Genomic DNA, 111,601 nt, shown 5'->3' on the forward strand with positions numbered 1-111,601 from the left:
GGGGCGCGCTGAAGCCACGCCGTGGCGGAGACGGATGACGCACCGTCATGCGAGCTCCGCCACAGCTGTGTTCAGGAGCCCGCGGGCTCCCCGCGCACGCCTGTGGCCAGCAGCGCGGGGGATTCCGGGCGGCCGTCCAGGATCCGGTTGGTCCGGGTGACCACCTGCCAGCCGGACTCCGTGCGGCGCAGCCGCCAGTGGTTGGCGGTGGCGCGGCGCACGACGTACCGGCCCGCCTCGTGCACCACCATCAGCGAGTGGCACACCGCCACGGCCTCCTCGCCCACGACCGTGATGTGCGGCGGACCCACGACATGGGCACAGCCCTGCCGGATCCAGCCCTGGTGCGCGGGGGACCGCACCATCTCACGGATCCGCTCCCGGCCCGCGAGGAAGATCTCGTCGATGTCGTACACCCCGTCAGGTGCCCAGAGCGCCGCGACGCCGTCCGCCTCGCCGCCGTCCACCAGCGGCCCGTACGAGGCCATGGCGCGGGCGATGTCGCGCTCGTCCTCCAGAGCGGCGAGCCGGGCCTCGACCGCTGCCAGCCGGTCCGCGCTCATACCCGTGCCTCCGTGGCCGCCGTGGTGCCGGCGAGCAGGGCGAGCGCCTCCAGCTGTTCGACGTAATGGCTCGCCGACTCCGCGCTCAGCGCCACGCTCACCACCGTGGCACCGGCATCGGACACCTTCCGCAGCGCCTCGGAGGTGCGCTCCGCGTCGCCGGACGGATCGAGCGGGCGGCCCGCGCTCAGCACCACCTCGAAGCCCTCCGGGAGTTCGGCCGCGCGGAGCATCTCGCGCAGCCGGTCGAGCGGCAGCCCGAACGGCACCCAGCCGTCGCCGTGCGCCACCGCCCGGCGCAGCGAACGCGGGGTGCGGCCACCGATCCACAGCGGCACCCTGGGCTGCACCGCGTGCGGCTCCACGACGAGCCCCGCGTAGTCGAAGTGCGCACCGTGGTAGGCGGGTTCACGACTGGAAAGCGAGGCCCGCAGGGCCGCTGCCGCGTCGTCCGCGACAGCGCCCCGGCCCTCGAACTCCGCACCCAGCAGCCGGAACTCCTCCTCCAGACTGCCGACACCGAGTCCCAGCACCAGCCGCCCGCCCGAGACGCGGTCCAGCGTGCCGTAGCGCTTCGCGAGCGCCAGCGGATGGTGGTAGCCGAGCACCAGGACCTGGGTGGCGAACCGGATCCGGCGGGTCCTGGCGGCCAGATAGCCGAAGGTGGAAAGCGGATCCCAGTAGGTTCCGCCGCGCTGCCGGGCGATGTCCACGGGCACCGCGACATGCTCCGAGCAGGTCAGATGGTCGAAGCCGAGCCGGTCCGCGGCCTCGGCGACCGCTCCCAGCTCCTCGATTCCGGCCGTGCGCTCCCAGGGGGAGTGGACGCCGGGGACGGCCGTGACGACGGGACTGTTGATGCCGAGCCGCATGGGGAACCTCTCTCGGTCGGGACAGGACGCAGGGTCGAGAGGCCATCCAAGTTCCCCCACCCCGTGCGCGCGGGCCCCGTCCCGGTGAACGGAACGGGGCGGGCCGGACCGGCGGCGCGCGGGAGATCATCGTCGGCTCCGGCGGAAGGAAGTCGGCACCGTGCCCCGAACGAACGGCGAGAGAACCCCCGCACACCCCACCTCGGCCAAGCAGCGCCAGCGCTACGCCCGGATCCTGCGGTCCGCCGCACGCCTCGGTGCCGAGCACGGCCTCGAACGGATGCAGATGCACGACGTGGCCCGGGAGTCCGGCGTCGCGATCGCCACCCTGTACCGCTACTTCCCCTCCAAGATCCACCTGTTCGCCGCCGTCATGCACGACCAGGTGCTCCGCCTGGACGCCGGCACCCCCGCGCCGCCGCCGGGCACCGGCCCCGTGGAGGCGGTGACCGACCTGCTCACCGGGGCGAGCAGGCAGCTCTTCGAACAGCCGCTGCTGGCCCTGGCGATGATGCAGTCCGGCAATGTGTCCCACCTCGGCGAGGGCAGCCCGGCCCGGCGCACGGACGAGATCCTCATGGACCTCGTCCTGCGCACGGCCGGGGTGACCGAGCCCTGCGAACGGGACCGGCGGGTGGTCCGCATCCTGGAGCAGGCCTGGTACGGCCTGCTGACCACCGTCCTGTACGAGCGCTCGTCGGTCGAGGCGGCCCAGGACGGCATCCGGCTGGCCTGCCGCCTCCTGCTCGGCCCGGTCCTGGCCGGACGCGGTACCCGCAGGCACCCGACCGGCACCGGCCGGGGTCTGTGACGCGGCATCCGGCCAGCGGGACCGTACGCGTCCGACGTGGGACGGACCGCGTACGGTGCACAAGAGGGGGTCCGTCCCCCGGCCAGTGGCCGCGCACAGGCGTCGCCGGCGCCGAGGGTAGGGCTCCACACCAGCACGATCTGCCGATCTGAGGAGTACCCATGCCCCGCAATGTCGTCGTCACCGGATCCGGATCCGGGATCGGTGCCGCACTCACCGCTCTGCTCCGCGCCCGGGGCGACCGAGTGATCGGGGTGGACCTGCGCGGGGGCGACGTCGACGCCGACCTGTCCACACCCCAGGGCCGCGCCACCGCCGCGGCTGCGGCCCGCGACGCGGCCGGGGGAGTGGTGGACGCGGTCGTCACCTGCGCCGGCACCTCCGTACCGGGAACCGCGATGGTGACCGTCAACTACTTCGGCACCACCGAGTTCCTGACGGCGCTGCGGCCGGCGCTCGCCGCGGCGGAGCGGCCCAGGGCCGTGGTCATCGGCTCCATCTCCGGCACCCAGCCCAGCGACCCGGACGTCGTCGCCGCCTGCCTGGCCGACGACGAGGCCACCGCCCTGGCACACGCGGAGCGGGCCGTCGCCGACGGCCGCGCCCGGCAGCTCTACCCCTCGTCCAAGGCGGCGCTCGCCCAGTGGGCGCGGCGCACCGCGGTCGCCGAGGGCTGGGCCGACGCCGGAATCCCGGTGAACGTGGTCGCGCCCGGCATCGTGCTCACCCCGATGAGCGCCGGCATCTTCGACGACCCGGAGATGAAGAAGGTCATGGACACCGCCGTCCCCATGCCCCTCAACGGCTATCTGCGGCCCGAGGACGTCGCGGCGGCCGTGCTGTTCCTGGTCTCCGAGGAGAACAGCCACATCACCGGACAGGTGGTGTACGTCGACGGAGGCGCAGAGGCGACCCTGCGCGGACCCGCGGACTTCTGAGCGGTCCACCCGAGATGCCCCGGCCGCTTCGGGCGGCCGGGGCACCTCAGTTCCTGAGCCACGGGCAGGGCGTCGGATCCGTACCGTCAGATCCGTGCCTCGGGCCGGATCACCTTGCCGGTCGCGTTGCGCGGCAGCTCGTCGGTGGTCAGCCGCCACCGCTTGGGCACCTTGAAATACGCCAGTTCGTGTCCCACGTACTCCAGCAGCGCCTCCTCGGTGACCGTCGAGCCCGCCGCGAGCACCACGACGGCGGCCACCTCCTGGCCGAGGTCGGGATGCGGCACCCCCATCACCAGGCACTCCCGGACGTCCGGGTGTTCGGCCAGGACCGTCTCGACCTCGGCGGGGTACACGTTCTCGCCGCCCCGGATGATCAGGTCGGAGCGGCGGCTGCTGAGATGGAGCCGGCCCTCGCGCAGCCGGCCCAGGTCCCCGGTGCGCAGCCAGCGGTCCGGGCCGATCGCACCGGCGGTGGCCTCGGGATCACGCCAGTAGCCCAGCATGTTGTACTGGCTGCGGACCCAGACATCGCCCTCCTCGCCCTCGCCGAGCACCTCGCCGCCGGGGCCGCGGATCTCCATCCGCACCCCGGCGACGGGCCGGCCGAGGGTGCCGGGAGCCGCCGCCAGGTCCTGCGGGCTCGCCGCGGCGACGCCCGTACAGGTCTCGGTCAGACCGTAGCTGTCCACCAGTGAGTCCTTCGCGAACGGCAGGCCCTTGCGCAGCCGCTCCTTGAACTCGGTCGACGAGGGGGCGGAGGCCAGCGAGAACGCCGTCAGCGAGGACGTGTCGTACCGGTGGGCCCCGCCGTGTTCGAGCATCCGGTGGGCCATCGTCGGCACCGCGCCCCAGTTGGTGACGCGTTCCCGCTCGACCATGCCGAGCACCGCGTCCACGTCGAACGCCCCCTGGTGCAGGGCGATCCGGCTGCCGGTGGCGAGCCGCGGCACCGCCAGGTTGTGCAGGCTCGCGATGTGGAACAGCGGCAGCGTCAGCAGGTACACGCGGTCCTGCGGGGCCAGCGGGTCGCCGAACTCCTGGAGCAGGGCGTCGTTCATGCGGTGGTACTCGACGACGGCCAGCAGGTTGCGATGCGTGTGCACGGCCCCCTTGGGGCGGCCCGAGGTGCCCGAGGTGTAGAGGATGACGGCCGGGTCGTCCTCGGCGACGTCGGCGGACGGCAGCGGCGCGTCGGCGTGGGCCGTGGCGCAGCGGACGATGTCGTCCTCCATGGACAGCACCGGGACCGTGCAGCCGGCCAGTTTCGCCGACTGCCTGGCGTCGGCCACCACGAGGGCGGGCTCCGCGTTGCTCAGGCCGTGGGCCATCTCGCGCGCCGACCACCAGGCGTTGAACCCGACCGCCACCGCGCCGATCGAGACGGTGGCCCAGAACGTCATGATCCACTCCGGGGAGTTGGCGGCGGCGATGGCCACCCGGTCGCCCTTGGCTATGCCGTACTCCTCACGCAGCACCCGGGCCAGTGAGGCTGCCTGCGCCGCGTGCTGGGCGAAGGTGATCCGGCGGTCCGCGGTGACGATGAAGTCGCGTCCGGCGTGCGCGACGGACGCGTGCAGCACCTCGTGCAGGGCCCGTTGCCGGTGGGTGAACACCGGCAGCCGGGTGCCGAGCACATCGTCGTCGGCGAGTTCGAACGCGCCGTCCGGACCGGTGAGGCCGTTCGCGGGGGCGGGGGTGCGGTGATCCGTTTCGCTGGGCATCGGGAACTCCTGGGCGTCGTGAACTCCACTGGGATCGCGGTCGACGCCAGTGTCGGCCAGTACGGGCTCCCTGCCCCCCGGCCGGTTCCGGTCACTGGGACACCGTGCCACGGCGCCGCCGGAAGCGGGAGTACTCGTGCCACCGGGCCGGGCCGCCCCCGGGCCCGGTTCCCGGTGAGTGGGATACGTCACGTCGGCCGGATTTCGCCGACCGTAGCGTCCCCCATCTGATCCGGCCCCCCACGCTCTTCGCCGCTTCCCGCACCGGACGAACTCCGCTTCCCGCACCCGGACAACTGGAGGAAGAAATGAAGCGAGCACCACGGGCGAGAGCCCGTCTCGCAGCGGCCATGGCCGTCGCGGCCATGCTCACCTCCGCATGCGCCTCACCCGACGACGGGGGCAGCGGCAAGCAGCACACGGCCGAACGCGGCCGCTACGAGTTCGGTACGGTCGGCGACCAGCCCAAGGGCGGCGAACCGGTCCGCGGCGGCACCCTGCGCTTCGCGGACTACGCGGAGGCCCGCAGCCTCAGCCCCGCCGTCACCTACGCGACGGGCGCGTCCGGCGGCTCCGCGCTCGCCGCCGTCTACGACGTACTGATGCGCTACGACACCGCGGCGAAGAAGTACCGGCCGTGGCTGGCCCAATCGCTGCACAGCAGCGACGACCTGAAGACCTGGACCCTGAGACTCCGCGACGGCGTCACGTTCTCCGACGGCACACCCCTGAACGCCGAAGCAGTGGTCGCCAGCATCGCCTGGTACCAGCGGAGCAAGGGCGCCGACACCGCGCTGCTCGCCCCGAACCTCGCGACGACACGGGCCACCGACGACTCCACCGTCGTCTTCACCCTCCGCAGCTCCTGGGCCACCTTCCCGGCGATGCTCGCCCAGGCACCCGGCATGATCGTGGCCCCCGCCGCGTACGCCTCGAAGACGTTCCGCCCGATCGGCGCCGGACCCTTCACCCTGGGCAAGTACGCCCCCCAGGAGGAGATGGTCCTCAAGGCGAACAAGAAGTACTGGAAGGGCGAGCCCTACCTCGACGCGCTGCGCTTCACCTGGCCGCAGTCGGACCGCTCCAAACTCGACGCGCTGAACGACGGCACCGCCGACGTGACGTACATGCGCAGCCCCGACGTCGTCGACGACGCCGTGCACGAAGGCCATCCCGGGGAGCTGACCCTCACCGGCCTCGGCAACATGATCACCATCAACACCCGTGACGGCCGCCCCGGTGCGGACCTGCGGGTCCGCCGGGCGATGGCCCTGGCCCTCGACCCGAAGCTCGACACCGCACGCGCCTACGAGGGCAAGGGCCTGCCGGGGCAGGAGATCTTCCCGCCCGAATCACGCCTGCACTCCTCGGTGAAGCCCCTCGGGATCGACCTCGACCAGGCGAAGAAGCTCGTCACCGAGGCCAAGCAGGACGGCTTCGACGGCACCCTCACCTACATGGACGGCACCGACCCCGTATCCCGGGCCAAGGCCGTCGTCACCAAGGCGATGCTGGAGCGGGTCGGCTTCACCGTCGAACTCGACCTGGTCTCCTCCATCGCCGACCGGGTGTCCAAGACCTACGTGGAGCACGACTTCGACATCAGCCGCGGCGCGGCGAGCATCTCCGAGAGCGACCCCTACCACCGTCTCCAGAGCGTCCTGAACTCCAAGAGCTACGGCAACCCCGGCGCGTACGCCAACCCGAAGATGGACGAACTGCTCGTCGAACTCCAGGGCGCCCGGGGCCGGGCGGAGACCCAGCGGATCCTCGACGGCGTCCAGACACTCTTCAACGAGGACGTGCCCGTGGTGAACCTCGGCGCGAGCGCCGGCTTCACCGCCTGGGGCAAGAACGTGCACGGCATCGTGCCCACCGACGAGTACATGGCCCTCTTCGGGCAGGCGTGGATCAGCAAGTGACGTCCCGCGGCCCGGCCCTCCCGCCCCGTGCGCGCCGGGCGCCCGCCCGCCGCGACACCGCCCCGGTCCGCCCGCGCGCGGCCCCACCGGACCGTGGCGCGCGACGGTCCGAACGACAGGCCCCAGACCTGGAGGAACCATGAGTCCCGCCGCGCTTCGCCGCCTGGCCGTCCGGGCCCTGGAACTGGTGGGCGTGCTCCTGATCGCGAGCATGGGGGTGTTCTCCCTGGTCGTCCTGATGCCGGGCGATCCCGCCGTCGACATTCTCGGGGCGGGCCGGGCACCCTCCGAGTACGCCGGGCTCCGACATGACCTCGGGCTCGACCAGCCCGTCGTCACCCGCTACTTCCACTGGCTGGGCAACGCCCTCACCGGCGACCTCGGCCACTCCGTCGTACCGCCCCGGAGCGACGTCACGGACCGGGTGCTGTCCGCGCTGCCCGTCAGCTTCGAGATCGCGGCGCTCGGCCTGCTCATCGCCCTGCTGATCGCCGTCCCGCTGGCCATGTGGTCGGCGTACCGCGAGGGCTCGGCCGCCGACCGGATCATCGGCGCCGGCACCTTCGGCGTGCTGTCCGTGCCCAGCTTCCTGGCCGGTCTGCTGCTGGTCCTCGTCCTGGTCAACTCGGCCGGCTGGTTCCCCCGGTCCGAATGGGTACGGCTCGGCGACGGCGACCTCGCGGGCAATCTGCGCCACGCCTTCCTGCCCGCCCTGACCGTCGCCCTGGCCGAACTCGCCCTGTTCACCCGGGTACTGCGCGGCGACCTCATCGTGACCCTGCGGGAGGACTTCATCCTCGCCGCCCGCGCCAAGGGCATGAACCCGCTGCGCATCCTGTTCTCCGACGCCCTGCGCCCCTCCTCGTTCTCCCTGGTCACCCTGCTCGGCCTCAGCCTCGGCCGGCTGATCGGCAGCACCGTCGTCGTCGAGTACCTCTTCCAACTGCCCGGCATGGGGACCCTCATCGTCAACGCGGCGGGCCAGGGCGACTACCCGATGGTCCAGGGCGCCGTGCTCACCATCGCCGTGATCTACGTGGTGATCAACGCCGGCATCGACCTCTCCTACGGCTATCTAGACCCGAGGACGCGACGTGTCCATGTCTGACATCGTTCCGCGCACGCGGACCGCCTTCCCCCCGCCCCTGCTCACCGCCGTCGCCCTCACCGCCGCCGGCCTCGCCCTCCTGGTGTTCGGCGCGACCACGGCCCAGCTCGTCCCCCTCGCCAGAGCGGCCGTCGCGCTGCTCGGCCTCGGCACGGCACTCGGCGGGATCTCCCGGCTCGGCAAGCGGTGGGCGGGCCCCGGCTTCGACGTGGTGTTCTGGTTCGGCGCCGGCTGGCTGCTGCTGCTCGGCCTCGCGATCCTCTTCGCACCCTGGCTGGGACTAGCCGAGGACCGCGACGTCGCGGCCACCGTCCTCGAACCCGTCTTCAGCCCCCCGGCGTTCACCGGTACCCACCCCCTGGGCACCAACGGCTTCGGCCTCGACCTGCTGGCCAGATCCCTCTACGGCGCCCGCTCCTCGCTGCTCATCTCCTTGTCCGCGGTCGCCATCGGCACCGCCGTCGGAGGAGCCGTCGGCATGGTCGCCGGCTACTTCGGCAAGGCCGCCGACCGGGCCGTGGGCATCGCCACCAACTCACTGCTCGCCGTACCGCCGCTCATCCTGCTCATCGCGCTCGCGACCGTGCTCCAGCCGCGGCTGCGCAACGTCGCGTTCTCCCTGGCGCTGCTCACCGTCCCCGGCATGGTGCGGCTCGCCCGCGCCACGACCATGGCGTACGCCAACCGGGAGTTCGTCGTCGCGGCCCGCGCCATGGGAGCCACCCGCTCCCGCATCCTGCTGCGCGAACTGCTGCCCAACGTGCTGCTGCCCCTGCTGTCCCTGGCCGTCGTGATGATCTCGGTCCTCATCGTCGCCGAGGCCTCCCTCAGCTTCCTCGGACTCGGTATCCAGCCACCGGAACCCACCTGGGGAAACATGATCGCGGAGGGGGAGGGCCGGGTCTTCGAGGAGCACCCGCACATCGTCCTCGTGCCCGGCGCCTTCCTCTTCCTCACCGTGTTCGCCTTCAACATCGTCGGCGAGAAGGCCCGAGGCCGATGGGACTCCCGGAGCGTGAAACTGTGACCACCGCACCGCTGCCCGAGGTCCCCGTACCCCCCACCACCGCCACCGGCGCCCCGCCGCTGCTGACTGCCACCGGCGTACGCACCGCCTTCCACACCCCACGCGGCCCCGTGCAGGCCGTCGACGGCGTCAGCCTGTCGCTGTCCGAGGGCGAGACCCTCGGCATCGTCGGCGAGTCCGGATCCGGCAAGTCCGTGCTGGGCCGCACCCTCATGGGCCTCATCACCGACGGCCCCGGCACCACCGTCTCCGGCACCGTCCTGCTCGGCGGACAGGACGTGCACGCCCTGAGCCCGGCGGGGCGACGGGCCCTGTGGGGCACCGAGGTCGCCATGGTCTTCCAGGACCCGATGACCTCCCTGAACCCGGTGAAGAAGGTCGGCACGCATCTGTCCGAGAGCGTCCGGCTGCACCGGGGCCTGAGCCGCGCCGAGGCCCGGGAACGCGCCGTCGACCTGCTCCGGCAGGTCGGCATCCCCGAACCGGCCCGGCGCGCACGCCAGTACCCGCACGAACTCTCCGGCGGGATGCGGCAGCGCGTCGTCATCGCCATGGCGCTGGCCTGCGGCCCCCGGCTGCTCATCGCCGACGAACCGACCACCGCGCTCGACGTCACCGTGCAGAAGCAGATCCTGGACCTGCTCCAGACCCTGGCCCGGGACCTCCGGATGGCGACCGTCCTCATCAGCCACGACCTCGCCACCGTCGCCGGCCGCACGGACCGGGTCGCGGTGATGTACGCGGGCCGGCTCGTCGAGTACGCGCCCACCGCCGCCGTGTTCGACCGCCCCCGGCACCCGTACAGCAGCGCCCTCATCGCCTCCATCCCCCGCCTCGACCTGCCCCCGCACACCCTGCTCCCCACGATCGAGGGCCGCCCGCCCAACCTGCTGCACCCTCCACCCGGATGCCGGTTCGCCCCCCGCTGCGGCGCGGCGACCGACCGCTGCGCCACCGAATCGCCCCCGCTCGCCGCATACGCCGGTGACCGCGACGCCGGCGGCGTCGTCGCCTGCCATCACCCCCTGGGCGCCGCCGAGGAGGCCGCCGTATGACCAGCACCCGCACCACCGCCACGTCCACCTCGACAGAACGGGGCGCGCGGCCGCCCGCACTGAGCGCGGAGCACCTCGTCGTGGAGTTCCCCGCCGGTCGCGGCCGCAAGGTGCACGCCGTCTCCGGTGTCAGCCTGGACGTCGCGGCGGGCGAGACCCTCGGCGTTCTCGGCGAGTCCGGCTGCGGCAAGTCCACCGTCGGCCGCGCCCTGATCCAGCTGCCGCCCCCGGACTCGGGCACGGTGCGGCTCGGCGGGGTGACCCTGACCGGCCTGTCCCCGGAGGAACTGCGCCGGGCCCGTGCGCGGATGCAGATCATCATGCAGGACCCGGTCTCCGCCCTGAACCCGCGCCGCCGGGTCAAGGACCTGGTGTGGGAGGGCCCGTCGATCTGGGGGAGCGGCGACGACGCCCGCGACCGGGACACCAGGATCGACGAGGCACTGCGCGACGTCGGCCTCGACCCCGCGACCGTACGGGAGCGCAGGGCGCACGAACTCTCCGGCGGCCAGTGCCAGCGGGTCTGCATCGCCCGCGCGCTGCTCCTGGACCCCGAGGTGCTGATCTGCGACGAACCCGTCTCCAGCCTCGACGTGTCCGTGCAGGCGCAGATCCTCAACCTCCTGGAGACGACGACGCGGCGGCGCGGGCTGAGCATGGTCTTCATCGCCCACGACGTCTCCGTGGTGAAGAACATCAGCGACCGCGTCCTGGTGATGTACCTCGGCAAGGTCTGCGAGGTGCTCCCCTCCGACGGGATGCAGCACGAGGCCGTCCACCCCTACACACGGCTGCTGCTCGCCTCCCTCCCCGAGGCCCAGCGCGGCCCCGGCGCCGTCGGCGACCCCGCCCCGCCCGCCGGCCCCGCCGCCGAGCTCCCGTCGCCCCTGAACCCGCCGTCGGGCTGCCGCTTCCGCACCCGCTGTCCGCTGGCCACCGGCCTGTGCTCCGAGGAGGAGCCCCGGCTCAGGGACATCCGGCCCGGACACCGGGTCGCCTGTCATCACGTCGAACCGAAAAGGAACCATCCGTGACCACCACCGAGGCACCCGATGTCCTGGCCCCCGCCCAACTGGGCCCGGTCAGGCTCCGCAACCGCGTCATCAAGGCCGCGACCTACGAAGGACTCAGCCACAAGTCCCTGGTGACCCAGGACCTCGTCGACTTCCACGTCGCCTACGCACGGGGCGGCGTCGGCATGACGACCGTCGCCTACTGCGCCGTCGCCCGCGAGGGCCGGACCGACCGGCACCAGATCCACTGGACCGACGAGGCGATGCCGGGACTGCGCGTACTCACCGAGGCCGTGCACGCCGAGGGCGCCGCGATCGCCGCGCAGATCGGCCACGGCGGGCCCGTCGCCAACCCCAAGGGCAACGGCGCCCCGGCCCTCTCCCCGTCCAGGCACTTCCACGCCACCACCCTCAGCTGGGCCCAGGAGGCGTCCGTCACCGACATCCGGCGCATCACCGAGGCACACGCGGAGGCCGCCCGCCGCGCCGTCGACGCGGGCTTCGACGCCGTCGAGGTCCACCTGGGCCACAACTACCTGGCCAGTTCCTTCCTCAGCCCCCGGATCAACCACCGCACCGACGCCTACGGCGGCAGCCTGCCCCACCGGGCCCGGTTCGCCCGCGAGATCATGCGGGCCGTCCACGACGCCGTCGGCGGCCGGATCGCCGTCATCGCCAAGATGAACATGGACGACGGGGTGCCCGGCGGCTTCTGGCTCGACGAGGCCATCCCGGTGGCGCAGTGGCTCGAACAGGACGGCACCGTCGACGCTCTGGAGATGACCGCGGGCAGCTCCCTCCTCAACCCGATGTACCTCTTCAAGGGCGACGCACCGCTCCGGGAGTTCTCCGCGATCATGCCGCAGCCGATCAAGCTCGGGGTGAAGGCGGTCGGCAAGCGGTTCCTGCGCAGCTACCCCTACCGGGACGCCTATCTGCTGGAGGACGCCCGGCAGATCAGGGCCGCCGTGAAGCTCCCGATGGTCCTGCTCGGCGGCATCACCGACAAGCCGGCCATGGAACTCGCGATGCGGGAGGGCTTCGAGTACGTGGCCATGGCCCGCGCCCTGCTGCGCGAACCCGACCTGATCAACCGCCTGCGGGACGACGCCACCACCCCGTCCCTGTGCATCCACTGCAACAAGTGCATGCCGACCAACTTCACCGGCACCCGCTGCGTCCTCGTCGACCGCGACACCACCCGCCGCGCCACCTGGGGCACGCCCGCCGGATACGTGAAGTGAGGGGGCCGGACGCGGTCGCCACGGCCGCAGCGGTCAGGGACGGCCGGACCGACGCCCGTACCGTCACCGAGGAGGCGATCGCCCGCATCCGGACGCTCGACCCCGCCCTCGGCGCGGTGGTCCACACCCGGTTCGACGCCGCCCGCGCCGAGATCGCGGCCGGACTGCCCGACGGCCCGCTGCACGGGGTCCCCATGCTGGTCAAGGACCTCGGCACCGACGTCGCGGGAGTGCCCGCCACGGGCGGCAGCCGGCTCTTCGCCGACGTGACGGCCCGCCACGACAGCGAACTGGTGGCCCGCTACCGGCGCGCCGGAGCCGTTGTCCTCGGCACCACCAACACCCCCGAACTGGGCCTCAACGCCTCCACGGAACCGGCACTCTTCGGCCCCACCCGCAACCCATGGAGCACCGCCCACTCGCCGGGCGGCTCCAGCGGCGGCTCCGCGGCCGCGGTGGCGGCCGGGATGGTCCCGGTCGCGCACGCGAGCGACGGCGGCGGCTCGATCCGCATCCCGGCCGCCGCCTGCGGACTGTTCGGCCTCAAGCCCAGCCGGGGGCGCGTCTCGCCCGCACCCCGCCCCACCACCCTCTCGGGCCTGGTCTCCGCACACCACGCCCTCACCACGACCGTCCGGGACAGCGCCCTGCTCCTCGACGTGGCCGCGGGCCCGCTGCCCGGCGACGCTTACGCCGCACCGGCCCCCGCCGCACCCTTCGCCGAACTGGCCCGCAGCGCCCCCGGGCGGCTGCGGATCGGGCTGCTCACCGCACTGCCGGACGGCCCCGGCGTGCACCAGGACTGCGAGCGGGCGGTACGCGCCGCGGCCCTGCTGTGCGAACGCCTCGGCCACGACGTCACCGAGACCACCGCCCCGTACCGCCCCGAGGACGTCGGCCGCACCTCGGGCGTCCTGATGGGCGCCGACCTCGTCGCCCGGATCGACGCCCGGCTCGCCGGGCTCGGCAGGCCCCTGGCCGACGACGACATCGAGCCCTTCACCCGCGTGCTGTACGACCACTACCGAGGCCTCCCGGCGGCCGACGTCAGCCGCGCGCTGCGCCGCGCCCAGGAGATCGGCTGGGAGGCCGGCGCCGCGTTCCGGCGGTTCGACGTACTGCTCGCCCCGACCCTCGCGCAGCCCATCCCGCTGCTCGGCACCCTCGACACCTCGGACCCGGAATCGATCTACCGGCACGCCTCCGTCTACGCCGCCTTCACCAGCGTGTACAACGTGACCGGGATGCCCGCCATGTCCGTACCCTTCGGCCACGACAGCCAAGGGCTGCCGCTCGGCGTCCAGTTCGCCGCACCCCTCGGCGGCGAGGGAGTACTGCTCGCCCTGGCGGCACAGCTGGAGGAGGCGGCACCCTGGGGGACTCCGCCCGCGCCCTGACGGCACCCCCCTCCTCCACGACCGCCGTGCCGGTCAGTCGTCCTCACCGGCGACGTCGCGGAGTCGCACGACTGCCTGCCGGAGTTCGTCGAAGGCCCGCTGCTCCTCCCGGGGTGTGACCCGGGAGGCCGGCAGGATGCTGTCGCGCGTCCCGCGGACCCGGGCATAGGCGTCGAAACAGGCGAGCACCTGTTGGATCACCGGCTCCCGGGGCAGCGAGGGAGGCGGTGAGGAAGGACGCTGCGGGGACATCTCTGAACTCTCAATCCAGTCGGAGGCTACTGGCCGGCCCGGAGCCGGGCGCCCATGGGGCGCCGAGGACCCCGGCCCGCGCAGCACCGCGGGGGCGTGGCTCTGCCGACGACGGGACGCACACGGGTCACGTGGGCAGTGGCCGCGGCAGCCGGAAGCGGGGCACCGGCGTCGGGTGCGAGGAAGGGGGGCGTCGCCGAGATGCGTCTCGGCGGCGCCAGGGGCACGAGCGACGGCTCGGGAAGGCCGCCGGCGGGCATGGTGCTCCGCCGCCGGTCAGCTCACCGTGCAGCCGGACGGCTTCACGGGCACGGGGGACGGACACGAAGGGCAAGAGGCACGGGAAGCCTTTCCGGGCGCGCGACAGTTACGTCGCCGACCAGGCTTCCCGGCACACCACCCGCTCCTCAACAACGAGGCGAGATGCGGCCATGCTATCCGCCGCGCCCCCGGGACCGCCTCGCAGGGCGTCGAACTCACCGTCCGCATCACCGCGTGCACCGGTGGGTCATCACACGGTGGTCGAGCCGGCCTGTCGCGCGCGCAGCCGTACGTACCGAACGGGTGATTTGTCCTTCCGGTGGTGGGGTGGCGGTTCAAGACGATCGCGATGCCCGCGAGGGCGGTCGTGAGGTTCAATGCCAGTACGGCGAACGCTCTGCGGAACCAACTCTCGTCGAGGTGTACGTCCCCACCCGGACGTACACCCGCACGTGCACGGCAGTACGGAACGCGGCTGTCAGGACGCACCCGTTCCGCCCTACGCAACCGGGAGCGGCTGTTGTTGGTACTTGTGGATCACCCGTTGCCCGCCGACGTCACATCCCTCGTGCGCGGTCCGGGCCTGCGTTACCGCCCCGGGCTCTCCCGATTACCGGCAGGCCGGCGCGGTGCCGATCTCGCCAGGCACCGCCCGGACGTCCTGCTCACCCGTACCGTGCCCGACACCGCGGAAGCGGCGGCCTGGCGGCGTGCGAAGGCCCGCGACGCGCCGCTCGTCGTCGTCCTCGTCGCACCGGACGCGGATGTCGGAGGGGAAGGCGCCGGAGAGCCGGCACCGGACGCGGCGGACGCGCACCTGACGGTGCTCCACCTCACCGGCCGGGCCGCCACGGGGCGCGAACTGTACGCGCGAGCCCTGGCGCTGGCGGAGCTGCGCTGGCTGACCGCGGTGACGGCGCCGACGCTTTCCAGCCGACTCGCAGCGGTCCGGCCCCGGCGGGGATCGGTGGCGCTGGTGGGCGCCGGCGTGGTGAACCTGATCACCGCACTGCGTCTGCTCCGGTCGGGGCACCGGGTGACCGTCTGCGACAGCGCGCCCGACCCCAGGAGCGGTGCCCACTGGACGGCGTACGGGGCCAGCCGGGGCGGCGGCGACGGGCGGATGTTCACCCTCACGGAGACGGACGGCTACCACGGGAACGCGACGACGGGCCCGGTCCCCTTCCTGCGGCCGCTCAAGGACAACGGCTGGTGTCTCGCCGAACCGTCCGCGCTCGGGGAGGAGGAGCTCGGCTGGGTGCGCGACAGCGCGCGCATACCGCCGTGGCTCGCCCGCGCCTACACCGACGACATACTCCTCCACAACCGCCTGTCGCAACCACTGTGGAACGAACTCCTCAGCACGGAGCCGGAGTTGGCGCGTGACGTCGGTCTGCGGGAGGGCATCCTCCGCCTCTACACCGACCCCGCCGGACTCCGGGCCCAGATCGCGCGGCAACAGGCGCTGGGGGCGGCCCACCGGGTGCTGACGCCGGAGCAGGTGGCCCTTGGCCACCCGGCGCTGTCCCACACCCGCACGGCCGGCATCCTCGCCGGAGGCATCGAGGTGACGGGCTTCACCGTCCAGATACACAGCTTCCTCGCCCGGCTGATCGGCCTGCTGGAACAAGAGGGCGCCCAGTTCCACTGGGAGAGGCCCGTCGAGGGCCTGCACACCGACGCGAACGGGCTGCCGGACGGGCTGCGCTGTGCGGAAGGACCTGTGCGCGCGGACCACTACGTCCTCTCCCCGGGCGCGTACGGCGGCGAACTGCTGCGCGGCACCGCCGCACACGGACTCATCCACGGCGTGGCGGGCGTCTGGCTCACCCTGCCGAACCTGCTGCCCCGGCTGCTGAACTCCCTCAAGATCAGCAGGTCCGGCCATGTGGCGGAGGACACCAACGTCACCGTGACGACGGCACCGGACGGGACGCCGTCACTGGTGGTGGGATCCGGCTACGGCTGGACCGGAGCCGACCCCGCGCACATCGACCCCGCGCAACTCGACGCACTCCACGCCGCGGTCGAGGACACCGCGGCGCTGTTCTTCCCGGAGGCGTTCGAGGCGGCGCGCGCGGACGGACTCCTCGAACGGAGCAAACGGCACTGCGTACGTCCGTGGACGGCGTCGAGCCTGCCGGTCCTGGAGATCGCGCCCAACGCCCACGGCGGCCTCGTGGTGGTGACCGGCGGCCACAACACCGGTGGCTTCGCCCAGGCCCCGGTGGTCGCCCAGGCCGTCGCCACCGCCGTGCACGGCGAGGCACACCCGATGCACGTGCGCTACCACCCCGACCGGCTGCGCATGTTCTACCGGCACCAATGACCAACCTGAGAGAACGCACGAAGGAACCCACGAAAGAACTCAACGGCCAATTCACGAGCGAGAGGTGTCACCACATGACGACGGAACAGTCCTGGCAGCGGCGCGGCAGCTCCTTCGGACGCGGAGCGCAGGCGTACGACCGGACCCGGCCGGACTACCCGCGGGAGAGCTTCCGCTGGGTGCTGGGGGAGGAGCCCCGCACCGTGCTCGACCTCGGCGCCGGTACGGGCATCCTCACCCGCGCGCTGCTGGCCGACGGCCACCAGGTGTCCGCGGTGGAGCCCGACGACGAGATGCGGGAACTCATCACCGCGTCCGCGCCGGCCGCGAACGTGCACGCGGGCAGCGCCGAGAAGATCCCCCTCGCGGACGCGAGCGTCGACGCGGTCCTGGTCAGCCACGCCTACCACTGGTTCGACCCGGAGCCCGCGCACGCCGAGATGGCCCGGGTGATCCGCCCGGGTGGAACACTCGCCACCCTCTGGAACCTCCGCGACGAGGAGGTCCCGTGGTCGGCGGAGCTCTCCCGGATCCTCGCCGACGAGGACACCGGCACGAACCCGCAGACCGCGGCGGCGATCCTGCTGCACGGTGTGCTCGCCGCCCTCCGCGGCAACGACCCCGAACGCCTCTCCGGATGGCTGCGCGATCCCACCTTCGGATCCCGGTTCGGCGCCGTCGAGATCGGATTCTTCGCGCATTCCTCGCCGCAGACCGTGGAATCCCTCGTCGGACTCATCACTTCCCGGTCCTACTACCTGAACTGCACACCGGAGCGCCAGGAAGAATTGAAAGAACAGATCAGGCAACTTGCCGCCACGCACCCACAACTCGCCGGACGCACGGAATTCGACCTGCCGTATGTGACGGTTGTCTTCAAGGCCGTCCTCGCGTCCTGAGGGCTGTCCCGCCAGGAATTGCGGGACAGCCCTCAGGGCCTTTCGTTCCCCGGCCTTCACCGCCCGCCCGACAAGGAGCCGCCGTGCTCGTACCCGTCACACCGTCCGTGTACAAGACGCGGGACGGCGAGGACATTTGTTGGGCGGGCTTCTTCACCGGTCACCGCGTCCTCGACGCGACGCACGTGGCCGAGGTCGCCGACCGCCTTCTCGGCACGGACTGCTCCTCGGTCGCGCACCTCGCCCAGCAGGAGCTGGCGCCCTGCTACGCCCGGTCCGCCGGCGAGCTCCCCGCCCTGCTGCTCCACTCGGCCACCCCGACACTGCGGGCCCTTGAGGGCGATCTCGCCGAGCTCCGCGCCGACCGGGTTCCGCACGACGTGGCGACCTACGTGGAGGCCCGCGCGGTCTTCCTCGGGTCCACGGCCGACCTCTCGGTCGGACGGACCGCGCCGTGGGCGGAGGCGGTCGGCCAGTGGGGCGTGCCCTCCGTCGACGCGGGCGACCGGGACCACTACTACCTCAGCCACGCACTCCTCACCCTGGCCGAGGCGCACGAGCGGGGCGCCGACACCCCGCTCGGCCACGTCATCGACTGGCTGCGCGACCGCCCCGACGCGGTGATCCGCCTGTACGCGCTGGACCTGGAGATGCAGATCTTCCTGCTCTGGCTCCGCCGCAGGACCGGTCTCGACCGGCTGGTCACCGACGCGAACAGCCCGGCCGTCGCCACCCGTTGGAACCGCAAGCGGCACATCCATCCCACCGTCGAGGCCGCCCGCACCCTCACGCCGAACGGGCTGTCCGCCGACGCCCTGCTCACCGCCGAACAGCGGCTGGGCGAGGCGTACGGACTCCTCGGCCTGGAGATCCCCGTACTGCCCGGCTACACCGTGCCGCGCACGGACGTGTCGCGGGAGGCCTTCGTCGCCGGAGTGCTCGATGCCGCTGAGCTGCTCCGTACCCGTTACGGGCTCCGGACGGCCGGACTCAAACCGAGCGAGGCGGGGGACGGGGCCCGGATCGTCGGCGACATCGACCTCGGCGACACCGAGCGGCTCGCCGCGGAGGCCGAGGCGGCCTACCCGCTCGGGGACGACTACCTCCTCGAAGCCTGGGCCGCGTTCCTCTCGGTGGAGCTGGACGGCACGCGGCTGCCGGTCGTCCCCTCGGGCCATTTCCGGTACGGGCGGGTGGCGGACGGCGTCACGCTCCAGGTCCTGAACGGCTACTCCTGGGTGGGCAACAGCTATCTCGACGCGGACGCCTGGGCCGCGCTCGGTCTGCCGGACGAGGCGTACCGGAGCATCCGCGGAGCGCTGGAGGCGATCCGGGCCGCGTTCCTCGGCCCGGAGAGCGTGCGGGACGGCAGCCATCAGGGGCTGGCCACCGGAGGCGTCGACTTCGCCGTCGGACACGTCGGAGGCAGGTTCGGCGACCGGTTGCTGGTCGGGGCGATCGACTTCAACCTCTCCTCGCACGGAGCGGAGTACCTGCGGACCTTCCAGGACACCGCACGCCGCGAAGGGATCACCGACCGGTACGCGGCCACCCGGGTGTTCCGGCCCCCGGTCACGCAGACGCTCGGCCGGATGGAAGAGACGGCAGCGGCGATGACCCCGGCGGGCGGACTGATGCGGGCCGTCGCCTGTGTCCCGGAACGCTGGGGAATGGTCGCCGCGACCGGCCCCGACCCGGCCACCGCGGCGCACCGTACCGCTCAGTTGCTCGCGGCCCTCACCGATTCGGACGCGACACCCTGAGGGCTGCCCCCTCGGATGTCGCAAAGGCCCCTCACCCAAGGCCCCTCACCCAAGGGCATGAGCGTCCGGAAGCACGGCCGACACGCTGAATGCGCCCCGCGCACTACCACCGTTCGGTGAGCGGAATGCGCATATCGCCAGGTCGGCGCCGTGCATCTAGCCTTGTGATTTCCCCATTCAATTGAATAGGGAAATTCCCTGACCGGCCTATTTGACTTGCGGTTTCGCATTCCATGCATTGCACTCGAACACGTACGGCAACCCCCCATTTCCCACAGGACGGGGCAACACCCATGTACACCAAGGAATCCACTGCCACCGACATCGAGCTCGACCTCGACGAGGCGCTCAACCCGGGCGAGGCCGAAGGCTTCTACCGCGACTCCCGCGAGTGCGCGTATCTCGCCCTCCTCGGAGGCGGCTCCGCACTGCTGCTCTCGCCGCCGACCCCCCGCCCGAAGAAGGGCTAGTCGGTAGCACATGGACCAGTCACATGCTTCGTCCCCCCTCGCGGGTGCCGTGCATGACCTGGCAACAGAGGTGGTCCTCGCTCTTCGGAGCGGGGACCACCTCGCCACGGTTTGCGGCGCGGCCGGAATCGACGAGGACAACCGGACAGGAATCGCCGCAGTACGCGTCATCGGCGCCGATCTGCTTCTCCCCAGCGTGCTGTACGGGCGCAATCCGCACCCCGGGGACATCGCCGTGCTCCGGCGCGCCGTGCGGGACTTCCCGCCCCGGCCCGACGCCTCCGACGCCGCGGTCTGGAGCCACTGGGGCATGATGTCCGCCCTGCACCGGACGGCATCGGCCACCGGACAGCCGTCGGCCGGCGCACCCGGCACCGACGAGCCGAACGCGGCGTGGCTCGAACGGGCCCCCTGGCAAGCCTTCACCCATCAGCTCTCCGTGCTGGCCCCGCTCGCCGTCCCCGCCGCCTCGTCCGCCGTCCACCGGGCCGCCGCCCACCGGGTCCTGGACCTGTCGCGCGGCTTCGTCCGCGCGGTGCGGCGGCGCAACTGGCTCCAGGCGGCGGGTGCCGGCCGCTGGCTGGCCACGCTGGACAGCCGGCCCGACAGCCTGGGCCTGGAGCGCGGACTCGACTTCGTCGAGCTCATGGGCGGCGCCGACTCCCGGGTCGCGTTGCACGTACGGGCGGCCCGGCTCACGGCCGAGGGACGGGCGCGGTGACCGGGGCGGTGGCCACCGCCCCGGGCGTCACGGCGGGCACGGCGCTGTCCGTCCTGCCCGCCGTACTGCGCAAGGCGCTCGGCTGGGCCGACACCCACCGCGCGGGCTTCGTGCTCCCCCCGGATGTGCTGGACCCGCACGCCGAGGTCAACCGCACCCTCAAGCCGCTGGGCGAACTGGCCCAGCTGTGCACCACGATCCGCCGCAGCACCGCCCCGGACACCCCCGAACACCGGGTGGCCGGGGACCTCATTACGTTCGCGTGGGACCAGGTGCACGCGGGTGACCTGTTGCTGGAGCTGCTGCGCGGCGAGCCCTTTGCCGCGTACCCGTACGAGATCTACGCCGCCTTCGCCGGATACGGACTGCGCAACGAGGGCTTCGAGCGGCTGGCCGGGACGCTCGAAGGGACCAGGGGCTGGGCCCACATCGAGCAGCACGCCAACCGGGAGCTGGGCCTCATCAACTCGGAGCGGCGGGTCGGGGCGGGCCCGCACGCCGACGCCGGCGAGGTCCTCGCGCGCACCTGGCTGGGCGGGCTGTCCGAACCGTGGATGTTCGAGGGGCCTTCCGGCTACGCGCTGACCCACACCGTCTTCCACATCACGGACTGGTGCTGTGTTCCCGAGTGGATGCCGGCCCACATCGACGCCTATCTGCGCGCCTGGCTGCCCCCCTGGCTCGACGGCTGCCTGGAGAGTCTGCAGTGGGACCTGACCGGCGAACTGCTCGCGGTCGCCGCGGCCCTGCCGGGGCCGCCGCCCACGGACCTGCTGGACGCGGTCTGGCCCGCGCTCGCCGCCGCACAGGCCCCGAGCGGTGCCGTACCGGAGACGGGTCCCACGGTCCCCCCGGAGCAGGCGCCCCACGCGGATGTCCCGCCGGGGACCGCCCGGCCGGGCGGTGCGGGCCCGGAGCCGGACCCGTACCCCTTCCTCGCCTGCTACCACTCCACCCTGGTGACCGCCTTCGCCGCCGCGCTGTCCCTCAAGCGGCTCACGACGCACCGGGCGGATGCCGCCGCGGCGGACACCGGGGCCGCCGTATGAGCCGCACCGGTCTCCGCGCCGGTCGGACGAAGGGAGTTGCCGCGTGAACGGCATCCAGCAGGTCCATGACGTCGGCGCACGGGCCATGGGATGGCTGTACGAGCACCGGGCGGGATTCCGTCTGGACGACGACCCGCCTCCCGAGGTGGGCGTCCTGGACCGGTTCAAGCCGCTCGGTGAACTGGCGCTCATCAGCAAGGTCATCTTCCGGGAGGGCGTCGCGGGCTCCAAGCAGGCCGCCCTGGCCCGCAAGCTCCTCGACCACGCCTGGCACGAACTGCTGGGCTCGGGGAGCCGGCTGGTCGACGGCCAGCGGCGCGAACCGCTCTGTCCCGTGCCGATGGAGGTCTACGTACCGTTCCGGGAGCTGGGCTTCCGGGAGCCGTCCCTGGAGGCGGCTGTCCGGCTGAACCACCGCCTGAGCAGTTGGGGCGCACTGGAGGTCGTCCCGGTACGCCGGCTCGGACTCAGCGCCATGGAGCGCCGCTTCGGACTGGAGCCGAGCACGCCGGTCGACGAGGCGTACCGGCGCACCTGGCTGTCCCGGCACCCCGAGCCCTGGACCGTCGAGGGCAACATCGGCTACGACATCACGCACACGGTCTTCCATCTGACCGACTGGGGCGCCGACCCGGCCGGGCTGCCCGACGACGTGGCGGAGTACCTGGCCCTCTGGCTGCCGGTGTGGCTCGACGACTGGCTCGACCTCGGGCGCTGGGACCTGCTGGGCGAACTGCTCGTCGTCGATGCCTGTCTCCCCGAGCCGACCCTCGATCCGGCGGCCTGGGCGGGGTTCGCCGGGGCCCAGCAGCCGGACGGAGCGATGCCGGTGATGGGCGGCATGCCGGAAGGGGACGAGGAGTCCGTCTTCGACCTCGTCTACCACCCCACGCTGGTCGCGGCGTTCGCCTCCGCGCTGGCCCTGTCCCGCGCCCTGTCGGACCTCACCGCCCCGGCCCCCGTGTGACGGCGCCGCAGGAGGTGCGCCGGACCTCCGCCGGCCGTCCGTCCCGGGGCGACGGCGAGAGGGCCCGCCTGCTGGCCGACGCGGCCCGGACCATCGACGCGCCCGACCTCGTGATCGCGCTCAGCCACCGGGGCCGGCGCACGTACCGGACCGACGGAGGCGGGCAGCCGGGCGACGCACCCCGCTACGAGCTCGGTTCCGCGTCCAAGCCCTTCACCGGGCTGCTCCTGGCCGCACTCGTCGCGGCGGGCCGCCTGCGGTACGAGGACTCGGCGGCCGAACTGCTGGCCCCCGGCCACCAGGTGCATCCCTCCGTGCGCGCCATCACCCTGCGCCATCTGATGACGCACACCTCGGGCCTCCCCGCGCTGCCGGCCGATTTCTACCCGCAGGCGCTGCCCCGGTGGTCAACCGCGCCGTACAGCCGCTACCCGGCCGACCGCGTCGTCCGGGCCTTCCTCCGTGCCCGCCCGCGCCACCGGCCGGGCACGCGCTGGCACTACTCGAACTTCGCGGTCTCCGTGCTCGGCCACACTCTGGCCGCCGCCACCGGTACCCCCTGGGAGACGCTGCTCCAGCAGGAGGTACTGGACCCGCTCGGCCTGCGCGGCACCCGACTGCGCCCGAGCCCGCAGCCCGGCGACGCCGTGGGGCACCGGCGCGACGGCAGTCCGCTGCCCCCGCTGGACACCGGCGGCTTCAGTGCCGCCGGAGCGGTCCGGTCGACGCCCCAGGACCTGCTCACCTTCCTGGAGGCGCACCTCCCGGCAGCCGCCGCGCCCACGCCCCCGCTGACCGCCGCGCTCGGTTACGTACGGCACCCGCTGCTGCGGCGCGGACTGAGGCACGCCCATACGCACACGCTCACCTGGTTCCGCCATCCGTCGGCACGCGGCCCGGTCTGCTTCCACGCGGGAGCCACGCTCGGACAGCAGATGTTCCTCGGCTTCCGCCCGGACACGGGCACCGCGGTGGCGGCGATGTGTACCCGGCGCGTGCACAGGACGGACCCGTTCATCGCAACGATTCACGAGCTGCTGACGGAGAAGCTCTGACGGTACGCAGGACGGCTGCGACGTACTGCGGCACGTTCACGCACTCCATGCGGGGTCCCCACCCCTTCCGTCCGGCGAGCAGCGGACGAAAGTATCCGCTTTCAGGACGTCGATCCCTTGTTGTGTCCGTGAATGGTCACAAGAACGTTGTGGATCAAGGACATCCCGTTCTCGGTGTACGACGTGCTGCATGGTGCATGAACAAGCAGTTCACAGACGTCAGCTGTTCCAACTCTTCGAAGGACCCCCCCTCATGGCCTCCCTGCGCACTCGTTCCGTTCTGCTTGCCGCCGCCCTCGTTACTGGAACCGCTTTGCTGACGGCCTGCCAGGGCGACACGGGCGACAAGGCCTCCTCGGCCGCAACGGCCACCGCTTCCTCGACGGAGGCGGCTGCCGGGGCCGAGGAGTCATCGAGTGCGGACAGCAGCGCCGACGCGTCGACCGCCTCCGGCACGAAGGCGCCGGCCGCGGACAGCGACTCCAGCGGTACTGCCAAGGCCGGCTCGGAATCCACCCCCGAGAGCGCCGGCGACGGGGCAGGCCAGGGCAAGGGCGTGAGCGGCACGTGGTTCGGGAATGTGTCGTACCTGGCGCCCGGCAAGTACACGGTCAGCGGCCCGAAGGGTGAGGAGCAGGCGTTCTTCACGTCCGAGGACACGGAGATCTGGGGCGCGGGTGACATCTGCGGCGACGAGAACGGCCAGTCCGCCACCGAGTGCACCGAGCAGGAACTGGAAGCCGCCGCGCGGAAGGGCGTCTCCGCCGAGGTGAAGCTCACCAAGGGCATCGCCACCCGCATCACCGACGACCACTGACCCTTCAGCTGGAGCCCTGGCCGGAGCCTTGCCGGTCAGCGGCCTGCTGACCGCGCCGGGCGTCCCGCAGGCCGCGGCGGCTCGGACCACCGCACCCAGGCTCGGCGGCTCGGACACTCCACGCCGATGATCACCCTCGGTTACTATGCTCACTTCATGCCGGACGTCGGCGGCAGGGGGCGCGGCACCCTCGGCAGTCTGCGGGGAGCGGCGGGACCGGTTCGTCGGCCGATACTCCCCAGCTTCTCCCCAGCGCCGTTGACCGGTGATCCCTGCCTCTACGCTTCGGAGAGGTCGTCCGTGGACTGTGAGGCTGAAGAGATGGGTGGCCTGGGAAAGTGTTGGTAGAAGTCGTAGCGACTCGCTACGTCACGCCGTTGCGTGAGGGTGGCTCGCTCCCCGGGATCGTCGAGGCCGACGACCTCGGCACATACGTCATGAAATTCACCGGTGCCGGGCAGGGGCGCAAGACGCTGGTCGCGGAGGTGATCTGCGGACAGCTCGGCCGACGGCTCGGGCTGCGCGTCCCGGATCTCGTGCAGATGCAGCTGGACCCGGTCATCGGTCTCGCCGAGCCCGACCAGGAGGTGCAGGAGCTCCTGAAGGCCAGCGGTGGCCTCAATCTGGGGATGGACTTCCTCCCCGGCTCCCTCGGGTTCGACGCGCTGGCCTACCAGGTCGATCCGCGCGAGGCCGGACGCGTCGTCTGGTTCGACGCGCTGATCAACAACGTCGACCGGTCCTGGCGCAATCCGAACATGCTGATCTGGCACGGTGACCTCTGGCTCATCGACCACGGCGCCACCATGATCTGGCACCACAACTGGTCGGGTGCCCAGGCCTCCGCGGCCAAGCCCTACAACGCCTCGGACCACGCGCTGGCCCCCTTCGCCCCCGATGTCGCCGCGGCCGCCGCCGAACTCGCCCCGCTGGTCACGGAGGAACTGCTCACCGAGGTCGCGGCCGATGTGCCCGACGAGTGGCTCGTGGACGAGCCCGGGTTCGACTCGACCGACCAGCTCCGGCGCGCCTATGTGGAGGCGCTGCTGCCTCGGGCGGCCACCATCCACGAGCGGATCACCCTGGACGCGCCCACCGCCGCCAAGCCGTCCGGGGCCCCGGGCTGGCTCGCCGAGCGGCTCGCCCCGCGGCACGACCCCGAGAACAGCGACGAGAGCGGCCGGCCGTGAGTGAACGCGTTGTCTTCGAGTACGCCCTGCTGCGTGTGGTGCCGCGGGTCGAGCGCGGTGAGTTCTTCAACGCCGGTGTGGTGGTCTACTGCCGCCCGAAGGGATTCGTCGCCGCCCGCACCGAACTCGACGAGGCGAAGCTCAAGGCGCTGGACCCCACCGCCGACGTGACCGGGGTGCGCGCCGCGCTGCGCGCCGTCGAGGGCATCTGCCGCGGTGGCGCTGACGCGGGTCAGGCCGTGGGTGACGACGCCGGGCGGCGCTTCCGCTGGCTGATCGCCCCGCGCTCGACCGTCATCCAGCCGAGCCCCGTGCACAGCGGTCTGACCACCGACCCCGCCGCCGAGGTGGAGCGGCTGCTCGACCTGCTGGTGCGCTGATCGCCGGCCGCACGGCGCTGCCGCCGTACCCGCGGCGGCAGCGCCGTGCGGTGTGACATGCGCCGCTGCGTCCGTGGGCCGTTGACACCGGGTGCCAGGCCTTCTAGCGTCTCGACTGCTGAAGGTACTAAGCGGTTGCTCAGTTATCGGGAAGCATTTCGCAGGGAATGTGCCTGACGTCCGCTGAGCCGCGATCCAAGGGCGAGGAGAACCAAGCATGTCCACCACCGAGCAGCGCGTAGCCATCGTGACGGGAGCGGCACGGGGCATCGGTGCCGCCACCGCGGTACGCCTGGCGGCCGAGGGCCGCGCCGTCGCCGTACTCGACCTGGACGAGGCGGCCTGCAAGGACACCGTCGAGAAGATCACCGCCGCCGGGGGCCGGGCCCTCGCCGTCGGCTGTGACGTGTCGGACAGCGCCCAGGTGGAGGCCGCCGTCGCACGGGTGGCCGCCGAGCTCGGTGCCCCGACGATCCTCGTCAACAACGCGGGCGTGCTCCGTGACAACCTGCTCTTCAAGATGAGCGAGTCCGACTGGGACACCGTGATGAACGTGCACCTCAAGGGCGCGTTCCTGATGGCCAAGGCCGTCCAGAAGCACATGGTGGACCAGAAGTTCGGCCGTATCGTCTCGCTGTCCTCCTCCTCCGCCCTGGGCAACCGGGGCCAGGCCAACTACGCCGCGGTCAAGGCGGGTCTGCAGGGCTTCACCAAGACCCTCGCCAAGGAGCTCGGCAAGTTCGGCATCACCGCCAACGCCGTGGCCCCCGGCTTCATCGTCACCGAGATGACCGCGCAGACCGCGGCCCGTGTCGGCATGGGCTTCGAGGAGTTCCAGGCCGCGGCCGCCACCCAGATCCCGGTGCAGCGCGTCGGCTTCCCCGAGGACATCGCCAACGCCATCGCCTTCTTCGCGGGCGACGACGCGGGCTTCGTCTCCGGCCAGGTCATGTACGTGGCCGGCGGACCGCTCAACTGACCCGAAGGGCTGCGGACATCATGACTGTGCAGGACAGTGGCAAGGTCGCGCTGATCACCGGCGCGAGCCGGGGCATCGGCTACGGCATCGCCGAGGCGCTCGTCGCCCGCGGCGACCGGGTGTGCATCACCGGACGCGGCGAGGACGCGCTGAAGGAGGCCGTCGAGGCGCTCGGCTCCGACCGCGTCATCGGCGTGGCGGGCAAGGCCCACGACGAGGCGCACCAGGCGGTGGCCGTCGAGCGCACGATGGAGGCGTTCGGCCGGGTCGACTTCCTGGTCAACAACGCCGGCACGAACCCGGTCTTCGGTCCGATCGCCGAGCTCGACCTCAACGTCGCCCGCAAGGTCTTCGAGACGAACGTGGTCTCGGCGCTCGGCTTCGCGCAGCAGACCTGGAAGGCCTGGCAGAAGGAGAACGGCGGGGCGATCGTCAACATCGCCTCCGTCGCGGGCGTCTCCGCCTCGCCCTTCATCGGCGCGTACGGCATGAGCAAGGCCGCGATGATCAACCTGACCCTTCAGCTGGCGCACGAGTTCGCGCCGGTCGTGCGGGTCAACTCGATCGCCCCCGCGGTCGTGAAGACCAGGTTCGCCCAGGCGCTGTACGAGGGCCGTGAGGCGGAGGCGGCAGCGTCCTATCCGCTCGGACGGCTCGGTGTGCCCGAGGACATCGGCGGCGCCGCGGCCTTCCTCACGTCGAACCAGGCCGATTGGATCACCGGACAGACCCTGGTGGTCGACGGAGGGATCTTCCTGAACGCCGGCGTGGGCTGAGACACCCTGATCCGGTTTGGCCCCGATTGACTCAAGTGCCCCGTCGGGCCTACGGATTGACCCGGCGGGGCGCTGCGGTATGGTCTGCCGACCCATGGCTGATCGAGGAGCGTGCGCGTGTTCTACCGGGCCAGTCTGCAGGCTGCTGCAGCCCTTGCTTCCCTGTCTCTGCTGGCCGGCTGCGGTCTAATGTCCGACAGCGGTTCGGATGTGGATCAGAAGATAGTTGTCGGGACGACCAGTGAACCTTCCACCCTCGACCCGGCGGCGGCGTGGGACGGTTCCTGGGAGCTGATGCGCAATGTGTTCCAGACTCTGGTCAGCTTCCCCACCGGAAGTACGAGTCCTGAGCCCGATGCCGCGGATCACTGCAAGTTCACCGACATGACCAGCACCGCCTACCGCTGCACGCTCCGCGAGGGTCTGAAGTTCTCCAACGGCGACAAGCTCGACGCCGAGGCCGTGAAGTACTCCATCGACCGGATCAGGACGATCGCGGTCAAGGGCGGACCCAACGGCATGCTCGGCTCGCTCGACCGGGTGGAGACCAAGGGTGACTACGAGGTCATCTTCCATCTGACGAAGCCGGACGCGACCTTCCCGTTCGTGCTGGCCACGCCCGCGATGTCGCTGGTCGCGCCGAGCGACTACTCGGCGCACAAGATCCGCAACGACGGCAAGGTCACCGGGTCCGGGCCGTACCTGCTGGACGCCTACAAGCAGGGCGACCGCTCCGTGCTGGTGAAGAACCCCGACTACAAGGGTTTCGCCGACCGCAAGAACGACGCCGTGACCATCAGGTACTTCAAGCAGTCCGGCGCCATGGTGGCGGCGCTCAAGAAGAACGAGATCGACGCCACCTACCGTGGGCTCTCCGCCGAGGAGGTCGTGAGCCTGGAGGACAACGAGGACAAGAAGAGCGATCTCCAGCTCGTCGAGACGGTCGGCGCCGACATTCGCTTCCTGGTCTTCAACCCCAAGGACCCGGCCGCCGGGAAACCGGCCGTGCGGCGGGCGATCGCCCAGCTGGTGGACCGGGACGCGCTGGTGGCCAAGGTCTACCGGGGCACGGCTGAGCCGCTCTACTCCATGGTGCCCAAGGGCATCGCCGGGCACACGACCAGCTTCTTCGACACCTTCGGCGACCCGGACAGGAAGAAGGCGCGGAAGATCCTCAGGGACGCCGGGATCACCGAGCCCGTCGCGATGACCTTCTGGTTCACCACTGACCGCTACGGCTCCTCGACGGCCCCCGAGTTCGACGAGATCAAGCGCCAGCTGGAGTCCTCCGGGCTCTTCAGGATCACACTGAAGAGCCAGCCCTGGAAGAAGTTCCAGGAGGGCTTCACCAAGGGCGAGTACCCCGTCTTCGGCCGGGGCTGGTTCCCGGACTTCCCCGACCCGGACAACTTCATAGCCCCCTTCCTGGGCAAGGACAGCGTCACGGGCATGCCGTACACGAAGGACGAGATCACCAAGGAGCTGCTGCCGCAGACCCGCAAGGAGAGCAACCGCGGCGCGGTCAGCCAGCAGTTCGAGCGGGCCCAGAAGATCCTGGTCGACGACGTCCGGCTGCTCCCGCTGTGGCAGGGCAAGCTGTACGTGGCCGCGGGTGAGGACATCGGCGGCGGTGAGCGCGCCCTCGATCCCCAGACGGTCATGCAGATGTGGGAGCTGTACCGCAAGGCCAGCTGGTAGCGGTACCAGTCGCCCCACAACGTCTTCCGGGGAGGCTCCCGGCCCCGTTGTCAGTGGTCGCCGGTAGGTTCTGAGATCAAGAACTTATTGCTTACCGGAGGTTGTTGACGTGACCGACACCGACCAGCTGCCCGAGTCCTGGCGCGGCGTCCTCGGCGAAGAGCTGCAGAAGCCGTACTTCAAGGAGCTCACCGAGTTCGTCGAGGAGGAGCGGGCCGCGGGCCCGGTCTATCCGCCCCGGGGGCAGGTGTTCGCCGCGCTCGACGCGACCCCGTACGACAAGGTGAAGGTCCTGGTCCTGGGGCAGGACCCGTACCACGGAGAGGGCCAGGGGCACGGCCTGTGCTTCTCCGTGCGGCCCGGCGTGAAGACCCCGCCCTCCCTGCGGAACATCTACAAGGAGATGAAGGAGGAGCTCGGCCTGCCGGTCCCGGACAACGGGTATCTGATGCCGTGGGCCGAGCAGGGCGTGCTCCTCCTCAACGCGGTGCTGACGGTGCGCGCGGGCGAGGCCAACTCGCACAAGGGCAAGGGCTGGGAGAAGGTCACGGACGCGGTGATCCGCGCGGTCGCGTCCCGGCCCGACCCGGCGGTCTTCGTGCTCTGGGGCAACTACGCGCAGAAGAAGCTTCCGCTGATCGACGAGGAGCGCCATGTGGTGGTGAAGGGGGCGCACCCCTCGCCGCTCTCGGCGAAGAAGTTCTTCGGGTCCCGCCCGTTCACCCGGATCAACGAGGCGGTCGCGGCCCAGGGGCACCAGCCCATCGACTGGCGCATCCCCGACCTGGGCTGATGGCGCGCCGGAGCCTGAGTGCGATCGCGCGTCGCTGCGGTTAGCGTCGGACCGGCCGGAACCATCCGGAACCGTCCGGAACCCCATGGATTCGGCCGGGCGCAGACGGACGGGTGCGAGGGAGACCGCAGTGACGGAGCAGCAGGAGACGTCGCGGGACGTCGTCATGACCAGGATCGGCCAGGCCGTCATGCTGCTGCACGGCGGTGACCGCGAAGAGGCCCGCAATCGCTTCGGCCTCCTCTGGGCGGAGATCGGTGCGGACGGCGACGCCCTGCACCGGTGCACCCTCGCGCACTACATGGCTGACACCCAGGACGATCCCGGCGACGAGCTGGCCTGGGACCTGCGGGCGCTGGCCGCCGCCCAGGCGCTGACCGACGAGCGCGTCGCGGAAGACCGCGACGCGCTCGCGGTGCGGGCCTTCTACCCGTCGCTCCACCTCAACCTCGCGGCGGACTACGTGAAGCTCCGGCACCCGTCCCGGGCCCGGGTCCACCTGGACCGGGCCCGGGACGCCTCCGGTGTCCTCGCGGACGACGGCGTCGACGACGGCTACGGGGGCGGGGTCAGGGCCGCCATCGGGCGGCTGGAGCGGCGGCTGCGGGAGCTCTGAGGGGGAGCGGGGGAAGGCGGGCCCTGCCGGCGGGGCGGGCCGGCCGGCCTCCCGTCGCCCGGCCCGGTCAGTGCCCGTAGGTACGGTCGCAGATCCGCGACTGCGGACTGCCCGCCGGCCAGTGCCCGTATCCGCGTCCGAGCGCGCAGACATCCGCCCCGGTCACCGGCGCCGGCAGCGCGGGTACGGGCGCAGCGGGCACGGCCCGGCGCGGCCGTGGGTGCGCCGGGCCCGGGAGGTGCCGTGGCTGCGGGGCAGGCGGTGCGCCACGGGGCACGGCGGGGCGCACCGCCGGAGGGGCGGCGGACGCCCGGCCGGTGCCGGTGCCGGCGGCGGACGGCTTCGGGTCCGCTACGGCTTCCAGGATGTCGCGGACCGGGGGCCGGCCGATCTGCGGGGACAGGTGCTGGGTGGGCCGGTCGGCCGCAGGGGCGGGCGGGGCGCTCGGCCTCGGCTGCACGGACACACACCCGGACAGGGCCGTGACCGCCACGGCGACCAGGAGTTTCGCGGTGGTTCTGGTTCGATGCACCTGATCAACTCTGCTGTGCGGAACGGTCATTGCGTGAGCCGGAACGCCCGTATTGGTCCGCATGAGTGACCCGGTCAGCGCGGCGCCCCGCGTGTCGCAGCCCGCGGAGGCGGTGCGGTACCCGTGCGTCAGTGCCCGAGCATTCCGCGCAGCAGCTCGCCGAAGCCGGTGCGCAGCTCCGCCTCGGACGGCACGGAGCGGCTGTAGGAGCCTGCCGCGCACGAGAACATCAGCCCCTCGCACCAGGCCACCAGCGACAGCGTGTGCCGTTCGGGCTCGGTCGATCCGGCCGCCGTCAGCAGGGCCATCAGGGGTTCGCGGAACTGGCGGCCCGTCGCGTCGAAGAAGATCCGCAGCTCGGGGCGGCGCGTGGCCTCCAGGGCGAGTTCGTACCGGCAGACGAGCAGCTCGGGGTGGTAGGTCAGATAGCGGTGCAGAGCCCGTGCGAGACCGGCGATCAGCGCGTCCTGGCCGCGAGGTCCGGACGGATCGGAGCGTCCGGACACCCCGGCCGCCGGGACCGGAGCGGGGAGTTCGCCGGGTGCCAGTACCCGGGACTCGCGCTCCGCCAGCCGGTGCACCGCCGCCTCGAGCAGGGCCTGCCGGGTGCGGGCGTAGTTGGACGTCGAGCCCTGGGGGAGGCCGGCCCGTTCGTCCACCGCGCGGTGGGTCAGCCCCCGCATGCCGCGCTCGGCCAGCAGGGCGAGTGCCGCGTCGGTGATGAGTTCGCCCCGTGCGGAGCCGGTCGTGCGTGTTGCCATGGGCTCAACCTACCCGTCGAGACTACAGCTGTAGTAGCGTGGTACTCACTACAGGTGTAGTTTCGATGGCCGGGAACGCGGCCAGGGAACGCCGAAGAACCGGGAACGAGGAGGAGCCATGGACACGCCCCGTGCGGTCGTCATCGGCAGCGGAATCGGCGGTCTCACCGCGGCGGTGGCCCTCCACCGGTCCGGCTGGCAGGTCACCGTGCTGGAACGGGCCGACGCGCTGGAGCCCGTCGGCGCCGCAATCAGCCTCGCCCCCAACGCTCAGCGCGCCCTGGACGTCATCGGGCTCGGCGACGAGATCAGGTCCCTCGCCGCCTGGCAGGGCGAGGGCGGCATGCGCTCACCGGACGGCCGCTGGCTCTCCAGGACCGACAGCACCGCGGCGGCCGAACGGTTCGGCGGCCCGCTCGTCCTGCTGCACCGGGCCACCCTGATCGACCGCGTCGCCGCCGGGCTCCCCGGCTCCGCCGTCCGCACCGGCTGCCGCGCCCACCTCGTGGACCCGGGCACCGCGGGCGGCCGGCCCGCCGTCATCGGCACTCCGGACGGGGACATGGAGGCCGAGCTAGTGATCGGCGCCGACGGCGTCCACTCGGCCGTACGGGGCGCGCTCTTCCCGGACCACCCCGGCCCGTCGTACGCGGGCTTCACCACCTGGCGTGTCCTGGTCCCCGCGCCCGCCGAACCCTTCGCCCCGCACGAGACCTGGGGCCGTGGCGCGCTCTGGGGCACCCAGCCGCTCAAGGACGGCCGGATCTACGCGTACGCGGCCGCAGTCGCCCCGGCGGGTGCGCGGGCCGCCGACGACGAGCGCGCGGAACTGCGGCGCCGGTTCGGCGACTGGCACCGGCCCATCCCCGGGATCATCGCCGCCGCCGAACCCGGAGGTGTCCTCCGTAACGACGTGTACCAGATGACCGACCCGCTGCCCGCCTTCCACCGGGGCCGCGCGGTGCTCGTCGGGGACGCCGCCCACGCCATGGCCCCCACGCTGGGCCAGGGCGGCAACCAGGCCATCGAGGACGCGATCGTGCTCGCCCACCACGTGGCACCGGGTGCGGACCTGGGCGCGGGCCTCGCCGCGTACACCGCCGGCCGGCTGCCCCGTACCACCGCCGTCGTCCGCAAGGCGGCACAGGTCTCACGGCTGATGTGCCTGTCCGGGCCGGTGTCCGTCGCGGTGCGCGACTTCCTGATGTCCACGGTCTCCCGGCTCGGACCGGGCCTCGTCCTGCGCACCTTCGACGGCATCGCCGACTGGCGCCCTCCGCAGCCCACGTATGCTGCCGGGACGAAGGACGCGCCGGTACAACCGCGGTGGACCACCACGGACGGGAACCGCGACGCACGGCGTTGAACAGCGAGAAGGAGACCCTGTGAAGGTCGGCTGCATCGGGCTCGGCGACATCGCGCAGAAGGCCTATCTGCCGGTGCTCGCCACCCTGCCGGGGGTCGAACTGCACCTGCAGACCCGCACCCCCGCCACTCTGGCCACCGTCGCGGAGGCCCACCGGATCCCGGCCGCTCAGCGCCACACCGACCTCGAATCGCTGCTCGCCCAGGGGCTGGACGCGGCGTTCGTGCACGCGCCGACCGCCGTGCATCCGGAGATCACCCGGCGGCTGATCGAGGCGGGCGTCCCCACCTATGTCGACAAGCCGCTCGCGTACGGATTCGCGGATTCCGAGCGCCTGGTGGAACTGGCCGAGGCACGCGGTGTCGGTCTCGCCGTCGGCTTCAACCGCCGGGTGGCGCCCGGCTACGCCCAGTGCGCCGAGCACCCGCGCGAGCTGATCCTCATGCAGAAGAACCGCGTCGGACTGCCGGAGGAACCGAGGACCATGGTCCTCGACGACTTCATCCACGTGGTCGACACCCTGCGCTTCCTGGTACCCGGGCCGGTCGAGCACACCGTCGTACAGGCCAGGATCCGCGACGGCCTGATGCACCACGTCGTGCTCCAGCTGTCCGGCGACGGGTTCACCGCCATCGGCGCGATGAACCGGCTCAGCGGCTCGACCGAGGAACGGCTGGAGGTCTCCGGCCAGGACTCCAAGCGCGAGGTCGTCAACCTCGCCGAGGTGATCGACCACAAGGGCCAGCCGAGCGTACGGCGGCGCGGCGACTGGGTGCCGGTGGCCCGTCAGCGCGGCATCGAGCAGAGCGTGCTGTCGTTCCTGGACTCCGTGCGGGCCGGAAGGCCGCTGAGCGCCAGGGACGCGCTGGAGACGCACGAGCTGTGCGAGCGCATCCTGCGTGACCTCGACTGCGCGTAGGGCCTCGCGCGGGGGTGGCCCCGTTCCCGCCCGCCGGTCCTCCGGATGCGCGCGGACCGGGGCCGATGCAGGCTGAGGAGATGGGCCGTCGGCCCGTGGAGGTGACCTCGTGAAACCCCGCCACGAGCCCCAGGGCTGGAGTGCGCTCCAGCCCCCGCCCGGCTACTACTCGGCGGACGGCCGCCCGCCCGACGCCATGCAGCGCGCCCTGATCCTCGACTGGGCGGTCAGTCAGCGGATCGCGAGCGGCTGGCGCGTGGAGACCCGCTCGGAGACCCAGGTCGTCATGGTCCGGGGCCGTCCCCTGAACCACGTGCTGCACGCCGTCCTGACGGTCTTCAGCTGTTTCCTGTGGGGCGTGGTGTGGCTGGTGCTGGGCGTGACCAACAAGGTCGAACGGATCGCGCTCACCGTCGACGCGATGGGCGACATCGTCTCCGTGAACGGTCCGGGCCGGAACACGTTCTGAACGCACACCACCCAGGACGCCATCACCCACGAGGCGGCACGCACCCTCACGGGTCACACTGCGCGGCCCCTGTCCGGGACTCCGCCACCGGACGGGCGGCCTGTACGGACGCCGCCCCGCCGTCCGCGACACCCGCGGTCACCGCACCCACCGGTACGGGCGTACCGGGCCTGCCGCGCACGGACCGCACCCCTTCGAAGGCGCAGAAGGCGGCCAGGACAGCCAGGGCGCCGTACAACGGCCAGTCACCCAGCCGGACATACAGCGTGGTGCCGCCGGCCATCGGGACGCCGAACACCGCGGCGCCACTCGTGTCCGTACCGATCGGGGCACCGATCCGCTCACCCTGCGGGCCGTACACCGCGCTGACACCCGTCAGCGTGGCGTGCACCATCGGGCGGCCGTTCTCGGCGGCCCGCAGCGCCCCGAGCGAGGCGTGCTGTGCGGGCGCCCAGCCGTGCTGGAAGGTCGAGGTGGAGGACTGGGCGACCAGCAGCTGCGCACCGTCCCGGGTCAGCCGTCGGCTCATGTCGGGAAACGCGGACTCGAAACAGACCAGCGGGCCGATGTGCAGCCCGTTCGCGCCGGGCAGCGTCATCGTCACCTGCCGCGTACCGCGCAGCCGGTCCTCGCCCGCCGCCCTGCCCATCGAGGTGGCCCAGCCGAGTGCCGCACGGGCCGGGACGTACTCGCCGAAGGGAACCAGCCGCATCTTGTCGTAACGGTCCCCGGTCAGCCCCCGCGGACCCACCAGCACCGCGCTCTTGAAGATCCCGGTCCGGCCCGACGCGTCGGTCTGCCTGGCGTCCACGTTCACCAGCACGTCCGCGCCCACCAGCCGCGACAGCGCCGCGATCCGCGCCGCGACATCGGGCCGCCGCACCGGATCCACCGCGACGCTGCTCTCGCCCCACACGACCAGGTCGAGATCGCGTCCCGCCAGCGAGCGCGTCAGCTCCTCACTGCGGGCGAGACGGCGCTGCACACTGCCGGGCCCCTCGATGACACCGGGCTGCACGACGGCGATCCGCGCCACCCCTGAACGCTCCGGCTGCGGCGCCCACATCCACACCGTGCCCACCACCACGGCGCCCACCACGAGCGAGACGACCGCCGCCGTACGGGCGGCCGAGGTCACCAGCAGCACGGTGAGCGCGGTGTTCACCGCCACCACCAGCAGGCTCACCAGCCAGACCCCGCCCACCGAAGCCAGCCGGAGCGCGGGTGTCACCTGCCACTGGCTCGCGCCCAGCAGCCCCCAGGGGCCGCCCAGCGCCTCCCAGGAGCGGGCCAGTTCGATCATCAGCCAGCCGCACGGGACCACGATCACGGCCGCCACCACCGCGCCTGCGGACAGCCGCCCGCTCAGCAGACGGGAGACCAGCAGCCCCCACGGCGCCCACAGCAGACCGAGCAGGGCCGCCAGCACCACGATGAACACATGGAGACTCGGCATCAGCCAGTGGTGCACGGCCAGCATGTAACCGGTCCCGCCGAGCCACCCGTCGAGCGCCGCCCGGCGGCCCGTACCGGCGGACCTGATCAGCAGCAGCAGGGGCACCAGGGCGACATAGGCGAACCACCACAGTGCGGGCGCGGGGAACGCGAGCGCCGGCAGCGCACCGGCGAACAGCGCGACGACGCCGCGCGACAGGGGGGAGCCGAGTATCCGTTCGCCCCACTCGCGCCGCTGCCCGGCCCCGGTCCACATGCCGCGCCTCCCTTGTCCTGCCCGCGATCGTCCCGCCCGCAACACCGGGACCTTCGGGGACCCGTCCTCCTGTTCTCCCCCAGTGTGGGGCAGCGGAAGCGGACCGGCGCGGATCAGCCGGCGGCGAGGGCACCCGTCATGCTCCGCCACTTCTCGTGAACGGTCACCCCCCGGATCCGCCAGCCGCTGTCCGTGCGGACCAGGTCGAAGGCGTACCGCCCGCCGGACACGAAGTTCGGCGCGGTCGCGGGTGCTGTGTCCTCGGCGTTCCCGGCGTTCCCGGCGTCGTTCCCGAGCCGCATCGGGTTCATGTAGTCGGCCTGCACCTGGGCGCCGTCGCCCGGATAGCCGCCGAGATCCTGGAGGTCGAGGCGGCGGTTGACGATCAGATGCTGCCTCACGGGAAAGAGCAGCATGGTCTGCGAGAGCCATTGCGCGACCTCGGATGCGGGCCCTTCGATGCCGCCCGCGGTGCGGTAGTCGGCGCGGCCGTCAGAGGTGAACAGTGCTTGGTAGTCGGCCCATTCGCCGTCGTCCACCGCCACCGCGTAGCCGGTGATCACTGCATCGATGGAGATCCGGTCCATCACGGTCGAGAGGTCCACACGCTGCGTCATCGGGTCAGTCTGTGCCCACGGGCGTCAGGGGCCAAGTGCCGTGCACACGCGGCAGCCCCGCGACGGCCGCGCGGGGACGGCGCCGCGGCCGAGGCCGGGCGCCGGACGGCGGCGTCAGCCGGGGACCACGGCCACCGGGCCCCGCGCGTGTGTGAGCGTGGTCTGCGCCACCGGGGAGAGGCCGAGACCGAGGGACTCACCACCCCTGCGCCGGCCGATCACCGTCAGGGCCGCGGTCGCCGACGCCGCGACGAGTGTGTGCGACGCGGAGCCGTTGACGGGCTCCTTCACGACCTCGACCTGCGGGTACTCCTCCCGCCGGCCCGCCGTCAGCTCGGCGAGGGTGCGCTCGGCGGAGTCGGCCGCAGCGTCCCGGTCGAACGCCGGCCCGCCGGACAGCATCGAGGAGAACATCGTCCAGCCGTGCACGATCCGCAGCCGCGCACCGGGGCGCGAGGCGGCCGCCTCGAAGGCGAACTCCAGCACCGATTCGCTGCTCTCGTCCGCGGCCACGCCCGCGACGACGTCCTGGAAGACCTCCGCCGTCCCCTCCGGGTCCTCCGGCGGCCGCCCTCCGTGGACGACGACCACCGGGCACCGGGCCATGGACGCGGTCGCCAGGCTGTTGGAACCCAGCATCAGCGAGCGGAAGCCGCCGAGCCCGCGCGAGCCGACCACCACCATCGACGCCGCGCGGCCGAGCGCCGTCAGCGCCGCCGCCGGGAAGTCGAGCGGCGCGAGTGTCGTGGGGCGCAGCCCGGGAGCGATCTCGTTCACCCGGCGGACGGACTCCGTGAGCAGTTCCTCCGCCTCGCGCTGCTGCGCCTCCTGGCCGGCCCGCCGGGTGTGCCGGACCGCGTGCACGACCACCAGCGGAAGCCCCCGGACGAGCGCCTCGCGGGCCGCCCAGTCCATAGCCTCACGGGCGGGCGAGGAACCGTCGACCCCGGCGATCACGGGAAGCGCGCTGCTGGTCATGGCTGGCTCCGGAGTCCGCTGGTACGTGTGCCGGCCCGGCACGTGCGCGCCGGGGACGTACTTCGTACGCTACGGCGCGGGCCGGAGGAGGGCCTCCCGGCACGGTACGGCGGCGGCCGACGCACGCGGCCACGGCCCGGAGACCGGCCGTATCCGGTGGTCCGCGCGGCACATGGAACCACGGCCGTGCCGAGGCGACAGCACAACGCGCGGAGATCACGAATGAAATGGACGCTCTTGTCCTCGTCTGCTGCGGCGCCTGCACCTATGCTCGCGGGATGGAGCAGAGCGAAGTCGTGAAGCGTGTGATCGGCATCCTCACAGAGGCGGGCGAGATGCGCAGGCTCTTGGAGGAGAGCCCGGACCGAGGTGACCCGAGCAACGACTCGACCGTGGTGACCGCCCTCCTGAACGAGACCATGCCGCGGATCGCGATCCCCGAGGACGCCACGATCGAGGATGTGGTGGGGCTGGTCGGCCGTGAGGTCGGGGGCGCGGTGGAACAGTTGGTCGGAGCGTTCACCCTGGCGTTCGCGATGCTGGCACAGGTCCACGACTCGGGTCAGACGGATGTGTCGTCGGCGGATGTGCTGCAGGACCTCGCGCTGCGCGCCGAGCAGTTCGGCACCGAGGGCCCGGGGGAGACGGAAGCGTAGGGCCTGTCGTCGTCCTGCCGTACGCCGCGCGGCATACTCGGCGGCATGCGCATCGACTTCGACCCCCAGTGCACGGACCGGGGCACGTTCTACCGGCTGCTCACCGCCGTGGTCGTTCCCCGGCCCATCGCCTGGGTCTCCACCGTCACCCCGGACGGCGAGACGGCCAACCTCGCACCGCACTCCTTCTTCACGATCGCCTGCGTGAGCCCGCCCGTCGTCCAGTTCACCTCGGTCGGGCGCAAGGACTCGCTGCGCAATATCGAGGCGACCGGCTCCTTCGTGGTCAACTTCGCCCCGGAGCACCTCTTCGAGCAGATCAACGCGACCGCGACCGACTTCCCCCGGGGCGTCAGCGAGTTCACGGCCGTGGGCGTCGAACCGGAACCCAGCCTGAAGGTGAAGCCCCCGCGGGTGGCGGGATCGCCGGTCGCCCTCGAATGCGAACTGCACAGCACGGTCCTGCTCGGCGACTCCACCGTCGTCCTCGGCCGTGTGGTGCATGCCGCGGTCGACGAGGACGTCATGACGGACGGGCATCCGGAAGCCGCCAGGCTGCGCCCGCTGACCCGCCTCGGCAAGGACGAGTGGGGCACCTTCGGAGGCGTGCGGGAGATCTCCCGTGTCCCGTACGCCCAGTGGCAGGAGGACCGCGCCGACCGGTGAGGCGGCGCGCGGGCCGGCACCCGCCACGCCACCGGGCGTACGTCGGTTCCGGCCCCCCGCTACTCCACCGGGCGTACGGCCACAGCCCTCCGGCGTACGACGACGCCGCGACGCGCGCCGGGGGATCCTGCGCACCATGGAGAACCGGACGACAGCGACAGCCCCGGCCGGACGGGCGGGCAGCCACGCCCCCGGCCCGCCCACCCCTTCGCACGGCCTGCGCAAGGCGCGGCCGGTCGAAGGGCTCTGCTACGCGACGGGGGCCGTGCTCATCGCGTCGGGACTGGTGCACCTCGTCGTCCTCGTCGTCGACGGCGGCTCCTGGGACGGCCCGCTGTCCTGGCGCAAACCCGTCACCTTCGGCCTCTCCTTCGGGCTGACGCTCACCGCGATCACCTGGGTCTCCTCGTACCTGCGGATCGGTGCACGCACCCGGACCGCGCTGCTGGGGACGTTCGCCGCGGACTGCGTACTGGAGGTCGCCGGAATCACCGTGCAGGCGTGGCGCCGCGTGCCGTCCCACTTCAACATGGAGACCCCCTTCGACACGGGGGTGTCCATGACGCTGGCCGTCGGCGGGGGAGCACTGGTCGTCATCCTGTCCACGCTCTCGGCCGCGGCGTTCCTCCGCCGGCCCGGCGGACCGCCCGGCATGGCGCTCGCGCTGCGCGCGGGGTGCGGGATTCTCGTCATCGGGCTGCTGTCGGGTGCGGCCATGATCGCGCGTGGCGTGTATCTGACCCGCACCGGGCACCAGTTGGCCGGATACGCCTCCACGGCATCGCTCAAGCCCCTGCACGGCGTCAGCCTCCACGCCGTCCTGGTGCTCCCGGTACTGGTACGCCTCCTGGTCATGACATCGTGGAGCCCACACACCCGCGTGTCCGTCGTGCGGGCTGCCGTCGGCTGCTACGCGGCGGCCGTCGCGGCAGCGCTGGTGTGGGCGGTCGTCGCTTACTGATGCGGCCGTGAAGGCGAACACGGGGCGCACCGGCGACGGTGCCGACGGCCGGACCGGCGGCAACGGATAGTCTCTGCAAGTCTCGTCGGATACCGGTGCCCTGGTGGGTGTGGGACCGGGACGATGCCACACCCCCGTCGTCGCCGCTGTCCACGGACCGGTCGGCGCGGGGCTCTCACAGCAACTGCGATGTACAGGAGACCCGATGGCTGATACCCCGACCCGCCAGGTTCAGCGGCGCTCGGACGAGAGCGCGGCGGGCTCGGCGGCCGAGGCCCCGGGCCGTGTCGAGGCCGTACCGACACCGCGTTACCAGGGGCTGTTCGTCGAACCCGATCTTCCGCCTTTCGTCGAGACCGAGTGACGGCACCCCGGCCGAGGTCCGGACTGCCCCCGTGCCCGCTCCGGCGGACACGGGGGCAGTCCGGTGCCGGGGGCGCCCGTCCCGTGACCTCCGGCCGTCCCGCGTGCGCCCCCGGCTGTGCGGGCGCGGCGCATCATGGAAGCTGTCGGCATGAACATCTCTGCCGACGAAGGCTCACCGGAACGAGCGGGCTACCGGCGATCGGCGGGGTCCCCGCGCGGTGAGGCCCGGCGCCGGGAACTGCTCGACCGGGTCACCGAGGATCTCGCGGCCAACGGGCTCGTGGACTTCTCGCTGCGGCGCGCCGCACGCGCGGCGGGCACCACGCACAAGGTGCTCCTGTACCACTTCGACGGGGCCGACGACCTGCTCGTGCAGGCGGTCCTCCAACTGCGCGGCCACCGCATCGCCAAGGCGCTGGCCGCCGCCACCGAAGGAGAGGTCCGCCGGTCGCTGGGCGACTGGGTGCGCGCGATCTGGCCCATCCTGGTCAGCGAGGACGCGCGGGTCCTCGACCAGGCCATCGGCCTGGCGATGTACGACTCGGAACGCTACGCCGCACTCGGCCGCGAGGCGTCCCAGCAGTATCTGCCCACCCTGCTCGCCGTCTGTCCGGAGCACTGGTCCGCGCGCCGCAAGCTGGAGGTCGCCGAGATGGTCCTCGCCACGCTCCGCGGCTTCCTGGTGGACGCCCGGACCAGCGGAGACACCGCCGGGGTCGCCGCCGGGTTCGAGGGGCTGGTGCGTGCGCTGGAGCGCGAGGAGGCCGCCGAGGAGTGACGGCGCCTGCCCGGCGGGCCGCGGGGCAGGCGCCACGTAAGCGATGGACACGTTGTGAACCACGTGGTTCACTTTTGGGAGGGAGATGAATCCCGCCCATCCGGAGGTCGTCATGCGTACGCCCGCAGAACGCCAGAAAATCCGATTCGCCGTCGACGGCACCGAATGCGCCGCCTGGCACTACCCGGGAACGAACGGCGGCTGCGTGATCATGGCCGGCGGCGGCGGGGTGACCAAGGAGCCTGGCACCGACCTGTTCGCCGCGCGGTTCCACGAAGCCGGATTCACGGTCCTCGCCTTCGACTACCGGTACCTCGGCGAGAGCGGCGGCCTGCCGCGCCAGGTCGTGCGCGTCAAGGACCAGCTCGCCGACTGGCAGTCGGCGGTCGACCGCGCCGCGACCCTCCCGGGCGTCGATCCGGCCCGGATCGCGATCTGGGGTTTCTCCCTGTCCGGCGGTCACGTCCTGCGCGTGGCGGCCCGCAACCCGCAGCTGGCGGCCGCCGTCGCCCAGACGCCCAACGCCGACGGGCCGGCCTGCTCCCGCAACGCGACGCGCTGTCAGAAGCCGCTCGCCATGCTGCGGCTCACCGGCACGGTCCTGCGGGACGCGGCGGGCGCCCTCCTCGGCAGGCGCCCCGTGCTGGTGCCGCTCGCGGGCCGGCCGGGCACCGTCGCGATGCTCACCACGCCGGACAGCGTCGACAGCGACAGGGTTCTCAACCCGGGCAACCGGTACCCGGAATGGCAGCAGGTGATCGCCGCCCGCTCGGTGCTCGGCATCACCCTCTACCGGCCCGGCCGCGACGCGCCACGGATCCGCGTTCCGCTGCTGGTCCTCGTGTGCGACCAGGACCGGACAGCGCTGAGCGAACCCGCGGTCCGGGTGGCCGGGCGTGCGTCCGGGGCCGAACTGGTCCGCTTCCCCGGCGGGCACTACGCGCCGTTCCTGGACGAGCACGAACCGGCGCTCCGGGCGGAGCTGTCCTTCCTGCACCGCCACCTGCTCGACCCGGTGCCCGCCGGGGAGCCCGCCGCCGCGGACGCGTCGCCAGCCCGGCGGTCATGAAGGAGATCGGCCTGTCCGCCGGGACGATCGCCTACGAGGACACCGGCGGCGACGGCCCCGCGGTGGTCCTGCTGCACGGGCTGATGATGGATGCGTCCCTGTGGGACGCAACGGTCGCCGGGCTGTCCGCCGGTCACCGGTGCCTGGCGCCGACGCTGCCGCTGGGCGCGCACCTTCACCCGATGCGCGCGGACGCCGACCTGTCGCTCCTGGGGACGGCCCGGCTGGTCGCCGAATTCCTCGACCGCCTGGACCTGCGGGACGTCACACTCGTCGGCAACGACACCGGCGGGGCCCTCGTCCAACTGCTCATCGGTGAAGGAGGCGGCGACCGTGCCGCCCGGGTGGGGCGGGTCGTGCTCGTCTCCTGCGAGGCGTTCGACAACTACCCGGCACGCGTGACGGGAACGGCCCTCGCGCTCGCCGGGAAGCTCTCGCCCCGGCTCTTCGGCCTGTTCATGCAGCAGATGCGGCTGCGGGCGGTCCGCCGCCTCCCGATCGCGTTCGGCCGGCTGACCGAGCGCGGCGACGCGGCCACCCGGCGCTGGACGCGGCCCGTCATGACCCGCCCCGGCATCCGCCGCGATGCGGTCCGGACACTGCGGGCGGCGGACGCGGATGCCCGCAGGCTGGCCGAGGCGGCCGAGGCCCTGCCGTCCTTCGGCCGGCCCGCGCTCGTCGTCTGGGCCGCCGGGGACCGCGTGATGCCGCCCGAACACGGCCGACGCCTCGCGGAGCTGCTCCCGCAGGGGCGGCTGACCGAGATCGCGGACAGCCGCACGCTCGTCCCGCTGGACCAGCCGGAGCGGCTGGCCCTGGCGATCCGGGAGTTCGTGCCCGCGGCCCGCCGGTGACGTACGCGGGCCGGCGCCGGTTGCCCTTCGCGCTGCCGCGGAACGCCTATTCGCAGGCGACCCCGTCACCGTCGCGGTCGAGATGCCGCCCGTAGCCGGGTTCCCCGGCGTGGACGGGGGCGGCGCCGGCGGCGCGGACAGCGGTGCAGTTCGCGTAGTACGCCGAATCGCCACCTCCACCCGACCCCGAGCCGCCTGACGTACCGGACCCGCCGGAGGAGCCGGAGTCGGGCGCGACGGTGACCCTGACGGTCTTCGTCTTCGTGACGGTCGGCACCGGCTTCGGCTCCGCGGTGACGGTCTCGGTGACGGCGGGCAGGGGCTCGGCCGATTCCGTCGCGGTCACCGTGGCCGTCACGGTTGCCGCAGGCACGGCCTTCGCGGCGGCGGCCTTCTCCGTCCGGGTGCCGTCATCGGAGGCGCCGATACCGACACCCACGGTGAAGAGAACGACCGCCGCGGGAATGATGACCCGCTTCCTCGTCCACCCCGGCCGGTTCCGGGCGGGCGGCGGTGACACGTAGGGGTTGGGCCCGGTGGGCTCGGGCGGCGGGCCCCAGGGCGGCGGCTGCGGCGGCGGATTGTGCGTCATGGGTCCCCCCGGAGTTCGTGGAGAGCCGACCGTAGCCACACCGGCCACGGTCATGGATCCACATGCTCCGGAAGTGGCGGAGTTGTGACCAAGGGGTGAAGGTGTCGGGCTCTTCCCCGCTGCGACAGCTCACGCGGCGCCGTCGCGGACGGTGCACCGCGACGCGCGCCACCGCTTCGCGCCCGGGAACGGCCTCCCTGCTCCGCGCACGGGTCGAGCACCTCCTCGGCCTCCGTCGGAGCCAGGCTGCGACGGACCTGCGGGCTGCGGATTTGCTGCCGTATGGGCGGTGAACAAGGCGCTGGGGCCGACCGTGAAGGGGCACTACGGTGAGCCGTGCCCGGGGCCCGCCGAAGTGCCGGCCCCGCCCGGGACGCCACTCCGTGGTCCCGTTGGGGCGGCGAAGCGTGGACGGACGAGCACCCAGGACAAGGCGTACGAATGACGGGTATGCACGCCAGGCCGGACCGGCCTGCGGGCCGGACAGGGCCCACCGACAGCCGCTCGGACGCCGAACTCGGCGCCGAAGTACGCAAGGCGGGGGACAAGGCCGCACTTGCCGAGTTGTACCGGCGCCACCATGCGGCCGTCCTCGGCTACGCCCGTACCTTCGCCCGCGAACCGCACACCGCCGAGGATCTCGCCTCGGAGGCGTTCGCCCGTGTCCTGCGCGTCGTGCGGTCCGGCGCGGGGCCCGAAGCCGCCTGGCGGCCGTACCTGCTCACCGTGGTGCGGCACACCGCCGGGGAATGGGCGGCCACCGAACGGCGCACCGAGTTGAGCGAGGACTTCGAGCAGTGGCTCGACGGACGAACGGCCGTCACCGCGGACGCCGGGGGAGCGGAGCACGCCGGGGGCGAGGAGCGGATGATCGCGCTGGAGGACCGGGACATGATCGTCCGCGGCTTCCACACCCTGTCCGAGCGCTGGCAGGCGGTCCTGTGGCACAGCGTCGTGGAGGGCGAGTCCGCCGAACGGATCGGCGTACTGCTGGGCATGAGCGCCAGCGGCGTCACCTCGCTCACCGCGAGGGCCCGGGAAGGGCTGCGTGAGGCGTATCTCCGCGCACACGCCGAGAGCGGCAGCCGGAGCGAGGAGTGCCGGCGCCACGGTTCCCTGCTCGCCGCGGCCGTCCGCCGCGGATCCCGGCGTGACCGACGGCTGGGCCGGCATCTGGCGGACTGCGGGGACTGCCGACGGGCGCTCGATGAACTCGCTCACCTGGACCGGCGTTTGGGGGCCGTCCTGTCGGCCGGGCTGCTGCTGTGGGGTGGCCGGGCCTGTCTCGACGCCCAGTTGGGAGCGGCGGCCGGTGGCGCGGCGGCGGGTTCGACGAGCGGTGGAGCGGGTGCCGCCGCGTCCACGACGGGCGGAAAGCTCGCCCTTCTTGGCGCCGCAGTGGTCACCGCGTCCGCCCTGGTGGCCGGCGGCCTGCTCCTCCTGGACCGGGGCGAGGGGGCTCCGGCGGCCTCGCCCGCGCCCGGCGGAGACCCCGGGCGCACAACGGCGGCCACCACCCCGGTGTCACCCGGTCCCCGGGGCCGCCCCACCCCCGCCACGGGCTCCCCGCGTACCACCGCGAGCCCTTCGCCCTCCGTTCCGCCGGCCCCGCCCGTGTGGCTGCCGAAGGCGGAGGACCGCACCCGGCTCCGGCTCGCCTCCACCGGCCGGTGCATGGAGATCCCCCGCGGCAGTACGGCCGCGGGCGTCCAGGCCCGGGAGGCGCCCTGCGACGGGAGTCGCCACCAGGTGTGGGACCTGCTGCGACCGGGCGATGACGGGCGGCTGCAGATACGCAACGCCGGGACCGGCAAGTGCCTGGCCAACCAGGGGACCGAGGCCGACGACGCCCCGGTCGTCCAGACGGACTGCGCGCCCGCGGACGCCCATCAGCTGTGGGGGTTGTGGGAGGAGGAGGGGAGCGGTGAGGCGCGGTTCAGGCAGCAGGGCGACCGGATGTACCTGGGGCTGAACGACTGGGCGAACGCCGCCGACGGCCTGCGGCACACCACGGACATCGGCACCAACCACCACTACTACGCCTCCCCTTCGTTCGGCTTCCGCTACGACGGAGCGCTGTTCGACGGCAACCTCGCCGTACTGCCCGCGTCCGGCTGACGGCGTCGCGGGCATCCGGTGCCGCGGTGGACAACGTAGGCCCGGTCGCAGTGGCTGACCGGCGGCGCCGGGATGTGGCGGTGGGCGCCCCCTGGCGCGGCCTTGGGTAAAGGATCGGCAAAGTCGCGGGACGGGTCCGGGCGGCGGCACTCCCCACCCCTGCAACGTTCCACCGATCCCCAAGGACCCCCCATGCACAAGCGCGCCCGTACGGGACTCGCCACCGCCGCGGCCACCGCCGCCGTGCTCGCCGCCGTCGGCACGGCCGTCCCCGCCCACGCCGCCGACGAGAACCCGGCCAGGAACCGGGTACTCGTGGTCGTGGTCGACTTCAAGGACGTCAAGCACTCCGACGCCGAGGCGGTCAAGAAGGACGCCAGGAAGGAGTACTTCGACGGTTCCCAGTCGATCGCCGGCTACTACACCAAGGTCTCCCAGGGAGCCTTCACCTACGTCCCGGCCGCCGAGGACGAAGTCGTCGGACCGTACGAACTCGACCTGCCGCAGAACCCGTGCGACGCCGGAGCCGTGAACAAGGCGGCCAGGGCGGCCGTACTGGCGGACGGCTACACCGAGAAGGAGGACTACGACAGCATCTCCGTTCTGCAGCCGGGTGCCGGAAGCGACTGCGGCTGGTCCGGACTCGGCTCCGTACCCGGTCCGAACACCTGGCTCCAGACAGGCGAGGACGGCAGGACCAGCAAGGCCGCCACGGTCCACGAGTTCGGGCACAACCAGGGCTACAGCCACCACGAGCGCGATGAGTGCCCGGCCGGTGACCTCGGCCGCTGCACCGCCGGAGAGGGGTACAGCGGCAAGTCCCCGATGGGTGGCGGTGGCGTCGGCGTCGGCTTCGCCGCGCCCGAGCTGATCAGCCGCTCCTGGCTCCCCGGCGGCCAGGCCGTCACCGTGAAGAAGTCCGCCACCTTCACCCTCGGCCCGCTCTACGGCGGCGCGGCCGGAGGCGTCCGGGCCCTCGACATTCCGCTGGGCAAGGACAGGCTCGTCGTGGAGTACCGCCACGAGGACCCGTCCTACACCGACGACGAGGACGGCAACCTCGACGCGGTGATCGAGGGCGTGCACGCCTATCGGGTGCCCGAGGGCAACTACAACTCCTCCCGGCTCATCGACCCCACTCCGGGCCAGGGGAAGGGGAAAGAGGACGCCATCACTTCGCTGACCGACACGGCGAACAAGGTCCGGGTCAAGGTCGGCCGGTCCGGGAGCGGGTCGGCCACCGTATCGGTCAGCCTCGGCGGCGTACCCGCCCCCGCCGACGCCGGATCCTCCGAGCAGGGCAACACCGCCGCGCCCGACCCGAAGGCGCAGGGCGGCGAGGGAGCCCCCGCCTCCGAGAAGGGCACCGACGCCGACGCGCCGGACGACCACGCGGAGAAGAGCGGCGCCGGCACCGGGAACCTGGCGGAGACGGGCGGCAGCTCCACGACCCCGCTGATCGCCGGCACCGGCGCCGTGCTGGCCGCCGCCGGAGCCCTGTGCCTGTACACGTTCCGTCGGCGCGGCCGTCGCCATGCCTGAACGGATTGCCCGCTTCAGACAACCGCGAAGGGCAAGCAAGTCGGGTCGACGATCCGGTCGTTGAAGCCGTAGGCCGGGGGTGAGGGGAGGGCCGGCGAGCTCAACCGGACGGCGTGCCGGCGGGCCGCACACCGAACCACTGCTCGGCCCCGTACTCCTCGAACCGCTCCACCTCGGTGAACCCCAGCTTCGCCGCGAGGTTCACCGAGCGGTGGTTCGCGGTCTGGGCGCAGAGCACCACCGGCTCGCCGGGAAGCGCGTCGGCGAACCAGTCGAGCGCCGCCGTGCACGCCTCGGCGGCGTACCCGTGCCCCCACGCCTCCGGCAGGAACATGTACCCGAGCTCGGCCTCCCCGGCATCCGGACGGAGGTGCCCCGGACGCCCCGGGTCGCGGCGGTCGAGCGTGACCAGGCCGATCATCGCGCCGCCGAGGTCGATCACGAAGAGGCCGGGGCGCCGCTCGGCGGGTACCCGGGGCATTACGCGCTCGAGCTCGTCACGGGGCCGGGGGGCACCGAGGTAGAGGTGCACCTCCGGCGAGGCGAACAGCTCGATGAACGCCGCTCGGTCCCCGGCCAAGGGCGTGCGGAGCGTGAGCCGTTCGGTCCGTATCGCGGCAGGCGGCCAGGCGACGGGTCCGAGCTCAGTCATGGCGAGCACCCTGTCGCAGGCCGACCGGAGTCCGATCCGGAGTCCGTCATGCCGCCTCGGCCGTGTCGCCCCGGACGACGGCCGCCCACTCGGCGAGGAGCCGCTCGTACTCCCGGCGCCCCTCGGGCGTCAACCGCCCGCGGCCCTGCTGCCAGAGCGCGCGGATATCCGCGTTCACCGCGGCAAGCGAACGCACGTCGGCGCCGGGCGCAGGGGGAGTGGGCATGGCACACAGGATACGAGGTCGTCGGGACAATGCGCCCAAGTAGGATCGGTGCATGATTCGCGCAGTCGTATTCGACGTCGGTGAGTGCCTGGTGGACGAGACCCGCGAGTACGGCGTCTGGGCTGACTGGCTCGGCGTCCCGCGGCACACGTTCGCCGCCGTGTTCGGGGCCGTCATCGCCCAAGGCCGGGACTACCGGGAGGTGTTCCAGGAGTTCCGGCCGGGTTTCGACCTCGCCGAGCAGCGACAGGCCCGCGCCGATGCCGGCCTGCCCGAGTACTTCGACGAGTCCGACCTGTACCCCGACGTCCGCGACTCCCTGAAGGCACTGCGGGCGGACGGCCTGTGGCTGGGCATCGCGGGGAACCAGACGACACACGCGGGCCGCATCCTCCGGACGCTCTTCACCCCGGACGTGGACCTGATCGGCACGTCGGACGACTGGGGTGCGAGCAAGCCGGACCCCGAGTTCTTCGTGCGCGTCGCCGACATCGTTCCGGCCGACCCCGGCGAGATCCTGTACGTCGGCGACCGCGTCGACAACGACCTCGCACCCGCTGTCGCAGCGGGGATGCTCACGGCGCTCGTGCACCGCGGCCCCTGGGCGAGGATCCAGTGGCACAGCGAGGACGCCGAGCGGCTTCCCGCCTTTCGTGTGGAGAGCCTGCTGGAGTTGTCCCCGCGGATCGCCCGCTTCAACGCGCGAGAGCGCTGACTGCCGTCGGCCACGCGTACAACCGCTCGTCCGGGTTCCGTGCACCTTGCGTATGGATGATTCGGTGATCGGCCCCTGTGGACCGCTTCCGCACCCTCGCGCCGCAGAACCGCCACCGGCTTCCGGACGTGCCCGAATTTCACTCGGCGGTCCTGTCACCGGCCGGTACTGTGCGACGCGGACCAGGGGAGGGTGAGCCGGTGCGGCCAGTGCTGTTGGTGGATGTGGACGGACCGCTGAATCCGTATGCCGCGAAGGCGCACCGCCGGCCCGAGGGCTACCGCACGCACCGCATGCTGACGCCTCGCTGGGAGGCGGCTGAGCGGCGCCGGCTGACCGAGTGGGGGCAGCCGAACGAGCCCGTGAAGCCGCTGCGGGTGTGGCTCAACCCGGATCACGGCCCGGCGTTGGAGGCGCTTCCCTTCGACTTGGTGTGGGCGACCACGTGGGAGGAGGAAGCCAACGCGTTCATCGCGCCAGTCCTGGGATTGCCCGAGCTGCCCTTCATTCCCTGGCCCTCGCCGCGGGTCGAGCCCGGTGGCGGCGTGTTCTGGAAGACACCGGAGATCGTCGCGTGGGCGAAAGGCCGGGCGTTTGCCTGGATCGACGACGAGATCACAGACGCCGATCGCGCCTGGGTGAAGTGCCGGCACCGCGGTCCCGCCCTGCTGCACCGGATCGATCCCCGACACGGCCTTGTCAACGACGATTTTGCCGCGCTGACGGCATGGGCGAACGGCCTGGACTGACTTCACGACGCGTCGACAGCTGCCTGCGGCGCCGTTCCGCACGAACACTGCGGGGCATCCCTCGACCGGCAGTCAGACGCGCGGTGATCGTTCCGCACGGTCGGGGCATGCAGCGCCGAGCGGGCCCGGCTCAGCCACACATGAGCAGGAGCTGGGCAAGGCGCTCCGCCTGGTCAGGCGTCCCAGGCGCGCGGGCGGTTCAGCGCTTCCCATTCGGGGCGGAGCAGTGAGAACACGGCGAGGTCGTGGCGGCGGCCGCGATGGAGGCAGGCGGCGCGGCTGGTGCCTTCGCGTACGAAGCCGGATCCGGCGAGGACGGCGAGGGCGGGGGCGTTGCCGGTGTGAGTTTCTGCCGTGAGGCGGTAAAACGGGAGTTCGCCGAACGCCAGGTCCACCAGAGCGTCGAGGGCGTCAGTGCCGTGGCCGTGCCCACGATGCTGAGCAGCCAGCATCAGCTCGACCTCTGCTGTGCCGTTGACGATGTTCTGGCCGGTCAGTGCGGTGTGGCCGACAGGGGTGCTGTCAGGGAGCAGGACGAGGAAGTCGTCGCGATCGTCGTCGTCACTGTCACGCTCGATGCGCTCGCGCATCGCGGTGAGGGAGCGCGGCCAGATGCCGATTTCATGGGCGGATACCGGATCGGATCGCCAGGCGTGCAAGAGCTCGGCGTCGTCCACGTCGACTGCCGCGAGACCGACGGACTTGGCACGCCAGGAGAGTTCCCTTTCAGCCGCTGCGTCATGCTCGTTGCCCGCGGTCCCGATGTTTTCGGTCATGGGCGGATGGTATGGGTGCCTTTCAAGCCGGGACCACTGGATTTCCCCGGTCAAAGGCCCAGCGTCGCTGTTCACCCGCCCTTGACCGTCCACGAGCCCGGATGAGGAGGGGAGCGAGGCGGGGTGCCGCCTGATACGCGGTGGCGGGCCTGTCCGTTCGCACGGTCAGGCCCGCCACTGTTGGAGCCGGGCGGTGCACCGCCCGAGCCGTACGGCAACGGCCCGGCACGGCGAGGCACGGACACCTGCTGGGCCCGGGATTCTCCTTGACCGCACCATCTGAAGAACCGCTGGTGCTCTGACCGGGAACGCTCGCCGGGTTGGCCGGTCACTCCCGCTCGGAGGCCGCGGCGAGGTGACGGCGGCAGCCGTGCGGGGCACATGGTGTGGGCGGGGCCCTACAGCAGGGCGCCACCGGACACTTCGAGGCGCTGGGCGGTGACCCATCGCAGGTCCTCCGAGGCGAGCGCGGCGATGGCGTCGCCGATCTCCTGCGGTTCGCCGACGCGGCCGAGCGCGGTCTGTGCGCCCAAGCCCTCGCGCAGCCGCGCGTCGTCCCGCATGGCGCCGCCGTTGAAGTCGGTGGCGGTCGGCCCCGGCGCGATGGCGTTGACGCGGATCTTGCGCGCCCCCAGCTCCAGGGCCAAGGTCCGGCTGAGAACCTCGACCGCTGCCTTGGAGGCCGAGTAGACCGAGGTGCCGGCACTGGTGTGGCGGCTGAGGGAGGAGGAGACGTTGATGATCCGCCCTCCGTCGGCCAGCACGGGCGCAAGCGCCTGGATGAGGAAGAACGTGCCACGAACGTTGGTGTTCATCACGGTGTCGTAGTCGTCGACCGTGACCGCTTCCAGCGGTCCGAACAGCCCGATCCCGGCATTGTTGACCAGGACGTCCAGCCCGGTCGCCTCCCAGCGCTCCAGCTGCGCGGCCAGGTGGGAGACGAAGGCGGGGAAGGTGGCCAGGTCGCTGATGTCCAGCCGCAGTGCGGCGGCCGTGGCGCCGGTGTCCTGAATGCTCCTGACCGTCTCCTCGGCCTCCTGGGCGTCGCCTCGGTGGGTGACGATGACGCGCAGCCCGTGCCGGGCCAGCGCCTGCGCCGTGGCCCGGCCCAGCCCGCGATTGCCGCCGGTCACCAATGCGACCTTGCCTGAATCCATGAGTGCTTCTCCTTGGGGAACGGAACGACTCCGGCCGAAGTGCTCCCGGCCGGCCGGATGCGAGTCGAGCGACTCGCATCCCTGTCCACGTAAACACCCGCACAGTGGCGAGTCAAGTGACTCGCCTCGTGATGGGTCATACTGGGGTCCATGACCGCAGGACTCTCCGCGCACCATCAACGACTCGCTCAGCGCAAGCGCGAGGCGATCACCGCAGCGGCCACGAAGCTGTTCCTGGAACGGGGATATGACGGGACCTCGCTGGCGAAGATCGCGGAGGAAGCGGTCGTCTCGAAGTCCACGCTGTTCAAGCAGTTCCCCACCAAGGCGGCGCTTTTCGAGGCCATCGTCACCGAGTACTGGAAGGGCGGGCCGGATCCGGCGGCGCCCGCGACGCCGCCCGGTGACCTGCGCGCGGGCCTGAGCTCGATCGGCCGCCAGTACGCCGACCTGATCGGCCGGCCCGCGATGGCGGCTCTCTTCCGCATCGTCATCGCCGAACTGCCGCGCTTCCCGGAACTGGGACGGGCTCAGTTCGAGCTGGGCAAGCTGCCCTACTTCATCTCCGTCCAGCACTACCTGGAGGCCGAGCATGTCGCGGGCGCTGCGGTGGTACCTGACGCGGAGAGCGCCACCAACCAGTTCCTCGGCATGATCGCCAACTACGTCCTGTGGCCGCGGATGCTGCTCGCCGACTGGAGCCCCGCACCTGTCGACGTCGGCCACGCCGTCGACGAGGCGGTCACGACCATGCTCGCCCGCTACGGCCCCAGTACCGGCGACGCGCAGCACTCCTGACGGCTCCGGCGCCGCCGCGGGTGCGGACGGCGCGCGCTCGGCCCCCGTGGTGATTTTCGCGGTCCTGCAATGGGGCCGCCGGCCTCCGGGCCCGGCATGACTGTGTGTCCCTGTCGAAGGCACCTGGGGGGTGTCACCGCGCCCGGAAGGTGCCGTCCGAGCCGCTGATCGGAGCCCGGTCACCGCCCGGTCCGGCGCACTGACCGGACAGTTCGCGGGCCACAGGTCTTTCTGGCGTGGGTGCGCGCGTACGACGCGACTGCCGAGGCCGACACCGTCCAACTCCGGTGGAAGGGTGCGAGGTTCGACATCGGCAGTGTGGGCGTCTTCCTCGGCACGGACGTCGGCAAGGGCGCCCATCACGGGTACGGACTGACCCAGTCGGCAAGGAGGTCTTCGACAAGGCCATGCTCCGTGACAGAACCTTCCACGAGATCCGCATCCCCGAAGCAGCTGCCGCATGCCCCTCGGCCATACCCGTGGTCGCGGTGGGAAGCCCACTCCTCCGAAGGACCCCACATGAGTTCGCCGCAGGGTATCGAAGTACCTGACGCCCTGGTGGCGTCGTACACGAGGAACGGTGGCGAAGAGGAACGCACCTGGATCGCCCGGTTGCCCGCGCTGGTGGCGGAGCTGCTCGACCGATGGGAACTGGAGCACGACGGCGGCACCAGGTCCGGCGAGGCCTCGCTGGTGGTGCCGGTGCGCCGCACGGACGGCACCCGCGCCGCGCTCAAACTCCAGATGCCCCGCGAGGAGACGACCGCCGCGCTGATCGGGCTGCGGGCGTGGCAAGGCGACGGCATCGTGCGGCTGCTCGACCACGACTCGCAGAGCGGCGCCGTGCTGCTGGAACGCCTGGACGGCTCACGCACCCTGGCTTCCGTCGAGGACGACGACGTGGCCATGAGCGCCTTGGCCGGACTCATGGCCCGGCTGCATTCCGTCTCGGCGCCCGAGGGCCTGCGCGGCCTCCGTGACGTCGCGCGCGACATGCTGGCGTCCGTGCCGGCGGCCGCCGCCGCCCTGCCGGGCACCGAGGACCAGCGGCGGCTGCACGGCTGGGCGTCGACAGTCACCGAGCTGGCCGGTGAGCCCGGCGACCGGATGCTGCACTGGGACCTGCACTACGACAACGTGCTCGCCGCCGAGCGCGAGCCGTGGCTGGCCATCGACCCCGAACCCCTGGTCGGCGATCCGGGCTTCGACCTGTGGCCGGCGCTGGACACCGGCTGGGAGAAGCTCCACGCCACCGGGGACGTTCCCCGGATGGTGCGGCGCCGCTTCGACCTGCTGACCGAGGCACTCGGGCTGGACCGTCGGCGCGCGGCCGGCTGGACCCTGGCTCGGCTGCTGCAGAACACGCTGTGGGACATCGAGGACGGACGGACCACCATCGCACTCTCCCAGATCGCCGTGGCCGAGGCGCTGCCCCGCTACTGAACACTTGGCGGGGGCAAGAGCGGCAACCAGGTCTTCCGGTACACCGGGGGCCAGGACGCCTCGAACTCGTGGAAGAGCATCAACGGCAGCATCAAGGGCATCGCGGTGGGCTCCTGGACGAACGTCTGGGGCGTCGATCCCGCCGACGCCATCTACCGGTACACCGGCGACCAGCCGAGCTGACACAACTCCGCTCCGTGGTCCTGCGGGCCCGGACCTCAACAGGTCCGGGCCCGGCCCTGGCCCCGTGAACCGGGACACGCGGCGAGGGGCCGTGCCATCACTATGAGCCTCCAGGCCTCGCCCCGCTTCGCCGTTTCGGTTGTGATGAGGCGGCGTCACCGGTCTCCAGCCACGGCGTGCACGGTGTGATTTCGGTTGTTGGGCAGGGCGGAGTCCCGGGCGGCGGTCGGGTTCTCCGGGTTCCTCGGGCGGGCGCACCGCCCGACCCGGACTCCGGCTCTCGTAGGAACAGCTCCCACTCCTCGTCCGGTATGGACGACTCGTGCTTGCCTGTGCCGTATCCCCTGCGCGCCACGGTCTCTCTCCCCGGGGCCACTTGGATGATCTACGCACCACGGGCCGCGAACCCCGATGTGTGCGCACCCTCCCGCCGTTCCGAGGGGCAGTGATTGCCCTCGCGTTTCGCCGCGTGAACACCCTCTGACGCACATCCGCTTATGGCCGCACACCACAACACGCCGGTCGCCCCTTCGGCCACCTCGGCGGTGAAATCGGCCACTCTAACGGGTTAATGCCCGACAGATCACGGGATAGTACATTAGGGATGGCGAAGAAGAGGACAGTTGGCTGAGCTTCAGGTCCATGTCCGAGCACACAATGCGGATTGCCCAGTGCCAGTAACAGAATCGTGAAGAGGGGCCGACGCGGCCGCTTTTTCCCGCCCGAGAGACGCGACTGGCTGCGAGAACACGTAGCTGGATGACGATCGACGTCATATCAGTGGACGGCGCGGCGAGCCGTCCGCCCGATGGGTTCCCTTCCGCTCTCCGGTTGACCGGTCGACTTCAGGTCCGCCGATGTCCCTCAACGCACCTGACCCAGAACGCCTTTCATCCGCATCGGCCGACGAGCGGGCGCGCCATCCCCCTCGTGCACCAACCGCGTCAAGAGCGGGCAGGGCGCGCGCCGCCACTGCTACCACCCCACCACACCAAAGGAGTTGACCCATGAGTGGATGCGGCTGCGGGCAGCCCCCCATCGCCATCGGCGACTGTCAGCCCTCCAAGCCGGCCTGTCCCCCCGCTGCCTGTCCCGGCTCCAAGCCGTACGAGCACTGCGAGACGATCCCACTGCGCGACTCCGCGCCGTACCGGGTCGCAGCGACCGCGAGCAGCACCGACCCGACGCCGTACTACACCATCGCCAACACCCATGCCGCGCTGGACCCTGTCGTCGCCCAGACCATCCTGAACAGCGGCACGGGGACGTTCCCGGCCGATGACGGGTCGCACAACGGCCAGCACACCTGGCTCGCCGGTGTCGTGCACATCGATCCCACGGCGCTGCGCGGCAACCCCACCAGCGTCACGATCAGCGCCTCGGTCCATGTCCACAACGACGGCAGGAGCACGGCCTGCCAGCTCTACGGCCGCTTCGCCCTGTGGAACGGTACGGCCCCGGTCCGCACCGATCTCCTCGGCCCACCCGATCTGCCGGCGGGCGGTGACGACAACGGCGTCATCCCTCCGACCACCGTGCCCCTCGCGGACGTCCTCGCGGGAAGGATCGTCGTCGAGCTCAACCTGGAAACAGGCAACGACGACACCTGCCGAGTCGGCCCCAAGCAGTGGACCGTCGACAGCTTCGTCCTCACCGTCCAGGCGGCCGCCCCGGGCTGTGGCCGGCCGTTCCTCCGTACGACCTGCCGCGACTGCGACGGCACGGTCACCTGCACGACCGACACCCTCGACGGCTCGGCCACTCCCTATGCCGCGGTCCCGCCGGTCATCCCGGTCGCCTCCTGCCAGGACGGATGCGCCACCGCCCGGCCCCCGTGCATCTCCACCGACCGGGGCAACGCCATCACCCGAGGCAGCGACGGGTGTCTGTACGCGCCCGACACGCCTGCTCTGGACCCGTCCCCGTGCAATGCCGCACGGAACACGACCGGTGGGCTGCTTGTGCCGCGGATCGACCTGACGGGTATCGCTCCCGGCGGCAACAGCAGCCTCGAACGGTCGGTGGACATCGACGTCACCGGCACGCCCGGCTGCCCCGGGACATGGGAGATCGGCGCCCGCCTCACGCCGGTGAGCGCGTTCCGCAACGCCGAGCGGCAGAACGCCAACCTCCTGGCCCGGACCGGTACCGACGTCCCGATCCCCGAGTCCGACATCGTGCTCCCGGAAGCCGGGGTGTACCACATCGACAGTGATGTGCGGTACGCGCTCGGTTCCGCCACCGGCGGCAGCGGCTACATCATCGGCTGGCTCAGGGACGAGAGCACGGACACCCTCCTGACGAGCTTCACCCAGATCGCGGCGATCAACGCGGAGAGGCAGGAGCAGCAAGGCGGAACCACACACATCATGACCGAGTACACGGTCGCCTCCGGCCCCCGGACGGTCCGCCTGCACCTGATGTTCGTCCTCACCGGCGGCAAGATCTCCAACGCCGAGGCCGGCGGCACCGACAGCAACGGCGCAACCCGGATGCGATTCCTCAAGGTCAGGGATTAGGACATCGCTTCGTTCCCGGCGCCTCCCGTCGAGCGAACGGTGTCCCCTTCCCCTGGGGGAGACATGCGGGAGGCGGCGACACGGGCCCCCGGCCCGGTTCATCTGGAGGACCGCGTCCAGAAGGCTGCGCAGGCCGTCGTGACCGCCGCTCGGCGAACCTCGGTCAGCCCGCCGACTCACCCGCGTGCGGGCTCAGCACACCCGCCGCCACCAACGCGAACAGGGCCAGGCCGAGCAGGACGCGGTAGATGACGAACGGCATGAAGCTCTTGGTGGTAATGAACTTCATGAACCAGGCGATGACCACGTAGCCCACACCGAACGCGATGAACGTCGCGAAGATCGTCGGACCCCAGGCCACATGTCCCTCGCCCGCGTCCTTCAGCTCGAAGACGCCGGAGGCCAGCACCGCGGGGACGGCGAGCAGGAACGAGTAACGGGCCGCCGCCTCGCGGGTGTAGCCCATCAGCAGGCCGCCGCTGATCGTGGCGCCGGAGCGGGAGACGCCCGGGATCAGGGCCATCGCCTGGCAGAAGCCGAAGATCAGGCCGTCCTTGATGCCCAGTTCCTTCAGGGACTTGCGCTCCCTGATCGCCCGGTGCTTGCCACCGGTCTCGTCACGGGCGGCCATGCGGTCGGCGACGCCGAGGACGATACCCATCACGATCAGCGTGGTGGCGATCAGCCGCAGGTCGCGGAACGGGCCCTCGATCTGGTCCTTGAACGTCACGCCCAGTACGCCGATCGGGATGGAGCCGACGATGACCAGCCAGCCCATCTGCGCGTCGTGGTCGCTCCGCATCGCACGGTTCGTCAGCGACTTGAACCACGCCCCGACGATCCGGACGATGTCCTTCCGGAAGTAGATGAGGACTGCGGCTTCCGTGCCGATCTGGGTGATGGCGGTGAACGCCGCCCCCGGATCGTGCCAGCCGGCGAACGCCGCGGTGAGCCGCAGATGCGCGCTGGAGGAGATCGGCAGGAACTCGGTCAGTCCCTGAACGAGGCCGAGGACGAAGGATTCGAACCAGCTCATGGGGCTTGGGCCATCCTGAAGTGATCATGCATCGTCCGACAGCCATGGGCGCCGTCGGCAGCGTGCGGATTGCGGTCATGTGAGGGCAGGGCCGCATGGGGCCCGGAGACCGTCTGTCGGTCGCGGGAAGCGTATCGCCCCCGGGTGAACAGGATTACGACAACCCCCGGCCGTACCCCCGCGTCACTCGGCACCCAGCCGGTGGCGCCTGCGCCAGGCGACGACGGCCGCGCCGACACCGGTCAGCACGATGAACCCCATCGCGGCCAGGAACGCGGGCGACGTCGGCGACGAGGCCTCGCTGCCCGCCACGACGTACGCGGCCGTGTTGGGGATCGAGCCCAGCCCGGTCGCCGCCAGGAACGGGGGATAGCCCATGCGCGACACGGCGGCGCAGTAGTTCGCGGCGGCGAAGGGCACGCCGGGGAAGAGCCGCAGCGCCAGCATCGAGCGGAATCCGTGCCTGCTCAGCTGCCCGTCCGCCGCACGCATCCAGCGCCCGCGCAGCAGCGTGCGGAGCGCATCCTGTCCCAGCACCCTGCCGAGCCCGAACGAGATGCCCGCGCCCAGCACCGTGCCCGCCAGCGCCGCCGCCAGACCGGCCTGCGTGCCGAACAGCGCCCCGGCGGCGAGGTTGAGCAGCGGCCGCGGCACGAAGGCCACCGTGGACACGCCGTACGCGAAGCCGAAGAGCACGACCGCGGCGGCCCCGCCGCTCAGGTGGGCCGGCCAGCCGGAGGCGAGCAGCCGCTGGGGTTCGAGGAGCAGCATCGTCGTCGCGGCGGCCAGCAGCACCGCCACGAGCAGTGAGAGCCGGGACCAGGGCGAGAACAGCACCCTCGTGCAGCGCGCGGCGAGACCGGTCGCGGGCCGGGAGACGGAGACGGGGTCGAGCATGCGGGGAGAGTATCCGACACCAGGTGTGATCGTCGTAATGTGACCGTTATGAGCGACGGAGCCGAAACCGCCCGCGATACGCCCGAAGCCGCCCCCGGGCTCCCCGGCAGCACGCTCGCCGACACCGTGCTGGAGCGGCTCACCGCGCTGTATCCGACGGCCGCCGACCCCGTGCGCGCCCGGTCCGCCGCCGCGTACATGAAGGACGTCGCCCCGTTCCTCGGCATTCCCACCCCCCGGCGCCGGGAGCTGTCCCGCACCGTCCTGGAAGGCACCGCGCGTCCCGGGGAGGCGGACTGCGCCGCCATCGCGCTGCGCTGCTGGGAGCTGCCCGAGCGCGAGTACCAGTACTTCGCCGCCGACTACCTCCGCCGCCACGCCGCGCGCTGCTCGTCCGGATTCCTGCCGGTCCTGCGCCATCTGGTCTCCACCGTGCCCTGGTGGGACACCGTCGATCTGCTGGCGGCGCATGTCGCGGGTCCTCTGGTGGCCGCGGACCCGGCGCTCCGGCAGGACATGGACGCGTGGATCGAGGACGACGACCTCTGGATCGTCCGCACCGCGCTGCTGCACCAGCTGCGCTACAGGGAAGCCACCGACACCGGACGGCTCTTCGGGTACTGCCTGCGCCGGGCCGGCCACCCGGACTTCTTCATCCGCAAGGCGATCGGCTGGGCCCTGCGCGAGTACGCGAAGACCGACCCGGAGGCCGTACGCGACTTCGTCGACGGCGCCCGGGGGCGGCTGTCGCCGCTGTCCGTACGAGAGGCCACCAAGCACCTCTGAGGGGCGGGCGGCGAGCGCCGCCGCCAACTCCCGTACCGCCCGCCGTAAATCGCTCGACCGGCGCGCGGCCGTCCGACATGATCGAGGCATGTTCCGGTACGCCTTCCTCGCAGCGCAGTCCGCAGTCGCGGACGCGCCGAAGGCTGCCGCGAACGTCGCGGTCACCACGGCAGCAGCCGTCACCACAGCACTGGCAGCAGCAGTCGCAGCAGCGTTCACCGCTGCGGCGGCGCCCATCGGCGGCGCCCGAAGCTGACCCTCCCCCGACAGTCCGGCGGACCCCGTAAGGGGAGGGTCGGCGGGGCCCTGGGGTCTTCTCTCGCAGCTTCGAAATCCAAGGAATGAGCCATGCCCAAGACGGCATACGTGCGCACCAAGCCGCACCTCAACATCGGCACCATGGGCCACGTCGACCACGGCAAGACCACCCTGACCGCCGCCATCACCAAGGTACTCAGCGACCGGGGCACCGGCACGTTCGTCCCGTTCGACCGCATCGACCGGGCGCCGGAGGAGGCGCAGCGCGGCATCACCATCAACATCGCGCACGTCGAGTACGAGACCGGCACCCGCCACTACGCGCACGTCGACATGCCCGGTCACGCCGACTACATCAAGAACATGGTCACCGGCGCGGCCCAGCTCGACGGGGCGATCCTCGTCGTGTCCGCTCTCGAAGGGATCATGCCGCAGACCGCCGAGCACGTGCTGCTCGCCCGTCAGGTGGGCGTCGACCACATCCTCGTCGCGCTGAACAAGGCCGACGCGGGTGACCCCGAGCTGGCCGACCTGGTCGAGCTGGAGGTGCGCGAGCTGCTGTCCGCGCACGGGTACGGCGGCGACACCGTGCCCGTCGTGCGGGTGTCGGGCCTGCGTGCCCTGGAGGGCGACCCGCGCTGGACGGGGGCGGTGGAGGCGTTGCTCGACGCCGTCGACACCTACGTACCGATGCCGGTGCGCTACACCGACGCGCCGTTCCTGCTGCCGGTGGAGAACGTCCTGACCATCACCGGCCGGGGCACGGTCGTCACCGGCGCGGTGGAGCGCGGCACCGTCCGCGTCGGTGACCGGGTCGCGGTGCTCGGCGCGGACACCGAGACGGTCGTCACCGGTCTGGAGACCTTCGGCAAGCCGATGGAGTCCGCCGAGGCCGGCGACAACGTCGCGCTGCTCCTGCGCGGGGTCGAGCGCGACCGGGTCCGCCGCGGCCATGTCGTGGCCGCGCCGGGCAGCGTGACACCGAGCCGGCGCTTCACCGCGCAGGTGTACGTCCTGTCGGGGCGGGAGGGCGGCCGGACCACCCCGGTCGCCACCGGCTACCGGCCGCAGTTCTACATCCGCACCGCGGACGTCGTCGGTGACGTCGACCTCGGCGCGGCGGCGGTGGCGCGCCCCGGTGAGACGGTCACCATGACCGTCGAGCTGGGCCGGGACGTACCGCTGGAGACCGGCCTCGGCTTCGCCATCCGCGAGGGCGGCCGCACGATCGGCGCGGGCACGGTCACCGGGCTGCTCTGAGCCCGGAGCCGTAACGGCGCGGCCGGGTCCGCCCCCGAATCCCACGGGAGGCGGACCCGGCCGTGCTCCGTGGTCATGGGCAGCCGGACGGGCCCGCACAATGGGGGAGTGAACGAGTCGATACCGGTCGTCCGCGACGTGGACCGGGGCACCGCCAGACTGCTCCCCGACGTGGACCGGGAGCGGGCCTGGCTGCTGACGGTCGACGGGTCACCCCAGTCGTACGTCGACCTGGACGCACCGGAACACCTGGAGTTCGAGTACGCCAGACGGCTCGGCCATGTCGTGGACTGCGCCGCCGGACCGGGCGTACCGCTCGACGTGCTGCACCTCGGCGGCGGGGCCCTCACCCTGCCCCGCTATGTCGCGGCCACCCGCCCCGGGTCCCGGCAGGACGTCGCAGAGGCCGACCGGGGGCTGCTCGACCTCGTCGCCGAGTACGTGCCGCTGCCGGACGGCAGCGGGATCACCGTGCACGGCGTGGACGCCCGCGAGCACCTGGAGGCGACCGCACCCGGTTCCGTGGACGTCCTGATCGCGGATGTCTTCGGCGGCTCACGGGTGCCCGCCCACCTGACGTCCGTCCCCTACGCGCGGGCCGCGGCGCGGGCACTGAGGCCCGGCGGGGTCTACGCCGCCAACCTCGCGGACGGGGCGCCCTTCGACTTCCTGCGCCCGCAGCTGGCCACGTTCGGGTCCGTCTTCGCGGAGCTCGCGGTGATCGCCGAACCGGCGGTGCTGCGCGGCCGGCGCTTCGGCAACGTCGTCCTCGTCGCGTCCCACACCCCCGTCGACACGGCCGCGCTGATCCGCCGTTGCGCCGCCGACGCGTTCGCGGCCCGCGTCGAGTACGGCGCTGCCGTGGCCGGGCTCGTCAAGGGCGCCAGGCCGGTCGGTGACGACGAGGCGGTCGACTCACCCGAGCCGCCCGACGGCTCCTTCGGCATCGGCTGACGCGGGCGTACTCCCGGCCACCACCTCGGCGGCGGTCCGGCGCGTCAGATTGCGGACGTCCGGCACGAACAGCACCGCGCCGGTGACCAGGACGACCAGCGCGGCGCAGCCCCACAGTGCCTGACTGCGCCCGACCAGCGACTCCACCGGACCGGCGAGCGCGGTGGCGAGCGGCACCATGGCCACCGAGCCGAACCAGTCGTACGCCGAGACCCGCGACAGCTTCTCCTCCGGGATCTCCTGATGCAGGGCCGTCATCCAGGACACGCCGAACACCTCGATGGCGGCCCCGCTGACGAACATCACCGCGCAGAGCCCGGCCGCCGGCAGCGGCACGGCGAGCCCCGCCGAGGGCAGTGCCAGCGGGAAGACGCAGAGCGTCCCGGCCAGCAGCAGCCGCCGCGGCTTCCACCGCATCATCAGCACCGCCCCGCCCACCGTGCCGACGCCGAACGCGGCCAGCGCGAGGCCCCAGGGGCGGGCGCCGCCGAGCTGGTCCCGGGCGACCAGCGGCCCGTAGACCGCCTCGGCGGCCCCGACCGCGGCGACCACCACGGAGAACTGCGCCACGACGGCCCAGAGCCAGGTGCGGCCGACGAACTCCTGCCAGCCGTCCCGGAGATCGGCGAGCAGACCGCCACCGGGCGCGCGGGAGGGGATGTGGCTGACGTCGAGGAAGGAGCGCAGCGCGCCGGCCACCGCGAAGGCGGCCGCGTCGATCGCCAGCACCCAGCCCGGGTCCATCGCCGCGATCATGGCCCCGCCCAGCGCCGCTCCGCCGATGGCGGCGCCCTGCACGGACATCCGGAAGAGGGCGAAGGCCCGGCTCGCCTGTTCGCTGCTGACGGTGGACATCAGCATGCCCTCGGCGGCCGGGCCGAAGAAGGCCTGCCCGGTACCGCAGAGCGCGGTGAGCACCATCATCTGCCACAGCCGGGGGTCCCCGGCCAGGACCAGCCAGGCGAAGGCGGCCTGCGAGAGGCAGTTGAGGGTGTTCGCCGCGACCATCACCCGGTGGCGCGGCAGCCGGTCCGCGACCGCCCCGCCGATCAGCAGGAAGAGCACCAGCGGCGCGGTCCTGGCGGCGGCCACCAGCCCGACGTCGCCGGCGTCGCCGCCCGACTCCAGAACCGCGAACGCCGCCGCGATCAACGCGCCGTTGGTGCCCAGGCCCGTGATGATCGCGGCGGCGGTCAGCAGCCGGTAATTGCGGCCCGCCCGGGAGGGGCGGGCCGAGGGAGGTGCGAGGTCGGCGGCGGTCACCAAGGGACTATCGCCGCAGTGACCCCGCGGTGCCAAATGCTTTGCGGCGGAGCATCAGGGCTCGGAGATCTCCACCAGGCGCACCGTGCTCAGAATCTTCTGGATCGTCGCGTCGGGCAGCTCGTCGGGGACACCGGCGGCGCCATACAGCACCCAGGAGGAGAAGGCGCCGCTGCTGTTCTTGAAGGTGAAGGCGATGGTCTTGCCGTCGCTGTCGCACTTCTTCTTCTTGGTGACATTGGGCGCCGTGGCGGTGACCAGGCTGCCGGTCAGACCCGCCTTGGTGGTGTACTGCTTCGGCTTGCTGATCTTGATGGTGCTCTTCGGCATGTGCTGGGCATAGGCCGCCCACGCCCAGGTGCCCGCCTCGTTCCTGGCGTTCACATCGGCGTCCGTGGCACCCTCGGCGCCCCGGGTACCGGTACCGGCCAGGCTGGTGTTCTCCTTGGTGCCGTCGTGGTCGGCGTCGTCGACGCACCACTTGCTCTTGAGGTCGGCGGGCGCGGAGAAGCCGATGAGCGGCGAGCCGTCACCCTTCTTGTCGTCCTCGAAGAACGAGGAGACGCCGGGGCGCGAGACCTCCCAGTCGCCGGGCACGTCGAACTGGGTGCCCCACTTCGGGTTGGTCACCACCTTCCAGCCCGCGATGAGCGGCTTGGCGTCATCGCCGACACCGCGCGGGTTCTCCTCCGACGACGCGGACTCGGAGGGCTTGGCGGGCGCGGACGACTTCTTGTCGTCGGCGACGTTCTTGCCGTCCTTGTCGTCGTCCTTGTTCATCACGACGACACCCGTGACCACGGCGGCGGCGACGACCGCGACCGCCGCGACGACCGCGACGAGCGTCGTCCGCTTCTTGTTGCCGTTGCCGGGCTGAGGCCCGCCGGGCGGACCGGCCACCCCGTACTGCGGAACGGTCGGCTGCTGGTACGGGTTGGGCTGCGGGTAGCCCGGCTGACCCTGCTGCTGCCCCGGCTGACCCTGCTGCGGGTAGCCGTAACCGGGCTGCTGCTCGGGTGTGCCCGGCTGTTGGTATCCCGGCTGCTGGTAGGGATTCGGCTGCTGGTACCCCGGCTGCTGGTACGGGTTCTGGTTCGGGTCCTGCGGGTTTTGCTCGCCCCCGGGCGGCTGCTGTCCTGGCCACATGGCGAGTAACGATAGAGGTGTGTCCTCCGGTCGGCTACGGCCGCCCCCGTGAGCGGTCGGTGAAGAACGGGATCAGGTGTGGGCCGGGTGGTCGCGGAGGCATGGCCAAACCTATCTACCCGTGAGTAACATCAAGTCCATGAGCGCTGAACAGATGACCGCGGGCGAGATGGTCGCCGCGACGGTTCCGATGGTCCGGACCCTCAACCTCGAATTCCTGGAGTCCACCGCAGAACGCGCGGTGGTCCGTCTGCCGGACCAGGCGGACTTCCACAACCATGTCGGCGGACCGCACGCCGGCGCGATGTTCACGCTGGCGGAATCGGCGAGCGGTGCGATAGTCATCGCCGCGTTCGGGGACCAGCTGACGCGTGCCGTCCCGCTCGCCGTGAAGGCCGAGATCGGCTACACGAAGCTCGCCATGGGCGACGTCACCGCCACCGCCACCCTCGGCCGGCCGGTGGCCGACGTCGTCGCGGAACTCGACGAGGGCAAGCGCCCCGAGTTCCCTGTGACCATCGAGATCCAGCGCGCGGACGGCGCCGTGACCGGCGAGATGACGGTGGTCTGGACGCTGCGACCGAACGGCTGAGCCCGGCCCGCACCGCGGGGGCCGCCGCCCACCCGGCAGGGGTGCGGGGCGGCCCTTCGCGCTGTCCGCGCCGACGGCGCGCCGGGTAGGCTTCCCGCTGTGCGCCGAGGAGTTGTCCGGCGGGCGACAGGCCATCACTACGGAGGAACCGGCGTTGCACATCCAGGAATGGCTGGAGAACGTCCCCGCGATCAGCGTCTACCTGCTGGTGGGCGTCGTCATCGGTCTGGAGAGTCTCGGCATCCCGTTGCCGGGCGAGATCGTCCTGATCAGCGCGGCACTGCTGGCCGCGGGACACGACGGAATCAACCCGTGGATCCTGGGAGCCTGCGCCACGGCCGGGGCGGTGATCGGCGACTCGATCGGTTACGCCATCGGCCGCAAGGGCGGACGGCCGCTGCTCGCCTGGCTCGGCGGAAAGTTCCCCCGGCACTTCGGTGAGAGCCAGATCGCCATGGCGGAGGGCTCGTTCCAGAAGTGGGGCATGTGGGCGGTCTTCTTCGGCCGCTTCGTCGCACTCCTGCGCATCTTCGCCGGACCGCTCGCGGGCGTCCTGCACATGCCGTACTGGAAGTTCCTGACCGCCAACGTGCTCGGCGGGATCGCCTGGGCGGGCGGCACCACGGCCGTCATCTACTCGGTGGGTGTCGTGGCCGAGGACTGGCTCAAGCGGTTCTCGTACCTGGGACTGGCGATCGCGGTCCTGATCGGGCTCACCTCGATGCTGGTCCTCAAGAACCGGACCAAGAAGGCGGCCGCGCGCTCCACGGTGGACTCCACGCCCGAGCCGGGGACCGTACCGGCGGCCGACTGACCCGTACGGATCCCGGCCGGGCGGCCGGGATCCTCCGCGTCCGGCCTCCGTACTCAGTCCTCGAACGCCTCGCGGTGCGCCTTGGCCAGCTCCACATAGCCGACCGCGTTGAACTTCACGCCGTCCAGCTCCTCCTGGGTCAGCTGCCGCTTGACCTTGGCGGGCACGCCCGCGACCAGCGAACCCGGCGGCACCCGCATCCCCTGCGGGACCAGGGCCTGGGCGGCGATCAGCGAACCGGTGCCGATGTGCGCACCGTTCAGGACGGTGGCCCCCATGCCGATCAGGACGTCGTCCTCGACGGTGCAGCCGTGGAGCACCGCGTTGTGCCCGACCGAGACGCGCTCGCCGACCGTGACGGGGAATCCGGGATCGACATGGACGCTGCAGTTGTCCTGGATGTTGGAACCGGCGCCGATCACGATGGGACCGCAGTCCGCGCGCAGTACGGCGTGGTACCAGACGCTGGACCCGGCCGCCATGGTGACCTCGCCGATCACGACCGACGTCGGTGCGGTGAACGCGGACGCGTCGATGTCCGGTTCCTTGCCGCCCATCGCGGTGATCAACGCCTGTTCTGCCATCGCGCGTTCCTCCGTGCTCCGGTGCGTGTGGGCCCCGGCCGTTCCGGCCGCGGCTGTCCCGGTCCCGCCGGGAAACGGTATGCGACGGGCACCCGGGTCCGGGTCCCGGTGGGGTGAAGATCACAGGCCGGCGCGGATACCGGCCCCGGGCGTGCCGACTACCGTGTGCGAGTGCCGAAGAACAGAGACACGGTCTCCTCCCTGACCGCCTGGCGGCGGCGCGCCCTGTCGGGGGCCGTCCACCGCTGCTGGCGCTGGGTGCGGGAGACGGGTGCGGTCACGCCCGCGCACCCCGGCGGCCTGCGGTTCGGCCGGATCGGCGAGGGCACCCGGCTCGCCTTCCCGCAGGGCACGGTCTTCGGGGAGCGGTGGATCGAGCTCGGCAACCACTGCATCATCGGCGAACAGGTCACCCTCACGGCAGGCCTCATGCCCGATCTGGACCTGGGCACCGAACCGATACTGACCCTGGGCGACGGGGTGGTGCTCGGCCGCGGCAGCCATGTGGTGGCCGACACCACGGTGACGATCGGCTCGGACACGTACTGCGGGCCGTACGTCTACATCACCTCGACCAACCACAGCTACGACGATCCCCAGCAGCCGGTCGGCCGGCAGTGGCCGCGGATGGAGCCGGTCGCCATCGGCCCCGGCTGCTGGATCGGCACCGGAGCGGTGATCCTCCCGGGTGCCCGGCTCGGGCGCAACGTGGTGGTGGCGGCGGGTGCGGTGGTACGCGGGGAGGTGCCCGACCACGCGGTGGTGGCCGGCGCCCCGGCCCGCGTCGTACGCAGCTGGGACCCGGAGAAGGGCTGGCAGCCGCCCCTGCGCACCCCGGCCCCGGTGCCGATCCCGGAGGGTGTGACCCCCGAACAGCTGCTGGCCGTCGCGGAACTCGACGAGAGCTGACCGCCGGAGCCGGGGCCGCCCGCTCCCGTCACCCGGTCGCGAGCAGCACCGTGCCCACGAGTGCGAGTCCGGCGCCCGCCGCCTGCACGCCGCGCAGCCGTTCCCCCAGGAAGCCGCGCGCGGACAGGGCCGTGACCACCGGGTAGAGCGAGGCCAGCACGGCGGCGACGGTGACCGGCCCGTGCTGGGCGGCGATCGAGTACGTCCCGTTGGCCGCGACGTCCGCGAGACCCACGAGCGCCAGGGCGGGCAGTGCGGCCCGCACCGCAGCGGTCCCGCCCGCCTCCGGAAGCGCACGGGCCCCGCGGCGCACCGAGACGTACAGTGCCGTGCCGCCCACCGCGATGTTGGTGACGCGCTGCACGAAGAGGGCCAGGAAGAGGCCGGTGACGGTGGTGGACGCGTGTGCGATCAGGGACATCACGGCCCCGAAGCCGAACGCCGCCACCAGGGTCAGCAGCACCGCCCGGCGCTGCACGGGGGCGCCCCGCAGCTGCGGCCCGCCCGCCAGCACGATGCCCACCACCGCGACGGCGACCCCGGCGAACTGCAGCAGCCCAGGACGCTCGCCCGCGATCAGCCCGACGCTCACCGGCACGGCGACCCCCAGCGAACCGAGCGGGGACACCACGCCCATCGGCCCGAGCGCCAGGGCCTTGTAGAAGCTCAGCATCGCGACCGGCCCCACCGCGCCGGCCGCGACGGCGAACCAGAGCTGCCCACTCGCCTCGCTCCAGGCTCCCGTCACGGTCACGATCACGGCGAGCACGGCCGCCGCGGCGGTCTGCGAGACGACCACGACCGTGAGGGCGGGCATGCGCCGGGTCAGCAGCCCGCCGCCGAAGTCGGCCAGACCCCACAGCAGACTGGTGGCGAGGGCGAACAGTGCGGTCATGCGGGGGCCTCGCAGTACAGTGCGGTGAACGGTTGGGTACACCACACCGTAGTGCAGTATTTTTGACCCTGTCATCCAAAATATTGGACGGAATGTGACTGATCTCGACCGGCTGACCCAGTCCCTCGCGCGCAATCTCAAGCGCTGGCGCGGGGAGCGGGGCTTCACCCTGGACGCTCTGGCCACCCGTGCCGGGGTCAGTCGCGGCATGATCATCCAGATCGAGCAGGCACGCACGAACCCGAGTGTCGGCACCACGGTGAAGCTCGCCGACGCGCTGGGCGTCAGCATCACCACGCTGCTCGACTACGACCAGGGCTCCCCGGTCCGCCTGGTGCCCGCCGGCCAGGCGGTCCGCATGTGGTCCACGGAGGCGGGAAGCTCCACGACCCTGCTGGTCGGCACCGAGGCACGGGGCCCGCTGGAACTCTGGTCCTGGCGGCTGGCCCCCGGCGACGGCAGCGCCTCCGACCCGCATCCCGAGGGCACCGTCGAACTGCTCCACGTCACCGCGGGCGATCTCACCCTGGTCGTCGACGGAACCTCGTACACCGTGCCCGCCGGCGCCTCCGCCACCTTCGAGGCGCACCATCCCCACAGCTACCGGAACGAGGGCTCCGCGCCCGTCGAACTCACCATGGCCGTGTCCATCCCGCCCGTCAGATGAGATGCCCAACCGGGCCGGAGCGTGGGGCTGTTAGCGTGGCGCACATGCGCGCACCATTCGGCTCCTTCGAGGACGCCCGTCCCGCTGCCGAACGCCTCGAACTGCTCACCGCACCGGTGGCGGCAGCGGTCCGGGAGGGCTGGGGCGGTTTTCCCGCCGAGCAGATCATCCACGTCGACACGGACCCGGAGATCGCCGACACGGCGGCCTTCGTCGAGCACCACGGGGCCGATCTGCTGAGCCGGTCGGCCAACTGCGTCGTCGTGGCGGGAAAGCGCGCGGGAGACGTCACCCTGGCGGCCTGTCTGGTGCTGTCCCACTCCCGCGTCGATGTGAACGGGGCCGTCCGCAAACACCTCGGCGTCCGCAAGGCGCGGTTCGCCCCGATGGAGACGGCGGTCGGTGACACGGGCATGGAGTACGGCGGCATCACCCCCGTCGGACTCCCGGACAGCTGGCCCCTGTTGATCGATCCCGCCGTCGTGGACCAGGAATGGGTCCTGATCGGGAGCGGCAGCCGCCGGGGCAAACTGATCATGCCGGGCAAGGCGCTGGCGGCGCTCCCGGGAGCGGTCGTGGTCGAAGGTCTCGGCATCACGGGCTGAAGCGGTCGCCCGCGCCGCCGTGACGGTGCGCGGGCAGCCACCGGGTGGCGAAGCCGACCGCCTCGGGGAAGCGGAACAGACGGCTCGGGGCCGAGCCGACCGGGCCGGAGGCGACGGCCGGGGGCCGGCCCGACCGCTCGAAGTCCGCACCCAGGGCCGCGAAATCACTGTCGTCCAGGGCCACGTCCGCGTACTCCCACCACCGCCGCCCGCCGCCGTCACGCACCACGCAGCGGTAGGTGCGCAAGGGCGGGGACGGGACGCGGTACTCGGCGAGATGGAACGCGGTGCAGGAGCCGAAGCCGGTCCCCAGCAGCAGGACCTGCGCCCGCAGCTCGTACAGCCGGGCCAGCGGGGAGTCCTCGCCGAGATGGCAGTCGGGGCGGTGACCGGCCACCACATGGCCGGCCAGCGGGCCCGCGGCCGCGAACGACGTCTGCGGATGGGCGCTGCGTACGGAGCCCGGGGACCGGCGCACCGTCTCTGCCAGCCGGCCCATCGACGGGGCGGCCGTGCCGGCGGGATCGAACGCGGGCATGGCCGCCCGCACGGCGGCCCGGTCCCGGTCGCAGAGACCGCGGACCCGGGCGCGGTAGTGCGGGGAGGTGTCGGAGTTCTCCGGAGTGAAGGCCGGGACGACCAGCGTGCCCTGCGCTCCCAGCACATCCCGCAGGGCGTCGGCCACGGCGCGGACCCCGCCGTCCACCGCTCCCACCGCACGCAGCGAGGCATGCACCATCAGGACGCCGCCCCGCTCCACGCCGAGCCGGACCAGCTGTCCGGCCAGCCGGGCACGGGTGTGGGAAGCGCTCAGGACACCGAGGGCAGGAGCAGTACTCACAGCGGGCCATTGTTCCAGCCGGAAGCGGAGTGTGACACCCCGCACACACGGCCGACGGGCAACCCCGGGGCTCCCCTCAGCGACCCAGCGCGGGGATCTCGATGGCGGGGCACCGGTCCATGACCATGTCGAGCCCGGCCGCCCGGGTACGTTCGCAGGCCTGCTCGTCGATCACCCCGAGCTGGAACCAGACCGCGGAGGCGCCGATCGAGACGGCCTCGTCGGCCACCGCGCCGGCCAGTTCGCTGTTGACGAAGACGTCCACCACATCGACCGGGAACGGGATGTCGGCCAGTGAGGCGTAGCCGTCCTCGCCGTGCACCCGCTCCGCCTTGGGATGCACCGGGACCACCCGCTTCCCGAAGCGCTGAAGGACCTCGGCCACGCCGTAGGCCGCGCGGGAGCGGTTGTCGGAGAGCCCCACCACCGCCCAGGTATCGCCCGTCCCGGTCAGGATTCTGCGGATCGTCTCCGTGTCTGCGTACATGATCGCACAACGGACGGCCGCCCCGGACCATTCCCGTACCTGCGCATAGGCTGGCCGGATGCAGGAGCAGTACCGGACAGTCGCCCGAGCGGGCGTGCACGAGACCGAGATCAGCCGATCGCGTTTCCTCTGCGCGCTCGCCCCCGCCGCCACCGAACAGGAGGCGCAGGAGTTCGTCGCCCGCGTCCGCAGGGAACACCCGACCGCCTCCCACAACTGCTTCGCGTACGTGATCGGCGCCGACGCCTCCGTACAGAAGGCGAGCGACGACGGCGAGCCGGGAGGCACCGCCGGCGTACCCATGCTCCAGATGCTGACCCGCCGCGAGATGCGGTACGTCGTCGCGGTCGTCACCCGCTACTTCGGCGGGGTGAAACTCGGCGCGGGCGGGCTGATCCGGGCCTACGGGGGAGCGGTCGGCGAGGCCCTCGACGCGGTCGGCACGCTCACCCGGCAGCGGTTCCGGCTCGCCACCGTCACCGTGGACCACCAGCGGGCGGGCAGGCTGGAGAACGAACTGCGGGCCACCGGACGGACCGTGCGCGAGGTCCGCTACGCCGAGGCGGTGACCATCGAGATCGGGCTGCCGGACGCCGACGTCGCGGAGTTCCGCCGCTGGCTGGCCGACGCGACGGCGGGCGAGGCGGAACTGGAGCTGGGCGGCGAGGCCTACGGGGACGCCTGAGTACTGTGGTGCGCGGGGGGCCAGGGGCAGGGCCGCGCGGGTGTGACGGGCACCGGCCGCCAGGTCCGGGCCGCTCCGGAGTACAAGGGGCGCGACCCCATGGGTGGAGGAAGCGAAACATGCAGGTCGGAGCCTGGTCTTGAGGATTTTGCACACATCGGACTGGCACCTTGGGCGGTCGTTCCACCGGGTCTCGCTGCTCGATGCCCAGGCCGCCTACCTCGACCACCTGGTGGCGACGGTCCGTGACCACGAGGTCGATGCCGTACTGGTGGCGGGTGATGTGTACGACAGGGCGGTGCCGCCGCTCTCCGCCGTCCAGCTCTTCGACGACGCGCTGCACCGGCTCGCCGCGGCCGGTGTCCCCACCGTGATGATCTCCGGGAACCACGACTCGGCCCGCCGGCTCGGCGTCGGCGCCGGACTCATCGGGCGGGCCGGCATCCACCTGCGTACCGATCCCGCGCACTGCGGTACCCCGGTCGTGCTCGCGGACGCGCACGGCGACGTGGCGTTCTACGGGCTCCCGTACCTGGAACCCGCCCTCGTCAAGGATCTGTTCAAGGCCGAGCGGTCCGGGCACGAGGCCGTGCTGACCGCCGCCATGGACCAGGTCCGCGCCGACCTCGGGACGCGGGCGGACACCACCCGCTCAGTCGTCCTCGCCCACGCCTTCGTCGCGGGCGGCGAGCCGAGCGACAGCGAACGCGACATCACCGTCGGCGGGGTGGCATCGGTCCCCGCCGGGGTCTTCGACGGTGTCGACTACGTGGCGCTGGGACATCTGCACGGCTGCCAGACCGTCACCGAACGCGTCCGGTACTCCGGGTCCCCGCTCGCCTACTCCTTCTCCGAGGCCGACCACCGCAAGACGATGTGGCTGATCGACCTGGACGCCGCGGGTGCGATCGACGCGCGACGGATCGAGTGCCCGGTGCCCCGCCCGCTCGCCAGGCTCCGCGGCCGTCTCGACACCCTCCTCGACGACCCGGCCCTGGACCGGCACGAACTCTCCTGGGTGGAGGCCACCCTCACCGACCCCGTCCGCCCGGCCGAGCCGATGGCCCGCCTCGCCGAGCGGTTCCCGCACACGCTCAGCCTCGCCTTCGAACCGGAACGGGCCCCCGAGGACCCGCGGAGCTCCTACGCCGAGCGGCTGCGCGGACGCGACGACCAGAGCATCGCGGAGGACTTCGTGGCCCATGTCCGCGGCGGGTACGGCATCGACGAGCCGGAGCGGACGGTGCTGCGCGGCGCCTTCGAGCACGTACGGGTCGACGACAGCGTGCGCGAGGTGAACCGATGAGGCTCCACAGGCTCGGCATCACCGCCTTCGGACCGTTCGGCGCCACCGAGGAGATCGACTTCGACGCGCTCTGCGCGGCCGGGATCTTCCTGCTGCACGGACCGACCGGCGCCGGCAAGACCTCGGTCCTCGACGCCGTCTGCTACGGACTGTACGGCGCCGTGCCCGGCGCCCGGCAGAGCCCCGGGACCTCCCTGCGCAGCGACCACGCCCCACCGGACCTGCTGACCGAGATCCGGCTCGAACTCACCGTCGGCGGACGCCGCCTGGAGATCACCCGGAGCCCCGCCCAGACCCGCCCCAAGAAGAAGGGCGACGGCTACACCACGGAGAAGGCGCAGAGCCGGCTGCGCGAGTACGTCCCCGACGAGGGGTGGCGGGCGCTGAGCCGCTCGAACCAGGAGATCGGCGAGGAGATCACCCAGCTCATCGGGATGAGCCGGGACCAGTTCTGTCAGGTGGTCCTCCTGCCGCAGGGCGATTTCGCCCGCTTCCTGCGCGCCGACGCCGAGGCGCGCGGCAAACTGCTCGGCCGGCTCTTCGACACCCGTCGCTTCGCCGCCGTCGAGGAGCACCTCGCCGAGCTGCGCCGGGCCGCCGGGACACAGGTGAGGGCCGGGGACGAGAGGATCCTCGCCATCGCCCAGCGGATTGCCCAGGCGGCAGGGCCCGCCGCGAGCGAGTGCCCGCTGCCCGGCATCCAGCCGGGCGAACCGGGGCTCGCGGACGCCGTACTGGAATGGGCCGCGACGGCGCGCAGCAGCGCCCGGGAACGCCTCGACATCGCCGCGTCGGTGCTGAGCGCGGCGGAGAGCCGGCAGACGGCCGCCCGGCTGGCCCTGGACACCGCACGCGAACTGGCCGGACTCCAGCAGCGGTACGAGGAGACCCGGCGGCGCGCCACCGCGGTGGAGGCCGGCCGCGCCGGGCACGATCAGGCACAGGAGCGGCTGAAGCGTGCCCGCAAGGCGGATCTCGTCGCCCCCGCGCTGGAGCTTCGCGAGGAGGCCGACCGGGCGCACCGGCGGGCGGACGCGGCCCGTGACCGCTCCCGGGCCGGACTGCCCGGCGACCTGGCCGACGCGGGTGCCGAACAGCTGACGGCGCTGGAACGCAGACTCCGTGAGGAACTCGGCGGTCTGGACGCCGCACGTCGTGCCGAACGGCGCGGCGCCGAGATCGACAGCGAACGGACCGCGCTGGAACGGCAGGCCCGCGCGGACGACGAACTGATCCGGGACGCCGAGAGCTGGCTGGCCGGCTGGGAAACCACCCGGAACCGTCTGCACACCCGCATCGAGGCGGCCCAGGAAGCGGCGACCCGCGCCGAACTCCTCGCCGGCAGGCTCGACCCGGCCCGCCGCCGTCTGGACGCGGCCCGGCGCAGGGACGCGCTGGCCGCACGGGTGTCGGACGCAGAGGAGCGCCTCGGTGCGGCCCGGGAGCGTGCCCTCGCCACCGGCGAGGCCTGGCTCGGCCTGCGCGAACGGCGGCTGCGCGACATCGCGGCGGAGCTCGCCCGGGAACTGGCCGACGGCGAGGCCTGCGCGGTCTGCGGCTCGCCCGACCACCCGCTGCCCGCCCGTGCCGGCGACGGACACGTCGACCAGGCCGTGGAGGACGCCGCGGAGGCCGCCCACCGGCGTGCGGAACAGGCGCGCACCGAGGCGGAGCACGCGCTCGCGGCCGAACGTGAGCGCCATGCGGCGGCTCGTGCGGAGGCCGCGGAGACCGGGGACGGGCAGGCCGCGGACGCGGCGGGCGGCCGGGACCGGGCGGCCGAGCCGACGGTCGGAGCGCTCACCGATCTGGTGGACACACTGACCCGGGAGCACACCGAGGCCTACCGGACCGCCACCGGGACGCACGCGGCGCGCGAAGCCCTCGCGGCCGCCGAACGCGAGCAGGAACAGCGGGCCGGGGCCCGGCAGCAGGCCGAACGCCGGGCCGCGGCCCGTACCTCCAGGCGCGAAGGGCTCGACGCCGAACAGACAGCCCTGGAAGAGGTGCTGGCACAGGCCCGCGGCGCGGCGGGCAGCGTCACCGAGCACGCCGCCCTCCTTCAGCACCGGGTCGCCCTGCTCGTCGAGGCGGCCGCGACGCTGCGCGAGGAGGAGAGCGCGGCGGCGCGGCTGAAGGAGGCCGACGACCGGCTCGCCGACGCGGCGTTCCGGGCTGGTTTCGACACCCCGCAGGACGCCGCCGGGACGATGCTCCCCGACTCCCGGCAGCGAGAGCTCCAGCACCGGATCGACGCCTGGCAGGCCGAGGCCGCGGCGGTCGCCGACCGGCTCGCCGAGACGGAAGCCCGCGCCGCCGCCGGCCGGCCCCCGGCCGCCCCGGATGCCGCGCAGCCGGTGTTCGACACGGCCGAGCGGCTGCTGCGGGCCGCGGCGGGCGCCCACGCCGCGGCGCGGGAGCGCTGCACCGAACTCGGCAGGCTGTCCCGGCGCGCGGCGGACGAGGTACGCGCACTGGGCCCGGTACGCGAGGAGTACGAGCGGATCGCACGGCTCGCCGGGCTCACCGCCGGAACCTCGGCGGACAACGAACGCAAGATGCGGCTGGAGTCCTACGTCCTGGCGGCCCGTCTCGAACAGGTGGCGGCGGCCGCCACCGCCCGGCTGCGGCGGATGTCGTCCGGCCGGTACACCCTGGTCCACTCCGACGCCCGCACCGGTGGCCGCAGGGCCGGGCTCGGACTGCACGTCATCGACGCCTGGACCGGCCGTGAACGCGACACGGCCACGCTCTCCGGCGGTGAGACGTTCTTCGCCTCGCTCGCCCTGGCACTCGGCCTCGCCGACGTGGTCACCGACGAGGCCGGCGGCGTACGCCTGGACACTCTCTTCATCGACGAGGGTTTCGGCAGCCTGGACGACCAGACCCTCGACGAGGTGCTCGACGTGCTGGACTCGCTGCGGGAGCGGGACCGCAGCGTCGGCATCGTCAGCCATGTCGCGGACCTGCGCCGGCGCATCCCGGCCCAGCTCGAAGTGGTGAAGGAACGCCACGGATCCGCGGTGCGCCACCGGGCTGCGGACGGGGTCAGCGGCTGACCGCCCGCCGCGGCAGCGGCGAGGAGTAGACGACGCTCGTGGTGACGGACCCCAGCGCACCGATCTTTCCGGACACCGCCTCCAGATGGCTCATGGAGCGGGCCGTCACCTTCAGTACGAAACAGTCGTCGCCGGTGACATGGTGGGCCTCCAGGATCTCCGGCGTGGCGTCGAGGAGATCGTGGAACGGCTTGTAGTTGCCGTTCGGGTAACGCAGCCGGACGAAGGCGAGAATCGGCAGCCCGAGCCGCTCCGGGTCGACCACCGCCGCGTACCCGCTGATGATTCCGGCCTCCTCCAGCCTGCGCACCCGCTCCGTCACGGCGCTCGACGACATTGCCACCGCCCGTGCGAGCTCCGCGAACGTGGCGCGGCCCTCGCGCTGAAGGACATCGAGGATGCGCCAGTCGGTGTCATCCGGGGAATAGTCGGTCATACGTCGAGAGAACAGTGAAATGCCCGGCGGATCAAGTCCTCTGCCGGGGATCTCATCTTCCGGCAGGGTGCCTTCGGCCATAGGTTTTCGACCATGACATCGCAGCCCGCCACCACTGCCGGCCACCCCGTGCTCCGGGTGCCGCCCGCAGCTCCGGCCGCGGCCGCCGCCCACTTCGCGGCCTCGCTCGCCCTCCACACCGATGCCTCCGACGTCGCCGCCGCGCTGGCGGCCGGCGGTGACCCCGGCTTCGTACTCCTCGACGCCCGCTCCACCGCCTCCTGGGACCAGGGGCACATTCCCGGTGCGGTCCACCTGCCGACGGCGCTCATCACCGAGCGGGCACCCGAACTGCTCGACCCGGCCGTGCCCGTGGTCACCTACTGCTGGGGGCCCGGCTGCAACGGTGCCACCCGGGCCGCGCTCGCCCTCGCCGAACTCGGTTACCGGGTCAAGGAGATGCTCGGCGGCTTCGAGTACTGGGTGCGCGAGGGCTTCGGGTTCGAGACCCGGCAGGGGCCCGGCCGGCGCGGGGCCGACCCACTCACCGCGCCGGCCAGCTCCGAGGACTGCGGCTGCTGACAACGGCGGGCCGGACCGGGGTGTCCCGGGCCCGGCCCGCCGGTCCGGTCAGAGCTTCGACAGCTCGTCGACCAGATCGTCCAGACCCAGCGGCCCCTGAGAAAGGGCGGCCATGTGCCAGGACTTGAGGTCGAAGGAGTCCCCGTGCGCCGCGCGGGCGTTCTCCCGGCCGAGCAGCCAGGCGCGTTCACCCAGCTTGTAGCCGATGGCCTGTCCCGGCATCGAGAGGTAGCGGGTCAGCTCGCTCTCCACGAAGTCGGCGGGCCGGCCGCTGTGGTTGCCGAAGAACTCCTGGGCCAGCTCGGGCGTCCACCGCTCACCGGGGTGGAACGGGGAGTCGGCCGGGATCTCCAGCTCCAGGTGCATGCCGATGTCCACGATCACCCGGCAGGCGCGCATCATCTGCGCGTCCAGGTATCCCAGGCGGCGCTCGGCGTCGGGGAGGAAGCCCAGCTCGTCCATCAGCCGCTCCGCGTACAGCGCCCAGCCCTCCGCGTTGGCGCTGACGATGCCGATGGACGCCTGGTAGCGCGAGAGGCTCTCGGCGACGTGGGCCCACTGGGCGAGCTGGAGGTGATGACCGGGGACACCCTCGTGGTACCAGGTGGAGACCAGGTCGTACACCGGGAACCGGGTCTCGCCCATGGTCGGCAGCCAGGTGCGGCCGGGGCGGGAGAAGTCCTCGGACGGACCCGTGTAGTACGGCGCCGCGGCGCCGCCGGGCGGGGCGATCCGGGACTCCACCCTGCGGACCCGCTCGGCGAGTTCGAAGTGCGTGCCGTCCAGGGCCTCGATCGCCTCGTCCATCAGCCCCTGCAGCCACGCCTGGACCTCGTCGACCCCCTCGATGTGCTTGCCGTGCACATCGAGATGGGCCAGCGCCTCCCAGGGGCCCGCGCCGGGCAGCACCTTCTCGGCCTCGGTCCGCATCTCGGCGAGCAGCCGGTGGTACTCGGACCAGCCGTAGGCGTACGCCTCGTCGAGGTCGAGGTCGGTGCCGTTGAAGTAGCGCGACCAGCGGGCGTACCGCTCACGCCCCACCACCTCGGGTGCGCCCTCGATGGCGGGGGCGTACACCTCGCGCATCCACTGCCGCAGCTCCTCCAGCGCCTGCGCGGCCTGCCGGGCACCGTCGTCGAGACCGGTGCGCAGGGCGGCCGGGCCCGCGGCGGCGAAGTCCTGGAAGAACCCCGACGTACCGTCGCCGACCCACTCGTCGAGCTGGTCGATGAAGGTGGCCGTGGCGCGCGGACTGCCGTGGAGCTTGCGCTCCAGACCGAGCGCGAGCGACTCCCGGTAGCCGGCGAGCGCGGCCGGAACCGCACGGAGCCGGTCGACGACCGCCGCCCAGTCCTCGTCCGTCTCGGTGGGCGTCACGGTGAACACCTCACGGACCGAGTGCGCCGGGGAGTGCAGGTTGGAGACGGCACGCAGCGACTCATCGGCCTCGTGGACGGCGAGTTCGGCCGTCAGCCGCTCGCGCAGGAGGCGGCCGCAACGGCGCTCGGTGTCGTCGGCCGCACCGGGCAGCTGTTCCGCGGCGTCCAGCCGGGCGAGCGTGGCGCGAGCCAGTTCGGCCAGCGCTTCCTGGCCGGCGGGGGAGAAGTCGGGAAGGCGGCGCGAGCTTTCCGCGACACCGAGAAAGGTGCCGGAAATCGGGTCGAGCCGGATGAACGCGTCGACGTAGGCGTCGGCGACCTGGCGGGGCAGCGCGCTGCTAGGAGTGTCTGACATGTGGACATCCTCATACGGAGAGGGGCCTCCCGTCACCATCAATCGGGCTCTGAGGCCTGACATGTGCCCGGCCCGGCCGTTGGGGCCGAGGGGGGCAGCAGCGGTCCGCACTCCCACTGCTGGAAGATCAGCCTGGTCTCCACCCGGGCCACTTCGCGGCGCGAGGTGAACTCGTCCAGCACCAGCCGTTGCAGGTCGGCCGTATCGGAAACGGCGACATGGACCAGATAGTCGTCGGGACCGGTCAGGTGGAAGAGCGCCCGGGACTCGGGCAGCGTCCTGATCCGCTCGACGAACGGGCCGATGAGCTCTCTGCGGTGCGGCCGGACCTGCACGGACAGCAGGGCCTCCAGGCCGCGTCCCATTCTGGCCGGATCCAGTCGCAGCTGGTGCCCGAGGATGACGCCCGTGCGGCGCATCCGGGTGACCCGGTCCAGGCAGGTCGACGGGGCGACCCCGACCTCGGCTGCGAGATCGCGGTAGGTGGTCCGGGCATCGTTCTGCAGCAGGCGCAGAATGTGCAGATCCACCGTGTCCAGAGCGATGGAATCGGTCATCCACCGAACGTAGCACGGGGTTTGGTCCGGATCTCCCGGCCTGTGTTCAGACTGGTGACATGGACACCGAATCCTCGATGGCGCCCTCGACGACAACCCGGTCCAGGGCGCTTGCCACCGAAGCCGTGCACGCCGGACGCGACGACCTCGCGGCTCTCGGCCTGCACGCCCCGCCGATCGACCTGTCCACCACCTACCCCTCGTACGACTCCAGGGGCGAGGCGGCGCGGATCGACTCCTTCGCCACCACCGGCGCCCGGCTCGACGGGCCGCCGGTCTACGCCCGGCTCGACAACCCGACCACCGCCCGGTTCGAGACGGCCCTGGCCCGGCTCGAAGGGGCCGCGAGCGCCGTGGCGTTCGCCAGCGGCATGGCGGCGCTCACCGCCGTCCTGCTGGCCCGCGCGAGCATCGGACTGCGCCATGTGGTGGCGGTCCGCCCGCTGTACGGCTGCAGCGACCACCTGCTCGGCGCCGGGCTGCTGGGCACCGAGGTGACCTGGACCGACCCGGCGGGCATCGCCGACGCGATCCGGCCCGACACGGGCCTGGTCATCGTCGAGACGCCCGCCAATCCGACGCTCAAAGAGGTGGACATCCGGGCGGTCGCGCACTCCTGCGGCTCCGTGCCGCTGCTCGTCGACAACACCTTCGCGACACCGGTGCTCCAGCGGCCCGTCGAGCACGGCGCGCGGTTCGTGCTGCACAGCGCGACGAAGTACCTGGGGGGCCACGGGGACGTGATGGGCGGGGTCGTCGCCTGCGACGAGGAGTTCGCCGCCCGGCTGCGCCAGGTGCGCTTCGCCACTGGCGGCGTGCTGCATCCGATGGCCGGGTACCTGCTGCTGCGCGGTCTGTCCACGCTGCCGGTACGGGTGCGGGCCGCGTCCGCGAGCGCCGCGGAACTCTCCCGCAGGCTGGCCGCCGACCCGCGGATCGCCCGCGTCCACTACCCGGAACTGGGCGGTGCGATGGTTTCCTTCGAGGTCTTCGGGGACCCGCACCGGGTGATCGCCGGGGTACGGCTCATCACGCCCGCCGTCAGTCTCGGCAGCGTGGACAGCCTGATCCAGCACCCCGCCTCCATCAGCCACCGCATTGTGGACGAGGGAGACCGGCAGGCGTCGGGGGTCGGTGACCGGCTGCTGCGGATGTCGGTCGGCCTGGAGGACGTCGAGGACATCTGGGCCGATCTCTGTCAGGCGCTGAGCGGTGAGGAGCCCGTACGCCAGGGCTTCAGTGGTGTGCCTGCTGGTGCGGGGGCAGGGGCAGGGCCCGTACCGGAGCCGCGTTCAGCCGGGCGGTGATCACCAGCGTGCCTTCCTCGATCTGGTAGTCGAGCGGCAGCGAGAGCGCTCGCATGGCGGCGACCATGCCGGTGTTGGACGCCTGGGTGACGGCGTAGACGCTCTCGCAGCCGGCCTCGACGGCGAGGGCAACCAGGCGGGCGAGCAGCTCGGAGCCGATGCCCCGGCGCTGCCAGTCGTCCTCGACGAGCAGGGCGACCTCGGTCTCGTCGCCGTCCCAGAGCAGATGGCCGAGGGCCACCAGCCGGCCGGAGGCCGTCTGCACGGCGAGTGTGCGGCCGAATCGGGGGCTCAGCAGGTGGTCGAGATAGCGGTCGGCGTCGCGGACCGGGCCGTGGTAGCGCAGCCGCAGCGTCTGCTCCGAGCAGCGGTCGTGCATGGCTCGGGCCGCTTCGAGATCGGCGCTGTCCGCCCGGCGTACGGTGATCTCGTTGCCCTCTGGCAGCGTGAGCACGTGCTCGCTGCGCGGAACACGGGGGCCCAGCCGGGCGTCGAGCTCGACCAGGGCGCGCGCCCTGGCGAACTCCGTGGGAGTGAACGGGAGATAGGACCGCTCGACGGTGATGACGCCGCCCGACGGGTCACGCAGCCGCATCACCGTCTCCTCCAGCACCCCTTCGACGGGCGCGGTCTCCCCGGTCGCGCGTCCGGTGATCGAGACGGCGGGCAGCGAGTGGATGGTGCACCGGCCGAGCAGCTGGCGCAGGGCGAGGGGGAGTTCCGCTGCGTCCAGCGCGGTGCGGGTGGCGAGGCCGAGCACCCTGGTCGGAGCGTCCACCAGGTCGTGGGCGTCGGCGCGCTCGATCCAGGTGGAGCTGCCGCCCGCGGCGGAGATCGCCCGGGTCAGCTGCGCTGCCGGAAGCGTGGCGGGGGCGCGCAGGAGGAACTCGTCGACCGTGCCCTGTGCCAGTGGGTGCGTCTGCAGGGTGAGGATGTCGATCCGGTGCTCGGCCAGGACGATGCAGAGCGCCGCCAGGCTGCCGGGGGCGTCCCTGACGGTGGTACGCATCCGCCACAGCGCCGTCTCCCCGGACCCGGTAACCGGCGCCGGGCAGACGCCCGCCGCAAGCGGCTGCGTGGCGGAGCCGTGCGGGTTGGACGCCCCTGCGGAATCCGGCGGTGGCGCGTGGCTGTGCCGCCGCGCCCACCAGGTGTGGAACGCGGCAGTCGCGGTCAGCGCCAGGGCCGAGGCGATGAGCAGATACGGCCCGTCCGGCTGGTGCCCGATCAGGTTGGCGATCGCGTCGGCAACGGCGACCGCGGTGAACAGTGCGGCGAGTTCGATGAGATCCCGTCGCCAGTGGTGGGGGCGGCGGGAACTCTTCGCGGATGTCACATCAGTCATGCCTTCACTGTGACGGAGTGGTGTTGCCTGATCACGAACGACTTGTGACCGATGGGTTAAGTGTGCATCTGGTCGCCTATCATCTGTTTTTGGCCGGTTGACCAGGGTGTTCGAGCCGCCATGCCCGGTGAGGGCTCACGCAGCCGCCCGGCCCCAGGCGGCCTCCAGCCGCGCCGCCTGCCGCACCAACTGCGTCGACCCGCCACGCGCGGCGGCCGTGCCGAGGCCGGCTATCGGCCCGGTCTTCGGCGGGCCACCGTGCTCCGCGCACTCCGCGGCCACGGCGAGCAGGTCACTCAGTCCCCGGGGAGCACGCTCGCGGGACAGCAGCGCGGGCAGCACCGGGACCAGGACGGAGAGCACGGTTCGGTACGCGCCGGTGGCCGCGGCGGCAGCCGCCGAGCTCGCCAGCCGTCCGGGTTTCACCAGCTCCCGGTCGATGAGCACGGTCAGCTCCTTGCCGAGCAGCGCCGCATCCAGGCGGCCCCGGGCGGCGAGGAGCAGCAGGGCGTCCACCGCCGACAGCCGGTCCTCCGGGTAGCGGGCCCCGAGACCGTACGCCAGTGCGAGATGAATGGCGCCCGCAACGGGTCCTCCGGTCTCGACGAGAGCCGGCAGGGGCCAGGCGCCCCCGCGCTGTTCCTCGACGCACGTGGTGATGGAAGGAAGCAGCCAGGCCGCCAGTGTCTCGCCGTCCTCCGGCAGTGCGGCCATCCCTTGCGGGGCACTGGTCGCCCAGTGGTAGCAGCTCTGCTGCGTGGGGGAGTGCGGTCGCCCGAGCCAGTGGAAGGCGCGGGGGAACTCCTGCTGGATGACGCGGCGTTCCCTGGTGGCCAGGAGGATGCGCCGCGCCCCCGTCGCCGACTGCTGGAACCAGCCCTGGGGCACGGGTACTTCGGCCTCCACGTGGCGGCGGAGCACCGGTGCCACCGGTTCGTCCGCCCGGATCCACGCGGCCAGCCGGTCGCCCTCCACGGTGCCGAGCCTGGCGGCCTGATCGGCGGCCTCGTGACCATCGCCGCGCCGGACGCGCAGCAGGGCCTGGGAGAAGTCGGCGGGCCCCGGCTCGATCCCCAGCTCCTGATAGCGGCGCAGCCGGCCGACCAGCTCCACCGGGTCCAGGGACCCGGTGTGCCAGGTGGGCGTCGCCAGCAGGAAGGGCAGTTCCCCGGTCCGTACCGCGGCGGCGGCCTCCCACAGCCGTGCGTACAGCACGCCGTCGAGGGCGGCGTGGAAGCAGGCGCCCGTCCCCGTCCCTCGGGCCCGGCCCTGGGCTATCGCCCGTTCGGAGATCCGTCCGAGGAGAGACGCGGCGACGAGGTGCCGGCCGTCGTGATTCCTGCCGAACCGCCGGTCGATCTCGTCCTGCTCACCGGCCCCCGCCCACCACTGCCCGGCGAGCGCCGGGCGCAGAGCTTCGGTCAGGGCCGTCCGGTCCGTGTGGGCGCACCGGATCAGTCCGTCCAGAGTCCGTTCGAAGTCGGTGACCTCCCAGGACCCGGACCGCGCCAGGGCGACCACGTCCTCGACGAGCTCGGCCGTGTTCTCCGGCGCCGGGGCGAGACGCCGTGGGACGGGGGCCGGTGGCAGGATCTCCTCGTAGGCGTCGCCGGCCGGCTCCGCGTCGAGCAGATCACCGAACACCGAGAGGGCCGCCGAACGGTGCACCGGCCCCAACTGGGCTGCCATGTGCGCCAGTTCCTGGTGGGCGGTGGACGGGATCGAGGGAAGGTGGCGGGCGGCGAGCTTGAGCGCGCGCTCCTGGATCCCGATGTCCGGGTGTCCGAACGCCTCGGCGACCACGGGCAGCAGCTGTCCGGCCACCGACGGGTTGCGGCGCAGCACCTTTCCCAGCAGCACCAGTTGGGAAGTGACCAGCTTCTTCTCCGTACGGAAGAGCACCGCACCCGAGACGTCGGCCAGCTGAGCGACGGACAGCCTGTTGTGACCGTCCAGCCGGGCGAGTACCTCCTGTGCGTGTCCGGCCACCGGCGACGGGCCGTCCGCGGCCATGGCGATCCAGTCCGCGACCCGCTCGGCCTCCTCCTGGACCGTGGGTTCGAGACCACGCAGCAGCAGCAGACAGAAGCGCAGGTCGGCGGTCTTCCCGCCGCGCAGCAGGCGGGTGGTGCAGCGGTCGAGGAGAAGGGTTCGGTCCAGCAGGCCCTCTGCGGCGAGGGCCGTCAGCGCGGACGGCCAGTGGGCACCCTGGTCCGCATCGCCGCTCCAGGCCACTGACGCGGGCAGTTCAGGCATGTCCATGAGGTGGGGCGCCAGTACGTCGAGGTGTGGTTCGGTGCGCAGGATGTCGGTCAGCGGCGGGTGCGGCCGCCGCTGCCATCGCGACCCGCTGACGCGCTCCGCCCAGCCACGGACGATGCCGTCGGAGACGGGCAGCGGGCAGTCCGCCATCCGGACCAGTTCGAGCACGAGCCGGTACTCTGCCTCGGACTCGATGGAGCGAGCAGCCAGCCGTCGGGCGAGGTCGGCGAGCCAGGCCGGATCGCGGTCGGCCAGCACTTCCAGCACCCACGGGTAGGGGGTACGCGCCCACTCGCGCAGCTCCCGGGCCCCGATCCAGGTCGCGCAACCCGCGGCTCCGGTGTGGCAGCCCGCACCGGCCACCAGTACGGCCTTCTGAGCCCTGGTGCGCTCGCGCCATTCCCACTCCCGCGCCTCCTTGCGTACCGCCTTCAACTCGGTCAGCGCCAGCCTGCGTTCGGGCCGGTCAAGCGGGGCGAGCAGGGCGGGAACGTCCCGATGGCGGCCTTCGCGCACGGCGATGAGCAGCTCCTTCATCGCGCACCCGCGGTGGCCGTCGCGCCCCGGCGGGTCATCCGGACCGCCAGTGCGTGTTTGCAGGGGCCGCGGCGGCCCCGGTAGTCGGCCCACCACTGACAGGTGCAGCTCAGCGCACCGGCCTTCTCGCGGACCTGGTAGCGGTGCTCGCCCGAGACCACGGCCGCCAGGTCGCCGTCGAGGACGACCGAACCGGACTCGGCGAGCTGTCGCGCGGCCACCAGCCGCGGATTGTGCCGTTCGGCCCGGTCCGCGTCGTACGGCAGTTCGCGGTGGAAGTAGGCCGCGTCCGCGAGGTCGTAGCCCACGCGGCCCGCCGTACCCAGCCGGACGAGCGCCGCCCGCACCCGTTCCACCGGCAGGCCCGACTGCTCGGCCAGGTCGGCCGGCTCGATCCGGGGCTCCCAGGCCAGGAGCACGGAGATCAGCTCGGCGTCGGCCGCGGCGTCATCGGTGGCGAGCGCCTCCAGCACTCCGCCCTCGCCCGAGAAGCCGCGGGAGGCCTCGGGCGACAGCGTCAGGGTGAGCCGCATCCCCGGGAGCACCACCTCCCAGGCACTCGCGGCGGCGGCGCCGTCGGCCACCGGGCCGTACACGCGCAGCGCCGTCGCGTGCCGGAGAACCCGCTGGAGCGAGACGAGCCGCTGCGGCCCCGGCAGACAGACGGCCCCCGCCACCGGCCTCGTCGTCGGTCGCAGGGTCTTCCCGGCGGGAAGCACCCACTGGGCGCCTCGCGACGCGTTGCCCGAGGAGCGGGGCAGCGACCGCAGGAACCGGACGGCCTCCGCCGCCGGGAGCTCGGCCCGCAGGTCGAAAGCGGCGGAGGCCACCTGCGCCTCGGCGAAGCCCCGCAGCCACCGGTCCGGCAACGGAACCTTCTTCTCCACGACGGGACCCTCCAGGGTGGTGACCGCCATCTCCTGCGGGCCCACCCGCAGATGCAGCGGATCGTCGCCCGCTATCCGTGAAAGCGCCTCGCGCAGCGGATTGTTCACATCCACATTGGTTGTGCCGTGACCCGTCCGGGCCCCGTCCAGGCCCTCCCGCAGTACGTCCAGCCGCGCGTACACCCCGCAGCAGCCGGAGAACGCTTCAAAGCGCAGCCGGTCGCCGTTTCCCGTCACCACCGGGTCGAGCGAGGACAGCAGCGTCCGCTGGTAGTAGCGCGCGGCCGCCACGTCGGCCACCGCGAGCAGCCCGCGGGCCGCGACCTGAGGAGAGGTGAGGAAACCCTCGAAGAACCGGGGATGGGGCTCGGCGCCGCGCGGCGTGAGCCCGCCCGCTGTCTCCAGACCGAGCAACTGCCCGGCCTGCGAGGACTTCAGAAGGGACGGACGTGAGTAGGCCAGCGCCTGAACGGATCGGGTCATGGAGAAAACGTTAGAACCCACCACTGACAACCGGTCCGGGGCGCTTTCGGGAGGCCGGGCGGAACTTCCGCTCCGCCCGGCCGCCCCACCCCGCCCCGGAGCCGCGGTCAGGGCCTCCCGCTCACTGCCCCACTCGCCCCGGCTGCAGCACCTTGCTGAACAGGACGGCGCCGCCCTGCGCCCGCAGCCGGACCGTCAGTTCGCCACTGTCCCCGTCGATATCGACCTCGCCGAAGAGGGGCGGGGTCTCCATCGGTGACATATTCGCCCGATCGGGGGCCTGAACGAACACCTGATCGGGTCCGAATGTGCCGTCGAGCGGATTGGAAGGAAACTGCCCGGCGGCCAACGGGCCCGTCACGAACTCCCAGAAGGGCGCGAAGTCCTTGAACGCCGCCCGCTCGGGGGCGTAGTGCTGGGCCGATGTGTAGTGCACGTCGGCTGTCAGCCAGACCGTGCCGGTGATCCGGTGGTGCTTGATGTACCGCAAGAGTTCGGCGATCTGCAGTTCGCGGCCGAGGGGTGCCCCGGGATCGCCCTGCGCCACCGCCTCGAAGTCCGTCGTGCCGTCCGCCACGACCAGGCCGAGCGGCATGTCCGCGGCGATCACCTTCCACACGGCCCTGGACCGGGAGAGTTCGCGTTCAAGCCAGGCCAACTGCGCGGAGCCAAGGATTCCGGTGGTGTCGTCGGGCTGCCGGCCGGGGGAGTTCGCGTTGCGGAAGGACCGCATGTCCAGCACGAACACATCGAGCAGCGGACCGTGCCGCACCACCCGGTGCACCCTGTCGGTACCCGACGGCTGGTGCGGTGTCGACACCGGGAAGTACTCGCGGAAGGCGCGCATCGAGCGGGCCGCGAGCACATCCACGTTCTTCTCGGTGTACCGGTCGTCGTCGAGGATCTGCCCGGGGTACCAGTTGTTGCGAACCTCGTGGTCGTCCCACTGGATGATCGAGGGCACCTGTGCGTTGAACTCCTTGAGGTTCTCGTCCAGGAGGTTGTAGCGGAAGTTGCCCCGGTACTCGGCCAGGGTCTCGGCGACCTTCGCCTTCTCGTCGGTGGTGATGTTGTGCCAGACACGGCCGTCGGGCAGCGGCACACTGGGCTCGATCACCCCGTCCGCGTAGATGTTGTCGCCGCTGCACAGGAAGAAGTCCGGGTCGAGGCGGCGCATTTCGTCGTACACCCGGTATCCGCCGATGTCCGGGTTGATGCCCCAGCCCTGTCCCGCGATGTCCCCGGACCACAGGAACCGCACTCCGTCCCGGCGTCGCGCCGGCGCGGTGCGGAAGGTCCCGTACACCGGTTCACCGGTGCGGCGAGGGTCGTCCGGGGAGGCGAGCGTCACCCGGTAGTGCACCTGCTCACCCGCCGGCAGACCGTACAGCGGTGTCGTCCCGGTGAAGTCCGAGCCGGGACCGAGCAGCGGACCGTGCCAGCGGCGCGGGCGGCGGAACGACTCGGTCGCCGACGTCTCCACCACCATCCGGGCCGGACGGTCGGAGCGCACCCACACGAGGGCGGAAGACGCCGTGACATCGCCCACCTGCACACCCCAGGCCGCGTCCGGCCGGCCCGACCGCGCGAAGGCGGGGGCCGCCGCGCCCACCGCGGGAAGGCTGAACGCGGCCGAGGCGGCGAGGGAACCACGCAGCACGGTACGGCGGCCGGGGGACGGAATTCGCGGACGGTACGGCATCGAAGCGCCTCCGGGGCAGCGGGTGGGGCGAGCGGTCCTGATCGACCCGGCCACCCTCGCGCCCGACGGAGACGGGCACACCAACGCCAGGTGAATACCCGGCCCCCGGAGTCATCGACGCCGATCAGTGAAGACCTCGCCGGGCCTCGGCCAGCAACCGCACACCACGCGCGATGTCCGCCGGCGCCAGGTGCGCGTACCCCAGCACCAGGTTCACGGAACGGTCCGCGGGACGCACGGTTCCGCAGTCGCTCATCAGCCGCAGCGCGATGCCGGCACCGGCGGCACGGGCGGCGAAACCGGCCTCGGGACCGTACCGTTCGGGCAGCCGGGCGATGATGTGGAGTCCCGCGGCGATACCGCTGACCTCGGTGCCGGGGAAGTGCTCGGCCAGTGCGGCGGTCAGGACGTCGCGGCGCTCCCGGTAGGCGCGCTGGCAGCGTCGCAGCTGACGGTCGTAGCCGCCCCGGGTGATGAAGTCGGCGAGTACCGCCTGGTCGACGGCAGGGTTGCCGAGATCCATCGTGCGTTTGCGGTCGACGATCTCGTCCGTCATCGACGCCGGTGCCAGCAGCCACCCCAGCCGCAGCCCGGGTGCCAGCGACTTGCTCACCGACCCGGTGTACGCCACGTGCTCCGGATCCAGACCCTGCAGGGCGCCCACGGGCGCCCTGTCGTAGCGGAAGTCACCGTCGTAATCGTCCTCCATGATCACCCCGTCGACGCTCCTCGCCCAGTCCAGGAGCAGACTGCGGCGGGCGGCGGAGTACGCGATTCCGGTGGGGAACTGATGGGCCGGGGTGGTCATCACGGCACGGACCCCGGAGCGCGCGAGCGGCTCGGTGGCCAGCCCTTCGTCATCGAGCGGCAGCCGGGAGGTGGCCAGCCCCGTCGAGGCGAAGAGAGAGGCGTGTTCGGGGCTCCCGGGATCCTCGACGCCGACCGTGCGCATACCGCGTTCCCGCAGCACGAATCCGAGCAGGGTCGTCGCCTGTGCCACGCCCGAACAGACGAGCACCCGTTCCGGATCGGCCACCACCCCGCGACGCCTCGTCAGCAGGGCCGCGAGGGCGATCCGCAGCTCGGGCAGCCCCCGCGGATCGGGATAGCCCAGGGCGCTGTGCGGCAGCCTGCCGAGCACCGAACGGTGCGTGGCGGCCCAGGCGCTGCGCGGAAAGAGCGAGAGGTCCGGGGTGCCGGGCCGGAAGTCGACGAGCGTGCCGGGGGCGCGCGGGGCGAGATCGTGGGCCCGGTCCGCCGCCGCCCGCACCGATCCGCTCACCCATGTTCCCGCCCCGCGCCCGCTGTGCAGATAGCTCTCGGCGGTCAGCTGCTCGTACGCCTCGGTGACCAGCCCGCGGGAGAGCCCGAGATCGGCGGCGAGTTCACGACTGGACGGAAGCCGGGTCCCCGGCGTCAGCCGGCCGGACCGGACCGCCTCGCGCAGCGCCGACTGTAGGGCGCGACCGCGCCCGCGGGCCGGGGCGGACGCCGCCGGAAGCAGCAGTTCCCACGCGGCGGAGACCGGCCCCCGGCCGCTGCCGCCACTGTCCGGTGCTGGATTGGTCCCCGAAGACGTCATGGAAGTGGACCTTAAGCCGGGCCGCCCGGCTGCCTAGCGTCGGTGCCATGAACGTGACCTACCTGCGCGGGGCCCTTCTCGCCGCCATCGCCTGCACCCTCGTGGGTGCCTCCTTCACCGCCAACAGCGTCCTCGGCGACTATCCGTACGCGGGTGGCCAGGCGCTGCGCTACGGACTCGCCGGCCTGCTGCTCCTGCCCCTTCTGCGGCGAGGTGGAGCGCCTCCGCCCACTGCTGTGCTGCGCACGCTCAGCGGCCGGCAGTGGGCGCGGCTGGCACTGCTCGCGGCTGTCGGGATGGTCGGCTTCAACCTGGCCGTCCTGGCCGCCGAGCGGAGTGCGGAACCTGCCGTTCCGGGAGTCTTCGTCGGGTGCGCCCCGATCCTCGTCGCGGTGCTCGTTCCGCTGCTGGACGGGCGCCGTCCGGCCCGCACGGTCCTCTACGCCGCCGCGCTGGTCGCCGCGGGGGCCTTCACGGTGCAGGGCTGGGGCCGCACCGACACGGCGGGCATGGTCTGTTCCGTCGGTGCGCTCGCCGGTGAGGTGGGCTTCGCCGTCATCGCCGTACCCGTACTGCGTCCGCTCGGCCCGAAACTGCTGTCCGCCACGGTCTGTGTGATCGCCGCCGCGGAGTCGGCCGTGCTGGGGCTGGTGCTGGACGGCGGCGGCTTCCTGCGGGTGCCCTCGCCCGGCGAGACGGCGGCGCTGCTCTGGCAGGCCGCGGTGGTCACGGTCGTCGGATTCGTCTGCTGGTACATGGGCATGCAGCGCATCGGCGCCGAGCGCGCCACGCTCTTCTCCGGTCTGATCCCGGTCTCCGCCGCGCTCACCGCCCCGCTGGTCGGCACCGGTTCGTACGGTGTCGCACAGGCCGCGGGCAGTTGTCTGGTCGGGCTGGGGGTGGCGCTCGGGTCAGGCGTTCTGCGCCGGCGCCGGTCCGGGACGGAGTCAGCGGCTGGTGTCGAGAATGACCCGCGCGACGAGAGCCGGATCGTCGTTCATCGGGACATGGCCGCAGCCGGGCAGCCGGACCAGCCGGGCGCCGGGGACGGTGTGCTTGGCCCGGATGCCCTGGCGGCGCAGCAGCAACCGGTCGCGGCTGCCCCACGCGATGGTCACCGGTAGCTCCGGTACGTCGTCGGTGAACCGGACTTCGCGTCCGGCGGCCAGCGTCTCGCGGAACCCGGTCGCCTCGCGCAGCGCGACCGTCTCCAGGACCGCCGCCTCAGCTGAACGGCGGCCGGGCCGGGCATAGATGGTGCTGGTCAGGACGGTGCGGCCGGCCGGGGTGCGGGAGAGCCGCTCTATGAGCGGCAGCGGCATCGAACCGGCGGCCAGCCGCATGGCACGCAAGGTGCCGAACGCGTAGCGCCGCTCGCGCTCGGTCCAGAATCCGGCGGGCGAGAGCGCCGTCACCGAGCGCACGAGCCCCTCGCGCCCCAGTTCCAGCGCCAGCAGCCCACCGAGCGAGTTGCCCGCCGCATGGGGGCGGTCCAGGCCCAGCGCCTCACAGAAGTTCCCGAGCAGCGGTGCCACGGTCGCCAGGTCGTACGGGACACCGTCGGGCAGCGCGGGGGAGGCCCCGAAACCGGGCAGGTCGACGGCTATCACGTCCCGCTCCACGGCGAGGACGGGGGCCACCGGATCCCAGGCCTGGCGGTGGTGGCCGATGCCGTGGAGCAGCAGCAGCGGTTTCCCGGCACCCGTCCGCTCGTACGCGAGGGACACGGTCCGCGGTCCCCGGGGTGACTCGACGGTGAACGAGACCGTGGCTGCCATGGAGATGCTCCCGGTTCTTCCGGCACGGGACGGCCGTGCCCGCAGGCGGCTTAGACAATGCGTCAACAACAATTACCGCCAGGTAGCCGGGAGTTCAAGGGGGCCGCGCGATTCGAACTGGACACGGTGCGGCGGGTCGGCTGGGATGGGGCCGTGACAGCCGACACCGTGACCGACGTCTTCGAAGAGCACCGGTCCGTACTCACCGGGGTGGCCTACCGCATGCTCGGCCGGATCGCCGACGCGGAGGACGTGGTCCAGGAGGCATGGCTGCGGTGGTCGTCCGCGGCGCGGGAGGACGTGCGCGAACCGTCCGCCTTCCTCGTGACGATCGTCACCCGCCTCGCCATCGACCGGCTGCGTCAGCTCCGGACGCGGCGTGAGGCGTACGTCGGGCCCTGGCTGCCGGAACCCCTCGTCACCGACTTCGGCCCCGCCGTGCCGGACACCGCGGAGCAGGCCGTGCTGGCCGACACCGTCTCCGTCGCGGTGCTCGTCGTCCTCGAATCACTGTCCCCGCTGGAGCGCGCCGTCTTCGTCCTGCGGGAGGCCTTCGGCTTTCCGTACGGCGAGATCGCCACGACGCTCGACCGGACCGAAGCCGCCGTCCGCCAGCTCGCCGGGCGCGCCCGGCGCCATGTGGAGGAGCGCAAGCCGCGCTACGACGTCGATCCCGTACACCGCCGTGACCTCACGGAACGCTTTCTCGCGGCGGCCGCGGGCGGTGACCTCGATGAGCTCCTCGCGCTCCTCGCGCCCGACGTACGGCTCGTCGGTGACAGCGGCGGGAAGTCGAAGGCGCCGTTGCGGATCCTGGAGAGTGCGGACAAGGTCGCCCGCTTCCTTCACGCGATCGCCCAGGGGCCGGTCCCGGATCTGGAGGTCCGCGGCCTGGAGCTGAACGGCGGACCGGCGCTGCTGGTTCTCATCGGCGGAAAGCCCGATTCGGTCATGCAGGTCGATGTACGGGGCGGACTTATCCAATGTGTGTATATCGTTCGTAATCCTGACAAACTCGCTATTTTCGGCGACGCATAGCCGACCGGATCCGCCGACCGGATCCGCCGACCGGATCCGCCGACCGGATCCGCCGGCCGCTCCAACCGGCGCATCCCCTTCCGGCCCCCTCGGCCGACAACCGCCCGGAGCGCTTCGGAAGCCCCACGGACCTGCCCGGACGTGGGGCTTTGTGCTGCGCGATGCGCACCGGTCCACGAACGTCCTGTGAACGCTCTGCGGCAGAGCCCCGTTTCACAGCGTTACCGGCTAAGGATTGGTCTTGACCAAGGGGGTGTGCCGTCCTATGGTCGCAACGTTAAGACAGGAACCTTTAATAAATAACGTCGCGGAAAAGCCGCTGGGCGATTGCGGAGGACAAGGGTGGGGACCACGCAGCTGGAATCGGTACCGGAGCCGAAGTACTGGCACCTCAAGACCGTGCTCAGTGAGGCACTCGACTCGGACTTTGCGGTGGGGGAGATCCTTCCCAACGAGCGGGAGCTCGCCGCCCGGTTCGGCGTCGCCCGTGCCACGCTCCGGCAGGCACTGGAGCAGCTCGAACTCGAAGGCAGACTGCAGCGCCGCCGGGGGGTCGGGACCACGGTCGCGCCGCCGCGCGTGGGCGTGGCCGTCTCCACCGCTCAGCACGACTGGACCGGAGGCGGCGCGGGCGAGGCGTGGCAGTCGGTCGACTGCCAGACCGCGGCCGCACCTGCGGCGGTGGCCGGTGCGCTCGACGTGGGGAGCGACGAGCCCGTTCACATCGTGCGCCGGATCCGCGCCTCCCACGGGCAGGCCGTCGCGGCGGAGCTGCTGTACGTGCCGTCGTCCTCGGTCCCCGAACTGTCCGCCATAGACACTCCGTCCGGCACCGCCAGGGCCCGCAGCGTCGTGCGTGAACTGCACCGGCTCGGGCTCGACGGCCAGGACCGCTCGGTGGAGCTCGGTTCGGCCCGCGCGGACGATGCCAAGGAGCTCGACCGGCTTCCCGGCGCTCCCGTCCTCGTCGTCACCACTCGCTACCTCGCCGCGGGCGGCACGGCGGCCGTTTCCATCGCGACCTACCGGGCCGACACCTGCCGGCTCACCTTCGGCGACTCGGGCGACGTGGAGATCAGCCACCACGAGCAGGAGCGCCAGGCCTCCTGACGCGCTGCCTCCCGGATACCCGCCAGGATCCGCACTGTTCCGGCCCGTCGCACTCAGCGGCGGGCCGTCACCGTTCCCTCCACCGCGAAGAGCTGCTCCTCGACGTGGTCGAGTGCCAGCCGCAGCGCACCCGTGGCCACAGCGGCTTCGCCGAGCAGCGACAGTGCCACCCGCGGGGGCCGGAGGCAGTAGCGCGCCAGCTCACCGCGGAGCGGGTCCAGCACTCCGTCCAGTCCGGCTGCCCACCCCCCGACGACCACCAGCTCGGGATCGAGCGCCAGCACCAGCGCCGCCACATCGTGGACCAGCCGCTGAATGAACCGCTCGACCGCCGCCTGCGCCTGCTCGTCGCCGTGCCGCGCCTTCGCGAACACGGCGGCCACCGCATGCTCGTCAAGCGGGTCCAGCGGCGTGTCCGTCGTGGACAGCAGCCTCTCCGGAGTGACGTCACGGCCGAGGAGGTGCAGCGCACCGATCTCGCCGGCCGCACCGCCGAAACCGCGGTGCAGCCGTCCCCCGATCAGGGAACCCGCTCCAGGACTCAGCCCCGCCAGCACGAACACGATGTCGTCGGACTCCGTGGCCGCGCCCTTCCAGTGCTCCGCGACGGCTGCGGCGTTCGCATCGTTCTCCACGAGAACAGGGCAGCGGAAGGAACGCCGCAGTCGCTCACCGAGCGCCAGACCGGTCCAGTCCGGCAGCGCGGTGCCCAGCCGGACGGTGCCGTCGGCCTCCACGATGCCCGGACTGCCGACCCCGACCGCCCGCAGACTGCTGCGGGCCACCCCCGTCCGCCGCAGGACTTCGGCGACCACGGTCCGCACCTTGTCGAGGCGATCGTCGGCGCAGGCGGTCTCCGACACCTCACGTGAACCGGCGCCGATGATCCGGCCGTCCAGACCCGACAGCAGCGCCGAGACGCGGTGCGGCCCGATCTCGATGCCCAGCAGATGTCCGGCCTCGGCACGGAACCGGAACCGGCGGGCCGGACGGCCCTGCCGTCGTGCCTCGGCACCGTCGGGCGCCGACTCGACGACCAGGCCGGCTTCGAAGAGCCCCTCGACGACACCTTCGACCGTCGGCCGCGACAGACCGGTGATCCGGGTCAGGTCCGTGAGGGTCGGGGAGCCGGCGCCCCTGAGGGCGTGCAGCACCACCGCGGAATTGATCCGACGCAGCAACGACGGGTCCCCACCGGTCAGCCGGCCCACGGTGTGTCCTCCCAGCTCGTGCGCATGTCAGGCGGATCGTACTCGTTGCTCAGGGGCAGGGCGACCGCGGGACGCAACGCGGTCCGGGAAGAACCGGAATCAGCTGGCGTTCAGCTGGGGGTGACGAATCCCGACTCGTACGCGGCGATGACCGCCTGGGTGCGGTCCCGGGCGCCCAACTTCGCCAGCACACCGCTGACATGGGTCTTCACCGTCTCCACACCCACCACGAGCTTCGCCGCGATCTCGGCGTTGGACAGCCCCCGCGCCATCAGCCGCAGCACCGTGGCCTCGCGCTCGGTGAGAGAAGCCCGGTCCATGGTCTTCCGCGCCTTGCTCGTACCGTATTCGGCGGCGAGCTGCCGGACGGCCGCAGGGAACAACAAGGACTCACCCTCCGCCACCAGCCGCACCGCATGAATGATCTCCGCGGGCCGGGCCCGCTTGAGGAGGAACCCGTCCGCCCCCGCGCGGAGCGCCTCGTACACGTACTCGTCGTTCTCGAACGTCGTGACCACCAGGATCTTCGGCGGATCGGGCACCGTGCGCAGCACCACCCGGGTCGCCTCGATCCCGTCCATCAGCGGCATCCGGACGTCCATCGCGACGACGTCGGGGCGCAGCCGACGCACCAGCGGGATCACCGCGGCTCCGTCTCCCGCCTCACCGACGACCTCGATATCGGGCTGGGCCTCCAGGACCGCACGCAGGCCTGCGCGGACCAGGGGTTCGTCGTCGACCAGAAGAACGGTAACCGGCATCCGGTCAGCGTATGCGGTTCAGCGGAAGGCTCGCGTGCACCATCCATTCCCCTCCGTACAGGCCGGTCTTGGCATTTCCGCCCAGCAGGGCGGCTCTCTCGCGGATGCCCCGTAGCCCGCTTCCACCCCCAGGTGTACTGGTCGAACCCGTGAACGGGTTGGTCACCTCCAACTCCAGCCTTCCCTCCGCGACGGTGATACGGACCCGGACCGGGACGGCCCCCGAGTGCCGCAGGGCATTGGTGAGGGATTCCTGAAGGATGCGGTACCCCTCACGGGACACCGACCCCGGTACTTGCTCCAGCGGGCCGGACACCTCGGCATCGACCGTGGCCCCGGCCCCCCGGGCAGAGTCCAGCAACCGAGCCGCCTCACTCAGCGACGGTCGTTGCCCCGGCGGCTTACCTGACTCGCGCAGCACCCTCAGTACCCGCTCCAGGTCTTCGAGCGCGTCACGGCCGGTCTCCTCGATGGCTAACAAGGCCCGTTCGGTGAACTCGGGGTCGCCCGCCGCCCTTGCGGCCCCCGCCTGCACCACGGCAACCGTCAGGGCATGCCCGATCGAGTCGTGCAGCTCCCGCGCGATCCGATTGCGTTCGAGGAGCTGCTCGGTGCGCTCCTCCAGCACTGTCAGCCGCTGGGCCGGTGTCGGGCCGAGCAGCCAACGGGCGGCTGCGGTGATCAGCTCCCCGCAGCCCACGATCACGGCGAGCATGAAGAGCAGGGGGACAGGAGCGAGAACCGCAGCCCACCAGTGCGCTCCGAGTCCACTGGCAAACCATTCGTCGCTCGGTCTTGAACCCAGGGCTGAGCGGACGAGGTCGAACGTCGTGGCCGACAGCCATACCGTGGCGAGGCCGGACAGGCCCGCGCACAGCAGCCGCACCTCCAGCCAGAGCGCGGTCCGCCAGCGCTCGGACCAAGAGGTGGACGGCGCCACCGAGATGGTCGCGTCGGGGTCGCCGCGCTCTGCGGGCGTGAGCAGCAGCTGTGCCTGGAACCCCTCGGCGAGCCGCATGCCGGGTATCAGGCCGACGAGCGCCGCGAGGACGACGGGCACCCACGGGGTGTCCATCGAGATGAACAGCCACACGCTCACGACGGCTGACGGCATGAGCAGATGCAGCCAGCGGGTGTAGGTGACCTGCGCGGTCAACGGGTGGAGGAAGCGGAGCATGCCGCCCATCGTGCCAGCGTGCTCGGGTGCGGCGGCTCCCCCGAGAGAGGGAGACGGTCCACTCCGGCGGGGGAGGATCGTCGCCGGCGGGGCCGCCAGGCTGGGGACATGACCAGCATCGATGTCCACGAGCTCACGAAGGACTACGGCGCGACCCGCGCTGTGGACCACCTCACCTTCAGCGTGCGGCCCGGCCGGGTCACCGGATTCCTCGGGCCCAACGGGGCGGGCAAGTCCACCACCATGCGGCTGGTCCTCGGGCTGCACCGGCCCACAGGGGGTACCGCCACCATCGGCGGGCAGGCGTACGCGGCCCTGGCCGAGCCACTGCGCCGCGTCGGGGTACTCCTCGATCCACAGGCCGCTCACGGTGCGCGGACGGCTCGCAACCACCTGCTCGCGCTCGCGACGAGCAACGGCATGGGCCCCCGCAGGGTCGACGAGGTGCTGGAGGAGGCAGGCCTCGCCCAGGTCGGCGGACGCCGGATCAAGACGTTCTCTCTCGGCATGCGCCAGCGGCTCGGTATAGCGGCGGCACTGCTCGGTGACCCGGGGGTGATCATGCTCGACGAGCCGTCGAACGGGCTGGACCCGGAGGGCATCGTTTGGATCCGGGAACTGATGAAGCGGCTCCCCCGGGAGGGTCGCACGGTGCTCGTCTCCAGTCACCTGATGAACGAGACGTCGTCGTTCGCCGACCACTTGATCGTGCTCGGGCGGGGGCGGCTCCTCATCGATCTGCCGATGCGGGAATTCCTGGACTCCCGCAGCCGGCCCAGGGTGCGGATACGCACGACCGAATCCTCCCGGCTCGGTGAGGTTCTGACACGCAAGGGCTACCGGGCCACGCAGGGCGACGACGGCCGGTGGGCCGTCGACGGCGCGAAGGCGGAGGAGATCGGAGCGATGGCGGCCAGAGAGGGCATCGCGGTCCTTGAGCTCATCGACGAGCAGGCCACGTTGGAACAGGCCTACTTGGACCTCACCGCCGGTGCCGCGGAATTCGCCTCCGCAGCTGTCCCGCCCACCACCCGTCAGGAGGCCTGACCATGTCGACAACAGCAGTCTTCCGCTCCGAGTGGATCAAGATCAGATCGGTGCGCTCCATCTCGGGATCCCTGATCGCCGTCTTCCTCGTCACCATGGTCGTCACGGTGCTCACCTTCGCCACGGTCGGTCAGGCCGAGGCGGACAACGCGGACGCCGACCTCCTCTTCGGCGCGTTCTACGCGCTGAACTTCGGTCAGATCGCAGCCATCAGCTTCGGCGCGACTGCGATTTCGTCCGAGTACCTCAATGGCGCGCTCAGCATGTCGCTCGCGGCCGTTCCGCGCCGCACCCACTTCTACATGGTCAAGGTGTCCCTCGTCGGTGGAGCTGTGCTGGCGGTCGGCCTCATCACCTCGTTCGGTTCGTTTCTGGCGGGGCAGCTGCTCATGGGGGAGCACGCCATCGGGCTGGGGGAACCAGGCGCCCTGCGGGCGGCGTTCGGAGGCGGGATATATCTGGCTCTGATGGCCCTCTTCGCGGCAGGGTTGACGGTCCTGCTGCGTGGCGCGGTTGCCGTGCTCAGTCTGCTCATCCCTTTTATTCTGATCGTCTCGTTCGTGGTCGGGGACATCGCGGGCAGTGCGGCGGACTATCTGCCCGACAGGGCCGGGCAGTTGGTGCTGCACCAGCACCCGGAAGGCGGCCTCGGACCCTGGGCAGGACTGGCCGTCACCGCGGCCTGGGCCGCTGCGGCGCTGTTGGTCGGTTGGTGGGCGCTGAGACGGCGCGACGCCTGAGCGGTGCCCGCCAGGACGACGGGACGCTGAAGTGCCAGGACGCTGAGGTGTCGGGGCACTGTGGCGCCGGGACGTGTGGTGTCGGGACGCCGAGACGCCGGGACGAGGTGGGGTAAATCGGCTCAAAGCATGGGGTGGGGCTTCGGTTGTCAGTGGCGGGCGGTTTACTGACGGCATGACCACCGCACATCAGCTCCGCCTCATCGAAGGGATGCGCGCCCGGGAGTTTCCCGTGGAGCGCGTCCGATCGGGCACGGGAGTCAGCGGGCCCGGCTATCACACCGCTTTCCTGCACGCGGACGACGATGCCTGGGACGAGGACGAGGCGGCGCGGCTGGAGCACCGGGCGCAGTGCCTCGCGGAGCACGACGCGCTGATCACCTTGCTCGGTGCGCGTTGGGGCGAGCCGCAGATGATCAGTCTGTGGAGCGCGCCGGAGCGCATGATGTCCGGCGAGGTGATACCCGATCCCTGGGCCGAGACAGCTGCGGGCTGCGAATACTTCCGGCTCTGGCGCATCGAGGAACGGTGGATCGCCCTGGGGCTCTGCCTGGAGGAGGACGGGCCCGGGTGCGAGCTGACCGTCGTGGTGACGGAGATAGACCCGCCGTGAGGCGCGTGGATCGCTTCGGGTGTGAGGGGAGGCCGGCGGTGCCTCCGCTGACCGCGTTGCCTCCGCTGACCGCGCCCACCGGGCAAACGGTTCGGCGGCCGGGTCGGAGCGGCAGCCGGGCTGTGGCTCCAGCAGCAGGGGCCTGGTAGGAGCAGCAGATTCCCGGTTCCGGCAGCCTCGCCTCGGCGGTCACACCCCGGCAGTCAGACCCCGGCGGTGTCGGCGAGCGGGTCCGCGGCGACGGCCGTGCGGAGCCGCCCGTACTCTTCGGCCATCGTCTGAGCGGTCCAGTGGGCGTTGAGGCCGCTGGGGTTGGGCAGGGCCCAGACGTGCGATCCGCCGATCATCCGTTCCTGCGGCCCGATTTGGGCCCGGCGTTCACCGAATGCCGTCCGGTAGGCCGTGATGCCGACCACCGCCAGCCACTGCGGCCGCAGCCGTTCCACCTTCGCGGTGAGGATCTCTCCCCCCGCGCGGAACTCCTCGGCGGACAGCTCATCGGCTCGGGCCGTGGCTCTGGCGACCACGTTGGTGATGCCCAGCCGGTACTGGAGCAGCTCGGACTGTTCCGACGGCTTCAACTGCCGCGATGTGAAACCCGACAGATGGAGAACCGGCCAGAAGCGATTGCCGGGGAAGGCGAAGTGGTGGCCCGTGGCACCAGTCATCAGGCTCGGATTGATTCCGCAGAACAGCACGCTCAGGCCGCCCGCGACCACATCGGGAACAGTGCGGTCACGGGCGGCCTGTAGCTCGTCGGGTGTCATCGTCCGGTGGCGAGGGCCGTCAGAGGATGGAGCCCGGCGTGTATCCGGCGGCCTCAGGGTGCTGCTTGGTGATCTCCTCGATGCGGGACACGAGGGCTGTCACCTGGTCGCCCGCGGCGCCCGTGAACGAGAGCTTGTCGGCCATGAGTTCGTCCAGCTGGACACGGTCCAGCGGAATGCGCTCGTCGGCGGCCAGCTTGTCCAGCAGCTCATTGCGTTCCGTGCCCTGCTCGCGCATGGCCAGAGCGGAAGCCACCGCGTTCTCCTTGATGGCCTCGTGGGCGACCTCGCGCCCGACACCCGCGCGCACCGCACCCATCAGCACCTTGGTGGTGGCGAGGAACGGCAGGTAGCGGTCCAGTTCACGGGCGACGACGGCAGGGAAGGCGCCGAACTCGTCGAGCACCGTCAGGAAGGTCTCCACCAGACCGTCGAACGCGAAGAACGCGTCAGGCAGTGCCACCCGGCGGACCACCGAGCACGACACGTCGCCCTCGTTCCACTGGTCGCCCGCCAGCTCGCCGGTCATCGACGCGTAGCCGCGCAGGATCACCATCAGGCCGTTGACGCGCTCGCAGGAGCGGGTGTTCATCTTGTGCGGCATCGCGGACGAGCCGACCTGGCCGGGCTTGAAGCCCTCGGTCACCAGCTCGTGCCCGGCCATCAGCCGGATGGTCTTCGCGACCGAGGACGGCGCGGCGGCCAGTTGCACCAGCGCGGTCACCACGTCGTAGTCGAGCGAACGCGGGTAGACCTGGCCGACCGAGGTGAAGGCCTGCGCGAAGCCCAGGTGGCCGGCGATGCGCTGCTCAAGGTCGGCCAGCTTGCCGGCGTCGCCGCCCAGCAGATCGAGCATGTCCTGAGCGGTGCCGACGGGCCCCTTGATACCGCGGAGCGGATAGCGGCCCAGCAGGTCCTCAAGGCGGCCGTAGGCGACCAGCAGCTCGTCGGCCGCTGTCGCGAAGCGCTTGCCGAGCGTCGTGGCCTGCGCGGCGACATTGTGGGAGCGGCCGGCAATGACCAGCTCGCGGTACTCGCCCGCGAGCCTGCCGAGCCGGGCCAGCACGGCGACGGTGCGGTCGCGCATCAGTTCCAGGGAGAGCCGGATCTGAAGCTGTTCGACATTCTCGGTGAGGTCCCGGGACGTCATGCCCTTGTGGACCTGCTCATGGCCGGCGAGGGCGTTGAACTCCTCGATGCGGGCCTTGACGTCATGCCGGGTGACCTTCTCGCGCTCGGCGATCGAGGCCAGGTCGACCTGGTCGAGGACGCGCTCGTAATCGGCGAGAGCGGCGTCGGGCACCTCGATCCCGAGGTCCTTCTGGGCGCGCAGCACCGCCAGCCACAGCTGACGTTCCAGCCTCACCTTCTGCTCGGGGGACCAAAGGACGGCCAGCTCCGTGGAGGCGTAGCGGCCGGCCAGGACATTGGGGATGCGAGGCTTCGCAGACACAGCAGTCACGTGTCGTGATTCTACTGGCGGTTTGTGCAGGTCGGCGCCGCGGCCCGGTTTGTGGGTTGCTACGAGTGCCCGGCCACGAGTGCCGGCTGTCTCTCTCTCATGAGCGTCAGGTGTCTCTTCTGTCTCTTCCGGCCGCACCCTGCCCTCTCTCCGCCTGCCCTCTCTCCGTCCGCCCGGCCGTCGTGCCCGCTCCGCCCCCGTCCGTGGCCTAGTGGCGACGACGGATCGGTGACGGCCCGAGCGCCGATCGGCCCGAGCGCCGATCGGCCCGAGCGGGTGCTACCGCTTGGCGGCCACGAATCCCCACTGGTCAACCGGCTCGCCGGTCACGGACCCGTCGGGGCGCCAGAGGCTGATCGAACCGAAGCCCGGCTCCACGAGGTCGAGTCCGTCCGCGAAGGTCGCCATGATCTCCTTGGGGCGCGAGATGTACGGCATGGCACCCCCGCCGGCGTACTCGTCGGACCCCGCCCGGGTCTCCGGCGTCTCAACGGTGTCGCAGAGCATGAGCCAGCTTCCCGCCGGCAGGGCGTCCAGGTAGCTCCGGAGCAGCGTCGCTGCCTCGTCCGGGTCCGCCACGTGCCCGAGTGTCGACAGCACCATCACGGCCACCGGCCGGTCGAGGTCCAGCGTTCGGGCGGCCTCGCGCAACACCGTCTTCGCGTCCGTGAGGTCCGCGTGCACATAGTCCGTAGCCCCCTCCGGCCGGCTGGACAGCAGGGCACGGGCATGGGCCAGGACGATCGGGTCGTTGTCGACGTACACGACGCGCGCTGCCGGGTCGACGCCCTGGGCGACCTCGTGCGTTGCATTCGCCGTCGGCAGGCCGGTGCCGAGGTCCAGGAACTGCCGTACTCCCGCTTCGTCGGCCAGATAGCGCACCGCTCGCGCCTGGAACGCCCGGGAGGCGCGCGCTATCTCGATGATCTGCGGGTACAGCTCTTCCACCGTCGCCCCGAGCCGGCGGTCAGCCTCGAAGTTGTCCTTGCCGCCCAGCCAGTAGTTCCACACCCGTGCCGAATGCGGCGTGCCCGTGTCGATCCCGTCCACCGCTGTCCGGGTGTCCCGCTCGTCAGCCATCCGCCATCCACCCTCTTCGCGTCGCTCAGCCTGTGCACGGACGCTCTCCGTACCGCGCACGGCCATGCTTCCCGACCCGCCTCGTCCGCACCAGCCTGTCCGAGGAGCAACTCCCTTACCGGGAAGGGGGAAAGCCTGACGCACAGCGGTCCGGAAGGGGGCGAAGAGGGCGGGAGGTCATTCGCCTGCGGCCACCCGGCTCCACGTGGCGACCGGGCCCGGAGCAGCGGCATCGTCGGGGGTCACCCAGAAGGCCTGGCCCTGCTCGGCGCTGAACTGCGCTCCCGTCCGTCCGTCCCCCGACGAGCGGCCGGTCAGACGCCGCCCTATCCAGGGGAACAGGTGCTCACGGGCGAAGCGCAGATCGTCGACGCGCCGGATGGCCCAGTACGGCGGGGCGGATGCGGGCAGCAGCGACTGCCAGTCGTTCTCCGGGGGCAGGCCCAGCGACTGCCACACGGCCTCGGCCACTCTGCGATGTCCCTCGGCCGCCAGATGCAGCCGGTCGACATCCCACATCCGGGGGTCGCCCAGCGCCGGTGCGCCGTACAGGTCGACGACCTCCGCGCCGTGCCGGGCGGCCAGGTCGTCGACCAGGGAGAACAACTCCTCCATCCGCGGCCGGAACCGTTCCATCACGGGTCCGTTGCGTCCGGGGCTGCGCATCAGCACCAGCCTCTTGCATGACGGTGCGAGGCGTTCCACGGCCTCTTCCAGCCGTCCGCGGACCATACCCATGTCGCACTTGGGACGCAGGGTGTCGTTGAGACCGCCGACCAGCGTCACGACATCCGCCCGCATGTCCGCGGCGACGTCCACCTGCTCGTCGACGATCTGGCCGATCAGCTTCCCGCGCACAGCGAGGTTGGCGTATCGGAATCCCGGAGTCCGGGTTGCGAGCCGGGTGGCGAGGACGTCGGCCCAGCCCCGGTACGAACCGTCGGGCAGTCGGTCCGACATGCCCTCGGTGAACGAGTCGCCGACCGCGACGAGACTGGTGTAGGTGGCATTCATTTCCATGGCGATGCGATCGTATCGCGGGGCCGCCCGGCCCCTCCCGGATGGCCGGAGAAGGCGGGCTGGAGCCCAGGGAGGGAACGGGAGCGGCCGGGCCCGAGTCAGGGCCCGTACCCGCACTCAGACCCCGTGACCCGGCCCCCAGCCTCAGCCCCCAGTCTCAGCCCCCAGCCCTGCTCCAGACCTGCCCTGCCCCCTCCGGGATCAGCGGGACTGCGCTCGTCCCACCAGTTCCCGGAGCACGTCCTCCATCGTCACCATTCCGGCCAGCCGGTCGTCCTCGTCGACGACCGCCGCAAGGTGTGTACGGCTGCGCCGCAGCGCGGTCAGCACGTCGTCGAGAGGCGTGGACGCCCGTACCCGGGCGATCGGCCGCATCGCTGTCACCGGGAACGGCACATCGCGAGGCGTGGCATCGAGGGCGTCCTTCACATGGAGGTAGCCCAGGATCCGCTGTTCGCTGTCCATCACCGGGAACCGCGAGAACCCGGTCTCGGACGAGAGCCTCTCCAGCTCCTCGGGAGTCGTGCCGACCCTCGTGTACATCACCCGGTCCACCGGCAGCACCACATCGCGTACCGGGCGGCGGCCCAGCTCCAGCGCGTGGTGCAGCCGTTCCGCCGCCCGGTCGTCGACCAGTCCCGCATCCCCGGCATCCTTGACCAGACGGGCCAGCTCGTCGTCCGAGAAGGTGGCCGAGACCTCGTCCTTCGTCTCCACCCGCAGAAGTTTCAGCAGGGCGTTGGCGAAGGCGTTGATCGCGAAGATCACCGGACGCAGTGTGCGGGCCAGTGCCACCAGCGGCGGACCCAGCAGCAGTGCGGTCCGCACGGGCTCGGCGAGCGCGATGTTCTTCGGCACCATCTCGCCCAGCAGCATGTGCAGATACGTAGCCACGGACAGCGCGATCACGAACGAGATCGGATGGACCAGCCCGTGCGGCATACCCACGGCGTCGAAGACCGGCTCCAGCAGATGGGCGATGGCCGGTTCCGCGACGATACCGAGGATCAGCGTGCAGAGGGTGATGCCCAGCTGCGCCGCGGCGAGCAGCGCGGAGACGTGCTCCAGTCCCCAGATGACGCTGCGGGCACGCCGGTTCCCGTCCTCCGCCTGCGGCTCGATCTGGCTGCGCCGTACGGAGATCAGAGCGAACTCCGCACCGACGAAGAAGGCGTTCACGACTAGCGTCAGCAGGCCGATGAAGAGCTGTACGGCGGTCATCGCTCATCCTCCGACGGCTCGTCGGAGCCGGGCAGAGGCGCGTGCAGCAGCGCCCGCGCGGCGCGGCGCCCGGAGGCGTCCACCACGTCGAGCCGCCAGCCGGCGAACTCGACCGAATCACCCACGGCGGGGATCCGGCCCACCTCCGAGGCGATCAGCCCGGCAAGGGTCTCGTACGGTCCGTCCGGCACTCTCAGTCCGATCCTCTCCAGCTGGTCGGTCCGGGCCGCACCGTCGGCCGACCACAGGGTGCGTCCGTCGGCGTCCTCGCCGGCGGGTGCGAGGTCCGGCGTCTCGTGCGGATCGTGCTCGTCCCGCACCTCGCCCACTACCTCCTCGACGATGTCCTCCAGCGTGACGACCCCGGCCGTGCCGCCGTACTCATCGATGACGACCGCCATCGCGAGCTTGCCGGACAGCCGGTCCAGCAACCGGTCCACGGTCAGCGTCTCCGGTACGAGCAGCGGCTCGCGCAGCATGTCGGCGATCCGCTTACGGGGTCGCTGCTCGGCGGGGATCGCCAGCACGTCCTTGATGTGGGCGACGCCGACCACGGTGTCGAGGCTGCCCCGGTACACGGGGAACCGGGACAGCCCGGTCGCCCGGGTCGCGTTGGCGACGTCCTCCGCCGTGGCCCGCACTTCCAGTGCGGTGACCTGGACCCGCGGGGTCATCACGTTCTCCGCGGTGAGTGCCGACAGGTTGAGGGTGCGGACGAAGAGTTCGGCGGTGTCCGCCTCCAGGGCGCCGGCTTTTGCGGAGTGCCGGGCCAGGGCCACCAGCTCCTGGGGGCTGCGGGCCGTTGCCAGCTCCTCGGCGGGTTCGAGCCCGAAACGGCGCACGATCCGGTTGGCCGTGTTGTTGAGGTGGCTGATGAAGGGCCGGAAGAGGGCGGTGAAGACGCGCTGCGGGGTGGCCACGGTCTTCGCGACCGCCAGCGGCGAGGAGATCGCCCAGTTCTTCGGGACGAGCTCCCCGACGACCATCAGGAACACGGTGGACAGGGCCGTACCGATGACGAGCGCCACGGACGACGACACGCTGGACGACAGTCCGACGGCCTCGATCGGCCCCCGGATCAGTTTCGCGATCGAGGATTCGGAGAGCATGCCGACCACCAGATTGGTGACGGTGATGCCCAGCTGGGCCCCGGAGAGCTGGAAGGTGAGGCTGCGTACCGCCTTCATGGCGCTCGAAGCGCCACGTTCACCCTGCTCCACGGCCCGTTCGAGCTGGCCGCGCTCGACCGTGGTCAGGGAGAACTCCGCCGCGACGAAGGCGCCGCAGGCAAGGGAGAGCAGTACCGCCACGAGCAGCAGAAGCACTTCGATCATCGGTTCACCTCCGTCCCATGATCGGGCAGGGACAGAGGGATCGCTCGGTATCGGCGATATCGGCTACTGGGAGGCTCGCCCATGGATGGACGCTCACACCTTTCGTAAGGATCGGCAGGGAAGCACCCATGGTAAAGGATCAGCAAAGTTGCTTGCGGGGGCAGGGGGAGCGGCGAGTGCGTGCGGGAAGCCGTCGCCGACGGCTTCCCGCACGCGTCACTCAGTTCCCCGCCCTCAGCCCCGCAGCGGCTTCACCCAGCGCCGCCAGTGGTCCTCGCGGCGGTAGCCGGCCGCATCCCAGGTGTGGTGCGCGGGCTCATTGGCCTCCAGGACCATGGCGTCGACGCGTCGGCCGCCGAGTGCGGCGAACCGCTGCTCCGCCGCCTCCATCAGAGCGGTGGCGATGCCTTGTCGGCGGCAGTCCGGGGCCACGGCCAGCCGGTAGGCGGAGCACCGCCACCCGTCGAAACCGGCGATGACGGTTCCGACCAGAACCCCGTCACGCTCCGCGAGGAGCAGGGCTTCGGGGTCGCGTGCGACGAGCCGTCCCACCCCGTCGTGGTCGTCGCTGATGCTCGTACCTTCTGCCGCCGCACGCCAGAATCTCAGCACGGCCTCGATGTCCGTGGGGTCGGCGTGACGTATGTGGAGATCGCTCATCGGGTGAGCCAAGCAGAATGCCGCTCCGTACAGCGAACGAATTCCGGCCCAGCACGCGCCCCGGGTGGCCCCGCACGGGCCTCAGTTCAGGTGCACGGGCAGCGACTCGATGCCGTAGACGATCGACAGCTTGCGGAACGCGAGGTCCTCCGGTGGCACAGCGAGCCGCATACCGGGAAACCGCCGGGCCAGGGCCGGGTAGGCGGAGCGCAGTTCCATCCGTGCCAGTTCGGCGCCTATGCACCGGTGGATGCCGTGGCCGAAGGCGAGATGCCCCGTGGGGGTGGTGCGGAACGGGTCGAAGCGGCCGTCGTCCGTGACGTAGGACTCGTCCCGGTTGGCACCGCTCAGGGAGCAGAGCACCATGTCCCCGCGCGGAATGACGACCCCGGCTATCTCGATGTCCCGCCGGGCGAACCGGGGGAAGGCGATCTGTACGGCGGAGAGGTAGCGCAGCACCTCCTCGACGAACGGGACGGTCATGGTGTCGTCCGTACCGAGCCGAGTGAGGACGTCCTCGTTCTGGAGCAGTACGAGGGAGCCGAGTGCGATCGTGCTGGCTGTCGTCTCGAACCCGCCGGTGAGTACGCCGTCGGCGAGGCCGGCGAGTTCCTCGTCGTCGACGCTGTCGCCGTGCTCCCGCACGATCATGCCGAGCAGGCCGTCGCCCGGCTTCTTCCGCTGCGCCCCGACGACCTCCCTGAAGTAGTCCAGTGATGCTGACATGGCGCCGAAGGGCGCGGTCGTTCCCCCGAAGAGATCGAAGCGGTCCATGGCCAACTGCTGGAAGTCGTCGCGGTCCTTGTACGGCACGCCGAGCAGTTCGCAGATGGTGAGGGAGGGGATGGGCAGCGCGAACTCGTGGACGAGGTCGACCGGGCCCCGCACGGCCTCCACCGCGTCGAGGCGCTCCTCGACGATGGCATCGATCCTGGGAGCCAGGCGGCGGAGCCGGCGCATCGTGAACTCAGGGGTGAGGATGCGGCGCAGCCGCGTGTGCACGGGCGGATCGCTGAACCCGAGTCCGCCGGGACTCTGTGCGGCGGCTATCCCGGCATTCGTGGCCAGATGGGCGAAGTCCGTGCTGAATCCTTCGGCGAATCCGAGTACTGCCTTCGATTCCTCGTAGCCGGTGACCACCCAGGCGTCCATACCGAACGGCAGCGAGACCTTGGACACCGGAGCGTCCGTCCGCGTGCGGGCCAGTTGCCGGACCGGATCCAGGCCGTCCCTGCGCAGCAGCATCAGCAGATCCTCGGGCAGCAGCCTGATCGTGGAGGACCCGATTCCGTGCTTCTGAATCCTGGCCAGATAGCTGCGACCGAACCTGGCGGTGATACGAGAACGGAACGTCGTACTCAATGTGCACTCCATGAGTCGTCGCGGGATCTGGACGTGTGGCACGCATGCGACGCCGGACCAGGGCCCTGGTCCGGCCACGCTGACGTCGCCTGCCTGACCTGGAATTATGACTACTTGTTCTGACGAGGGGGAGATCGGGTGGGGTATCCGTCGGTCACCCTTCGACGGTAGGCGCGCGGGGACGCCGACGCCTGCTCCCGGGGGCCCGCGGGGATGAGTTCAGCCCGGCCCGCGCGGACAGGTCCGGCAGCCTGCGGAGATGCGCCGGGCGGGCTGGGACGCGCCCCCCTCGGCCTGGCTCCGCCGAGTGCGATCCGGCTTCCGCCAGGGGGTCCGGGGGCGTCCGCGCCCGTTCCCCTTGCCGATGCTAGCGATCCCGCGCTAGCGTGATGGCGTGCCCAAGACCCAGCTGAACGTTCGAGTGGACGAGGCCACCGCCGAGGCCGCGCGGCAGCGCGCGCTCCAGAGGGGGATGAGCGTGAACCGCTACATAGAAGAGCTCGTCAAACAGGATGCCGGCGAGGTCGGTCACACCTTCGTCGAAGCAGCCGCCGACTTCATGAAGCAGTACGAATCGGTGTTCGCCGAGGAGTTCGGCCCGGAGCGCAAAGGTACCCGTTGAATCTCCGGATCCATCTTTCCTGGCTGCTCATGGTCGCGGAGCACAAGACGCCCGGCGACCCGCAGGTCACCGACTGGGGCGCACTCGTCGCCGCCGTCGCCCGGCACGAGGCGGAGATCTTCGGCAGCCCCGTGTACAGCGACCCGCACTCCCGGGCCGCTTCCCTGCTGCAGTTGCTGTTGCACGTGCCCGCGCTGGAACGGTCCAACGCGATGTTCGCCTCCGCCGTGGCCTACGGCTACCTCGTCGCGTCGGGGCTGAAGGTCATCACCTCGCCCGAGCAGGTGCGCGACCTGGCGCTGCTGGTCAAGGAGGGCAAGGCGGACGTCCGTGCCATCGCCGACGAACTACGCCAGTGGAGCCTCTGAGCGGCTGACCGCCCCCTCCCCGTGACCGCACGTGCTCAGCGGGCCGCGGCCCGCCCCGGCCCCTCCGGCCCTTCTGTCTTCGCGTCGGACCGTCGCGCCACGCCCAGCACGCAGGCGGACGTGGGGAGCCGGACACCGCTCTCGGGAACGCGGACGCCCCGATGCGTCTCCACCACGAACCCGGCCGCCTCGATCGCGGCCAGCGCGTCACGTGAGGTGTGACAGCCGCCGGTGAGCAGCGGCCACAAGCTGGCGTCCAGCACGCGCTGCGTGGTGGCCATGGCCCTGTCGTCGGCCCGCACGTGTTCGAAGAAGCGCAGCTCACCGCCCGGTCGCAGGACCCGCCGGGCCTCCGCGAGAGACCGCCGCACATCCCGTACGGTGCACAGCACCAAGGAGAGGACCGCGGCGTCGAACGTCTCGTCCTCCACTGGCAGTGCCTCCGCCGTACCCGGCATGACATCCACCGGGATTCCGGCGCCGAGCGCGGACCGTATCGCCAACTGCCGCAGCGTGCGCTCCGGTTCGATCGCCACCACCTCGGAGACCGTCGGCGGGTAGTGGGTGAAGTTGAGCCCGTTGCCCGCCCCGATCTCGATGACCCGCCCGGTGAGCCCGGACAGCAGTTCCTTCCGGATCCCGGCGAGGCCCGCGGTGGTCTCCGCGGCCACACTCATCCGGGCATAGTAGCGGGCGAAGACGGGATGGTGTACCGCGTCCTTAGGACTCCTCGTGTTCCGCAACCGCATGACGGACCTCCTCCATGACAGATCTCCGACAGATCTTTCGCATGATGCGGTATGACGCGCTCTCAGCCCGGCCTCTCAGCCCAGAGTGTCAGCGCGGCCTCCCAGCCCAGCGGGTCAGTCCGCCGGACGGACCCCGCCCAACTGTGCGGCCAGCCAGCTCCCGGCGCGCGCACGGAACTCCGCCGGCCGCAGCGATCCCGCGCCCGCCGGGACCACGCCCAGCAGCGGTGCCCCCGCGGCCACCGGGAGGTCCGTCAGATTGCAGCGCTCCGCCAGATCCGGTTCGGCGGGCATGCTGCCGACCACCACCCCGAGGCAGTCGAGTCCGCGGGCGCGCAGGGCCTCCGCGGTCAGGGCCGTGGAGTTGAGCGTGCCGAGTCCGGCGGGCGCCACCACCAGGACCGGTGCGGAAAGCAGCCGGGCCGCGTCCGCCAGGGTGGCCCCGTCGTCGTCGAAACGTACGAGCAGCCCGCCCGCGCCCTCGACCAGGACGAGATCGTGTTCGGCCGCCAGCTTCGCGGCTGCCTCGGCCACCTCGTACGGCCGCACCGGCGCGAGGCCGGCCCGTCTGGCGGCTGTGGCGGGTGCCAACGGCTCGGGGAAACGGGCCAGTTCGACGGCCGTCACATGGCTGCCGGCCAGCCGCACGACCTCCGCGGCGTCGCCCGGCTCGCCGGGCCGCAGACCCGTCTGGGCCGGTTTGAGCACGGCCACGCGGCGGCCCGCCGAGGCCGCCGCCACGGCCGCGGTCACGATCGTCTTGCCGATCTCCGTGCCCGTACCCGTCACTACCAGAACGCTCATCTCAGCCCTCCCGCGCCGCCGCGCACACCGCGCGGCAGATCCGCGCCACGTCGTCGTCGCCGGTCACGTAGGGTGGCATGGTATAGACGAGATCGCGGAACGGCCGCAACCACACTCCCTCGCGCACCGCCGCGCCGGTCGCGGCCGCCATGTCCACCTCGTGATCGAGCTGTACGACGCCGATGGCACCCAGCACCCGCACGTCCCGCACCCCGGGCAGGCCGGACGCGGCGGACAGTCCGTCGCGCAGACCCGCTTCGATCCGCTTGACCTCCTGTTCCCAGTCCTGGCCGAGCAGCAGGTCGATGGAGGCGCAGGCGACCGCAGAGGCGAGCGGATTGCCCATGAACGTGGGGCCGTGGGCGAGCACCGGCACCTCGCCGCGCGAGATGCCCTCGGCCACCGCGGTCGTGCACAGCGTCGCGGCCATCGTCAGATAGCCGCCGGTGAGGGCCTTGCCCACGCACATCACATCGGGTGACACCCCGGCGTGTTCCGCGGCGAAGAGCTTTCCCGTACGGCCGAATCCGGTGGCGATCTCGTCGAACACCAGCAGCACGCCGGACGCGTCGCACGCCTCGCGCAGCACGCGCAGCCAGCCCGGCGAGTGGAACCGCATCCCGCCGGCCCCCTGCACCACCGGCTCCACGATCACCGCGGCCAGCTCGTCGGCGTGGTGCGCGATCAGGTCCCGCAGATGCGTCGCGTACGCGGCGTTCGGCTCCGTGTCGAAACCGGCCGGGGGCTCGTCCGCGAAGACCTGCTGCGGCAGCGCCCCCGACCACAGCTCGTGCATCCCGCCCTCGGGGTCGCACACCGACATGGGCTGCCAGGTGTCCCCGTGGTAACCGCCGCGCCAGGTCAGCAGCCGCTGCTTCGCCGGCCGTCCGGCCGAACGCCAGTACTGAAGGCACATCTTCACGGCGACCTCGACCGAGACCGAGCCGGAGTCGGCGAGGAAGACGTGCTGCAGGGGTTCCGGCGTGATCTCGACCAGCCGGGCCGCCAGCCGCACGGCGGGCTCATGGGTGAGCCCGCCGAACATCACATGGCTCATCCGGTCCAGCTGGCCGCGGGCCGCCTCGTTGAGCACGGGATGGTTGTAGCCGTGCACGGCCGACCACCAGGACGACATGCCGTCGACCAGCTCGCGGTGTCCCTGGGCCGGTTCGGCGAGCCGGAGCCGTACCCCGGACGCGGACTCCACGACCAGCGGCTCCTGCCGGCCCGGCATCGGGCCGTACGGGTGCCAGACGTGGGCCCGGTCCAGGGCGCGCAGATCCGCGGGGGAGAGCGGCTCAGGCATTGGGTGCGAGATCCGTCCCCGCGCCGCGACGGCGGACCGCCACCAGATCCG

The 111,601-nt window shown here is 71.8% G+C and carries 110 protein-coding genes and 2 pseudogenes (2 of these 112 cut by a window edge); 66 read left to right on the forward strand and 46 right to left on the reverse strand.

The genetic code is table 11. The features are described from left to right. Window positions 1–12, forward strand: the end of a protein-coding gene (locus tag ACIO3R_RS23835) for an SDR family oxidoreductase (protein ID WP_385034362.1). 909 nt of this gene lie to the left of the window's left edge; 12 of the gene's 921 nt are visible here — the last part of the coding sequence; the start codon falls outside the window, past its left edge; the stop codon is at window positions 10–12. Window positions 13–71: 59 nt separating this feature from the next. Here the strand turns inward: ACIO3R_RS23835 and ACIO3R_RS23840 are convergent, their stop codons facing one another. Next, the gene (locus ACIO3R_RS23840; protein WP_385034365.1) at window positions 72–563 is read right to left on the reverse strand and encodes a nuclear transport factor 2 family protein; all 492 of its coding nucleotides are present in this window, start codon (window positions 561–563) and stop codon (window positions 72–74) included. Beyond that, a complete protein-coding gene (locus ACIO3R_RS23845; protein ID WP_402108513.1) occupies window positions 560–1,435 on the reverse strand; it encodes a TIGR03619 family F420-dependent LLM class oxidoreductase in 876 nt (291 codons plus the stop codon). The genes ACIO3R_RS23840 and ACIO3R_RS23845 overlap by 4 nt, the downstream gene beginning before the upstream one ends. Window positions 1,436–1,595: 160 nt before the next feature. Between ACIO3R_RS23845 and ACIO3R_RS23850 the strand changes: the two genes are divergently transcribed. Then, on the forward strand, window positions 1,596–2,246 hold the full coding sequence (locus ACIO3R_RS23850) for a TetR family transcriptional regulator (RefSeq protein WP_385034369.1): 651 nt from the start codon (window positions 1,596–1,598) through the stop codon (window positions 2,244–2,246). Between the two features lie 161 nt (window positions 2,247–2,407). Beyond that, window positions 2,408–3,184 carry an SDR family oxidoreductase gene (locus tag ACIO3R_RS23855; protein ID WP_385034371.1) on the forward strand — a complete coding sequence of 259 codons (777 nt, stop codon included), beginning with the start codon at window positions 2,408–2,410 and terminating at the stop codon, window positions 3,182–3,184. 86 nt (window positions 3,185–3,270) lie between these two features. Here the strand turns inward: ACIO3R_RS23855 and ACIO3R_RS23860 are convergent, their stop codons facing one another. Then, a complete protein-coding gene (locus tag ACIO3R_RS23860; protein WP_402108517.1) occupies window positions 3,271–4,908 on the reverse strand; it encodes a class I adenylate-forming enzyme family protein in 1,638 nt (545 codons plus the stop codon). Between the two features lie 308 nt (window positions 4,909–5,216). Between ACIO3R_RS23860 and ACIO3R_RS23865 the strand changes: the two genes are divergently transcribed. The 7 genes from ACIO3R_RS23865 (at window position 5,217) to ACIO3R_RS23895 (ending at window position 13,674) form a co-directional block, all read left to right on the forward strand. Next, window positions 5,217–6,830, forward strand: coding sequence for an ABC transporter substrate-binding protein (locus tag ACIO3R_RS23865; protein ID WP_385034375.1), 1,614 nt, complete (start codon window positions 5,217–5,219; stop codon window positions 6,828–6,830). 139 nt (window positions 6,831–6,969) lie between these two features. Then, window positions 6,970–7,938, forward strand: coding sequence for an ABC transporter permease (locus ACIO3R_RS23870; RefSeq protein ID WP_385034377.1), 969 nt, complete (start codon window positions 6,970–6,972; stop codon window positions 7,936–7,938). After that, complete coding sequence (locus ACIO3R_RS23875) at window positions 7,931–8,965, forward strand: ABC transporter permease (protein ID WP_385034379.1); 1,035 nt, start codon at window positions 7,931–7,933, stop codon at window positions 8,963–8,965. Before ACIO3R_RS23870 ends, ACIO3R_RS23875 begins: the two co-directional genes overlap by 8 nt. Then, window positions 8,962–10,020, forward strand: coding sequence for an ABC transporter ATP-binding protein (locus ACIO3R_RS23880; protein ID WP_385034381.1), 1,059 nt, complete (start codon window positions 8,962–8,964; stop codon window positions 10,018–10,020). The genes ACIO3R_RS23875 and ACIO3R_RS23880 overlap by 4 nt, the downstream gene beginning before the upstream one ends. Continuing rightward, on the forward strand, window positions 10,017–11,054 hold the full coding sequence (locus ACIO3R_RS23885) for an oligopeptide/dipeptide ABC transporter ATP-binding protein (RefSeq protein ID WP_402108520.1): 1,038 nt from the start codon (window positions 10,017–10,019) through the stop codon (window positions 11,052–11,054). The genes ACIO3R_RS23880 and ACIO3R_RS23885 overlap by 4 nt, the downstream gene beginning before the upstream one ends. After that, window positions 11,051–12,277 (forward strand): NADH:flavin oxidoreductase, encoded by a 1,227-nt coding sequence (locus tag ACIO3R_RS23890; protein ID WP_385034385.1) that lies wholly within the window; start codon window positions 11,051–11,053, stop codon window positions 12,275–12,277. The genes ACIO3R_RS23885 and ACIO3R_RS23890 overlap by 4 nt, the downstream gene beginning before the upstream one ends. Next, entirely contained in the window at window positions 12,274–13,674 is a 1,401-nt protein-coding gene (locus ACIO3R_RS23895; RefSeq protein WP_402108521.1) for an amidase, read from the forward strand. Before ACIO3R_RS23890 ends, ACIO3R_RS23895 begins: the two co-directional genes overlap by 4 nt. 33 nt (window positions 13,675–13,707) lie before the next feature. Here the strand turns inward: ACIO3R_RS23895 and ACIO3R_RS23900 are convergent, their stop codons facing one another. Further along, on the reverse strand, window positions 13,708–13,926 hold the full coding sequence (locus tag ACIO3R_RS23900) for a hypothetical protein (protein ID WP_385034389.1): 219 nt from the start codon (window positions 13,924–13,926) through the stop codon (window positions 13,708–13,710). An 805-nt stretch (window positions 13,927–14,731) separates the two neighbouring features. Between ACIO3R_RS23900 and ACIO3R_RS23905 the strand changes: the two genes are divergently transcribed. From ACIO3R_RS23905 to ACIO3R_RS23980, 16 genes are all read left to right on the forward strand, one after another. Next, complete coding sequence (locus ACIO3R_RS23905; protein WP_385034391.1) at window positions 14,732–16,516, forward strand: NAD(P)/FAD-dependent oxidoreductase; 1,785 nt, start codon at window positions 14,732–14,734, stop codon at window positions 16,514–16,516. A 74-nt stretch (window positions 16,517–16,590) separates the two neighbouring features. Continuing rightward, entirely contained in the window at window positions 16,591–17,415 is an 825-nt protein-coding gene (locus tag ACIO3R_RS23910) for a class I SAM-dependent methyltransferase (protein WP_385034393.1), read from the forward strand. Between the two features lie 83 nt (window positions 17,416–17,498). Continuing rightward, entirely contained in the window at window positions 17,499–19,178 is a 1,680-nt protein-coding gene (locus ACIO3R_RS23915; protein WP_402108525.1) for a hypothetical protein, read from the forward strand. A gap of 293 nt (window positions 19,179–19,471) precedes the next feature. Then, the gene (locus ACIO3R_RS23920) at window positions 19,472–19,648 is read left to right on the forward strand and encodes a hypothetical protein (RefSeq protein WP_363023523.1); all 177 of its coding nucleotides are present in this window, start codon (window positions 19,472–19,474) and stop codon (window positions 19,646–19,648) included. Between the two features lie 10 nt (window positions 19,649–19,658). After that, on the forward strand, window positions 19,659–20,369 hold the full coding sequence (locus ACIO3R_RS23925; RefSeq protein WP_385034397.1) for a hypothetical protein: 711 nt from the start codon (window positions 19,659–19,661) through the stop codon (window positions 20,367–20,369). Then, window positions 20,366–21,418, forward strand: a complete 1,053-nt coding sequence (locus tag ACIO3R_RS23930; RefSeq protein ID WP_402108528.1) for a DUF6895 family protein — start codon at window positions 20,366–20,368, stop codon at window positions 21,416–21,418. Before ACIO3R_RS23925 ends, ACIO3R_RS23930 begins: the two co-directional genes overlap by 4 nt. A gap of 85 nt (window positions 21,419–21,503) precedes the next feature. Further along, window positions 21,504–22,385, forward strand: a complete 882-nt coding sequence (locus ACIO3R_RS23935; RefSeq protein WP_385034410.1) for a DUF6895 family protein — start codon at window positions 21,504–21,506, stop codon at window positions 22,383–22,385. Further along, complete coding sequence (locus ACIO3R_RS23940; RefSeq protein WP_402108529.1) at window positions 22,382–23,440, forward strand: serine hydrolase domain-containing protein; 1,059 nt, start codon at window positions 22,382–22,384, stop codon at window positions 23,438–23,440. The genes ACIO3R_RS23935 and ACIO3R_RS23940 overlap by 4 nt, the downstream gene beginning before the upstream one ends. Before the next feature lie 253 nt (window positions 23,441–23,693). Then, a complete protein-coding gene (locus ACIO3R_RS23945) occupies window positions 23,694–24,257 on the forward strand; it encodes a hypothetical protein (RefSeq protein ID WP_385034403.1) in 564 nt (187 codons plus the stop codon). 338 nt (window positions 24,258–24,595) lie between these two features. Then, complete coding sequence (locus ACIO3R_RS23950; protein ID WP_402108531.1) at window positions 24,596–25,447, forward strand: HipA family kinase; 852 nt, start codon at window positions 24,596–24,598, stop codon at window positions 25,445–25,447. Next, a complete protein-coding gene (locus ACIO3R_RS23955; protein ID WP_385352007.1) occupies window positions 25,444–25,827 on the forward strand; it encodes a DUF3037 domain-containing protein in 384 nt (127 codons plus the stop codon). The genes ACIO3R_RS23950 and ACIO3R_RS23955 overlap by 4 nt, the downstream gene beginning before the upstream one ends. A 217-nt stretch (window positions 25,828–26,044) precedes the next feature. Next, entirely contained in the window at window positions 26,045–26,806 is a 762-nt protein-coding gene (fabG, locus tag ACIO3R_RS23960) for a 3-oxoacyl-ACP reductase FabG (protein ID WP_363023536.1), read from the forward strand. Window positions 26,807–26,826: 20 nt separating this feature from the next. After that, window positions 26,827–27,582 (forward strand): SDR family oxidoreductase, encoded by a 756-nt coding sequence (locus ACIO3R_RS23965; RefSeq protein WP_385352009.1) that lies wholly within the window; start codon window positions 26,827–26,829, stop codon window positions 27,580–27,582. 117 nt (window positions 27,583–27,699) lie between these two features. Beyond that, entirely contained in the window at window positions 27,700–29,280 is a 1,581-nt protein-coding gene (locus tag ACIO3R_RS23970; protein WP_402108534.1) for an ABC transporter substrate-binding protein, read from the forward strand. Window positions 29,281–29,389: 109 nt separating this feature from the next. After that, entirely contained in the window at window positions 29,390–30,073 is a 684-nt protein-coding gene (locus ACIO3R_RS23975; protein WP_363023542.1) for a uracil-DNA glycosylase, read from the forward strand. Between the two features lie 130 nt (window positions 30,074–30,203). After that, window positions 30,204–30,689: a hypothetical protein gene (locus tag ACIO3R_RS23980; RefSeq protein ID WP_402108536.1), complete on the forward strand. Its 486-nt coding sequence runs from the start codon at window positions 30,204–30,206 to the stop codon at window positions 30,687–30,689. A 67-nt stretch (window positions 30,690–30,756) separates the two neighbouring features. On the opposite strand, the gene ACIO3R_RS23985 is transcribed toward ACIO3R_RS23980, so the two are convergent. Both ACIO3R_RS23985 and ACIO3R_RS23990 read right to left on the reverse strand, forming a co-directional pair. Continuing rightward, the gene (locus tag ACIO3R_RS23985) at window positions 30,757–31,221 is read right to left on the reverse strand and encodes a hypothetical protein (RefSeq protein ID WP_385352011.1); all 465 of its coding nucleotides are present in this window, start codon (window positions 31,219–31,221) and stop codon (window positions 30,757–30,759) included. A 128-nt stretch (window positions 31,222–31,349) separates the two neighbouring features. Beyond that, window positions 31,350–31,982, reverse strand: coding sequence for a TetR/AcrR family transcriptional regulator (locus ACIO3R_RS23990; protein ID WP_402108539.1), 633 nt, complete (start codon window positions 31,980–31,982; stop codon window positions 31,350–31,352). A gap of 118 nt (window positions 31,983–32,100) precedes the next feature. Between ACIO3R_RS23990 and ACIO3R_RS23995 the strand changes: the two genes are divergently transcribed. From ACIO3R_RS23995 to ACIO3R_RS24005, 3 genes are all read left to right on the forward strand, one after another. Continuing rightward, a complete protein-coding gene (locus ACIO3R_RS23995; protein WP_402108540.1) occupies window positions 32,101–33,348 on the forward strand; it encodes an FAD-dependent monooxygenase in 1,248 nt (415 codons plus the stop codon). 19 nt (window positions 33,349–33,367) lie between these two features. Then, a complete protein-coding gene (locus ACIO3R_RS24000; protein ID WP_385352017.1) occupies window positions 33,368–34,267 on the forward strand; it encodes a Gfo/Idh/MocA family protein in 900 nt (299 codons plus the stop codon). Between the two features lie 109 nt (window positions 34,268–34,376). Continuing rightward, window positions 34,377–34,736, forward strand: coding sequence for a hypothetical protein (locus ACIO3R_RS24005; protein WP_385039061.1), 360 nt, complete (start codon window positions 34,377–34,379; stop codon window positions 34,734–34,736). 46 nt (window positions 34,737–34,782) lie between these two features. On the opposite strand, the gene lnt is transcribed toward ACIO3R_RS24005, so the two are convergent. The 3 genes from lnt to ACIO3R_RS24020 all read right to left on the reverse strand — a co-directional run bounded on the left by lnt (window position 34,783) and on the right by ACIO3R_RS24020 (window position 38,042). Continuing rightward, window positions 34,783–36,447: an apolipoprotein N-acyltransferase gene (lnt, locus tag ACIO3R_RS24010; RefSeq protein ID WP_402108543.1), complete on the reverse strand. Its 1,665-nt coding sequence runs from the start codon at window positions 36,445–36,447 to the stop codon at window positions 34,783–34,785. A gap of 113 nt (window positions 36,448–36,560) precedes the next feature. Next, window positions 36,561–37,064, reverse strand: coding sequence for a nuclear transport factor 2 family protein (locus ACIO3R_RS24015; RefSeq protein WP_402108544.1), 504 nt, complete (start codon window positions 37,062–37,064; stop codon window positions 36,561–36,563). A 114-nt stretch (window positions 37,065–37,178) separates the two neighbouring features. Beyond that, window positions 37,179–38,042 (reverse strand): universal stress protein, encoded by an 864-nt coding sequence (locus ACIO3R_RS24020; RefSeq protein WP_402108546.1) that lies wholly within the window; start codon window positions 38,040–38,042, stop codon window positions 37,179–37,181. A gap of 278 nt (window positions 38,043–38,320) precedes the next feature. On the opposite strand from ACIO3R_RS24020, the gene ACIO3R_RS24025 reads away from it, so the two are divergent. The 7 genes from ACIO3R_RS24025 (at window position 38,321) to ACIO3R_RS24055 (ending at window position 43,392) form a co-directional block, all read left to right on the forward strand. Next, a complete protein-coding gene (locus ACIO3R_RS24025) occupies window positions 38,321–38,698 on the forward strand; it encodes a hypothetical protein (RefSeq protein WP_123469641.1) in 378 nt (125 codons plus the stop codon). A 45-nt stretch (window positions 38,699–38,743) separates the two neighbouring features. After that, window positions 38,744–39,364, forward strand: coding sequence for a flavin reductase family protein (locus tag ACIO3R_RS24030; RefSeq protein ID WP_402108549.1), 621 nt, complete (start codon window positions 38,744–38,746; stop codon window positions 39,362–39,364). A gap of 136 nt (window positions 39,365–39,500) precedes the next feature. Next, window positions 39,501–40,325, forward strand: a complete 825-nt coding sequence (locus ACIO3R_RS24035) for a hypothetical protein (protein ID WP_385039076.1) — start codon at window positions 39,501–39,503, stop codon at window positions 40,323–40,325. A gap of 205 nt (window positions 40,326–40,530) precedes the next feature. Further along, the gene (locus tag ACIO3R_RS24040) at window positions 40,531–40,689 is read left to right on the forward strand and encodes a hypothetical protein (protein WP_362960929.1); all 159 of its coding nucleotides are present in this window, start codon (window positions 40,531–40,533) and stop codon (window positions 40,687–40,689) included. A 150-nt stretch (window positions 40,690–40,839) separates the two neighbouring features. Continuing rightward, a complete protein-coding gene (locus ACIO3R_RS24045; protein WP_385034949.1) occupies window positions 40,840–41,469 on the forward strand; it encodes a TetR/AcrR family transcriptional regulator in 630 nt (209 codons plus the stop codon). An 85-nt stretch (window positions 41,470–41,554) separates the two neighbouring features. Next, on the forward strand, window positions 41,555–42,538 hold the full coding sequence (locus ACIO3R_RS24050; RefSeq protein ID WP_385034947.1) for an alpha/beta hydrolase: 984 nt from the start codon (window positions 41,555–41,557) through the stop codon (window positions 42,536–42,538). Further along, the gene (locus tag ACIO3R_RS24055) at window positions 42,535–43,392 is read left to right on the forward strand and encodes an alpha/beta fold hydrolase (RefSeq protein ID WP_385034945.1); all 858 of its coding nucleotides are present in this window, start codon (window positions 42,535–42,537) and stop codon (window positions 43,390–43,392) included. Before ACIO3R_RS24050 ends, ACIO3R_RS24055 begins: the two co-directional genes overlap by 4 nt. A gap of 46 nt (window positions 43,393–43,438) precedes the next feature. Here the strand turns inward: ACIO3R_RS24055 and ACIO3R_RS24060 are convergent, their stop codons facing one another. After that, complete coding sequence (locus ACIO3R_RS24060) at window positions 43,439–43,984, reverse strand: excalibur calcium-binding domain-containing protein (protein ID WP_402108553.1); 546 nt, start codon at window positions 43,982–43,984, stop codon at window positions 43,439–43,441. 441 nt (window positions 43,985–44,425) lie between these two features. Between ACIO3R_RS24060 and ACIO3R_RS24065 the strand changes: the two genes are divergently transcribed. Both ACIO3R_RS24065 and ACIO3R_RS24070 read left to right on the forward strand, forming a co-directional pair. Continuing rightward, window positions 44,426–46,102: a sigma-70 family RNA polymerase sigma factor gene (locus ACIO3R_RS24065; RefSeq protein WP_402108554.1), complete on the forward strand. Its 1,677-nt coding sequence runs from the start codon at window positions 44,426–44,428 to the stop codon at window positions 46,100–46,102. A 192-nt stretch (window positions 46,103–46,294) separates the two neighbouring features. Continuing rightward, entirely contained in the window at window positions 46,295–47,644 is a 1,350-nt protein-coding gene (locus ACIO3R_RS24070) for an LAETG motif-containing sortase-dependent surface protein (RefSeq protein WP_402108557.1), read from the forward strand. A 100-nt stretch (window positions 47,645–47,744) separates the two neighbouring features. Here the strand turns inward: ACIO3R_RS24070 and ACIO3R_RS24075 are convergent, their stop codons facing one another. After that, the gene (locus tag ACIO3R_RS24075) at window positions 47,745–48,296 is read right to left on the reverse strand and encodes a GNAT family N-acetyltransferase (RefSeq protein ID WP_402108559.1); all 552 of its coding nucleotides are present in this window, start codon (window positions 48,294–48,296) and stop codon (window positions 47,745–47,747) included. A gap of 46 nt (window positions 48,297–48,342) precedes the next feature. Continuing rightward, complete coding sequence (locus tag ACIO3R_RS24080; protein ID WP_385034935.1) at window positions 48,343–48,522, reverse strand: hypothetical protein; 180 nt, start codon at window positions 48,520–48,522, stop codon at window positions 48,343–48,345. A 52-nt stretch (window positions 48,523–48,574) separates the two neighbouring features. Between ACIO3R_RS24080 and ACIO3R_RS24085 the strand changes: the two genes are divergently transcribed. Then, the gene (locus ACIO3R_RS24085) at window positions 48,575–49,237 is read left to right on the forward strand and encodes an HAD family hydrolase (protein WP_385034933.1); all 663 of its coding nucleotides are present in this window, start codon (window positions 48,575–48,577) and stop codon (window positions 49,235–49,237) included. A gap of 209 nt (window positions 49,238–49,446) precedes the next feature. After that, the gene (locus ACIO3R_RS24090; protein WP_385034953.1) at window positions 49,447–49,986 is read left to right on the forward strand and encodes a hypothetical protein; all 540 of its coding nucleotides are present in this window, start codon (window positions 49,447–49,449) and stop codon (window positions 49,984–49,986) included. Between the two features lie 173 nt (window positions 49,987–50,159). Here ACIO3R_RS24090 and ACIO3R_RS24095 read toward each other — a convergent pair whose 3' ends face one another. After that, window positions 50,160–50,762: a GNAT family N-acetyltransferase gene (locus ACIO3R_RS24095; protein ID WP_402108562.1), complete on the reverse strand. Its 603-nt coding sequence runs from the start codon at window positions 50,760–50,762 to the stop codon at window positions 50,160–50,162. 398 nt (window positions 50,763–51,160) lie between these two features. Next, window positions 51,161–51,919 (reverse strand): SDR family NAD(P)-dependent oxidoreductase, encoded by a 759-nt coding sequence (locus ACIO3R_RS24100; RefSeq protein ID WP_402108564.1) that lies wholly within the window; start codon window positions 51,917–51,919, stop codon window positions 51,161–51,163. 150 nt (window positions 51,920–52,069) lie between these two features. On the opposite strand from ACIO3R_RS24100, the gene ACIO3R_RS24105 reads away from it, so the two are divergent. The 4 genes and pseudogenes from ACIO3R_RS24105 to ACIO3R_RS24120 all read left to right on the forward strand — a co-directional run bounded on the left by ACIO3R_RS24105 (window position 52,070) and on the right by ACIO3R_RS24120 (window position 56,862). Beyond that, entirely contained in the window at window positions 52,070–52,717 is a 648-nt protein-coding gene (locus tag ACIO3R_RS24105; RefSeq protein WP_385034927.1) for a TetR/AcrR family transcriptional regulator, read from the forward strand. Between the two features lie 519 nt (window positions 52,718–53,236). After that, the gene (locus ACIO3R_RS24110) at window positions 53,237–54,160 is read left to right on the forward strand and encodes an aminoglycoside phosphotransferase family protein (RefSeq protein WP_402108569.1); all 924 of its coding nucleotides are present in this window, start codon (window positions 53,237–53,239) and stop codon (window positions 54,158–54,160) included. 30 nt (window positions 54,161–54,190) lie between these two features. Next, window positions 54,191–54,343: pseudogene (locus ACIO3R_RS24115) on the forward strand (tectonin domain-containing protein); the annotation flags it as partial. Window positions 54,344–55,350: 1,007 nt separating this feature from the next. Continuing rightward, entirely contained in the window at window positions 55,351–56,862 is a 1,512-nt protein-coding gene (locus ACIO3R_RS24120) for a hypothetical protein (RefSeq protein WP_385034923.1), read from the forward strand. 163 nt (window positions 56,863–57,025) lie between these two features. Here the strand turns inward: ACIO3R_RS24120 and ACIO3R_RS24125 are convergent, their stop codons facing one another. Together ACIO3R_RS24125 and ACIO3R_RS24130 are read right to left on the reverse strand one after the other, a co-directional pair. After that, a complete protein-coding gene (locus ACIO3R_RS24125; protein WP_385355506.1) occupies window positions 57,026–57,898 on the reverse strand; it encodes an undecaprenyl-diphosphate phosphatase in 873 nt (290 codons plus the stop codon). Between the two features lie 183 nt (window positions 57,899–58,081). Beyond that, window positions 58,082–58,795 carry a TVP38/TMEM64 family protein gene (locus ACIO3R_RS24130; protein ID WP_402108571.1) on the reverse strand — a complete coding sequence of 238 codons (714 nt, stop codon included), beginning with the start codon at window positions 58,793–58,795 and terminating at the stop codon, window positions 58,082–58,084. Between the two features lie 48 nt (window positions 58,796–58,843). On the opposite strand from ACIO3R_RS24130, the gene ACIO3R_RS24135 reads away from it, so the two are divergent. The 4 genes from ACIO3R_RS24135 (at window position 58,844) to ACIO3R_RS24150 (ending at window position 62,053) form a co-directional block, all read left to right on the forward strand. Beyond that, the gene (locus ACIO3R_RS24135; protein ID WP_402108573.1) at window positions 58,844–59,581 is read left to right on the forward strand and encodes a DNA alkylation repair protein; all 738 of its coding nucleotides are present in this window, start codon (window positions 58,844–58,846) and stop codon (window positions 59,579–59,581) included. Window positions 59,582–59,669: 88 nt separating this feature from the next. Next, the gene (locus ACIO3R_RS24140) at window positions 59,670–59,837 is read left to right on the forward strand and encodes a hypothetical protein (RefSeq protein WP_385034917.1); all 168 of its coding nucleotides are present in this window, start codon (window positions 59,670–59,672) and stop codon (window positions 59,835–59,837) included. Window positions 59,838–59,929: 92 nt separating this feature from the next. Continuing rightward, window positions 59,930–61,099 carry an elongation factor Tu gene (tuf, locus tag ACIO3R_RS24145; RefSeq protein WP_402108576.1) on the forward strand — a complete coding sequence of 390 codons (1,170 nt, stop codon included), beginning with the start codon at window positions 59,930–59,932 and terminating at the stop codon, window positions 61,097–61,099. A gap of 108 nt (window positions 61,100–61,207) precedes the next feature. Further along, window positions 61,208–62,053: a spermidine synthase gene (locus tag ACIO3R_RS24150; protein WP_385034913.1), complete on the forward strand. Its 846-nt coding sequence runs from the start codon at window positions 61,208–61,210 to the stop codon at window positions 62,051–62,053. Here ACIO3R_RS24150 and ACIO3R_RS24155 read toward each other — a convergent pair. Both ACIO3R_RS24155 and ACIO3R_RS24160 read right to left on the reverse strand, forming a co-directional pair. After that, complete coding sequence (locus tag ACIO3R_RS24155; protein WP_385034911.1) at window positions 62,015–63,316, reverse strand: MFS transporter; 1,302 nt, start codon at window positions 63,314–63,316, stop codon at window positions 62,015–62,017. The two genes, ACIO3R_RS24150 and ACIO3R_RS24155, sit on opposite strands and share 39 nt — an antisense overlap. A gap of 54 nt (window positions 63,317–63,370) precedes the next feature. Continuing rightward, a complete protein-coding gene (locus ACIO3R_RS24160; RefSeq protein WP_402108578.1) occupies window positions 63,371–64,462 on the reverse strand; it encodes a hypothetical protein in 1,092 nt (363 codons plus the stop codon). Between the two features lie 154 nt (window positions 64,463–64,616). Here ACIO3R_RS24160 and ACIO3R_RS24165 point away from each other — a divergent pair, with 154 nt between their 5' ends. Next, window positions 64,617–65,054, forward strand: coding sequence for a DUF4442 domain-containing protein (locus ACIO3R_RS24165; RefSeq protein WP_402108872.1), 438 nt, complete (start codon window positions 64,617–64,619; stop codon window positions 65,052–65,054). Between the two features lie 154 nt (window positions 65,055–65,208). Beyond that, complete coding sequence (locus ACIO3R_RS24170) at window positions 65,209–65,868, forward strand: DedA family protein (protein WP_385034907.1); 660 nt, start codon at window positions 65,209–65,211, stop codon at window positions 65,866–65,868. A gap of 53 nt (window positions 65,869–65,921) precedes the next feature. Here the strand turns inward: ACIO3R_RS24170 and ACIO3R_RS24175 are convergent, their stop codons facing one another. After that, window positions 65,922–66,452: a gamma carbonic anhydrase family protein gene (locus ACIO3R_RS24175; protein ID WP_385034905.1), complete on the reverse strand. Its 531-nt coding sequence runs from the start codon at window positions 66,450–66,452 to the stop codon at window positions 65,922–65,924. A 171-nt stretch (window positions 66,453–66,623) separates the two neighbouring features. Between ACIO3R_RS24175 and ACIO3R_RS24180 the strand changes: the two genes are divergently transcribed. Beyond that, entirely contained in the window at window positions 66,624–67,361 is a 738-nt protein-coding gene (locus ACIO3R_RS24180; RefSeq protein ID WP_385034903.1) for an acyltransferase, read from the forward strand. Between the two features lie 28 nt (window positions 67,362–67,389). Here ACIO3R_RS24180 and ACIO3R_RS24185 read toward each other — a convergent pair whose 3' ends face one another. Next, window positions 67,390–68,256 (reverse strand): EamA family transporter, encoded by an 867-nt coding sequence (locus ACIO3R_RS24185; RefSeq protein ID WP_402108581.1) that lies wholly within the window; start codon window positions 68,254–68,256, stop codon window positions 67,390–67,392. A gap of 94 nt (window positions 68,257–68,350) precedes the next feature. Here ACIO3R_RS24185 and ACIO3R_RS24190 point away from each other — a divergent pair, with 94 nt between their 5' ends. Both ACIO3R_RS24190 and ACIO3R_RS24195 read left to right on the forward strand, forming a co-directional pair. After that, window positions 68,351–68,923 (forward strand): helix-turn-helix domain-containing protein, encoded by a 573-nt coding sequence (locus ACIO3R_RS24190; protein ID WP_385034900.1) that lies wholly within the window; start codon window positions 68,351–68,353, stop codon window positions 68,921–68,923. 44 nt (window positions 68,924–68,967) lie between these two features. Further along, a complete protein-coding gene (locus ACIO3R_RS24195) occupies window positions 68,968–69,528 on the forward strand; it encodes a YbaK/EbsC family protein (RefSeq protein WP_402108583.1) in 561 nt (186 codons plus the stop codon). Here the strand turns inward: ACIO3R_RS24195 and ACIO3R_RS24200 are convergent. After that, window positions 69,518–70,369, reverse strand: coding sequence for an aminoglycoside N(3)-acetyltransferase (locus ACIO3R_RS24200; RefSeq protein WP_385034895.1), 852 nt, complete (start codon window positions 70,367–70,369; stop codon window positions 69,518–69,520). The genes ACIO3R_RS24195 and ACIO3R_RS24200 overlap by 11 nt on opposite strands. A 76-nt stretch (window positions 70,370–70,445) precedes the next feature. Beyond that, entirely contained in the window at window positions 70,446–70,856 is a 411-nt protein-coding gene (locus tag ACIO3R_RS24205) for a CoA-binding protein (protein ID WP_385347191.1), read from the reverse strand. A 58-nt stretch (window positions 70,857–70,914) separates the two neighbouring features. Here ACIO3R_RS24205 and ACIO3R_RS24210 point away from each other — a divergent pair, with 58 nt between their 5' ends. The 3 genes from ACIO3R_RS24210 (at window position 70,915) to ACIO3R_RS24220 (ending at window position 75,906) form a co-directional block, all read left to right on the forward strand. Continuing rightward, window positions 70,915–71,541: a YigZ family protein gene (locus tag ACIO3R_RS24210; RefSeq protein ID WP_385034891.1), complete on the forward strand. Its 627-nt coding sequence runs from the start codon at window positions 70,915–70,917 to the stop codon at window positions 71,539–71,541. A gap of 139 nt (window positions 71,542–71,680) precedes the next feature. Next, window positions 71,681–72,847: an exonuclease SbcCD subunit D gene (locus ACIO3R_RS24215; protein ID WP_402108586.1), complete on the forward strand. Its 1,167-nt coding sequence runs from the start codon at window positions 71,681–71,683 to the stop codon at window positions 72,845–72,847. Continuing rightward, window positions 72,844–75,906, forward strand: a complete 3,063-nt coding sequence (locus ACIO3R_RS24220) for an AAA family ATPase (protein ID WP_402108588.1) — start codon at window positions 72,844–72,846, stop codon at window positions 75,904–75,906. Before ACIO3R_RS24215 ends, ACIO3R_RS24220 begins: the two co-directional genes overlap by 4 nt. Here the strand turns inward: ACIO3R_RS24220 and ACIO3R_RS24225 are convergent. Beyond that, window positions 75,896–76,342 carry an Lrp/AsnC family transcriptional regulator gene (locus tag ACIO3R_RS24225; RefSeq protein WP_385042005.1) on the reverse strand — a complete coding sequence of 149 codons (447 nt, stop codon included), beginning with the start codon at window positions 76,340–76,342 and terminating at the stop codon, window positions 75,896–75,898. The genes ACIO3R_RS24220 and ACIO3R_RS24225 overlap by 11 nt on opposite strands. Before the next feature lie 93 nt (window positions 76,343–76,435). On the opposite strand from ACIO3R_RS24225, the gene ACIO3R_RS24230 reads away from it, so the two are divergent. Beyond that, the gene (locus tag ACIO3R_RS24230) at window positions 76,436–76,924 is read left to right on the forward strand and encodes a rhodanese-like domain-containing protein (protein ID WP_402108590.1); all 489 of its coding nucleotides are present in this window, start codon (window positions 76,436–76,438) and stop codon (window positions 76,922–76,924) included. Window positions 76,925–76,972: 48 nt separating this feature from the next. Here ACIO3R_RS24230 and ACIO3R_RS24235 read toward each other — a convergent pair whose 3' ends face one another. After that, complete coding sequence (locus tag ACIO3R_RS24235; protein ID WP_402108593.1) at window positions 76,973–78,658, reverse strand: DUF885 domain-containing protein; 1,686 nt, start codon at window positions 78,656–78,658, stop codon at window positions 76,973–76,975. A 38-nt stretch (window positions 78,659–78,696) separates the two neighbouring features. After that, entirely contained in the window at window positions 78,697–79,215 is a 519-nt protein-coding gene (locus ACIO3R_RS24240; protein ID WP_385027906.1) for an Lrp/AsnC family transcriptional regulator, read from the reverse strand. A 59-nt stretch (window positions 79,216–79,274) separates the two neighbouring features. On the opposite strand from ACIO3R_RS24240, the gene ACIO3R_RS24245 reads away from it, so the two are divergent. Beyond that, on the forward strand, window positions 79,275–80,522 hold the full coding sequence (locus tag ACIO3R_RS24245; protein WP_402108595.1) for a trans-sulfuration enzyme family protein: 1,248 nt from the start codon (window positions 79,275–79,277) through the stop codon (window positions 80,520–80,522). On the opposite strand, the gene ACIO3R_RS24250 is transcribed toward ACIO3R_RS24245, so the two are convergent. The 5 genes from ACIO3R_RS24250 to ACIO3R_RS24270 all read right to left on the reverse strand — a co-directional run bounded on the left by ACIO3R_RS24250 (window position 80,452) and on the right by ACIO3R_RS24270 (window position 89,320). Further along, window positions 80,452–81,867, reverse strand: a complete 1,416-nt coding sequence (locus tag ACIO3R_RS24250) for a GNAT family N-acetyltransferase (protein WP_402108598.1) — start codon at window positions 81,865–81,867, stop codon at window positions 80,452–80,454. The two genes, ACIO3R_RS24245 and ACIO3R_RS24250, sit on opposite strands and share 71 nt — an antisense overlap. 135 nt (window positions 81,868–82,002) lie before the next feature. Further along, window positions 82,003–84,666 (reverse strand): DUF6493 family protein, encoded by a 2,664-nt coding sequence (locus ACIO3R_RS24255; RefSeq protein ID WP_402108600.1) that lies wholly within the window; start codon window positions 84,664–84,666, stop codon window positions 82,003–82,005. Further along, a complete protein-coding gene (locus ACIO3R_RS24260) occupies window positions 84,663–86,036 on the reverse strand; it encodes an SWIM zinc finger family protein (protein WP_385027918.1) in 1,374 nt (457 codons plus the stop codon). The genes ACIO3R_RS24255 and ACIO3R_RS24260 overlap by 4 nt, the downstream gene beginning before the upstream one ends. A 121-nt stretch (window positions 86,037–86,157) precedes the next feature. Then, window positions 86,158–87,738 (reverse strand): alkaline phosphatase D family protein, encoded by a 1,581-nt coding sequence (locus ACIO3R_RS24265; protein WP_402108603.1) that lies wholly within the window; start codon window positions 87,736–87,738, stop codon window positions 86,158–86,160. A 124-nt stretch (window positions 87,739–87,862) separates the two neighbouring features. Continuing rightward, window positions 87,863–89,320: a PLP-dependent aminotransferase family protein gene (locus ACIO3R_RS24270; RefSeq protein WP_402108606.1), complete on the reverse strand. Its 1,458-nt coding sequence runs from the start codon at window positions 89,318–89,320 to the stop codon at window positions 87,863–87,865. 47 nt (window positions 89,321–89,367) lie between these two features. Here ACIO3R_RS24270 and ACIO3R_RS24275 point away from each other — a divergent pair. Beyond that, window positions 89,368–90,216: pseudogene (locus ACIO3R_RS24275) on the forward strand (EamA family transporter); the annotation flags it as partial. 51 nt (window positions 90,217–90,267) lie between these two features. Here the strand turns inward: ACIO3R_RS24275 and ACIO3R_RS24280 are convergent. Then, window positions 90,268–91,098, reverse strand: coding sequence for an alpha/beta fold hydrolase (locus tag ACIO3R_RS24280; protein ID WP_402108608.1), 831 nt, complete (start codon window positions 91,096–91,098; stop codon window positions 90,268–90,270). Window positions 91,099–91,251: 153 nt separating this feature from the next. Here ACIO3R_RS24280 and ACIO3R_RS24285 point away from each other — a divergent pair, with 153 nt between their 5' ends. Together ACIO3R_RS24285 and ACIO3R_RS24290 are read left to right on the forward strand one after the other, a co-directional pair. Next, window positions 91,252–92,136: an RNA polymerase sigma-70 factor gene (locus tag ACIO3R_RS24285; RefSeq protein ID WP_385027934.1), complete on the forward strand. Its 885-nt coding sequence runs from the start codon at window positions 91,252–91,254 to the stop codon at window positions 92,134–92,136. Between the two features lie 342 nt (window positions 92,137–92,478). Beyond that, a complete protein-coding gene (locus ACIO3R_RS24290; RefSeq protein ID WP_385347218.1) occupies window positions 92,479–93,246 on the forward strand; it encodes a GntR family transcriptional regulator in 768 nt (255 codons plus the stop codon). A gap of 53 nt (window positions 93,247–93,299) precedes the next feature. On the opposite strand, the gene ACIO3R_RS24295 is transcribed toward ACIO3R_RS24290, so the two are convergent. The 3 genes from ACIO3R_RS24295 to ACIO3R_RS24305 form a co-directional block, all read right to left on the reverse strand. Further along, the gene (locus ACIO3R_RS24295; RefSeq protein WP_363023645.1) at window positions 93,300–94,457 is read right to left on the reverse strand and encodes an ROK family transcriptional regulator; all 1,158 of its coding nucleotides are present in this window, start codon (window positions 94,455–94,457) and stop codon (window positions 93,300–93,302) included. A gap of 110 nt (window positions 94,458–94,567) precedes the next feature. Then, on the reverse strand, window positions 94,568–95,218 hold the full coding sequence (locus ACIO3R_RS24300) for a response regulator (protein WP_402108612.1): 651 nt from the start codon (window positions 95,216–95,218) through the stop codon (window positions 94,568–94,570). Window positions 95,219–95,222: 4 nt separating this feature from the next. Next, window positions 95,223–96,395: a sensor histidine kinase gene (locus tag ACIO3R_RS24305; protein WP_385028066.1), complete on the reverse strand. Its 1,173-nt coding sequence runs from the start codon at window positions 96,393–96,395 to the stop codon at window positions 95,223–95,225. 108 nt (window positions 96,396–96,503) lie between these two features. Here ACIO3R_RS24305 and ACIO3R_RS24310 point away from each other — a divergent pair, with 108 nt between their 5' ends. The 3 genes from ACIO3R_RS24310 to ACIO3R_RS24320 all read left to right on the forward strand — a co-directional run bounded on the left by ACIO3R_RS24310 (window position 96,504) and on the right by ACIO3R_RS24320 (window position 98,795). Further along, window positions 96,504–97,442, forward strand: a complete 939-nt coding sequence (locus ACIO3R_RS24310; protein WP_402108615.1) for an ATP-binding cassette domain-containing protein — start codon at window positions 96,504–96,506, stop codon at window positions 97,440–97,442. A 2-nt stretch (window positions 97,443–97,444) separates the two neighbouring features. Further along, window positions 97,445–98,182, forward strand: a complete 738-nt coding sequence (locus ACIO3R_RS24315) for an ABC transporter permease (RefSeq protein ID WP_402108618.1) — start codon at window positions 97,445–97,447, stop codon at window positions 98,180–98,182. A 175-nt stretch (window positions 98,183–98,357) separates the two neighbouring features. Then, on the forward strand, window positions 98,358–98,795 hold the full coding sequence (locus tag ACIO3R_RS24320) for a hypothetical protein (RefSeq protein WP_402108620.1): 438 nt from the start codon (window positions 98,358–98,360) through the stop codon (window positions 98,793–98,795). A 203-nt stretch (window positions 98,796–98,998) separates the two neighbouring features. Here ACIO3R_RS24320 and mug read toward each other — a convergent pair whose 3' ends face one another. The 8 genes from mug to ACIO3R_RS24360 form a co-directional block, all read right to left on the reverse strand. After that, window positions 98,999–99,562 (reverse strand): G/U mismatch-specific DNA glycosylase, encoded by a 564-nt coding sequence (mug, locus tag ACIO3R_RS24325; protein ID WP_402108623.1) that lies wholly within the window; start codon window positions 99,560–99,562, stop codon window positions 98,999–99,001. A 19-nt stretch (window positions 99,563–99,581) separates the two neighbouring features. Beyond that, on the reverse strand, window positions 99,582–101,024 hold the full coding sequence (gene purB / locus ACIO3R_RS24330; RefSeq protein ID WP_402108626.1) for an adenylosuccinate lyase: 1,443 nt from the start codon (window positions 101,022–101,024) through the stop codon (window positions 99,582–99,584). A 279-nt stretch (window positions 101,025–101,303) separates the two neighbouring features. Continuing rightward, window positions 101,304–102,104, reverse strand: coding sequence for an SAM-dependent methyltransferase (locus ACIO3R_RS24335; RefSeq protein WP_385027956.1), 801 nt, complete (start codon window positions 102,102–102,104; stop codon window positions 101,304–101,306). A gap of 177 nt (window positions 102,105–102,281) precedes the next feature. Next, window positions 102,282–103,124, reverse strand: a complete 843-nt coding sequence (locus tag ACIO3R_RS24340; protein ID WP_402108629.1) for an SGNH/GDSL hydrolase family protein — start codon at window positions 103,122–103,124, stop codon at window positions 102,282–102,284. 201 nt (window positions 103,125–103,325) lie between these two features. Beyond that, entirely contained in the window at window positions 103,326–104,345 is a 1,020-nt protein-coding gene (locus ACIO3R_RS24345) for a hemolysin family protein (protein WP_385027962.1), read from the reverse strand. Then, on the reverse strand, window positions 104,342–105,679 hold the full coding sequence (locus tag ACIO3R_RS24350) for a hemolysin family protein (RefSeq protein WP_385027965.1): 1,338 nt from the start codon (window positions 105,677–105,679) through the stop codon (window positions 104,342–104,344). The genes ACIO3R_RS24345 and ACIO3R_RS24350 overlap by 4 nt, the downstream gene beginning before the upstream one ends. Before the next feature lie 234 nt (window positions 105,680–105,913). Beyond that, window positions 105,914–106,339 (reverse strand): GNAT family N-acetyltransferase, encoded by a 426-nt coding sequence (locus ACIO3R_RS24355; protein WP_385041146.1) that lies wholly within the window; start codon window positions 106,337–106,339, stop codon window positions 105,914–105,916. Between the two features lie 81 nt (window positions 106,340–106,420). Next, window positions 106,421–107,701 (reverse strand): cytochrome P450, encoded by a 1,281-nt coding sequence (locus tag ACIO3R_RS24360; protein WP_402108631.1) that lies wholly within the window; start codon window positions 107,699–107,701, stop codon window positions 106,421–106,423. Window positions 107,702–108,095: 394 nt separating this feature from the next. Here ACIO3R_RS24360 and ACIO3R_RS24365 point away from each other — a divergent pair, with 394 nt between their 5' ends. After that, window positions 108,096–108,323 (forward strand): hypothetical protein, encoded by a 228-nt coding sequence (locus ACIO3R_RS24365; RefSeq protein WP_030921856.1) that lies wholly within the window; start codon window positions 108,096–108,098, stop codon window positions 108,321–108,323. Further along, window positions 108,320–108,691, forward strand: coding sequence for a fic family toxin-antitoxin system, toxin component (locus tag ACIO3R_RS24370; RefSeq protein WP_363023666.1), 372 nt, complete (start codon window positions 108,320–108,322; stop codon window positions 108,689–108,691). Before ACIO3R_RS24365 ends, ACIO3R_RS24370 begins: the two co-directional genes overlap by 4 nt. A 35-nt stretch (window positions 108,692–108,726) precedes the next feature. On the opposite strand, the gene ACIO3R_RS24375 is transcribed toward ACIO3R_RS24370, so the two are convergent. The 4 genes from ACIO3R_RS24375 to bioB all read right to left on the reverse strand — a co-directional run. Then, window positions 108,727–109,440: a class I SAM-dependent methyltransferase gene (locus ACIO3R_RS24375; RefSeq protein ID WP_385041139.1), complete on the reverse strand. Its 714-nt coding sequence runs from the start codon at window positions 109,438–109,440 to the stop codon at window positions 108,727–108,729. A 114-nt stretch (window positions 109,441–109,554) separates the two neighbouring features. Then, window positions 109,555–110,244: a dethiobiotin synthase gene (bioD, locus tag ACIO3R_RS24380; protein WP_402108634.1), complete on the reverse strand. Its 690-nt coding sequence runs from the start codon at window positions 110,242–110,244 to the stop codon at window positions 109,555–109,557. A gap of 1 nt (window position 110,245) precedes the next feature. Next, the gene (locus ACIO3R_RS24385) at window positions 110,246–111,550 is read right to left on the reverse strand and encodes an adenosylmethionine--8-amino-7-oxononanoate transaminase (protein ID WP_402108636.1); all 1,305 of its coding nucleotides are present in this window, start codon (window positions 111,548–111,550) and stop codon (window positions 110,246–110,248) included. Continuing rightward, a protein-coding gene (gene bioB / locus ACIO3R_RS24390) for a biotin synthase BioB (protein WP_385041130.1) crosses the window boundary here: on the reverse strand, window positions 111,543–111,601 show its 3' end. 1,135 nt of this gene lie beyond the right edge of the window; only the last 59 of its 1,194 coding nucleotides appear in the window; its start codon lies off the right edge, out of view; the stop codon is at window positions 111,543–111,545. The genes ACIO3R_RS24385 and bioB overlap by 8 nt, the downstream gene beginning before the upstream one ends.

Source organism: Streptomyces sp. NPDC087428 (assembly GCF_044744085.1).
In the GTDB taxonomy this organism is placed as follows: Bacteria; Actinomycetota; Actinomycetes; order Streptomycetales; family Streptomycetaceae; genus Streptomyces.

What these genes read in the sequence shown, in the direction of transcription:
- ACIO3R_RS23840 (WP_385034365.1), bottom strand. Translation starts at nt 563, where the DNA reads ATGAGCGCGGACCGGCTGGCAGCGGTCGAGGCCCGGCTCGCCGCTCTG.
- ACIO3R_RS23845 (WP_402108513.1), bottom strand. Translation starts at nt 1,435, where the DNA reads ATGCGGCTCGGCATCAACAGTCCCGTCGTCACGGCCGTCCCCGGCGTC.
- ACIO3R_RS23855 (WP_385034371.1), top strand. Translation starts at nt 2,408, where the DNA reads ATGCCCCGCAATGTCGTCGTCACCGGATCCGGATCCGGGATCGGTGCC.
- ACIO3R_RS23860 (WP_402108517.1), bottom strand. Translation starts at nt 4,908, where the DNA reads ATGCCCAGCGAAACGGATCACCGCACCCCCGCCCCCGCGAACGGCCTC.
- ACIO3R_RS23865 (WP_385034375.1), top strand. Translation starts at nt 5,217, where the DNA reads ATGAAGCGAGCACCACGGGCGAGAGCCCGTCTCGCAGCGGCCATGGCC.
- ACIO3R_RS23870 (WP_385034377.1), top strand. Translation starts at nt 6,970, where the DNA reads ATGAGTCCCGCCGCGCTTCGCCGCCTGGCCGTCCGGGCCCTGGAACTG.
- ACIO3R_RS23875 (WP_385034379.1), top strand. Translation starts at nt 7,931, where the DNA reads ATGTCTGACATCGTTCCGCGCACGCGGACCGCCTTCCCCCCGCCCCTG.
- ACIO3R_RS23885 (WP_402108520.1), top strand. Translation starts at nt 10,017, where the DNA reads ATGACCAGCACCCGCACCACCGCCACGTCCACCTCGACAGAACGGGGC.
- ACIO3R_RS23900 (WP_385034389.1), bottom strand. Translation starts at nt 13,926, where the DNA reads ATGTCCCCGCAGCGTCCTTCCTCACCGCCTCCCTCGCTGCCCCGGGAG.
- ACIO3R_RS23910 (WP_385034393.1), top strand. Translation starts at nt 16,591, where the DNA reads ATGACGACGGAACAGTCCTGGCAGCGGCGCGGCAGCTCCTTCGGACGC.
- ACIO3R_RS23920 (WP_363023523.1), top strand. Translation starts at nt 19,472, where the DNA reads ATGTACACCAAGGAATCCACTGCCACCGACATCGAGCTCGACCTCGAC.
- ACIO3R_RS23925 (WP_385034397.1), top strand. Translation starts at nt 19,659, where the DNA reads ATGGACCAGTCACATGCTTCGTCCCCCCTCGCGGGTGCCGTGCATGAC.
- ACIO3R_RS23935 (WP_385034410.1), top strand. Translation starts at nt 21,504, where the DNA reads ATGGGATGGCTGTACGAGCACCGGGCGGGATTCCGTCTGGACGACGAC.
- ACIO3R_RS23945 (WP_385034403.1), top strand. Translation starts at nt 23,694, where the DNA reads ATGGCCTCCCTGCGCACTCGTTCCGTTCTGCTTGCCGCCGCCCTCGTT.
- fabG (WP_363023536.1), top strand. Translation starts at nt 26,045, where the DNA reads ATGTCCACCACCGAGCAGCGCGTAGCCATCGTGACGGGAGCGGCACGG.
- ACIO3R_RS23965 (WP_385352009.1), top strand. Translation starts at nt 26,827, where the DNA reads ATGACTGTGCAGGACAGTGGCAAGGTCGCGCTGATCACCGGCGCGAGC.
- ACIO3R_RS23990 (WP_402108539.1), bottom strand. Translation starts at nt 31,982, where the DNA reads ATGGCAACACGCACGACCGGCTCCGCACGGGGCGAACTCATCACCGAC.
- ACIO3R_RS23995 (WP_402108540.1), top strand. Translation starts at nt 32,101, where the DNA reads ATGGACACGCCCCGTGCGGTCGTCATCGGCAGCGGAATCGGCGGTCTC.
- lnt (WP_402108543.1), bottom strand. Translation starts at nt 36,447, where the DNA reads ATGTGGACCGGGGCCGGGCAGCGGCGCGAGTGGGGCGAACGGATACTC.
- ACIO3R_RS24015 (WP_402108544.1), bottom strand. Translation starts at nt 37,064, where the DNA reads ATGACGCAGCGTGTGGACCTCTCGACCGTGATGGACCGGATCTCCATC.
- ACIO3R_RS24020 (WP_402108546.1), bottom strand. Translation starts at nt 38,042, where the DNA reads ATGACCAGCAGCGCGCTTCCCGTGATCGCCGGGGTCGACGGTTCCTCG.
- ACIO3R_RS24025 (WP_123469641.1), top strand. Translation starts at nt 38,321, where the DNA reads ATGGAGCAGAGCGAAGTCGTGAAGCGTGTGATCGGCATCCTCACAGAG.
- ACIO3R_RS24030 (WP_402108549.1), top strand. Translation starts at nt 38,744, where the DNA reads ATGCGCATCGACTTCGACCCCCAGTGCACGGACCGGGGCACGTTCTAC.
- ACIO3R_RS24035 (WP_385039076.1), top strand. Translation starts at nt 39,501, where the DNA reads ATGGAGAACCGGACGACAGCGACAGCCCCGGCCGGACGGGCGGGCAGC.
- ACIO3R_RS24040 (WP_362960929.1), top strand. Translation starts at nt 40,531, where the DNA reads ATGGCTGATACCCCGACCCGCCAGGTTCAGCGGCGCTCGGACGAGAGC.
- ACIO3R_RS24045 (WP_385034949.1), top strand. Translation starts at nt 40,840, where the DNA reads ATGAACATCTCTGCCGACGAAGGCTCACCGGAACGAGCGGGCTACCGG.
- ACIO3R_RS24050 (WP_385034947.1), top strand. Translation starts at nt 41,555, where the DNA reads ATGAATCCCGCCCATCCGGAGGTCGTCATGCGTACGCCCGCAGAACGC.
- ACIO3R_RS24055 (WP_385034945.1), top strand. Translation starts at nt 42,535, where the DNA reads ATGAAGGAGATCGGCCTGTCCGCCGGGACGATCGCCTACGAGGACACC.
- ACIO3R_RS24060 (WP_402108553.1), bottom strand. Translation starts at nt 43,984, where the DNA reads ATGACGCACAATCCGCCGCCGCAGCCGCCGCCCTGGGGCCCGCCGCCC.
- ACIO3R_RS24065 (WP_402108554.1), top strand. Translation starts at nt 44,426, where the DNA reads ATGACGGGTATGCACGCCAGGCCGGACCGGCCTGCGGGCCGGACAGGG.
- ACIO3R_RS24070 (WP_402108557.1), top strand. Translation starts at nt 46,295, where the DNA reads ATGCACAAGCGCGCCCGTACGGGACTCGCCACCGCCGCGGCCACCGCC.
- ACIO3R_RS24075 (WP_402108559.1), bottom strand. Translation starts at nt 48,296, where the DNA reads ATGACTGAGCTCGGACCCGTCGCCTGGCCGCCTGCCGCGATACGGACC.
- ACIO3R_RS24080 (WP_385034935.1), bottom strand. Translation starts at nt 48,522, where the DNA reads ATGCCCACTCCCCCTGCGCCCGGCGCCGACGTGCGTTCGCTTGCCGCG.
- ACIO3R_RS24085 (WP_385034933.1), top strand. Translation starts at nt 48,575, where the DNA reads ATGATTCGCGCAGTCGTATTCGACGTCGGTGAGTGCCTGGTGGACGAG.
- ACIO3R_RS24095 (WP_402108562.1), bottom strand. Translation starts at nt 50,762, where the DNA reads ATGACCGAAAACATCGGGACCGCGGGCAACGAGCATGACGCAGCGGCT.
- ACIO3R_RS24100 (WP_402108564.1), bottom strand. Translation starts at nt 51,919, where the DNA reads ATGGATTCAGGCAAGGTCGCATTGGTGACCGGCGGCAATCGCGGGCTG.
- ACIO3R_RS24105 (WP_385034927.1), top strand. Translation starts at nt 52,070, where the DNA reads ATGACCGCAGGACTCTCCGCGCACCATCAACGACTCGCTCAGCGCAAG.
- ACIO3R_RS24110 (WP_402108569.1), top strand. Translation starts at nt 53,237, where the DNA reads ATGAGTTCGCCGCAGGGTATCGAAGTACCTGACGCCCTGGTGGCGTCG.
- ACIO3R_RS24120 (WP_385034923.1), top strand. Translation starts at nt 55,351, where the DNA reads ATGAGTGGATGCGGCTGCGGGCAGCCCCCCATCGCCATCGGCGACTGT.
- ACIO3R_RS24125 (WP_385355506.1), bottom strand. Translation starts at nt 57,898, where the DNA reads ATGAGCTGGTTCGAATCCTTCGTCCTCGGCCTCGTTCAGGGACTGACC.
- ACIO3R_RS24130 (WP_402108571.1), bottom strand. Translation starts at nt 58,795, where the DNA reads ATGCTCGACCCCGTCTCCGTCTCCCGGCCCGCGACCGGTCTCGCCGCG.
- ACIO3R_RS24135 (WP_402108573.1), top strand. Translation starts at nt 58,844, where the DNA reads ATGAGCGACGGAGCCGAAACCGCCCGCGATACGCCCGAAGCCGCCCCC.
- ACIO3R_RS24140 (WP_385034917.1), top strand. Translation starts at nt 59,670, where the DNA reads ATGTTCCGGTACGCCTTCCTCGCAGCGCAGTCCGCAGTCGCGGACGCG.
- tuf (WP_402108576.1), top strand. Translation starts at nt 59,930, where the DNA reads ATGCCCAAGACGGCATACGTGCGCACCAAGCCGCACCTCAACATCGGC.
- ACIO3R_RS24160 (WP_402108578.1), bottom strand. Translation starts at nt 64,462, where the DNA reads ATGTGGCCAGGACAGCAGCCGCCCGGGGGCGAGCAAAACCCGCAGGAC.
- ACIO3R_RS24165 (WP_402108872.1), top strand. Translation starts at nt 64,617, where the DNA reads ATGACCGCGGGCGAGATGGTCGCCGCGACGGTTCCGATGGTCCGGACC.
- ACIO3R_RS24175 (WP_385034905.1), bottom strand. Translation starts at nt 66,452, where the DNA reads ATGGCAGAACAGGCGTTGATCACCGCGATGGGCGGCAAGGAACCGGAC.
- ACIO3R_RS24185 (WP_402108581.1), bottom strand. Translation starts at nt 68,256, where the DNA reads ATGACCGCACTGTTCGCCCTCGCCACCAGTCTGCTGTGGGGTCTGGCC.
- ACIO3R_RS24195 (WP_402108583.1), top strand. Translation starts at nt 68,968, where the DNA reads ATGCGCGCACCATTCGGCTCCTTCGAGGACGCCCGTCCCGCTGCCGAA.
- ACIO3R_RS24205 (WP_385347191.1), bottom strand. Translation starts at nt 70,856, where the DNA reads ATGTACGCAGACACGGAGACGATCCGCAGAATCCTGACCGGGACGGGC.
- ACIO3R_RS24210 (WP_385034891.1), top strand. Translation starts at nt 70,915, where the DNA reads ATGCAGGAGCAGTACCGGACAGTCGCCCGAGCGGGCGTGCACGAGACC.
- ACIO3R_RS24220 (WP_402108588.1), top strand. Translation starts at nt 72,844, where the DNA reads ATGAGGCTCCACAGGCTCGGCATCACCGCCTTCGGACCGTTCGGCGCC.
- ACIO3R_RS24225 (WP_385042005.1), bottom strand. Translation starts at nt 76,342, where the DNA reads ATGACCGACTATTCCCCGGATGACACCGACTGGCGCATCCTCGATGTC.
- ACIO3R_RS24230 (WP_402108590.1), top strand. Translation starts at nt 76,436, where the DNA reads ATGACATCGCAGCCCGCCACCACTGCCGGCCACCCCGTGCTCCGGGTG.
- ACIO3R_RS24235 (WP_402108593.1), bottom strand. Translation starts at nt 78,658, where the DNA reads ATGTCAGACACTCCTAGCAGCGCGCTGCCCCGCCAGGTCGCCGACGCC.
- ACIO3R_RS24240 (WP_385027906.1), bottom strand. Translation starts at nt 79,215, where the DNA reads ATGACCGATTCCATCGCTCTGGACACGGTGGATCTGCACATTCTGCGC.
- ACIO3R_RS24245 (WP_402108595.1), top strand. Translation starts at nt 79,275, where the DNA reads ATGGACACCGAATCCTCGATGGCGCCCTCGACGACAACCCGGTCCAGG.
- ACIO3R_RS24250 (WP_402108598.1), bottom strand. Translation starts at nt 81,867, where the DNA reads ATGACTGATGTGACATCCGCGAAGAGTTCCCGCCGCCCCCACCACTGG.
- ACIO3R_RS24255 (WP_402108600.1), bottom strand. Translation starts at nt 84,666, where the DNA reads ATGAAGGAGCTGCTCATCGCCGTGCGCGAAGGCCGCCATCGGGACGTT.
- ACIO3R_RS24260 (WP_385027918.1), bottom strand. Translation starts at nt 86,036, where the DNA reads ATGACCCGATCCGTTCAGGCGCTGGCCTACTCACGTCCGTCCCTTCTG.
- ACIO3R_RS24265 (WP_402108603.1), bottom strand. Translation starts at nt 87,738, where the DNA reads ATGCCGTACCGTCCGCGAATTCCGTCCCCCGGCCGCCGTACCGTGCTG.
- ACIO3R_RS24270 (WP_402108606.1), bottom strand. Translation starts at nt 89,320, where the DNA reads ATGACGTCTTCGGGGACCAATCCAGCACCGGACAGTGGCGGCAGCGGC.
- ACIO3R_RS24280 (WP_402108608.1), bottom strand. Translation starts at nt 91,098, where the DNA reads ATGGCAGCCACGGTCTCGTTCACCGTCGAGTCACCCCGGGGACCGCGG.
- ACIO3R_RS24300 (WP_402108612.1), bottom strand. Translation starts at nt 95,218, where the DNA reads ATGCCGGTTACCGTTCTTCTGGTCGACGACGAACCCCTGGTCCGCGCA.
- ACIO3R_RS24305 (WP_385028066.1), bottom strand. Translation starts at nt 96,395, where the DNA reads ATGCTCCGCTTCCTCCACCCGTTGACCGCGCAGGTCACCTACACCCGC.
- ACIO3R_RS24310 (WP_402108615.1), top strand. Translation starts at nt 96,504, where the DNA reads ATGACCAGCATCGATGTCCACGAGCTCACGAAGGACTACGGCGCGACC.
- ACIO3R_RS24315 (WP_402108618.1), top strand. Translation starts at nt 97,445, where the DNA reads ATGTCGACAACAGCAGTCTTCCGCTCCGAGTGGATCAAGATCAGATCG.
- ACIO3R_RS24320 (WP_402108620.1), top strand. Translation starts at nt 98,358, where the DNA reads ATGACCACCGCACATCAGCTCCGCCTCATCGAAGGGATGCGCGCCCGG.
- mug (WP_402108623.1), bottom strand. Translation starts at nt 99,562, where the DNA reads ATGACACCCGACGAGCTACAGGCCGCCCGTGACCGCACTGTTCCCGAT.
- ACIO3R_RS24335 (WP_385027956.1), bottom strand. Translation starts at nt 102,104, where the DNA reads ATGGCTGACGAGCGGGACACCCGGACAGCGGTGGACGGGATCGACACG.
- ACIO3R_RS24340 (WP_402108629.1), bottom strand. Translation starts at nt 103,124, where the DNA reads ATGGAAATGAATGCCACCTACACCAGTCTCGTCGCGGTCGGCGACTCG.
- ACIO3R_RS24345 (WP_385027962.1), bottom strand. Translation starts at nt 104,345, where the DNA reads ATGACCGCCGTACAGCTCTTCATCGGCCTGCTGACGCTAGTCGTGAAC.
- ACIO3R_RS24350 (WP_385027965.1), bottom strand. Translation starts at nt 105,679, where the DNA reads ATGATCGAAGTGCTTCTGCTGCTCGTGGCGGTACTGCTCTCCCTTGCC.
- ACIO3R_RS24355 (WP_385041146.1), bottom strand. Translation starts at nt 106,339, where the DNA reads ATGAGCGATCTCCACATACGTCACGCCGACCCCACGGACATCGAGGCC.
- ACIO3R_RS24375 (WP_385041139.1), bottom strand. Translation starts at nt 109,440, where the DNA reads ATGCGGTTGCGGAACACGAGGAGTCCTAAGGACGCGGTACACCATCCC.
- bioD (WP_402108634.1), bottom strand. Translation starts at nt 110,244, where the DNA reads ATGAGCGTTCTGGTAGTGACGGGTACGGGCACGGAGATCGGCAAGACG.
- ACIO3R_RS24385 (WP_402108636.1), bottom strand. Translation starts at nt 111,550, where the DNA reads ATGCCTGAGCCGCTCTCCCCCGCGGATCTGCGCGCCCTGGACCGGGCC.